Origin of the sequence: Paenibacillus sp. 37, assembly GCF_008386395.1 — a bacterium.
In the GTDB taxonomy this organism is placed as follows: domain Bacteria; phylum Bacillota; class Bacilli; order Paenibacillales; family Paenibacillaceae; genus Paenibacillus; species Paenibacillus amylolyticus_B.
In genome coordinates, this window is the sequence record NZ_CP043761.1 from 6340223 (window position 1) to 6455565 (window position 115343).

The window sequence follows — 115343 nt, forward strand, 5'->3', positions numbered from 1 at the left end:
CCGTTTTCGATTGGCATGTTGATATCCATCAATACGATATCAGGTTTATCCTGATTGCAGAATTCGAGCACTTGAATACCATCGCCGCATTCGCCGATGACCTCAATGTCGTCCTCCATATTTAAAATGCGTTTCAGTCCCTCACGGAACAGCTGATGATCATCAGCCAATAGAACTTTAATCGATGCTTTACCAGTATCACGGTTTTCCATCATCCTGCTACTCCTTTCCCTTATCCACGTTTGTCGGGATATGAATCACTATTTTGGTTCCTTGATTTTCTCCGGATTCAATCTCTATTCTTCCTTCTAACAGTTCAACCCGTTCTCTCATCCCAATCAGACCGAAGTGGGTATGATCCTTGCTTTTCTTCGCAAGAAGCTCCGGTTTGAACCCAAGCCCATTGTCCTGAACGACAATTTTGACGAGCTGAGCCTGGTATGTAATTTCCACTACAACATATGTGGGATAAGCATGCTTTGCAGCATTCGACAGACCTTCCTGCACGAGGCGGTAGATTGCAGCCTCCATGGCTGAAGATAAACGATGTTCTTTACCTCTTGTTTCAAAAAGCGACCGGATTTTCGTTTTTACCTCAAAATCCTGCACATACTTCCGAAGCGTTGGAATCAGTCCCAGATCATCCAGTGCCATAGGACGCAGATTGAAAATAACTTTTCTCATTTCTTCAAGACTGGAACGAACCTGGCCTTTCAAATCTACTATTTCGGCCTGGACCATCTTAAAATCCTGCTTAATGAGCATTCTTTCTACAATTTCCGTCCTAAGCACTAGATTGGCGAGCATCTGCGCAGGCCCGTCATGAATCTCACGAGCAATACGTTTCCGCTCTTCTTCCTGGGCCAAAATTATTTTCAAACCAATCATTTGTCGATTTTTGGCAGATTCGATGATCCGGGTCACTTGACCCAGTTCACCTGACAGGTACTCGAGTACAACACCCATCTGCGAACCGATGGTCTCGGCACGCTCCACAGAAGCTTCCACATTTTTGGCACGCTTCTGCAGATCATCCCGACGGGCCTTCAGATACATTTCCTTCTCACGATAAATCATCAGATCCAGCTGCAGCTGTGTTGCTTTCTCATACGCCTGCTTGATATCATGCTCGGAATAACGGACAAAGTCGCGGCTAACCTCAGTCAGCCGGATCCGGGAACGGCGGTAGTTCAGCTCCAATTGATCTACTTTCTCGATCGTTTCCGCCGTTTCCTTCAGCACCGACTTTAACTCCTCGTTGAGTGTTTTCAGCTCATCGCGAGTTGCGTCCATAATTTCGAACATTTGATATTTGCTGTTTTCCATGACTTGTATGGCGTTTTTAATGACGCGGTCTATGGCATCGGCTTGTAAATCCACGTTTGTTCGACTCCATTTCTATCGTTTCCGGTATATATCATACCATATCACGATGAGATGGTAACGGTCTTCGTTTTCTGTTCCCATTTTACAGTCAGACCAAGTTGCTCGGAAACGAGTCTGAGCGGGACTAAAGTCCTACCACCCGTTACGTATGGTGCAACAGTTGCGCTCTGTCTTTTACCATTCAGAATGAATTCTTTCTGCCCTACAACCAGATCAATCAGCTTGCCACCACGTAATACCGTGATCCGCTGATTTTTGCTATCCCAGCTTGCCTGACCACCAAAAGCGTCCAAAACATGTTTGATTGGCACATACGTGGTACCATTTTTCAGTACCGGTGCTGCATCAATGGCTTTTTTCGTTCCATTCATCGTCATCGATTTCTGTCCAAGCACCAGCGAGGCTGTTCCCGTAGGCAATCCAACTTCACTGGATTTGGAAGGCATCGTGAATGCGATGTTGTCAAAAGCAACCGTACCTGATTTCGCACGCTCATCCTGACCTTCTTCCACGTTTACTACATAGACCCGCTTCAGCTTCGCCGGATAGGCGATGTTCAGTCCATTCAGGTCCACGCTCAGCTTCTTCCATCCGTTCCAGTCAATTGCCTTGGCGAGATCGGCATATACCGTTTTGCCATTGGCATCCGTGAATTCGGCACGCAGCCAATTCAGGCTCTTATCTCCCATAACATCCATCGACATCGATGTAGCTGCAGCAGATACTTCTCTGCCGGTAGAACCATTCAGTTGTGCATAAGCATACATTTTGCCTGTTCCAGCAGTCATATCATAATCGAGTTGCAGCACATTCGAGCCGGCTTTTTCACCAGTTCCTGCTGTAACGGTTGCCGTACCTGTTACACCCGCTGCGTTTGTCGTGAAGTTGATCGGATAATTCACATTATCGAAGTTCTCCCAGATTGTTTCGCTTGCAGAAGCCGAGAGTACTACGACTGTACTGTAACCATCATAACGACCAATCGCATATCCCACTTGTGCACCTGAATTAACGGAAGATACGGTTAATTGGTCAGCAGTCACTTTACCTTTGAATCCGATAAATTCCCATGTCAGCGAGTCCGCCGGAACCGTGACACTTTGTCCGCTCTTCGTTGTTGCTGTCACCGGGATGGACATCGTTGTGCCTGCTTTGAGCGAACCAAGACCTGATCCTGCTGTCAGGGAAGCCAACTCACTTCCACCCAGTACCGATACTTTAATGGAGGATGAAGCTCCATTGCTCGTTGCTGTCAGCGTTGCTGTACCTGGCTTCACGCCTTTGATCGTTCCGTTGCTAACACTCACGATACTGTTGTTGCTGGACTTCCATGACATGCTGATATCGCCTGTTGCAATCGGGTTGTAGTAGGTGTCATATCCTTTGGCCGTGTACTTGCCCTCTTGCCCCACCAGCAACGTTTGGCTGCCACTCACGGCAAAGCCCTTCAGTTTACCTGCAGGAGCCGTAGAGAACACACCTAGCGTGTTTACAACCTGACGTTGCTCGGTGCCATACTCTGTGTTAAACGTCAGATCAGCGGTCTGCTCACCCAACGGACGGGTTACCATGGTTGTAGAGCCGCCTCCGTCCAGGTTCATGCCTTTCCAGACACCCACACTGGTCATAAAGGATTGCAGTTCAGTCAGCGACATCCCGCTGCTGTTACTGTTTTTCTCCGCTGCAATGATGTAGACATACCGACCATCCTTGGAGTATCCTACTGCCGTTCTTGCACGAATGCCACCAATGCCGGAAGATGCGATATCACGGGAAAAGGAAGCTGCCTTGCCACCGTTCACAAGAATCGTATGACCGCCAATCATCATCTCCAGGTTACTTGGATCGACCGATTGCCCAGTTGTTTTAGCTTTCAGCTTGTAATCCGCATCCAAGGTTTGCCCAACAGATAGATGGCTCATGATCCATGTCGCTGCTGTTCCATGCGCACGCAAAATGTACCCATCCTTCGGCACCGTCATGTTTAACGCTTTTTTATCCGAGATTTGGGTAATTACTCCGTTCTGCACGAGAACCTCTGTCGGCGTTGTGGAAGGATCATTTGGACGTTTGGAGGAGGTCCATGCCGGTGTATAAATATACATCGAGTTGGCATGACTATATTTCACCGCGCCCGACTCTACCGTATAATCCTCTTTATTTATCCCACGCAAAGCAAAAGTTGAACCATCCTGCGCCTTCACTGTTCCGTCAAAGGAATACTCGTCGATCATCGGTTTGCCATCCTTGGTCACCGTGAGGGCATACATGCCCGACAGTTCGGATGGTGTGGAGACCAGCACGCCATCGGAGACCTGTCCACCAATCGGCGCGAGCTCCCCGGATACATTGAAGTAATCGCCATTCACAGCAGCTACTGCACCATTTTCTTTAGCCATGGCCCCTGTGCTCTGTTTACTGTTCAGATTACCGCCCTTGCCTGTCATTACATCCAGCTTCACATACGGGTTCTGCAGATCCACCTGGATTACATCCGCCAGTACGTTGACCTTGGAACCGGAACGTGTTGTTGTATATCTGTATTTCATGAGCTTCGCACCCGAAGTCAGAATTTCTTCACTCAACTTGCTTGTATTTGTAGATGCTGCAGCGGCCACCGATTGCCACGAAGTGCCTGACCACATCTGCCCACCTGCACTCATCACCGGTGCAATCCAGATCACACCCGCCAGCGTCACAATTGCCCATTTCTTCGCCTTACTGCCCTTAACGTCTTCTAGCTGTTTCCCATGTTTCCCCAGCATGTCTGAAACGTCTCTCCCATCTTGTATATCAATCTTAGACATCACGAACACTGCCAAGTAGGCAGCTGATAGCGAGATCTCTAGTATACTCTTCTATTAATAGACTGCTTTTTGTGGAAAAAGTTACGCCCCTAGCCAAGATTGAGGTATATATTGGATAATGAGTTTTTCACAAATAGCGTTCTGAAGCTTACAAAATTTCAAGTATTGAATGTAAATCTTGATAAATGAATGATAACTCTCGAAATCTTTCATAATAAATATCTTGGTAATGTTTATAAAAGTTACCCTTTCTACTTTAACGACACTTTTATTTCCCCTTATCTAATTGTAAGAAAATCACAAAGAGTTCAGTAGATATGTATATTTCAAAAAAATACCCCCATAGATGAGCTTTTTAAGTAAGTTCATCTATGGGGGTATAATTATTACATTAATTCATATTATTTACATTTTAAATCAATTTTCTACTTATACAACTCATAACATATTCAATGATTCAATAATTTTTCTCTCCACCAAACATAAAGATCACTTAACATGTTTATATTTCCAACATCATTTAAAGCCCTTGCCGTACAAACATCCACGACTCGAATTGGATTTAGTCGTATCTTCCCTGTCCCAGCCAGTAAGGGTTGATTAACATCAACATGATTTCGTGGTTTATTAATTACCACCCATTTCAGTTTATTGGATGAATGTATCAATACACTGCTAAAATAAATTCCAATATCTATTATTTGAGTTTCTGTATCTCTACTAAACTTTAATACATTTTGTTCTACTTCAGGTCTCATCCAATCCGGTACTAGATCCAATTCTTCTTTTATTTCTTCTATCGTCTTTTTTTTCTGTTCAATCCGAGGAATAAACCATTCCCACAGAGAAATCAAAGAATCTTGACTGAAATCCAGCTGTACATGAGAACCAGATAATTCAACATATTCCTGTAATAATTCAATTCTTTGCGGGATGATCGAAAGGAACCATTCATAATATTCCTTCGCTTCAGTTTTGGACATCACCGAAAAAGGAGTGAATTCAAATGGAATCTGTATAGTTGGATACAATATCTCCACCTCATTTATCATAAATAATATATTGTAAATTATTATTTGTTAATAAATCTAAAAACGCTGATATACTCCTTTAAATGATCCGCCTTGAATAACATCTTCGAGAATCTGCAATATAGCTTTAATATCACCTGAGTTGTCTAAGCTGTATTTGATGCTGTTCTGAGATTGAGAATTTTAATTCTTTTCTGTTCTTCACGAACGTAAATACATCCTTATAGTCCTCAAATAAATAAGAACACCTCAAGAAATGCGCTTCCTTGAAGTGTCCCTATTAATTACACACCTTCATCCTATAGCCCTGGATGTATGACATTACTAATGTAGTTATGGTGTGCCTTTTATAGATATCCTAATTTATCCAAAACCCGTTTCAACATGACTGCTGCCTGTGCGCGAGTCGCGTTCCCTTGGGGTTCAAATGTTCTGGCTGTCATACCTTGAATGATTCCCTCCTGCACCGCTTTGGCAACAGAATCCTTGGACTGGATTTTGTTGCTGTCCTTGAACTTGGATAGAGTGGTAGCAGCTGAAGATTGAAGAGAGACTGTTTTCCCACCGTAGTTCATCGCACGTACCATCATAAGTGCCATCTGCTCACGCGTAATGGGGCGATCCGGTTTAAAGGTACCATCGGTATTTCCCGTAATGATCCCCGCTTCAGCTGCAGCACCGATATAGGCACTTGTCACACTACCGCTGCGAACGTCATGGAAACGACTTGCTGCAGTAGGTTCTCCATTCAGTCCAAGACCTCTAGCGACCAATTCAGCAAATTCCGCACGTGAAATGTTTTCATTCGGTCTATAGAAAGATCCATTGGGTGCACTAATAATCCATTTCGCAGAGAGCTCTTTAATGACTGCACTAGCCCAATGTGATGCCGTATCCTGATAGTTTACGGTATGGGTGACCGGAGCTACCGTCTGATTGCCATTTATCTGGCCTTTTATAACCATACCCCCAACCGTACTTTTAAACGAACTAGGTACGTTGGATAACATAAGCGTAACCGGATCGATATAAGTATATACGGATGTGGCGGTAGGCGTATTTGCAGGTAATTTCATAGACAACTGGCTTTTGAGATCAAGTTCCATACGCTGATTATTGTTTCCATTAAAAGCAAACAGATATACATCCGTGTTATTACCGAGCTTCTGTGCGCCTGAGTTAATAAGCATTCCATCCAACGTACCTGACGCAAGCACGGGTACCGTTTCAAGTTGCACGTAGAAGGATGGCTCACGTACACCTGTTGATGCTCCAGTGGTTCCTACACTTCGACTCATAGCGGTTAAATCCAGATTGGAAAGAGGAACAGTCCAAAGACGATCTCCATATTTCACACCAATGCTACCTGTGCGATAGCTTGCCGCAATCTGTGTCAGTGCATTCAACGGGAATCCAACATACGCAGAAGATTCACTATCGGGAACCTCAAACACAATAGGCTCCATGGTCTTACCGACCGCCGATGCGTATTCAAAGGTCTGGATCAGCTTGGTCGCATCCACATTGAATTGACGAGTAGAGCGATTATTACGTGACATCGCAGACTCGGCAGAAGCCGTATTATTGTTCATCACAAGTAAAGACTGACTATAGCTCGATGCATCTAGTTCTGTTAACCAGGCTGGCAGGGTTTTCGTCTGGCTACTGGTAGAACTATTGTTTGTCTGTTGCAACGTAAGTGGTCCAAATGCCTCTACAGTGACATTCGACGCATCTCGTAACGGTACTGCCCCAGGTACATAACTCACCGTTCCAGTCTGAATTGCTGTCGATGTTACTGCTGAAGTATCCACTTTCAACGTCACCACAGAGCCAGAAGCTGAAGCAGACAATACAGTTGTGGTTGAATTACCAATCACTACACTGAACTGAGATGCTGTTAGTGCCGACTGGGACTGGATTGAATCACGGAAATTAATCTGAACCGTGTCTCCTTGAAGCGTAGCCGACAGGATTTTTCCATTTCCATATGTGTACGTTACAGGAGTCAGATTGAGATATCCTGCCGGGTTATTGTTCAGATCCGTTAATCGCAATGCTCCAGGTACATATGATAACGATATATTTTGTGTATCCTTCACCGCTGAAGCCAGCGTTAACGTGACCAGATCATTTTCGATCTCGGAATCATTAACGAAGACTGGCTTGCCATCGACCAGAACAGAATATTGGCTATTGAGCGGTTTATTCGTCGTGATCAGTGGTTCATTGTAACGCATCCATAACTTGTTACCACTCACCTCAGCACTCTTGAACTCAGGTGGTTTGGTATCAATGGAATTGCGGACATAGAAGCCGCTAAATCCAGCAAGAGCCTGTCCTCGTGTATCTTTTACAGGCCAAGAACCTGGCGTGTATGCAACTCGAACGACTTCACCATCCGTAATGGACCGACTGAGGTTCAATGTCACGACAGAGCTGCCATTGATCGATATGCTATTGATGCCTACAGCCGACTGATCCGCAGTTACGCTGAACTGTCTCGCTGCATCACTTGAAGTGATATATACCGTCTCAGGATAGTACAACGTAATTGTACTGTAATACACGTTACCTTCTCGCGGCTTGGACATGACAGAGTCTAAACCGTTCTCCACATCTCGTGCGCCAAAAGCAGCCGCAGCATTGGAAGACTGATCTGTAAGACGATTACCCGTAGTACCCGGAGTATATGCGATCCGCACAACTTGCCCTACCGCTACACCCGTATCCATGACAACATATACACTGTCGCCTGAGATATAAGTGGAACTGACATTCCTCTTTTCACCATTTACAGTTACAGCATACGTACTACTCAGCGAATTAGTGCTGTACAGCCACTCATCATACGTCAGGCGAATGGTGTTATTGCTATGCATCTTAGCATTTTTCAACACAGGTGCAGTTGTATCTGCACTTAATGTTTTAAAGGCCCATGATGTAGACCCATTAAGACCTGTAAATGTATTTCCTGCTTTATCACGAAACGTATTGGCTGGAATGTCTACCACGTAATTTGTGTTGCTATCCAATGCGTTTGTAGGTGTAATAAGCAATTGTCTATTGTTTGCACTATTAATGGCTGTCTTGGATGCAACGGTTGCTCCATTTGATTTTTTGAGCGTTACATTCTGAATGTAATTCGGATCAAGTTCCTTGTTGAACGTAACTGTTAAATTTCCCGTTAAAGGTGCATTGGTAGTACCGTTTGCGGGAGATACAGTAGATACCATAAGGGACGTCGGATCGGATATGATATTGAATCCCCAAACATTCCCACTAATTGCACTGATATCATTCTCATTACTATCCCGCAAATAACCTTCTGGCATTACGATGTAATATGTAGTGTTGTTGTTCCAGTTATTCGTTGGAACGATCGTAATCGTATTGGTTCCAAAACCTGTAATTCGAGGTGCTCCTGCGTTTACTGGAATCTGCTCAAATACTGTACCACCAACTCTTCCCTGATAAATAATGAGATTCCCTCTACCTGCGGTTACCGGCTTATCGAACGTCATTACTACCTTAGTTGAGAGGGATACCATTGCTGCGTTATCAGGAACTCTACTCACAAGGGAAGTTGAGCCTAGCCCCAGAGTACTGAAGGTCCACTCTTTGTTAGTCAGTCCCGGAAATGCAGTATTGTCAGCGTAAACAAATGATTTATTATCTATCTCTACGTAGTATGTTGCTCCCGGTAGAGTCTTACCCAGTGTAATCGTCACTCGTAGGCCAGTAGCTGGTACAGGTGTGTTGTCCCCAGCATCGGGTGTCGTAGGGTCTGTAATCGGTGGTGTGGGATCAATCACAACTTGGTCACTGGATACCAGCACCGAACCCATCGCTGTATTGTCATCCAAACGTTTAATCACGATTGAACTTTGTGTACCAGTTGCCTTCTGAACAGGTTTATCAAAATCAATAACGAATGGTACTGAACTATCCACATTCGTTCCTTTCACCGCAGGAACAGTATTCGTTATTCCATTTGCACTTAATGCGTGTGCCGCATATGCTTCCCGCTCAACTCCACTCCAACCCGTAAGCCAGCCTTGAGCCGTTAGCATGACGATCAAGAGTCCAAGTATGCCTTTTCTGGCGATTCTCTTCAATTTCACTGATCTTCCCCCTTATCTGAATTTCTTCTCTTGTCTGATGTACAGACCTCATTATGTATTTCGGTTAGAGAAGGGATTTCATTTAGTTATTTGGGGATTTATTCCATAATTTTTCCTTAGTCCATGACAAGCAGTAAAATCGATGGAAGCACAAAAAAGCCCTTAATTCCTTATTGGAATCAAGGGCTTTATTACTATTGCACCTAAATTACAGACCTGCTTGAGTTTTCAAAAGGTCTACTTTGTCCACTTGCTCCCAAGGAACATCCAGGTCTGTACGGCCGAAGTGACCGTAAGCTGCTGTTTGTTTGTAGATGGGGCGACGCAGATCCAGCATACGAATGATGCCAGCCGGACGAAGATCAAAGTTGTTGCGAACAAGCTCAACCAATTTTTCTTCGCTGACTTTGCCAGTTCCGTATGTATCCACGTTGATCGATACCGGGTTGGCTACACCAATCGCGTAAGCGAGCTGGATTTCCACTTTGTCTGCAAGTCCTGCAGCTACGAGGTTTTTCGCTACATAACGAGCCGCATAAGCAGCGGAGCGGTCTACTTTTGTCGGATCTTTACCAGAGAACGCACCACCGCCGTGACGTGCATAACCGCCGTAGGTATCTACGATGATTTTACGTCCAGTGAGGCCTGCATCTCCCTGAGGTCCGCCAATAACGAAACGTCCTGTTGGGTTGATGAAATATTTAGTCTGCTCATCCAGCAATTCAGCTGGAACGACAGGCAAGATTACATGTTCTTTGATGTCTTTTTGGATCTGTTCCAGTGTAGTCTCTTCAGCGTGCTGAGTAGACACAACGATTGTATCTACACGTACCGGCTTGTCACCGTCGTATTCAATCGTTACTTGCGTTTTACCATCCGGACGAAGATATTCCAATGTACCGTTCTTGCGCACTTCCGCCAGACGGCGTGCGATACGGTGGGACAGAGCGATTGGCAAAGGCATGAGTTCAGGTGTTTCGTTCGTTGCAAAACCGAACATTAGACCTTGGTCACCTGCACCAATGTTTTCTGTTTCACGAGCGACTTGTTCCGGGTCACGGTTCTCAAGCGCTGCGTTCACGCCTTGGGCAATATCAGCGGACTGCTCATTCAGAGAAGTCAGAACTGCACAAGTGTTATAATCAAAACCGAACTTGGCACGTGTGTAGCCAATATCCTTAATTGTATTACGAACGATGGACGGAATGTCCACGTATTCAGAAGCTGAACTGATTTCACCGATGACAAGCACTAAGCCTGTGGCTACGGAAACTTCGCAAGCTACGCGAGCATTGGGGTCGTTTGCAAGAAACGCGTCCAATACGGCGTCTGAGATCTGATCGCAGATTTTATCCGGATGTCCTTCAGTTACAGACTCCGATGTAAATAGATGCCGGCCTTTAACAGACATGAAGTTTCAACCTCCCATAACTAGTAGTATGGCGATTGCCCGAACAAAACATGACAGCGATTCGTTCACTGTACCCTCGAAGCTTTCCGAAATGGAATAAGGACGCGGAGTCCGCAGTACCGAAGATAAGGATTTTTCAGGTAATTGCCTCAAACGAAAATCAACCTTTCCCTAGTGGAAAAGGTTGTATACCTCAAGTGCCATCTTAACGTATTTGTCAAGACGTGTCAAACGAATTGGGGTAAGGAAAAAGCTCTATAAGTGCTGTTCTGCCTGGCGAATTAGCCTTTTGGTGATCTCTCCACCAACCGATCCATTCTCGCGGGAAGTCAGATGTCCCCACCCTTTGTATTGCCCATAAGAGTGATCACTTACTGCACCCAGTTCAGATCCAAATTCTGTATCCGCACCAGCCAAACCTCTGCCACCATAACCCACATTGAGACCAAACTCTGCAGCAATCTCATACTTCATCTGATCCAGCATTTGACGACTTTCGGGTACCACTTTGCGATTGCTTCTAGCCATAGTTCCTGCACCTCCATTAATTGATTGTCAACAGTTATAGAGTGAGCAGGAACAAGACTGACTAGCCGTATTAATGTTTGTTAGAACTGGGTAATCTGAGCAAATGAAATGTATGACGAATGAATAATTCCTTTAACAGCTACAAAACCTATTTCAGAGTATATCCACCACGAACCATTACGGTTAAGCTGTATTTGTTCCCTTCCAATACCGTGATTCCCCGTCCATCCCTTGGAAAAGAGAGCAGGTGATTGGTCGGCGCTGCCTGTCCATTCGTCAGGTCAATCCCGTCCGTCAGATCAGCTACTCCGTTCGTACCTTCACTGACGATCACAGCTTTACCGCTACGTACAATGAACTCCGCGCCAGACTTGCCGATCAGCTGTTGACCCGGCTTCACGGTTACGATCTCAACGGCATCAGAAGCGCCCGAGACCAGTGGAGGAAGGGATGTGTCTCCACCTGTGCTACCTGAGTTCCCGGTTCCTGCAGAGCCGGTGTTGTTACCATTTCCTGCATTGCTGTCTGTTCCCGTATTGGTACTACCTCCTCCAGTCGGGATCTTACCGCCCAAAGCTTGTTGGATCTGCTGATCTACATAACTCTTCGTTACGACTGGATCATCCGCTGTTCCTGGTTGGCTGGTACCTGCTCCAATGGCTGTATTGCTGTATACCGACCCAACCCACACGCCAACACCAATGGCGAGCGCAGCGAGGGATACTTTCATATAAGGTTTCATGTGAATCATTTTCCTCCTCTGGTAATCTATTAACTTTAACTATAGAGAAAAAGTAGGGATGCGACAAGCAAAACCTCGTCTCCATATTGTCGAAGACGAGGTTTTGCTTTCATAAATAGCAAGAAATAATAGCAAGTATATACAGTACGTATTCTTGAATTGTTGTTATCTGGCTATTCAGCCCCACCCTCAGGAATCACAGGAATTTCAGGTTCTTCTTTTGGCAACTTAGATACATCATATCCATAAGCTTGCTCTGCAAGAAGCAAACGTTGTCCTTGGAACTGATCATATATCGCTAAGCGGTAAGACCCACCTCTCAATTTTTCAAAGAAGCTGTCCTCTAAGCTCCAACTTAAAGTCTGATTACTTCCTACTTTCAAATCCGTACCTGGAGTCAGTTCTTTCTCGAATACTTTTCCATTCTGAGCTGTAAATGCAAGAATCCATTTGTGTTCATACTCAGCCATTTCGATCTCTTCACTACGATTAAGCGTGTAATTCATGTCAACTTGTACAGAATTGCTGCCCACAAGATACGCTCGAACACTGTTAGCAGTTAATGAATACGGATAAAGATCAATGTTGTTGAAGTTCCCTTGAACACTTATTGAGGTTGGTGGTACCTCGAATGCCATTGCATTCACATAAGCGGTAGCTTCACCTTCACCAGTAACAAACTTGCTATCTGCAACGCCCTCACCCACAAGCAGACGCAAATCTGAGAATGTAACTGACTTCGGAAGTTTCGCCGAGAACGTCACAATTGACTTCTGACCTGGGCCAGGTGAGCGTTCAGATTGTTTAGCAGTTGCTTTGTAATATTGACCGTCCGATGTCTTAAAATATCCTACCAATTTGCCAAGTCCGTTCTGACGTAGTGATTTATTGGTCATCTCAAATTCGGTATATACTATATCTGAGGATGTTCCAGGATAACGTATCGTTCTACGAACACTCATTTCAGTCTCTTTATCCAGAGCACCAGATGTATAAGTCTTACCTGAGCCAACATAAGATACAGGTTGAATCAATCCTGATGTGTTCAAGGTAATCCACTCATTCGTTTCTTCTTCACTAACTTTCTCGATCAAACTCACTTCAAGACGCCCCATGAGGAGTTCAGAAGGGATTTTGGTCAGAAGATACGCTTCAGTGGTCATGCCTGCCCCAAGAAGCTTCCCACTTTGGGTGTAGATCAGTTTCTTGTCACCATCGATCTGAGCTGAATCAATCGTGAACATTGCTTCGAGCTCTGGAAGCTGCACTGTTTTGGTTCCCGCATTACGAATCGTGACTTTAGCTGCCACAATATCACTGTCTAACCACGGCAAGCGTTGTAATGAACCCAAAGATACGCCAAATGTACCTTTATTGTTCTTGATTACAGTCTCTGTAGTTAGACCATCACCGCTTGATACAGATTCTGGTATAGCATAGATTCCTACAGGATAGGAAAAAACTAAGGTACTGGAGGAACTCGTGGATTCTGTAGTTTCGCTCTTATCCAAAGGACTCATCGCATATAACTTGATCTGACTTGCGTCACCATTACCTTGAATTGCGGTATTAAGTTTAATAGTTTTGATATCTCCAGGATTTAACTTCAACGTATCTAATGCCTTTGTTTCAACAGGATAAATGGTACCATCTGCAGTACGAACTTCAAAAGTATAAGTAGGAACCTTAATCACCTTTTTGCCCTCATTCTTCAATACAAACTGCATATTCAAATCATATTCATTCTCATTTACACGTATTTTTGCAGACTCAAGTAAAGTGGACAGTCGTTGTCCGTCTATAGAAATTATATTAGGTTCATTTGCTGTCGTTTCTACGTTTGATGTGCTTGCCTGCGGTAATTGTAAAGCCGCAACAGGTAGTGCTGTCTTCTCTTCACCCTGTTCCTCTACCAGTAACAATTCTGATTTTAATAGCTTTACCGATGTTGGTAAGGACACCATTAAGCTAAGTGTCTTGTTTGCCTGCGCCTGAATACTGATGCTTGCACTATCCTTATCTGGAGTTAAGGGATAATTGGTACCGCTTGGAGTGCGCAAGATCCATTTGATATTCGGATTCTCAAGCAATTTGTAGCTGATATTATTCAGGTTCACGCCGACTTTGACATATTGATTCTTATTTTCCCCAGGAAATACCTTAATACCTGACACCTTAACCTTCACAGACGAGTCACTGAGACGAACTGTTTTTGTCTTCCCTACAGGTGTTGTAATACTATACGATGCAGGAACATTAAATTTCCCTAAGGTACTTTCATAATTAGGCTTACTGAAATCCCACTTCACAATCAGGAAGTTCAAATCACTCAGCTTTACTTCACGTCCAACCTTCATCGTGTAAGTTAGATCTACGCTTGATCCAGCAGCTACGGTTTTCTTTTCTTGATCCTTGGCAATCAGTTTCGGTGAGAACAGCGTACCACCTTTTGTTTTCACCTTACTCCAGTAATCGAGCATCATTAATGGTTTGCTATCATTGTTCTTATAGGTCAATGTGTATGTAACAATATTACCGTCATCTTGAGATAAAATATTCACATCTGTTAACCTAACTGAGCTACGTGCGGTTACCTTAACAGGAGACAAGTTCCCTAAAGTATGTACTACCTTGTTCTCTGATGTTGCTTTACTAGATGTGGTATTTGAACTATTGGTAGTAGTTTTATTCATAATATTATCATTGTTCGCCGCAGCTGTAATTCCAGTAGTTGAACTTAATACTAATACACTCGCCAAAAAACTCACTATAACCATCTTTTGCTCCACTTCCAAACCTCCCATAAGTTGCTTAATGCTTTATAGTATAAACGTTTGAGAGAGGGAGAAAGTTACGATGTTGTTGGTTTTGGGCGAAAAAAGATGGTTAGAGACGGTATTCTTTTCGTGACGATAGTCATATAGCAAAAACCTCGGAAGCGTACGTTAAGAACAATATGATGAGTCTCCTATTGAATAGGTTACAAAAAAAGGATTGAATCAAAAGTGTATTATACCACTAGAGGAATATTATGTATGTCTACATATATGAATGGATTTCAAAACATTTCTCTTTGCATAATAACTACTTCATTTCCTCTTTAAGAGCTTCAATACATTCTCAAATGCATCAGTAACAGATAGAACCTTATCCTTCAAATACTTGAATTTTACTTTCAAATATCATTACCGCTACAATACTCTTACTCAAACTGAACAGTCACTTACAATTGGATGAAGCGATAGATCTTATCATAATCAATAAAAAATGGTCAACCACAAGTGGTTGACCATTTCGAAACAGATGATGCGATTAGTTAAGGCGCTACTGTTCCTTCAAAAGCTGTTGTAGCAGCTCCCAAAGTTGAAACAGCAGTAGTTAAGTTAGCTGTTGTAGAATTTGCATTGTCTACTACAGCTTGAGCTGCAGTGATAGCAGTTTTGTAGTCAGTGATGGCACTTGCAGGATATTGACCTGTAGCATTACCAGCCACTGCTGCATTAGCTTTAACTGTAGCTGCATCGATTGCAGATTGAGCTGCAGCTTTTGCAGTAATGTAATCTGAAACTGCAGTCAAACGAGTTTGAAGATCAGTTTTAGCTGCGCCAGCTGGCAATGTTGTAACTAGTGGTTGTGCTGCTGTTACATCAGCTTGCAATTTGCTACCTTCAGCTTTTACTACTGCTGCAGTTGCATCAGCTACTGCTTTATCAGCAGCTGTTGCTGCGTCAATTGCATTTTGAACTGTAGTCAAACGAGCTTGAAGATCAGTTTTTGCAGTGCCAGTTGGCAGTGCAGTAACCAATGTTTGAGCTGCTGTTACATCAGCCTGTACTCGAGTAGTTTCAGCTTTTACTACTGCTGTTGTTGCTGTTGTTACTGCTGTACCTGTAGCACCCTCTAACACATTACGATCAGTTTGAATGTTAGAGAAAGATGCAACTTCGTTTTTCACAACAGTGTCGTCTGTAAGATACTTAGATCCTGTGAAGTTGACAGTATACTTAGTATCAGCAGTTCTGCTTGCTCCATCTTTAAGGTTAATAGTAACGAATTCATTACCTGCAACAAAACTTACTGTAAAGTCATTACCTGCAACCAGCTTTTTATTGTCGAAATAACGTACAACTTCAAAGTCTTTAGCAAGCAGCGTTTCGTTTGCAGCAGTGTCTAATTTAAGCGTCTCAGAGAATTCTACTTTGATAGTTTCACCAGTTACTTGCAGATTTTGATATCCACCAGAAACATTAGGTTTAACAACTGGAGCTACTTTATCAAGTACAGTAGTAGTTTGGTCTGCAACTGTAGCAGAAGAACCAGCCAATGTTACCAGTCTGTTAACGTTAACCTTAACGTTCAACCCACTTGTAGCAGTACCAATGTCATTCTCAAGAACCAATTTAACAACAGAAGTTCCATCAAGTACTACTTCTTTGATAGCAACTTGATTACCCGCAGCATTAGTTACAGTAAATGCATCTTTAGGAGCAGATGATACGCTTGAAGACAATTTAACTTGAATTGTGTTTTTCGCTGTCAGAGCTGCGCTATGTCCAGTATAGTCTGTATCATAAGTAGCCAATCCAACAGTAATATCAGCAGTTGTAGGAATTACATTCAATCCGCTGTTATCAACAAATTGTTTCAGCAAGTTACCAGCTGTATCTTTCACACCAAGAACATACAAGTTTTGTACATTTCTTTGTGTAGTAGAGTTCCCAGCTGCAAATACAACAGGTTGATTTTTGTAAGTTTCAACAAATTTAATGGAAACCGCTTTGCTGTCGTTCAATACAGTGATATCAGCCAATTCAGGAGTCAATGTAACTCTGTCTCCGTTAATTTGGACATGATAGTTAGAGTAGTCAGCAAGTGTTGCTGGATCCATTTTCTTGTCAAATCCAACAATTACAGTACGGTTACTAACGCTAACCAATTTGGAATCCAATTTAGGAGTCGTTACATCAGCCAAATTCACTTTACCGCTGTAGTCAAGCATTGTGTTACCAAGTCTTGTGTTGTCTTTGATGTTTTTGATTGTCACTGTGTTATCGCCTGTGGACAATGCAGTGTACAATTCAATTGTAATAACATTATTGTCATTACCACTTCTTACTGCATCTTTCACAGCAACAACTTTTCCGTCTTTATCAGTTACACTATAGTTCTTAATTTCTTTTACAGAATCATTAAGAAGTGCTTTAGAGAAAGTAACTTGAATGTGTTTGGAATCGATTGCTTCTGCTTTTCTTACTTCAGGACGAGTTTGGTCAATTTCAGCATTAACTGTAACTGAAGTGTCCTTAGCAATTTGGTTTCCAGAGTAGTCTTTCACTCCTTCAACATAGATCAATACAGCACCTGTTGGCAGAGCGTTTGCTTTGTCAAAAGTGAATTTGTATTTGTTGTCAGCCAATGCTTTTGGTGTTCCAGTAGCTTTGATTTTGTCAGTACCGGATTTCCAGTATACGTTGTCTGAATCAAGAGTTTCTGGATCAACTTCTTCAGAGAATGTAAGAGTTACACTTTCCAAAGTTGCAGTTGCTGCAGTAATTGTTGGAGCATCTTTGTCTTCAACAACTGTGATGTCATGTGTAGAAGTCAGGGATACAAAACCAGCATAGTCTTTAGCGCCAACTACAGTCAGTTTGTGATCTCCAACAGTAAGAGCTGAAGTGCTGTAAGGTGTCAACACAACTGTTCTCAATGTAGGTTGAGTGATTTTACCGAAGTATGCTTTGCCATCAAGTTCGAAGTTACCTTGTGCTGGCAATTGTACCGGCTCACTGAATACTACTTTAACGGATTTAGTACCCAAAGATTTAACTGATTCAACTTTAGGAAGCTCATTGTCCGCGATTGAGAATTCAACGTCTTTTGCACTTACTACAACATTACCAGCTTTAACGTTGGAAACATTTAAGAAGTCAACTTTATTGTTGTTCAAAGTACCTTGCAATTCAACTGTAACTGTTTTCTTATCATCAGACAGTGTAGCAGTTTTGATTGCTTTGCCTGATTTCAAAGAGTAGTTAGAGATGTCAGTAGCAGTATCTTCATCAACAGTACCATCAAATGCAACAGTTACTTCTTTCAGGTTAGCTGCAGTTACTTTTTCTACTTTAGTAGCTGTAGTTACTACATAAGTAACTTTCTCAGTGAATTCTTTATCTTTGTAAGTGAATTTCACTTCAGTTTCTTTGTTAGCTTCAAGAGCTTTATCCAAAGTAACTTTTACAGTTTCGCCATCGCTGATTTTGAACTCAACTACTTTACCAGCCTCAGATACTGTGTAAGAAGTTACTTTCAAACTTTGTGCTTCGTCAATTGCGTAAGCAGCGCCTACAAGCAATTCACGGGAAGCGTTAGCACCGAAGTTAGCTTTAGCATCGATCAGACCAGCGTTGATTGCTGCTTGAGCGTAACCTTTAGCCCATGCTGCTGCAGTGTTGTCAGTTTCAGCTGGGATTTCAAGGTCAAGTGCACGAGTCAAGATTGTAGCCATTTCAGCTACCGTCACTTTACCGTTGAAGTCAAAGATTTTTTTCTCTACGTTTTTACCTTCCATGATACCCGCAGCAGTTACTGCTTCGATGTAAGGTACAGCCCAGTTCTTAGCTGTGTAGTTTTTGTCAGTGTAAGAAAGAGTTCCAGTGATCTCTTTCAGACCCAGCAATTTAGTGATAACTTTTGCAAACTCAGCGCGAGTCATGTCTTTGTCAAGACCTGCTGTACCATCCGGATAACCGTTGAAGATACCTTTTGCTTTCAATGCATCAAACTGTTGTTGCGGGGAAACTGCTGTGTCACCGAATGCTACAGATGCAAACATTGAGAATGCCATTGCTGTAGACAATGCTACGGATAAAATTTTCTTCATAACCTTTTTTTCTCCTCCTTGGGCGTTCATAACATTTGAATTTTCTTTAATAGGGTCGCTCGTATTTCTCATATATTGTTGCACCCCCTTTCCAGAGTTTGTGAGCAAGTTAATATAAATGATGTCTGTGAGCATATCACAGAAACTTGTAAACTAGGTTGTAACGCAGATTTACACGAAAATAGAGTAGTTTCCTAATCCTACCTTACGTATTATACAATGGGTCTCTCGTGCCGTAAAGCAATTTTTTCTAAAAAATAGACAAGATTCTTCACGAGGTCATTCTTGGTAACAGGCCCAATGTTTTCGACTCTACACTTTAAACGCAGTAGATTTCAAAAAGTTGCGGATTGCACAAAAAAAGTTTTGATTTTTTTTATGTATAGGTACAGTGCGGGTATTGAAGCCATTCAAAACCTTTTCAAACCGTTGATACAGTAGTAACTTTGAATTATGATCTCTGGTTTGTCTGTGCTACCAACGTTTATTTATACCCGCAACTTCAACCTATGAAGCGACAAAATTCACAAAAAATAAAATAAAAAAGCACCCCTATTGGGATGCTTCTGGTGCAGTTCTGGAAATATAAGTTATTTAATCTTCATCGCGAGTTCAATAATTTGAGCACGCATATTTGGATCACTGTTCAATCTCAGATACATATCGTCAATTGGTTGTCTGTTCTCACGGTACGTTTTCTCATGCTTCATCGTTGTGTGAGACCATTCAATCAACTCATTCTCAGCCAGAACCAGATTGTTATAAGCATCATGGAAGCCAGTGGACTGTACAAGCCCTTCCATAACTTCCTGAGAGATCTCCTGAGTCTTGCGTGTATCTTCCAACTTTTTCTCCAGAATGACTGCCTGCTTCTCAAACTGTGTCTTTGCCTTCATGTAGCCCAGCTGGGCTTTCGAATAAATCGGTTTCATTAGCTAACTTCACCCTCTAGATCATTGTGTATTTACCGTTATTGTATCTTAAACTCTAGCAAATTACAAAAATAGTTATTGGTAAAAAACAGTTTCCTTCTATTATAAATGTGTTGTTTGTCAATTTGTTGACCGTCATTAAAAAGAACCTACCCCTTTAATGAAAGGGGCAGGTCATAGAACAAATTTCATCTCATAACTAGAATTAACTCAAGTTTTTAGGGAATAGCTTCGTACTCTTTTTGAGTAGTTCCACTGCGATCTTAGCAGCCTCTGCACGAGTCAGGTTTCCCTTCGGATTGAATTGGAATTGCTGCTTGGTAGAACCTGTTACTGTTACAGGACTACCTTCCATGATTTTCGCTTTGGTGACGGCTTGAACAGCCGGTCGTGCATAATGCTCAATGGAGCCGGAATCTTGGAATGATTTAGCAAGAGCAGCTGAAAGTTTACTGTCATTTATCGCGAGCTTACTACTCATCGCTCTAGCAATCATGACCGCAGCCTGCTCACGCGTTATCCGATCCTCCACCCCAAAGTATCCATCACTTAACCCTTGTACAATTCCCGCACGAGCTGCTGTCTCAATGGCAGCAAAGCTCCAAGAGTTCTTCTCTGCTCTTTTCGACACATCAATAAATGTCTGCTTATTAGCATCGTAATTAAGGGGGATATTCAGACCTTTAACTAGCAATGTTGCAAATTCCCCACGTGTGGTTTGATCATCTGCACCGAACTCGCCTGTACGAAGTGCTTTCATTATGCCTTTTGAGTACAAAGCGTTCAACATATTACGAGCCCAAGGGTGATTCGTTATATCCTGGAAGCTTTTGCTCTGCTTCATAACTTTATAATAACCGAACTCGTCGAAAGGCACAGTAATGGTGTGTGCTTTGGTATCAACAACCCCACCAATCGGAATCCACTGTTTCTGATCACTTACATCAGTATAGCGGAATACGGTAATGGTTGAGCCAACTTCATCAACAATACTTGGATCATATTGAAGCGTCAGACTTCCTCGCTGTGAAGGAGTGAGAATTCTTGAAGTTGGATACTCAGGATAATAACCATAGATCGAATATGGTGGTATACCATCCGTATAAGGTAAATTGTTCAACTCACCCAGTCCACCGTTAATCCAATATACATCTGAGATTAAGGTAAAGTTCCCAGTGTTGTTTGTTGAGCTGAATGCACTAATTAAATCCTCTCGAAGTGCGATAGCACTTTCCCCACGAACAGTTCTCATGTCTCGATCAATATTTATTACATTGCCGTAATCATTCTTACGTTCCAGTACACCGTTCAGAGGATCAGCGATACCGAATAGAATTTTATTGTCAGGATAGAACTTCGTGCCTCCATCAACTTTAGCCTGAAGAATTGTCCCCTTAGGGAAAGATAATGTCAGTCCTTTGTTGAACACCGTATACTTGTTAGCCACTTTAGGAGCCATAAACTGACTGTCTACGGTTACTGCCGCTGTATAGAATACGTTGATCGTTTCATTAATTGTACTACCATCTCGTTCAATGGAAATTTTGATCTTATTATCCTTGTCCGGTTTCAAACCAACGTAATCATAGATATACCGATTATTCATGTCTGTACGTTTTGTTGCCACATTCTTATCAATTACTACTCGAGAAGCACCCTCCGCTTCAATATCGAACCGAATATAGTTTTTGTTAACAACAATTTTATCTCCAACTGTCGGTTGTGGTGCCACAATACGGAAAGAAGATGGTTCACGGACGATCTCCAGCCTTTGTGTTGTTCTGGCACCTGTGCTGTTAATTAACTCAAGTGTATATACCTGTGTACCTGGCGAATCAAATTTCAAGTTCTTGATCCGAGCTATAAACTGTTTCTCATTACCAGCAAAGTCATACTTTTTGAGCTGAGGCGATGGACCATCCTTATCCAAATCAAGTGTCAATGTACCTGTCTGTTCATGACGGAAAATCAATTCAGAACCAAAGTAGACATTAGCAATCTGGGCGCCGCCACCTCTAAACACAAGATCATAGGTATCTTCACTTGTTACGTATTTATTCTCTTTATACGCAAAATCAGGAGTTACAGCGAAGATGTTACTCATCTCTTCTGATGTATAACTTGTTATCTCCTTTTCATAAAACGGTGCTCTCGCGTTAGAAGACTTAGGTACAGCTGTAGGCATAAATGAATCAATAGTAGATACATTTTCATCAATAATATACACCGTAAGTGTTCTCGTAATTATTACTGGTGCACCTTTTTCATCCGCATCTGTAGCCGTAATACGAATTATATTTTGCCCATAACCAAGAGGGCCATCTTTGGTTATACCCAAATCAAACTTGAAGTTATTTCCGGATAACGTTGGAAATCCTGTATCTGGTTTCTCCACTTTACCATTTACTTGCAACTCAGCTTTAAAGCCAGTTTTGGGTCCAGTTGAATTATCCACATTGCGGAAATCAAGATACTTACCGATGACCTCTAATTTCGCAGATTTATTGCCTGAATTAAACTTAAATGTCTGACCATCTTGAAGGTTTTCGATATATATCGAACTGCTTGATGCGTAACTTATCCAAGCTACAAAAGGTAACTCAGGCGCTTTAGTTGAATCTCCATAATAAAAACTGATCTTCTGTTGTCCACCCGAAATTTTGTTGATTTTATATATTTGCTGAGTATCTTTAAGCCCTGCAGTATTATCATTAACGGGCGTAATACTTAATGGTACTGTTAGTGAAGGAAGATATTTACCATTGATGTCTGCACCCTTGATTGTTTGAGTTGACTCAACCAGGATGTAAAATGAATCTTCCGCCACTTTAGTATAGTCAGTTTTGTTCAACTGAACTTTCGAATCAACTGGACCACTAGTGTAACCAGGCAGATAATAAACATTCGTTATATCTTTGCTGTCTGGTGAGTAAGTAAACTCACCCGTATATCCAGTATTAAATGATCCATATTGTGCAACCACTTTAATCGGCTGGTTTTTAATCGGCACGCCACCAGTAGCGGCCAAAGTATATTCTCCAACACCTTCAAATGTAATCATTCTGTACTGATAGTCAACTCCATTAGCACCAGTAATAAGGATATCTTTACTAGAATCAACTGTTACAGGATAGGTAATGTTATTTACTTCAATACCTGTAGTACCGTCAAATGGAGTCGTAGAGTAAGGCAATATAAGTTGACCCGACAGTTTAGCTGTTGTTGCCGGGGTTGAGAAGTTTGCTTTGTTATTAAGAACCGACTTCTCCTCTCCAGCAATGTTAATCTGCAAGTCTGCAAATGCCTGATTCTTGTCAAAGTAATACAACGTTCTTTCAACTGTCATCGAACTGGATGGGCCAACAATGTCAAACACAACTTTGTTTTTACCACTTGCAAGCTCTAATGGTGGAGTAAAGAACTTCTGACTAATCTCATTATTCTGGGTAGGAAAAGCATCTACCTTAGTCCCACCATTGATGGAAAGGGATACTTTAGTTGCATTCTGAAGCGTTAAACCGAAAGTAACATCTTTCGTATCTACAATTGTTTCTGACACACCATTCAGATTGAATTCTTGTCCATTGCCTGTGGTGAAATCAGTCGTTACGGTTAATTTCTCAATTAATGGAGTTTCTTCGTATAAAATATAAAATGTATTAGAGCGTTCAACATTATTTAATCCACTTCCAGTTAGGGTAACCTGGTTAAATCCCGGAAACAAGTCTAATGTAGCTGTGAACTTAGGGGCAGCTTGAGAACCAGCATCAGCTATGATACTGCCTGTTCTCGTACGTCCTGCCTCAACCGTCCATTTCGTGTTATTGCTAGATAGAGTTAATTGTTCCACCGATGCTTTCAGGTTATCAGTGCTAACCCCCGAGAATGTTCCTGTAACTGTGACCTTTGAGTCTTTGGTAACGTAGGCTTTATCTCTTGTAAGAAATACCTTGTTTGCATTAGCAGCATCAATCGAAAGATCAGATGTCTCTCGCAAGGTTTTCAAATCTGGGATGAAGTAGGAAGCTGTACTAGGATTAGGCTCATCTGCAGCCGAAGCAACGGACCCACCGAATAGACCTTGTGGGAACAATGAGAACACCATGGTGACCAACATGATCCAGACCAACGGCCGTTTCTTTTGTTGCATTAAATATCATCTCTCCTCTTTTAAGTCAGTTACCTTTATATATCGGCAAAAGGTTCCAATTATTTAGTAAAAACCTCAAAATAAACAAAAAACCTTATCCACATGGGATAAGGCTGGGTCTGGAATAATATTCAAGAATAGCTGTAACCATTACATTTATCTATTTATGATTTCGAACGGGTCTCCGGATTCAGCTTGACGCGCATACGCATCAGGAAGTTAATAACCGGTCTTCTCGTTTTGCTAACAAGCCCGATGACTTCCGCTCCCACCTGGAGGAAGAACATCATGATACAGATGACCACAAACGTTACCCAGTTCGCTTCAAACATGGCAGCAGACGATTGGATAATCGCCAGAACTCCGAAGAATGCGGCAATTCCGTATATGATCAGTACCGTCTGACGGTGACTGAATCCAAGTTCACGCAAGCAGTGATGCAGGTGACCTTTGTCCGGTGCAAATATCGGTTTCCGTTGTACCGCACGACGGATAATCGCGAAGAAGGTATCCGAGAGCGGCACACCGATAATGATCAGCGGGGTAATAAAGGACACGATAGCAATTTGTTTGAATCCGAGCATAGATAGCATTGCCAGAGAGAAACCAAGGAATAGTGACCCGGTATCCCCCATGAAGATCTTGGCCGGGTGGAAGTTGAAGAACAGGAATCCGATGATACTACCCAGCAACACAAGGCACATCAAGGCGATCATCATGTTCCCCATCAAGAAGGACATCACGGCGATGGTACCAATTGCAATACCAGATACACCGGCAGCAAGACCATCCAGACCATCTATCAGGTTAATCGCATTGGTTACACCAACGATCCATAAGATCGTCAGCGGAATGGATACCCAAGCTTCAAGTGAAGAATAGGAATCCTGAAACGGGATGTTAACGAAATCTACCCGGATATTAAATCCAAATACAACGACAGAAGCAGCAACGATCTGACCGAGCAACTTCACTTTGGCTGACAGTTCAAACCGATCATCGAGTGCTCCGATCAGCACGATAATTGTTCCACCAATCAGAAACGCGCTGACAAAACTCATATCCCGAGTTGTGAACCATGCCGATACAAACGGAAGCAATGCAGCAACTGTAATAATAAAGGCCAGGAATATCCCCAGACCACCAAGACGCGGCATGATCCGTGTGTGTACTTTACGTGCATTCGGCGTATCCATTGCGCCAATGCGGACTGCGAACTTTTTGACAAGTGGTGTCAGGGCAAGAGCCAGTCCCATTGACACGATAAATCCAATGATAAAGATCGCTACCATTTGAACATTCGACCCCCAATTATAATACCTGTACGAAATTATAAATCCCCTGATCTCTTTTTATATATATAAAAAATTATTTGTTAGTCACTTTTGATGAAAAATGCCATTTGCACCAGAACGGAGAGGGCAGAAATAACCTGTAGAAGCGAAGCGTTCGCCTTTATCACGGGATTTCAACCTTGAAAAGGTTAGAAAAAGAAATCCAGGGATAACAGCGATCAAAAGGTTATTCTGACATCGAAGTGGCAACGTGCAACTTAAAGTTTCATTTGAGTGGCACACATGTAATCCGGAATGAATTATACGCTCATCACACCCGAAAAGCTATCCTCAATTTCTAGCATAAACAAGCAATTATCTCTTAATTACCTGTTTTTAACGGACTTTTGTCACGTTTTCTTTGTCACGCATCACCTTAACAGCGAATTTCGGAAGCGCAAGCATCCGACCAGCCCGGCTTGGTTCACGTAATAAGCGATAAAACCATTCCAGTCTTAACTTTTGGAACAGCACAGGCGCACGTTTCGTTTTGCCCGAAATCACATCAAAGCTGCCGCCTACGCCCATGGTTACGGGAACTTGTAGTGCATCTTTGTGCTTGTGAATCCACGGTTCTTGTGTGTCGGCCCCACGTGCTACAAACAACAGATCAGGTGCCGCTTCCCGAATGGAAGCGATGACCTGTTCATCCTCAGCCGGACCAAAATAACCGTCGCGATAACCCACAATTCGAATCGCCGGATATTGCTGTTGTAACCGAACTGCCGTTTCTTGAATCACCTCAGGGGTGGAACCAAGCAGATATACGCCCCATCGATAGTTTTCTCCAACACGCAGCAATTCATGTAAAAGCTCAAATCCCGGCACTCGCTCAGCTACTGGATCTCCACAATAGTTTGCCGCCCATACAACTCCTGTTCCATCAGGAACAATTAATTCCGCAGATTGCATGACTTCCATGATTGCGGGATTTTCCAGTGCAGCCATAACCATGATCGGGTTGGCTGTAATGACTTGATGTGGTTGCTTGGACAGCACAGCTTCCTGGAGAACCTTTACCGTTTCTTTCATCGTCAGTTTGGAAAAAGGAATGCCGTAGATCGAAACGGTAGGTATGGATCCGGTCTGACTCATCTTTATCTCATCCTTTGCGGCCTAAATAGTTAATAATCTGCTGTGCAGGCACTCTGGCTTCCTGCTTCAATTCGGTGATGCCATCTTCATGTTCCTTCAGCCACTGTGATCGTTGATCCAGCAATCCAACGACAGTCTTGGCGAGTTTGTCGCCATCGAGTGAGCTTGTATCCCCTGCTGGTTCACTATCTAGCCGAAGCAAGAATTGATCGATTTTCGGGTCATACGAGATACCCACCGGTGGCACATACTGCGAAGCTGCATAGATCAGACTGTGCAGACGCATACCGATAACAAGATCACACTCGCTGACTTCCTCCAGCATAAGCTGAGGGTCGGTCAGGTCCTGTGTGATGCTAATCTCGCTGCCTTTGCTGGTCACATCACCGAGCATTTCCATAAGGAATCGTGATGCCTGTTCATCAACCGGCAAATGAAATGGCAGAAAACGCAAGTGCACCGCTCTTTTGGAGCACAGCTTTTTCAATCCTGCTGCAATAGCCGTAAGTTCCTTCCGGTCTGATTCCCAAAAACGTACCGATACGCCGATCACAGGAAGCTTGGTATGTCCTCCAGTTGAAGGTTCCACTCGATTAGCTTGAGTAGCAGCATTTGCTGAGACAGCACCTGCGCCCCTCTCAACTTTTGTTTCAGGTAATGGCAAACCCATTACGGGGTCGGGTACAACATGGATCTGATTCCACTGTAACCCGAGCCCACGCAGGTAGTCTGCAGATTGTTCATCCCGAACGGATACATAGGTGCAGGCCTTAAAGACCGATTTAATCATCGGATTAAAAATTTTACGATTCACAGGGCCAATCCCCTGTGCATAGATAAACGTTGGTTTTTTCAGCCACTGGGCCAGCTTGATTACACCCAGATAATAAGGAATGGATTTCAGGCCAGTTGCATCCTGCAATAGACTTCCTCCACCACTGATTAACCCGTCGCTCTCCTTGAGTGCTTCACGGACTTCCTTCAATTTCATACGATGCACGGAGCGCACACCATACATGGCGGTTGTCGACTCGGGATCACCCGAGAGAACAATAGGTTCAATCGTTATGTTCGACCTTTGGCTTTCCTCTTCCAGCGCTGTCAAAATCGACTTTAGCACCGCTTCGTCTCCGCTATTGCGGAATCCGTAATACCCCGAGATGACTAACTTTTGAGAAGTGGTGACCATTTTTTCCAACATCCTTCCGCTACTTGCCACACACCCACAGCAATGATACCGAAGATTAAGCCAAGTCCCAATCCCATCACTCCACGAATGAGTGACAATACAGCCGGCGTATGGATATGCGCAAACGTATCCACCATGGACAACTGTCCAATCGCTGCAATAATGAGCACAAAGATGACTTTACGATATTTTAAAGCGGCGAACACGCCAACGATAAATAGCGGGTGTCCCAGCATAAATTCTTTGAATCTCGGCCGCACACCGAACGTATCTTCCAACGTGGTACGAAGGAACATCTCGAATGGTGTTACTGAACCCGAGTTGCCTGTACGGCTCAAGTAATAGTACCCAACAACGGCAGCAACCAATGCCAAAACAACCATTAAAACATTAATTGGCATACGAAGCATTTCTTTAATTTTCTTAATAGAGAACGAACCTGAACCACGATAAAACACAATATATATCGCTACCAGTGCCATCGGTGCAAAGTGCAACAGACTCACGCCGCGGAACTGGTTGATCACCAGACTGTACGTAATGCTGTTAAGCAACGCGATAACAAAAGGTACGGCCAGGAACGACAGAATCGAAGTTCTTACATATAAAACTATAGTCTGTTTCAAACGACGACCCGCAGATGCGTCGGGTTGACGCTGTTGCTGATAGTTCACTGTACGAACGGCCAGCACCATCGCTATGGTCGGCGCGGCTATGGCCACAAGCAAGGCAATTCCTTGCTCCAGCAGCGTTGGTTTCAAGAGGAACAATCCTGCACTGCCCACCAAAGTAACCACAAATGCGATCAAGGTCAGTAGTGGGATAAAATAAGAAACCATAAGTGCAATCATGGCAATTGCACCAACAAGAGCAACCAGCTTGGCATAACGCTGAATCGAGGAATCCTTAACTGTAAATGCCTCAGCTTGTCCTAGCTCGAATCCATGCTTTGCCATGCGTTCTACGGCATGACCCGGCTCACCCAGGCTGTTGATCAGATTCTCAATTGGATCTGTAATCATGGCCTTTGCTGTATTCCGGCTTGGTGATGCATTCATATAGAGCATACGAATGTTGCGATCCTTAGTTGCGAGAACAAAACGGTCAGCGATCGTGTCTACGTCCAGATTGGCATCTCCATCACTAAGCGAGTACAGACGCGTAACGTTGTAATCCGTTTTATAAGCAAGGGTCTGGAACCCAGACTGCGGTTTCTTCAAGTTTTCAATGGCTGCAAGACCAATATTGTGCTTATTTAGCAACTGTGCGAATTGGTCGAGACTTTTCATCTCTGCATTATCATTGTACCCTTTCACAGCATCACCATCAAACAAGATGCGCTTTACGCCATTCTCTTCGAAGAAGGTAAGCAAGCGCTCCATTGATTCCTGGCTGTATGGCACACTGTCCGAGATCCGCGGCAAAATGTAGAAACCTTTATCACGCAGCATCTTCACAGCAACCGGATCGGGCTGCAAAGGCTGCATGTTGGCATTCTCCGGAGGAGTCTGCAATATTAAGCCGCTACGACCTTCATATTCCCATGGTTGCACCGGAATCTGCCGATCAGCGAACGTTTGTTCAATAATAGGGGTATACGTCTGTGCGTTTTCCTCCGATGTAAATAACACATACGTGTAATTTGCATTAGAAGGGATCACATCTTTAGTCAGGTTCGCGAGATCCTGGCCGTTATATACCATTAGTCGGCGTGTCTTTCTAAGCTCGTCCAATGTACTTTCGAACACAGCCATCGTTGTTACGCCTGCGTCTTTTAGACGAGTCAATTGTTCATTCATGAAATCTTGCGGATGTGCCTGATACGCGGAGATATCTAGCAGACCTCGATAGTTGAAGACAAGCTCCACCTTTTTGGCAGAAGATTCTGTCTGCACCCGATCACTGATTACAGGGATGGACGCAACCAGACCGATAATAACGACGAGCCACAACCACTTCCGAGAAGCGTTATTCCAATAAAGCCATTTTTGACGCACTACATGTACCTCCTCAAGTGTTGGAACCAAATGCACGTTCAGCTCAAGTAATTCGTTCATTTAACATTCATACAATAGGTTACAAACAGCTTGTGTCAACAAGCCCTGATATATGCCATATAGATTGAACTAAAGCATTATTTACACTTGCCACTTCGATGACAGAACAACCTTCCGATCGCTGTTATCCCCCGATCTTTTGATTAATTTTATGAAGGTGAAAATCTGGCGATAAAGGCGAACGTTCCACTTCTTCAGGTTATTTCTGTCCTCTACGTTCTCGTGTAAACGTTTAGTTCAATTTATATAGAGCCATCTATAATATTATTTCAAAGAAAAACCCCTCCGCCAACCAACCTTACGGTGCGGAGAGGCCTTCTCATGTTCTTGCTCATTGTTGCATTCGTATTATTGTGCGTCTACACGCGACATCACTGTAGTCACCAGACGCTCGATCCGGCTTTCCGCATCTTCCAAATTCTCTCCACGAACAGCGAAGTATACTTTGATCTTCGGTTCAGTTCCTGAAGGGCGCAAGCAGAACCATGAACCGTCTGCCAAAATGAACTTCAGTACGTTCTCCTTCGGAAGACCGTCCAGACCAAGGGAGTAGTCCAGTACATCTTGTACAGCAATTCCCGCTACTTCTTGTGGCGGATTGGAACGCCAGTCCGTCATTTTGGCCTGAATCTGAGCTACACCGTCTTTGCCTTTCAGCGTACGGGACTCCAGCTTCTCCAGGAAGTATCCGAATTGGTTGTACAGCTCTTGCAAGACATCATACAACGTCTTGCCTTGGCTCTTATAATACGCAGCTGCTTCAGCAATCAGCATCGAGGCAAGGACAGCATCCTTGTCGCGGGCATAGTTGCCGGAAAGGTAGCCATAACTCTCTTCATATCCGAACAAGAAGGTATGACTGCCTGTTGCTTCGAACTGGTTCATTTTTTCACCAATATATTTGAAGCCTGTCAGTGTGTTCATCACTTCTGCACCGTAATGTTCAGCAATGACAGCACCCATCTCACTTGTTACGATCGTTTTGACAACTGCGCCATTGCTTGGCAGTGTTCCTGTCTCTTGCAGGCGACTGAGCAGGTAATGTACCATAATGGCACCAGACTGGTTACCAGACAAGACGAAATATTTGCCATCATTGTCTTTCACGACAGCACCCATACGGTCTGCATCTGGATCTGTTCCGATCAGAATATCGGCGCCCACAGATTCCCCCAGCTTCATTGCAAGCGTAAACGCTTCGCGTTCTTCCGGGTTAGGGGATTTCACGGTAGAGAACTCAGCATCCGGCTGTTCCTGTTCCGCTACAATGTGTACCTGCTCAAAACCGATCTGCTCCAACACGCGACGTACAGGGATGTTCCCTGTTCCGTGCAGCGGTGTGTATACGATTTTGAAATCACGACCTACGCCGGATTGGATCAGTTCGCGGCTCAGACTGCGGCTTGCTACGGTATCCACAAACGCTTGGTCTTGGTCTTCACCCAACCAGATCAGGAGCCCTTGCGCTTCTGCTTCTTCTTGCGTCAGCTTCTTCACGTCAGCAAGGGAAGGAACTTCCTGGATGTACTGAATGACTTTTTCCGCTTCAGCTGGTACCAATTGACCGCCCTCATGATTGTAGACTTTGTATCCGTTGTATTCCGGTGGGTTATGACTCGCTGTTACAACGATTCCGCCAGTAGCCTTCTGATTACGCACTGCAAATGACAACTCTGGAGTTGAACGCAGGGATGGGAACAGCTTGGCTACAATGCCGTTTCCAGCCAGTACAAGCGCAGCATCCAGTGTGAATTCAGGTGAGAAATGACGGGAATCATGAGCAATGACAACGGAAGGTTTACCTTCTTGGTCACCATGCTGCTCAAGCAAATAACGCGCAAATCCTTGGGTTGCCCGACCTACGGTGTAACGGTTCATCCGGTTGCTTCCGGCACCAATGACTCCGCGCAATCCACCTGTACCAAACTCCAGGTTTCTGTAAAAACGTTCCTCCAGCTCTTTCGGCTGATCCTGCAAGTCACGAAGCTCCTGTTTCGTTGCTTCATCAATCGAAGCATCCTCCAACCATTGCTGCAACGTCTCTGCTGCTGCTGTGCTTAACTGTTCCATTCTGATAAACCCCTTCCGTCTATATAAATTCAGGTGTGCTGAGTTACTTCAGCATCTCGCATCGTTCGGTCCGTCTACGTTCCTGCATGATGTCAATGCTCACGTATGTAATCAGCTTGGGTCAGACAGTGCAAACATGATCTCGCCTTCAGCGACCACTTTGTCGTTCACTCGGGCAGTTGCTTTACCTTTACCAATCGAACCCTTGAGACGTGTAATCTCCACTTCCAGAATCAACGTATCTCCGGGCACAACTTGTCCACGGAATCGGAAGTTGTCCAGTCCCGCCAAAAATCCGATTTTTCCTTTGTTGCCTTCCAAATTCAGAATGGCTACCGCACCAACTTGAGCTAGTGCTTCTGTAATCAGTACACCCGGCATTACTGGATACTCTGGGAAATGACCAATGAAGAATGGTTCGTTAATGGTTACGTTTTTCAAACCAACGGCACGTTTGCCATCCTCAATCTCTAGAATCTTGTCCACCAGCAGAAACGGGGGGCGGTGCGGGATGATTTCTTGAATCTGTTTGATATCGAGCACAGTGTAATCTCCTCTCAGGATGTTTATATGAGCGTTCTTCATCATGGATTTTTCATTTGCGCATAGGTGACCGTTACGGTTACGGATCGTTCTTTCGATCGCTGTTGTTTCCTAATGTTTCTGAATTATTTTCAGATGGATAACATTAGGAAACAAAGGCGAGCGCTTCGCTTCTTTCGAACGATTCCGTTCCCTCCACTGACTTTAGTGCGAACATGGAAAACCTGATTATGATCAAGTCGAAGCTCATATAAATGGGTTTTTAATTTTAAATTTTTGTATGGAAAGCATATTTTCGGTTAACACTAGTTATATCCTTCATGACTGCAGTAGTGAAGGTTAAGATAAGGGGTCTCTCTTCGCGATGACGAATGTCTTTCGCAGGGGAGGCCTCTTTTGTGACGTCAAACGTCATCCATCATTATACTGTTTTCAACGTCAAAAAGAAAACTCCTGCCTGCGCAGGAGTTTTCGCTTAACTCGTTACATTATGGAGCGAACACCAGATTATATACATGTTCCCATGTACTCCATTGCCATACGGAACCGATATCCTGTTTGCCCAGTACCACATATCCAGCTACCATTCCGCCAGCAAGGGCAAGAACAAGCAGGACCGGAACCAGGAACCATCTTGCGATGCGCCATCCACTCTTCTTCTTCTTGACTTCCTTTTTCTCCGGCTTACTGTTCTGCTGCTGTGTTTCTGTCATCACATTCACCTTTTACGCTCTCATATTGTTGGCAAGACCCAACATGGAATCACTTGAAGTTAGCGCCTTTGCCGCCAGTTGATATGTCCGCTGTCCTTGCATAAGCAAAGACATCTCCTGTGTCATATCCACATTGGATTGCTCCAGATATCCTGGACGAATCATGGCAACCGCTTGACGTGTAGCTGCATTAGCGCCAAATACATCATCCTCGGTTAATCCCGCATCCAAGCCAAAGAGGTTATCCGCATATTGTACCAGACCTTCAGGGCGTTCAATGTCTACCACTTGCAGTTGTGCCCCAATGGTTGCGTTCGCCCCATTACCACGTCGGATTAACAGGTTGCCATTTTCATCAAAAGCAACTTTGCTATTATTCGGTGCCGTAATACGATTACCTTGACGATCCAGGGCAAAGTGGCCTTCACCATTGACCATCACCATCATATCAGGTGAATTCGGAGTAGGCTTAGGTCTTGTATCAGGCACAAAATGAAATGCACCCTGACGTGTCCACATTTTCTCCCCGTTCGCTTCAACTGCAAACATGGCATTTCCTTCAATGGCCAGATCGGTCGGAAGGCCGGTCTCGTTCAAGGGGCCTTGAGACATATCCTTCGTCACATCCGCCAAACGAGCGCCAAAACCGAGGTTATATCCCATCGGTGTGGAGCGTCCATCCAATTTGTACTTGTCCGGTTGTTGTTGCACCCGGGTCAGCACATCCTCGAAGGCCGCTTGCTTGCTCTTATAGCCTGCCGTATTCACGTTGGCAATATTATCGGCAATGACATCCAGTCGTTGCTGTATGGCGGTCATGGAAACCTTGGCACTAATCATGGAATTATTCATCGGTGGTTACCCTCCCGCTACGCGGTTATATTTAAACGTCGGCGTTATACACGCCCGACTTCATTGACGGCTTTATCCAGACTGCGGTCGTAGAATTGTACGATCTTCTGGTTTGCTTCATACGCACGGAATGCGGCGTTCATATCAACCGTTGCCTGTGAGGCATCAACATTGGAACCTTCCAGGTATCCCTGACGGATCTGCACATTATCACCGGCAGCCATCATCCGGGACGTTGCCCCGTTTGCATCACTAAGACTGAAATTGCCATTACCTTGACGAACCAGTTGATTCGGTTGGTCAATGACACTAATGCCGAGAGTAACCCCTGTCGGTGCACCCGTTGCTGCATCCACCAAACGGCCTTGCTCATCCACTTTAAATTGCTCTACGGAACCTGTCAACACTGCAGGTTGTCCATTATTATCCAACACTTGTGAACCTGTTGAACTCAGCAATTGTCCCGTTCCAGTAATCTCGAAGTGACCATCGCGTGTATATCCGGTGTTACCTTCTGCATCCTGAACTGTAAAATACGCCTGAGGCTGGTAAGTCACCGTGCCGTCGGCCCGTACAAATTTGCCTGATGCGTCAAACGGGACAGGTTGTCCAGTCTGCGGATCATTGACAGTCATATTGGATGAAATGGAAAAATCATTTTTCTGCCCAGTCTCCATAATGGTCCCCTGCAAATTCATGGACAAACTCTCTTCCGCGAACACCCCCGTGTTCAGCTTGCCCAGCCGCTTTGTCGGGAGATTTGCATCTCCGCCTACCAAAGTAATGAGCATTTCCGGGAAGGAACGGCTTACGCTGTTCACCTGTTTGTATCCCGTGGTGTTCATATTTACGATATTCTGTGTTGCTGTGTCATGGCGGCGTTGTTGCGTAATCATTCCCGCAGTAGCGGTGTACAGACCTCTTAACATGAATTAACCCCTCTCCTCAAGCGCTTGACCTGCATCACAGGTTGGCTGCTTGTCCGTTCTGCTTTCCGAGCATGGCGAACCTTTGCTATTTATATCGGCAGATTAGAACTTTTTCTTAACCACCTGATCCAAATTATTAAGCATTATGCCTGTCCCCTTCACGACACAGTGCATTGGATCTTCCGCAACCCATACCGGTACATGCAATTCATTGGACAAAAGCTCGTCCAGTCCGTTCAGCAATGCACCTCCACCAGTCAATACAACACCACGGTCGATAATGTCCGCTGACAATTCAGGCGGTGTACGTTCCAATACCGACTTCGCTGCGACGATGATAGATTGCACGGAATCCCACAGCGCTTCCTGTACTTCTTTTCCCGATACCGTTACGGTAACTGGCAGACCGGATACCATATCGCGTCCGCGAATATCCATCTCCGTTTGGCCTCCATCCGGATGCACGGAACCAATCGCAATTTTGAGATCTTCAGCGGTCCGTTCACCGATCATGAGCTTGTACTTGGCTTTGATAAACTTGATAATGGCTTCGTCGAACTTGTCCCCTGCGACTTTAATAGAAGAGGCGGTGACCACGTCGCCCATAGACAGGACTGCAACGTCAGTCGTACCGCCGCCGATATCCACGACCATATTGCCGCTCGGCTGAAAAATATCCATTCCCGCACCGATCGCTGCCGCTTTCGGCTCTTCTTCCAGAAACACTTCTTTGGCACCGCTGCGTTCTGCCGCCTCACGGATGGCCTTCTGCTCCACGGAAGTAATGTTCGTTGGTGCACAGATCAAAATTCGAGGGTGGCTGTACCAGCTTCTTGCACCCACACGATTAATGAAATGTCTGAGCATCGCTTCTGTAATCTCGAAGTCCGCAATAACGCCGTCACGCAGCGGTCTAATGGCAACAATGTTACCTGGAGTACGCCCCACCATACGACGCGCTTCTTCCCCAACAGCAAGGACACGCTTCGTATCTCTTTCAATGGTCACGACGGAAGGTTCATCGAGGACAACCCCACTTCCTTTCACGTGAATAAGCACGTTGGCCGTGCCAAGATCAATACCGATATCCTTGCTAAACATAAAAGAGCCCCCAAAGTGATATTATTTGGTCAGCGTATCCTGTGAAAAAGAGTCCCTTATCACGTCACCGCTCGTTCGACAAAGTGCAACATATATATGTAAAAATCGGGCTGATAAGATGTCATAATTCGATCCTGTACCAGCATTTAACATATCATACTTCAGGGGAGGGATTCAATGCATGTGTGAGCTTTTTGGCCTACGTCTTTGTGAAGATGCTTACGATTTGGCGGAAGCCAACACCTCACGTTTCTTGCCACTCGTTTTTTTGTATTTAATTTTGGTCGCTTCACCGCCCCGCAAATGGCGGATGGACTTGTGATACTCCAAAATGTGTTTCACCTGGTCAGCAAGATCAGGGTTGATTTCCGGCAGACGCTCCGTCAGATCCTTATGCACAGTACTCTTTGACACGCCGAATTCTTTGGCTATGGTACGGACCGTATTCCTCGTCTCAACAATGCAGCGACCAATTTTGATGGTCCGTTCCTTGATGTAATCGTGCACGCTCCCGCCTCCCTACTGTGTGGATAGTTTGGTACATTATATGAGGAGCATGCCTATATATTCGCGGTTTAGAGGTGTGACAAGCTTCGAAGGTCCCATTATTTTCTGAAAAGCACAAAAAGAGCAGAGGTTCAACCCCTCTGCCCATCATGTTGCTGCGGTAAAATTCATTTATTTTTCCGGAAGATATCCTTGCGGGTTAACTGGCTGTCCGTCTTCGTACACTTCAAAGTGAAGGTGATTGCCAAGCGTTTTACCCAATTCATTGACGCCAGCGGATGCAATCGCATCTCCCTGTTTCACTTCGTCGTCCTGTTTCACTTTGACGTCTGCCAAGCTTTGGTATACCGTCTTCAGGTTATCGCTGTGTGTGATTTCCACAACTTGACCTGTGAGCGGATTTTGCTCAACCCGGGTAACTTTACCGGCGAGTGCTGCTTTGACTTCAAACGTTTTGTTATCCCCACGTGCCAGATCCACACCCGTGTTCGGGATGAATGTATCATTGTACTGCACCATTGCCGCTTCATGTTCCTCGGTTGAAGCTTCGCTATCATAGAAAGGTTTTACTACCGAAATTTCGGACGGTACCGCTACCGGCCACACAAAATTCTCCGACTTTGCAACAACTTCCACACTTTCTTCTCCACCTACTGCTGTTCCTTCTGTACCCGCCGATGCACCTGTTTCTACTACCCCGCTAGCAGGGTCCGAGTTCAGCGTTTTGTCGCCTGTGCCCTGATAGACCCACACTAAGGTTAGTATAATGCCTGCTGCTGCGATGTAGGCTGCCGGGAAGACCCAGCGTTTGGACATTGCTCTTTTCCATGAAGAGGGCTGACTAGCCGGTACTCCTTGAGTTGTTTTAGGAGTTTCTTCTTGGATTGATTTTTTGTTTTGTTCATTCATCTTAATCACCTCAGTAACAAGTGTTACCGGGTGCAACTCTTTTATACACGCGCGACTCTAATTATTTTCACGGAGGTTTCAGAGAGTGCTATATATATTGGAGATGAGTGTTAGTTCGTGCACCGCTTCGGGGCCAGAAACCCTTTCGACCGCTGGTTATTACTACCAGATTTCTTCTATCACCTTCTTCAAAGGTGAAATCCGGTAGTAAAGGCGGACGCTTTGCTTCTACAGGTCTTTTCTGCCCCCTGCGCTCTGCATACGCTAGCACTCTCCGCATATATAGCCAAGTCTTAAAAACTCCAGAAAGGGCGGTTGGTAAAAAGTGCGAATTGGCTTAATGACCAATCCTTCTCAGAAGTGAGTTTACTAGCAGAAAGCGAAATGATATAGGATGTGACTGGATACCGGCCGACTAAGGCTTTCCTGACGTCCTCATGCGTCAAAGCATTTATCTATCCATCGGTGTTCATCTCTCCTACTTCGATGCCAGCATCTTGGATGCCTGTCCGAATGAGATGCCTGTATAGTAGTGTTTGAGAATCTGGGTGGCCGTGTGTCCCTCCTGCGCCATGCCGTTTGCTCCCCATTGGCTCATGCCAACCCCATGCCCGTATCCATACGTTGTAATCTGGATTTCGTCACCTGTGGTCTTCCAACTGAACTGGCTGGATCTTAATCCGAGCAGTTTGCGAACTTCGGGTCCGCTGAATGTTTCACCTGCAATCTGCATTTCCTTAATCCGATGTCCTTTGGTTGTAGACAATACTTCCATCCACGATCCACCCTTCTGGGCGGTAACCGGAATGGCATCCAGATTCAACTTCTGTAGAATTTCGTTACGCTTCATAGTGACAGTCTGCTTGAATCCTGGTGCCAGGTTTTTGTCCCACGGACTGTCTACACTTTGCAGATACGGCACAGCGTTCCCCCATACATCCTCGGCATTCTCGGTATACCCATTACTTGTGGAAAAAAAGGATGCGGTGATCGCCTTACCCTGATATGTCATCACCGTATCTCGACTTTCGCGGACAGCCTGTTGCAGCTTCTCCCATTCCTTCGCCTTCCCTAGACGCGTCCAATCCGCTTTCACCTGATCTGGCGGAATAAACACCTGATGGCTGACCGTATCCGTCACATCCGCCGCACCCGATGGAACACCGCTTGTATCCCTCGCTGCTAACCTACGCACGATAAATGTACGAGCAGCGATTGCCTGCGCCTTTAACGCCTCCAGTCTGAATTCCGCCGGCATCTCAGCTGCCACAACCCCCGTAACATAGTCTTCCAATGGCAGATTCATCGTTGTGCCCGTTGCAGACAGGTATACGCGCACTTTAGGTTCAGGGTAGGTAACAGGAACTGCTGGCGCAGGAGCCGGGGTTCTTGTACTGCTTGAATCTGTTGGAGCAGGGATCGGTTTTGGTGATTCACTTGTCCGCGGCCATACCAGCATTACCGGAATCAGCAACGCCATTGCCAATAAGGCAGATACAGCGGCAGCGGGTTGCCATCGCTTCGTATTGCGTCCCCATCGGGGTTTTCGTCCAAATGTCCGCATTCGGCGACGCTTCACACGTCGGAACTGGTCCAGCTCAATAACGGGTATATGAATATGCTCGGTTGTCTTTCGGTTCAGTTCATCTGCCGACACCCGTCCTGGGTTTGATGATTTTGCAGACTGTGATGGAACAGTCCTCTGGTTCGATGGGGCAGGCTTGTCTTTTTCCACTCCAGAAACGGTATTCCCCTCCGGCTCTTGCATACCTGGACGAGGGACAAGGGGTACCTTTACCTGTACACGAGCTTCTTTCATTCGAATATAACCCTCCATTATCTATGGCCGGTCATGTGCCGGTCGTGTTGTTCAAATCCATAGTTTAGGTTATGAGCTGACTTGATCTGATAGAACCTGATTTGAGAGAAACGAGGCCCTTTTCGTTCTGTTCAATTTCCTGTTTTCTTTTGCTATGTACATCTTAGAAACGTTGATCTGTGGCTGAATACCGGTGTTTAATTGGAACCGACACCCTATATAAATTACACTCTTTCATTTGGTTCGGAATCGATACAGAATACGATGTTATGCTATACAAGGTTAGGACCAGCTATTAATAGAATCAGGTATCAAATATCTCGTTGTCTTCTTAAAAGTAAACACAAAAAAAGCCAAGCCAGATGGCTTAGCTTTATCATTTTTTACAATATACGTCCCTTCACATTCATAATCCACACAACTGTGTGACTCATCATAGGGGGATCATATTTTTTCTAATCAATCCAGTGTTAAGCCAAAGTTGGTTGCACCTTAAACATTGGTACTTCTTTCTCCACTTTTTCACTAGGTGCTTTGGTTGCTTCCAGCTTAGGCTCATCAACCGAGATCCGATAGATGTCAGCGCCAAGTCCATTAAGCTTCTCAGCGAGATGTACATAACCACGGTCTATGTGATGAGTACCGCCCACTTCCGTTGTACCTTCAGCAACAAGACCTGCAATAATGAGTGCGGCACCCGCACGCAAATCGGTAGCCGTTACTTTGGCACCCTTCAGTTTGGCATTACCTGTGATGATGGACGAACGTCCTTCAACTTTGATCTCCGCATTCATCAATTGGAATTCATCCACATGCATGAATCGGTTTTCAAAAACAGTCTCTGTCACCACACTTGTTCCTTCAGATGCAAGCAAGAGTGCCATCATCTGGGATTGCATATCTGTCGGGAATCCTGGGTAAGGTAGTGTTTTCACATCCACAGCCTTAAGAGGACGGTCTGCGATTACACGCACGCCATTCTCATCCGGTTGGATTGTTACACCCATCTCTTCAAGCTTCGCAATAACGGAGCCTAAATGATCAGAGATTGCACCTTCGATATACACGTCACCACCAGAAATTGCAGCAGCAGCCATATACGTACCAGCTTCCACGCGATCCGGAATAACGGTGTGTGTAACACCTGTCAGTTTCTCCACACCTTCAATGCGGATCACCCCAGTACCAGCACCACGTACGATGGCACCCATTCCATTCAGGAAGTTGGCAAGATCCACAATCTCAGGTTCTTTTGCCGCGTTCTCCAGAACAGTTACACCTTCAGCCAATGTTGCAGCCATCATAATATTTTGAGTGGCACCTACGGAAGCCACATCCAGATAAATTTTCGCGCCACGCAACCGTCCTTGGCTACGAGCTTCGATATAACCTTGGCCCAAGCTGATCTCTGCGCCCATGGCTTCAAAACCTTTCAAATGCTGATCAATAGGCCGTGTACCGATGGCACATCCACCAGGAAGTGAGATTCTTGTATGACCCATTCGAGTCAACAAAGGTCCCATGACCAAGAAAGACGCCCGCATTTTACTCACCCATTCATACGGGGCTTCACAGGAAGTAAGTTTCTCCGCATTTACGGTAATCACTTCGTCCCGGTATGTAACTCCCGCTCCCAGCGATTCCAACACCTTGTTAATCGTCATCACATCGTCTAGAGGAGGCGCGTCAATAATAACGCTTTGTCCTTCTTCCCCTAAGAGAGAGGCAGCGATGATCGGAAGAACAGAATTTTTAGCGCCGCTAACTTTGACACTTCCGGTCAACCTTTTGCCACCGCGGACGATAAATTTGCTCATCATGGTTCCCTCCGCGCTTTTATTCCCTTTTCTTCATTCCGGAATACGTAAGCCCCACTGTGTGTAGAAAGGACTGTTGCTGTGTGTGGAATTTCGACATATTCTGGCATATTGCCACAGATGTCTGTTCAGAAAAGAATTGGTTTTTATAATCAATATCAATGATACCATGTGCCGTGCATCTTGCTATTCAGCATGTAAAATTAGTGTCTTACAAGCCAGCAGAGCATCAGAACAGACAGAGTGGGATGGTTATTAGCCGGCATGAACCGGATATCCCGTTTATAACTACAAAATAAGTGAACAATTGTGAATTCCCTAACTTCCATCATAACATTGTTGAATTGTACGATACAAGCATTTTTACATAAAACATCTCAAATTCATCCAATTTTACGTCACATTTTTTTCTTAATTTCTTTACCGACAACTCATACTCTAATTGTTAACACAATTAATCGATGTTATTCGACAATGAACAGCTTGAAGAACCTAACAGATGATTAACCAACCATCTCAACATTAAAACAAATTACGCAACATTTGAGTCCAGGACAAGTAGTCAATGACAAAGCCAGCAACGGCATGCCCCAAAATGATGGCGAGCAACAAATGCAACAATCTTCCCTGAGCACCCCGTGGTTGCCTGATGATTAAATCCAGTTTGAGATTTGTCAAAGCCCACCAAGACAACGCAATACATAACAGGGAGACGATAATTGAGACCAAGCCATTGGTGCTTAGCGCCTGGTTCACCTGATTCGTCAGATCAGTATCCATATATTCATTACCTCCACATTTGTTGCAGCGATCAGCATATCATATGCCCAACACCCATAACTTGTTAGCATAGAATGTATTGAGGATAACATGCTGAGCGTACTGTCAGATTTACTCCTGCCAGGCAGGAATCTCCTGATGCCCAATCACCGAGCAGCAACAATGCGGCTGTGCATGACTATGGAATCTACTACGCAGCTTCCTGCTTCTGCTGACTCTATGGAATATAGGCTCTTTCATCATACATTGTCAATTACATTGATTTCCACTTCTAAAATATTTTAATTTTAAAATGCCGGGATTTTGTGACTAAAACGACATAAAAGAGCGCTATTTCGATATCGATTCTGTCATTTCCTCGGAAATAATTTAAATTTACTCATGAAAAAAATGGTTCTCTTAGTGGTAAATGCGCCCACTACTTTAGTCCTACATTCTATTCAAATCCTCATAATCGGTGAATATTTTGCTTAAAATACTTCTTATTACTGGAGGGATAAGATGGATTTGTGGTCAGCCATTTTGATATATTCGATAAAACAATTCTATCAAACAAACTCAAAAAAGCCCGGCAGACTAAGCCGCCAGGCTTCAAAGAATCGTTTATTTGCCGAACACATTAATCCGGTTAACCGCTTTTTGCAGCGCAATCTCTGCACGACGGTGATCAAAGTGGTCCTGATTGCTTTGGCTTGCAAGCCGACGTTCTGCCCGCTCTTTCGCCGCACGCGCACGATCCACATCAATGCTTTCCGGGAATTCAGCACTCTCTGCGAGTACAACAACCTTATCTTTACGTACTTCGATAAACCCGCCACCGATAGCAACTCGTTTATTTTCTTTTCCGTTATGGATATAGATCGGTGCAATCTGCAAAGGTGTAACCATAGGAATATGACCTGGCAGAATGCCCAGTTCCCCTTCAATACCACGAGCCGTAATGCTATTCACCTGTTCTGAATAGACCAAACGCTCAGGTGTTACGATTTCCAACAAAAAGGTGCTCAATTCCATCCCTCCTGAAATATCCGAAGGATAGCCCGCTTCATAAGGACAATCCTGGATTCAGACTAAACCAGTGTTTTGGCTTTCTCCACTGCCTCTTCAATTGTACCAACAAAGAGGAAAGCTGCTTCCGGAAGATCATCATACTTACCTTCGAGAATCTCTTTAAAGCTGCGCACCGTTTCTTTAACTGGAACGTATTTACCCGGAATACCGTTAAATGCTTCAGCAACGTGGAAAGGCTGGGACAAGAAACGTTGGATTTTACGAGCACGGTATACAAGCGCTCTGTCTTCTTCACTCAACTCGTCCATACCCAGGATTGCAATGATATCTTGCAATTCATTGTAACGTGCCAAGATACGTTTAACGCCTTGAGCTACGCTGTAGTGTTCTTCACCTACAACTTCAGGGGACAAGATCCGGGAGCTGGAAGCCAGTGGATCTACCGCAGGGTAGATACCCATCTCGGAAATTTTACGCTCCAGGTTCGTCGTTGCATCCAAGTGGGCAAACGTCGTTGCAGGAGCCGGGTCAGTGTAGTCATCCGCAGGCACGTAGATAGCCTGGATGGATGTTACAGAACCTTTTTTCGTTGATGTGATACGTTCTTGCAGTTGACCCATTTCTGTTGCCAGTGTAGGTTGGTAACCTACCGCGGAAGGCATACGTCCAAGCAAGGCAGATACTTCTGAACCCGCTTGGGTGAAACGGAAGATATTATCGATAAAGAGCAACACGTCACGGCCTTCTTCATCACGGAAGTATTCCGCCATCGTCAGACCTGTGAGGGCTACACGAAGACGTGCGCCTGGAGGCTCGTTCATTTGTCCGAAGACCATTGCTGTTTTGTTGATAACGCCAGAATCACTCATCTCGTGATACAAGTCATTACCTTCACGTGTACGCTCACCAACACCCGCGAATACGGAGATACCCCCGTGCTCTTGTGCGATGTTGTTGATCAATTCCTGAATGGTTACCGTCTTACCTACACCGGCACCACCGAAGAGACCGATTTTACCACCTTTAGCGTAAGGAGCAAGCAAGTCGATAACTTTGATTCCTGTCTCCAGCATCTCTGCTTGGGTAGTCAGTTCATCAAATGCAGGTGCTGAACGGTGAATCGGGTTCTTGTGCTCAGCAGCTACGGCACCGCCAGTATCAATTGCTTCGCCGAGTACGTTAAATACACGACCCAGTGTTGCTTCTCCAACGGGTACAGAGATTGGTGCTCCTGTATCTAAAGCTTCCATACCACGAACAAGTCCATCCGTGGAGGACATCGCAATACAACGTACTCGGTTGTCACCCAGATGTTTCGAAGCTTCGAGTGTAAGGTTTACACTAACGCCGCTCTCACTTACTGTAGTGATCGTAATGGCATTGAGGATTTCCGGCAGACCGCCGCGATCAAACTCGACGTCAACAACCGGACCCATGATGCTCACAACGCGTCCTTTGTTCATCTTAACGTTCCCCTCCTACAAGCCTGCTACTTTTGCAAAAATAATGTACCGTTCGTTTATCTTTGCTCTGCAAGCCTTCATTAATAAAAAAACGGTTAGCCTTGTGCTGCGTTGGCACCTGCCACAATTTCCGTAATCTCCTGCGTAATCGCCGCTTGACGGGCACGGTTGTATGTCAATGACAAGTCGTTAATGAGTTTGGATGCATTTTTGGTTGCATTACCCATTGCCGTCATTTTCGCGCCGAGCTCACTTGCCTTACCGTTCAGAAGTGCACCATAGATCAGCGTTTCCGCGTAACGCGGAAGCAGAACCTCCAGTACAGCCTCAGCAGACGGCTCGTATTCGTAGCTTGCCGTTGGTCCTTCCGCAGCAGTTACCTCAGGTGTTTCCATCGGAAGAAGTTTCTCTACCGTAGGAATCTGGGTCAACGCATTCACAAAGCGGTTATAACAAATGTACAATTCATCAAATTCAGCCAGTTCAAACCCATGAACAGCTTCGTGTGCGATGGATTTGATGTCTGCAAATGAAGGCGAATCCGACAGATCCGTTGTTGTGGATGCCATCGCAATTTCACGACGTCTGAAGTAATCGCGTCCTTTACGTCCAATGACGAACAATTCGTAATCATCCTGAGAGTTGTGGCGTTCTTTGAGCGTCTGATTAACTTGACGCAAAACGTTCGCATTGTATCCACCTGCAAGACCACGGTCCGATGTAATGATCAGGTAAGCTGTCTTTTTGACCGGACGGCTCTCCAGCATCGGATGCTGTATACCTTGCGTGCTTGATGCAATACTAGCTACAACTTCTTTCAGTTTCTCCGAATAAGGACGGGCTGCTTCCGCTTTTTCCTGCGCTTTACGCAGTTTTGCAGCAGCTACCATCTCCATTGCTTTGGTGATCTGCTTGGTGCTTTGTACGCTTTTAATTTGCCGCTTAATTTCGCGCATGCCTTTTGCCATGATTTCACCACCTTAAAGTTTTGACAAAGTCAAAACTACATCGTAAGCATCATCTTTTTTGACAGAGTCAAAGTATTACATGCAGACATGCGGAATCAGTTAGACAACTCCGCACCTGCAATCATTTATTTAGACAGAGACAGCAAAGCTCTTTCTGAACTTCTCAATTGCACCTTTCAGTGCATTTTCGTTGTCTGCAGTCAATTCTTTAGTATCACGGATGGATGCAAGAATCTCCGGATGGCTGCTCTCCATGAACGCGAGGAACTCACGCTCGAAACGAGTAACATCACCTGTTGGAATCTCATCCAGGAATCCTTTAACCGCAGTGTACAAGCTGACAACCTGTTGTTCAACAGGCAGAGGCTGGTTAACACCTTGCTTCAGGATTTCCATCATACGCGCACCACGATTCAGGCGGGCCTGAGTCGCTTTATCCAGATCGGAACCGAACTGGGAGAACGCTTGAAGCTCACGATATTGAGCGAGGTCGAGACGCAGTGAACCTGCAACCTTTTTCATCGCTTTGATCTGAGCAGAACCACCGACACGGGATACGGAAATACCTACGTTGATCGCCGGGCGTTGTCCAGCATTGAACAAGTCAGCTTCCAGGAAGATTTGTCCGTCCGTGATGGAGATTACGTTCGTTGGGATGTATGCAGATACGTCGGAAGCTTGTGTTTCAATAAACGGCAGTGCGGTTAAAGAACCACCACCAAGTTCATCATTCAGCTTCGCAGCACGCTCCAGCAAACGGGAGTGCAGGTAGAAGACGTCACCCGGATAAGCCTCACGGCCCGGTGGACGACGAAGCAACAAGGAAAGCTCACGATATGCAGAGGCTTGTTTGGTCAAGTCATCATAGATAACCAGAACGTGCTCGCCTTTGTACATGAAGTACTCACCCATCGAACAACCGGAATACGGTGCGATGTACAAGAGTGGTGATGGATCGGAAGCTGCTGCAGTTACAACGATTGTGTACTCCATTGCGCCTTTACGACGAAGAGTTTCCACAACTTGAGCAACCGTAGACTGCTTCTGACCAATAGCCACATAGATACACTTCATGCCGCTACCTTTTTGGTTCAGGATCGCATCAATCGCGATGGATGTTTTACCTGTTTGACGGTCACCGATGATCAACTCACGTTGTCCACGACCGATTGGAACCATTGCATCAATGGCTTTGATCCCTGTTTGCATCGGCTCATGAACCGATTTACGATCCATTACGCCTGGTGCTTTACCTTCAACCGGACGGAATTCCGTTGTAGCGATTGGCCCTTTGCCATCTACAGGAATACCGAGCGGGTTCACAACGCGTCCAATCAATGCTTCGCCTACAGGCACTTGCATGATTTGACCCGTACGTTTCACTTGGTCACCTTCACGAATATCGTAGTAAGGTCCCAGGATAACGACACCGACATTGCTTTCTTCGACGTTCATGGCGAGTCCCATAACACCGCTTGGGAATTCAACCAACTCGTTGGACATGACGTTCTCAAGTCCGTAAACACGAGCGATACCATCACCAACCTCGATTACCGTTCCGACTTCGACTACATCGATATCGGTCTTGTATTGTTCGATTTGGCTCTTAATTAATGTACTGATTTCTTCTGGTTTGATACTCAAGTGTCCTCACCCCAATCTACTGTACTCGTCTGTTAAAAGACTGCTCAAGACGTTCGAGCTTGCCAGCCAAGCTGCCGTCATAGATCGTATCGCCAATGGCGACTTTCAATCCGCCCAGCAGAGTCGGATCAACAATGTTCTCGATACGAATCTTTTTATTCACACGGCCACCGAATTCACGGGCTACCGCTTCTTTTTCTTCATCATTCAATGCATAAGTCGAGTAGACACGTGCATCAGCGATGCCCAGCGACTCACCTTGGATCTTCCGATAATCATTCAGCAAGTCTCCCAGCAATTCAACGCGTCCGCGCTCAATCAACAACAAGACTGTACGAAGGACTGAATCGGATACCTTGCCATCAAGACTTGAGTGAATTACGTTCTGCTTGGCTTCATCAGAAATATTAGGGGATACGATAAATTTCTCGATATCTGCATCTCCGGTCAATGCACTGACTACTGCAACCAGTTCCTGTTCAACCTCAAGCACCTGCTGTTGCTGAAGTGCAACTTCGAACAATGCTTTCGCATAACGTTTGGCAACAATCGTATCGCGGCTCATTGTCGGCCTCCTACCTCATTGAGGTATTGGTTCACAAGCTCTTCTTGTGCAGGACCGTTCTCAACTTCTTTTTTGATCAACTTGGATGCAATCTGAACGGAAGCTGTACCCAGTTCGCTGCGAAGTGCTGCGACTGCTTTGTTCTTCTCGCTCTCGATTTCGCGTACTGCGTCGTCTTTCAGACGATTAGCTTCAGCTTTTGCATCAGCCAAAATCGATTCAGCTTGTTTGCCACCTGTTTGTTTGGACTGTTCAATGATGTCGTAAGCATCTTGACGTGCTTGCTCAAGAGCTTGTTTTTGTTCCTCCACATAGGCAATGGCCTGTTCCCGAGTCTGTGCAGCCTCATTCATCTGCGTCATCACGAGTTCACGACGTTTTTCCATAATGGAGAACAAAGGCCCGAAGGCATAACGGCTAAGCAGCCAATATAAAATTGCAAATGCTACAATCGCAAGAAGCGTATTTTCCCATATGAAACTCAATCTGTTCACTCCTTCCTGGAGGTATCCTTGAAACGTCATCCGTTAGAACGGACATCACCTAAAAAGAAGGCGCGGATGGCTATGGCCTTCCCCGCCAAACCTTTAAAATTTAATTAAGCCATACCGTAGAACATGAACGCGAGTACCACACCGATGATCGGCAATACCTCGATCAAACCTACACCGATAAACATTGTTGTTTGAAGAGTGGATTTTGCTTCCGGTTGACGGGCAATACCTTCCACCGTTTTGCTGATTACCATACCGTTACCAATACCTGCGCCAAACGCGCCCAGTCCTGCAACAATTGCTGCTGCGATTAATGCCATTGCTCCCATTTGTATATCCTCCTTAAAATGATAAATCGAATTTTTTATTGTTCAGCCTGTGAAGTAACCTTCGTAGGGCTTGAAACTTAATGCTCATCGTGCGTCTCGATGCTCTGTGAAATGTACACCATCATCAAGATAACAAATACAAATGCCTGGATCGCACCGATAAAGATACTAAAACCTTGCCACACCATGAGCAGCGGAATCGCTGCAATAGCACCAAACACTTTGAATGTGGTCAGTTTCAGGATCGTTGCGATCAGTACCTCACCTGCGAAGATATTCGCGAATAGACGCATACCATGTGTCAATAGCTTGGATGCCGTCTCAATCAAGTTGATTGGCAAGAACAAGGCGAATGGCTTAAGGTAATGCTGGAGATATCCTTTAGTATTACGGAACAATCCGAGTCCATGAGATACAAGGAACGCTACGAGAGCGAGTCCCATTGTTACAGACAGATCGGCTGTCGGTGATTTCCACCAAGCCAGTTCAACGTGAGGGTGAGCTTCCGGGTCCTTGGCATGCGCTTTATCAAATGCCTCCACCGCTGTAACTATCGGCTGACCGAATACCTGAGCCTGATTAACATCAGTTACTTCAGATACAGCCACGAGCGGAAGACCTAGCATATTCCCTACAAAAATGAACATAATCATGGAAAGAGCGAGAGAGATAAAATGTTTACCTTTCTTCATATCCATTGTACTGGAAATCAGATTGCGGACGAATTCTACTGCCCACTCCATAAAATTTTGCAGCTTGCCGGGGTTCTCAACGGATAATCTTCTTGTCGCTACTACAGCAAAAATAAAAACAATTGCACCTGTAACTACCAGCATCAACAGAACCGATAGATCGAGTCGAAATCCGCCAAGCATAATAATTGGAGCTTCATGCATATTTTTCTCACCCCTTTCTCGACTTGAAAGCTGCAGCACCTAACATCATTCTGCTCTGCGGGAATGGACAATCCCTATAATCAGTAAGGAATATTGTGCAATGACGAGACCGCCTGCAACCGCATATGTATTGAAGTACTGCGGAAAGCGCATCGATATGAATATACCGAGCACAGCGAGTGCCGCCCTTGTCAAAAATCCCAGGTTGACACGCTTCAAGTTACCTTCTGCCGCATCATCAGACATTTTCCTTACTTTGTAGCCCAAGTAAAATGCATTGATCCAGCTAATTCCTGTACCCAGGGCCAGTCCCAAAGCAATTGTCTCCACACGTGGCATAAAGGCCGCTGCGAGAAAACAAATCATAAGAAAGTACATGATGAAAACAGTCAACGATCTGCGGTATCTGGTTAGTTCACTCATCACTTTCCCCCATGAATTTTTTCGCGATAAAGTAGATGCTTACACCGCCTGCCGCAAGAAAAAAGAGAACGCTTACGGCGATCCATATTCCGTTACCTCCAATGGTCTTGTCCAACCAGGAGCCAGCGTAATATCCGGCAACAGCGAGAATGGCAATCTCGATCCCAAAAGCTGTCACGAGCCCCATCGCTTTCCATACATTATCGTCATGGTTACGGGATGAATTTGGTTTGTTCGAATCGGCCATTTTCCACGCCACCCTTGCAATCCCAGTTAATTTTACTGAATGATGAGAGCCTTTGTCAATTGAATGATTTTAGCGTTTTAAAGGGGGAAACGACGGGAATACAGACCCTCAAAGCCCATAAACCCGCGTAAACCGTACAGTTTAACTGTATGCTTGCCCTTTATAAATCCGTCAGAAAAAATGTATTATTTTTTGAATTTTCTGTGAAATGATTCCGGACGCTCACTATTTACACCAAAATGGTGCAAAATCGCATTGACAATTCTTTCCGAAGCATGTCCATCACCGTATGGATTGGCAGCCTGGCTCATGCTTGCATACAGGGTTTTGTCTGTAAGCAGAGCTTTGGTCCGTTCATACACACGTTCCTCTTCGGTACCTACCAATTCCAGCGTTCCGGCTTCAATACCTTCCGGGCGTTCTGTTGTATCGCGCAATACGAGCACAGGCACACCAAACGAAGGAGCTTCTTCCTGCAAACCGCCTGAATCGGTCAAAATCAAGTGAGTGTGCGGGTAAAAGTTATGCAAATCCACCACGTCTAGCGGATCAATTAATTGAATACGGGGATGATTCCCCAAAATCGCGTGAGCCGGCTCCTTCACAGCAGGACTTGGATGCACCGGGTACACGATGGCAATATCTTCGAATTCGTCGGCAATCCGTTTGACGGCCTGGAAAATGTTGCGGTGAGGCTCGCCCTGAGATTCACGGCGATGAGCTGTCATCAGCACAAGGCGTTTGCCTTGGGCCCAATCAAGTACCGGGTGTGTGTAGTCCTCCCGTACAGTATATTGAAACACATCTGTTACCGTGTTGCCTGTGACGTACGTACTAGACTTCGATTTATTTTCTTTGGCAAGATTGGAAGAAGACCAATCCGTAGGCGCAAAGTGTAGATCAGCCAGTACTCCCGTCAGCTGACGGTTCATCTCTTCCGGATATGGAGACAGCTTGTTCCACGTCCGCAGCCCCGCTTCCACATGTCCTACCTGAATCTGTTGCAAGAATGCTGCGTAGCTCGCTACAAAGGTAGTTAATGTATCCCCGTGAACGAGTACAATATCCGGCTTAGCTTCGGCTAACACCGGCTCCAGACCGCCAAGCACACGAATTGTGATTTCATTCAATGTCTGACGGTCCTTCATTACATCCAGATCATAATCGGGATGAATGTCGAAAACTTCAAGTACCTGATCCAACATCTGGCGATGCTGCGCAGTTACGCAAACAATAGATTCAATAGACTCAGGGTGTTTCTGCAATTCCAAAATAAGCGGAGCCATCTTGATGGCTTCCGGACGCACCCCGAAGATCGTCATGACTTTAATTTTGTTGGACATTCGAGCAAAGCCCCTTTTCTATAAGTTCCGATTACAAGCATGAGATATGCTTATTTAGTGCCGTATAGACGGTCTCCTGCATCTCCAAGCCCTGGAACGATATAACCATGATCATCCAGACGGTCGTCCAATGCTGCTACATAGATGTCCACATCGGGATGTGCATCTTGCACAGCTTTTACGCCTTCCGGTGCTGCAACCAGGTTCATCATTTTGATTTGGGTACAGCCACGTTTTTTGAGCACATCAATAGCTGCAATCGCCGAACCGCCCGTTGCCAGCATCGGATCAATTACGATCAATTGACGCTCTGTCACGTCTGTAGGCAGTTTGGTGTAGTATTCTACCGGTTGCAGTGTTTCCGGATCACGGAACAGACCAACATGTCCAACTTTTGCCGCTGGCAACAATTTCACAACGCCATCCAGCATTCCGAGTCCTGCGCGCAGAATTGGCACGAGTCCGAGCATACGTCCAGAGATGACTTTACCTTGTGTTGCAGCTACAGGTGTCTGTACATCAATCGTCTCCAGTTCAACATCTCTTGTAATCTCATAAGCCATCAACGTTGCTACTTCATCCACCAATTCACGAAAATCTTTCGTATTCGTACGCATGTCGCGTATAAACGTCAGTTTGTGTTGAATCAAAGGGTGATCACATATTACTAATTTTCCCATCTAATTTGTCCCTCCGGTAAGTTCTTCATGTTCAGCATTTCCAAATATACCTAGCCACCATTCATGGGCTCGATAAATCCTGTATATTATATCATCACCAACAACGAATTACACCATCAAAGGGCACCCAATCATTACAGATTACCGAATCCTATAAAAAACAGGACCGGAAAATGATCCATCCGGTCCTGTTTTGCTCTTGCTGTTATGTCGTTGAGAAAATGAAAATGATGAATACAATGGCACTCCGCCTACAGAATGATCCTTCGATCGCTGTTATCCCCAGATTTTTTTTATTCCCCTTTTAACAAGGGAAAAATCCGGGGATAAAGGCGAACGCTTCGCTTCTGCGTTCTCATTCTGTCTGCTTCGTTTTTTTGTATCCCATTTTAAGAACATCTCAAATAAAAACAACACGAGCAAAGTTTTTTAGTATTTAAGGTCGGTATAGAGTGGGAATTGGTCTGTCAGTGCAGTCACTTCTGCACGAGCTTCATCCAGCTTCGCCGTATCTTTTGGATTTTTCAACGTTTTGGCAATGATCTTACCAATAGCAACCATCGCTTCTTCGTTCATGCCACGGGAAGTTGCAGCAGGTGTTCCAATTCGAATACCACTCGTTACAAACGGGCTTGTAGGGTCGAATGGAATGGCATTTTTGTTCACGGTAATACCGATGGAATCAAGCACATGCTCAGCTTCCTTACCTGTGATGTTCACACTGCGTGTGTCGATCAGCATCAAGTGGTTATCTGTACCACCGGATACGATGTTCAATCCTTCAGCGATCAGTGTTTCAGCCAGAACCTGTGCGTTTTTCACGACGTTCTGTGCATATGTTTTGAACTCTGGTTGCAATGCTTCTCCGAATGCTACCGCTTTGGAAGCGATCACGTGCATCAGAGGTCCACCTTGGGAACCTGGGAATACCGCTTTATCAATCGCTGCTGCCCACGCTTTGCGGCACAGAATCATACCACCGCGAGGTCCACGCAGCGTTTTGTGTGTAGTTGTTGTTACGAAATGCGCATGTGGAACCGGGTTTGGATGCAAACCAGCAGCTACCAGTCCTGCGATATGAGCCATATCCACCATGAACAAAGCACCTACATCATTGGCGATGGAAGCCAGCTTTTCAAAATCAATGGTACGCGGATATGCACTTGCACCTGCAACGATCAGACGAGGGCGGTGTTTGAAAGCCGCTTTGCGTACTTCATCATAATCAATCAGGAATGTATCTTCCTGTACACCGTATGCTACAAAGTTGTACAGCAAACCGGAGGCGTTAACCGGGCTACCGTGTGTGAGGTGTCCACCATGGGCAAGGTTCATACCAAGTACAGTATCACCAGGTTTCAACGCTGCAAGATATACTGCCATGTTCGCTTGTGCACCGGAGTGAGGTTGAACATTCACGTGTTCTGCTCCGAACAATTCTTTTGCACGATCACGCGCGATGTCTTCAACGATGTCCACATGCTCACAACCGCCATAGTAACGTTTACCTGGATATCCTTCAGCGTACTTGTTGGTCAGAACAGATCCCATTGCTTCAATTACTGCTTCACTTACGATGTTCTCGGATGCAATCAGTTCGATGTTGTTCTGTTGACGTTTCAGTTCAAGATTCATCGCTTCCAGTACTGCCGGGTCATTCTTGCGCAATTGTTCCATGATTAAATTCCTCCCAAGTATAGTGAAGTAGGTTGAATATGTTAGTCACAAAATGTTGAATCTGGTTGTTCTTCCATACGATACACCGCGCGTTCGCCGCCAATCAACTTCGGACGGGTCAACGCTGTGGTCACACGTGCATCTCCAACGTAACGGAGCGCTGTACGATAGGGTACGGCTACATGCCGGAGATGCATCCCAATCATCGTCTCCCCAATGTCCAGACCCGCATGGGCCTGCACATGTTCAGCCAGGCATGGATCGGTCAGCGAACGATATGCTGCGGATGCCATTGAACCTCCGGCCTTGGGCACGGGTATAGCACCAACCTCGGTCAATCCAAGACGAGTAAGCACAGAACGTTCCATGACCAGCGCACGGTTCAGATGCTCACAACATTGGAATACCGTGTCAAAACCGAATTCCTCCTGCACCTCGCGTATACCCGCAAGAAGCTGCTGCGCCACTTCAATGGCACCACTCGTACCAATCCGAGCGCCTGCGACTTCACTTGTGCTTGTACCGATCACAACGATCTGTCCAGGCCCAAGCTGTCCGGCAAGCGCCAGTTCATGCAGAATAGACGCGGTCTGTTCCTGCAATCCGGGTTGTTCCGAATCTAACTCTATAGTCATCCTATCATCGCCTCCCGATAAAATCATGCCCGCTGTCTCTTGGCTGTCCTTCGTATTCTTGAACGGCATCTCAGGCACTATTATAGCGAATAATCAGATGAAAGACGAAAAAAAGAGCAGTCTGCGGGTAACGCAGAATTGCTCTTTTGCCCAGGCGACCGGCCGTTTGTTCCGGTGCTCCATCGTGGTTATGCCCACTTCGTCGCCAGTTACACCGGATCCCTGTTTTCCCCTTCATCATAAAACATCACGCGTTTAAAATCAACGGTTAATTTACATCATGTGTCCTATTTCTATAACCTGCCCCGCAGGATCAGATTTAACCCAGCTTATCCAAAAGCCGGTCCAATGCCGTCCGAATCTCAGCTGCAGCTATATTGTAATCATCACGACTTCCCCCAAACGGATCGGAGATGTCGAAACTTGGAATTCGTTGTCTAATCTCAATGGCTCGCTCCCGCTCCGATGCCAGGATCTCTTGCCCAAGGGCACGTTTCATCTCAAGTGTTGCAAACAGGCTGTCCAACTCCTGAACATCACTTAATACCTGTTCATCATCCTCCACATATTCTTTCAATGTATAGGTTTTGTGGACTGCGTCGGGAAAAACCTGCATGACATGCTGCTTATGACTCCGTGTTAATGTAAGAACCAGATCGGCCCAACCTACCAGGTTAGAGCTAAGCTGTGTGGAATGAGGTGGACCTTCAACGTTATGATCTCTCAAAACCGCTTCAGCATGTCGGGAGATCGGCATCCCCGACGTTGCTGCCACACCTGCAGAGCGAACCTCTAACTGAATGCCGCGCTCCGATGCCAGTTTTCGCAAAAGCCCCTCTGCCATGGGGCTGCGGCACGTATTTCCAGTACATACGAATAAAATATGTTTCATTGTGTTAGCCTCCCCATTTTACATATGATGCGAATGATATGATATCTCAAGTTTTATTCTAAAATATAAACAAAAGTCCAAACGCAAGCAAGATTGCGCCACCAATGGCCTCACCGTAATCCCCAAGATTCTGGCTCACCCGACGGCCTAATAGCAGACCCATAACCGACATCACCCCGCCACAAACACCAAAGGCAAGTACCGTCAAGATCAGATCACCGCTAAACATCCCTAAGGAAACGCCAACGGAGAACGAATCCACACTTACGCTGAGGGAGAACAAAATAACGCCGAGCAGGGAACGGTGGTCCACCAGCTTGGTATCACCTTCACGGAATGCATTCAGAATCATATGAGCACCTAACAGAACAAGCAATCCACCTGCCGCATACGTCGTAATGTCACCGAGCAGGGAGCTGACGTATTTGCCCATATACATGCCGATGAGCGGCATGATGATATGAAATAGCGCCGTTACAATACTGATTCGCAATACATCCCGCAGCCGAATGCCCTTCATGCCAATTCCGATCCCGAGTGAGAACGCATCGAGGCCAAGCGCAACAGCCATGATCAAAATGGTTACCAACTGCCCTACATGGGCAGACACATCCCACATCCCCATACCCCCAAGTCACGTAAAGGTTCTTGTACACGATATGCGGACAAGGACCCGAACATGACCGATGCAAGGTAAACGGTGCGTATCTACTCCATATCCATGATGCATAAGGGCAGGTGGATACGATGTTTTAATTGATTTGTTTTGGAAAAAAGTTACGTAGCTCTCCTGACTGTGTGATCAGGAGAGGTTAAGAGGGTTGCTGGTTGCCAACTTGGATGAGTTGGTTACCCGCGGCCTTGAGCAGCCGATTCATGACGGCTGCTCCCAGCCCTTCGCGTGAGCAGGCTTCAGCCACAATATATGTGGCGCCTTGCTCATCGCAGCTGCGCAGCGCGGCGTATAGCCGGCGCGCTGCTTCCTCCAGCTCGCTGGCGTCACCCAGCGAGAACACGGCATCGGCGCGGTACTGCTCCGCGTGCTCGGCGAACGCCAGTACGGCGGTGCGCTCTCCGCGCCGCGCCGCCTCTGCGAGGGCGGCGCTGATCCAGGCTGCCACCGCTGCGGGCGGCCCCTCTACCACGCACAGCGCCCCTGCGGGTGCGTAGTGCGTGTACTTCATGCCCGGCGAGCGCGGCGCCGGGCTGCCCACGCCATCGGCCCCCTCCGCGAGTAGCGCGGGGTCCGTGGCGACACGGGCGGCAACGGCGGACAGTTGTTCCGCCGTTATGCCGCCAGGGCGCAGGATGGTGACGGTACCGTCGTCACCGACCTGCACAACCGTGGACTCGACGCCCACCCCGGTGGGGCCGCCGTCCACAATGCCGCCGATGCGGCCATCCAGATCCTCGCGCACATGGGCTGCGAGTGTCGGGCTTGGCCTCCCGGAGCGGTTGGCGCTTGGCGCAGCCACAGGGCACGCCGCAGCCGCGATCAACTGCAAGGCCACCGGATGGTCCGGCATGCGCACGGCCACCGTGTCCAGACCGGCCGTGACACGCGGGGACACCGCCCCCGCCCTAACCGGCAGCACCAGTGTCAGCGGTCCCGGCCAGAAGGCCGCCATCAGAGCTTCGGCTGTCTCGTTCACTTCCGTGACCAGAGCATCCAACTGGTCACGGTGCGCAATATGCACAATCAGTGGATTGTCGGAAGGTCGGCCTTTGGCGACAAATACAGCCTCCACGGCTGCCGTGCTACTCGCATCGGCACCCAAGCCATAGACCGTCTCGGTCGGAAAAGCCACCGTCTGACCTTGACGAATGCAGGCTGCGGCAGCCTGCAAGTCGGCGAGCGCCTGTTGATCGGCGCTCCCCTTTTTCACATCCAACAATTCAATATTACCCAATCCGTGATCGTTCTCAGCGCTCACCAAGACGCGTACATCCCACATCTCAGTGACCAGTTCTACCGGAGCTTTCGTATCACGGTCTTCTCTACCATCCCTCATCTCAGAGGTGTGTTGCAATTTTTCGTTTTCTCTGCTCATATATCATCATTCCTAAACTTCAAATAGGTTAGTTCATATCCATATTCAATATAAGTAATTATAACATACCTGACCCAACTCGGATGCCCTTCAAACTTCGCCCAGAAATTCACCACCAATTCATATCAAAAGGGCATCTCCCATAATCGAAGTCGCCCTTTACCATAGTATAAATTCGTTGTTATGTGAACAATCCAGTTACCCAACTCCACAGTTTCACGGCCATATCCCACAGAAAGAATCTCGCTTCCGGTGTGTCTCCCTGCACAGATGCCTCGGCATCTCCTGGTTCAGCCGCTGCGGCTGATACCGTTGAAGGTTTCGCCAGTGCATCCCCAGTCCCTGCGTCAATGAAGCACAGCGGCGGGAACAACACACACCACCAGTTCTGACCTTTGCCTTCGCCAAGCGTAATCCGAACAGCTTCATAATCCCCGGCAGGATACACAGTGCCCCCATACAGCTTGGTCGGGAACGGAACAGAACCCAACTCCACCTGATACTCATAATTTAAACCGCGACTGAGCAACTCTTCTCCTACTCTATTCTCAATCTCGGACAAATGCTCACGAATAACCTTGCGCGCTTCATCCAGACTTTGCGGATTCTCCAGTTCGGCTACCCACTCGCCCATCTGAGCAACGACAGCATCCCGAATCTCGCGTTTCACCAATTGATCTCCCGGTGCATCCGAGTTTGCTAGAATACGCAAGCGAATCGATTGTTCCGGAATTGCTGTGGCCGCCACAGCTGCATCCGTTTTCTGACCTTCCCACATCATGATAATCATCATAAGACATACAATAATAAGTCCAACTTGCTTAACAATTCGTCTGTTCATTCCGTTTTCCCCCTCGACTCTCTGATCACGTTGCCTGCAACTCTCTCATGTCTATCAGTATGCCCGGGAGAATCGGAAGTAAACCTAGCATTTGTAATAAATCTACTAAATCGATTCTATGATATACATTCGCTCACCAGTCATGTTAAAAAGGCTGATCCGCACCTGGTTACAGGGCAAATCAACCTCTTCATTTCCACCAACGATCAATTTTATACGCTCCACCGTTTTACTTCTCACCCAGACCGACTCAACAGTTACACAACACTTTTCTCTTTCTTGAGCATATTCCATAAACGTTCCGACAACCGAGGTTGCTGCTCCCCCATCAGAAGTTCATCCTCCTCTTCCTGTCCATACAACTTAATGCTCATGACCACCCCAATACAAGCCATATTAATGAGCAAAGAGGTGCCGCCGTAACTGATGAACGGTAACGTAATACCTGTGAGTGGCATCAGTCCGAGGAACGCTCCCACGTTCTCAAATACCTGATACAATAACATTCCGATAATACCAACAATGATGACGGGTCCTGCGCGTTCTCTGCAAGTCAGAGCAATCAGCACCATACGTTGAATCAGAATAAAGTACAACAGAATCAGTACGGATGCACCAACAAAGCCAAACTCCTCTGCGATCACAACAAAAATGGAATCAGAATACGTATAGGGGACTCGTCCGCTCTGAACAGATGTTCCTTGCAAGTAACCTTTACCGATGATGCCCCCAGAACCGATGGCTAAACCTGCATTTTTCGTATGCCAGGAAGCTTTGGAGGTAGCCTTTTCCGGTACCAACCAAGGATCAATCCGTTCTGCCCAATGTTCCCTTTTTATCTTTTCAAGAAAGGTGAACACTTCATCATGGTAGAAAGTATAGGCTTTAACAAAACCAAAGAACGCTACCCCCACGATCGCCAGTGCAATCAATGCGTGCTTCAGCCTCATATTTCCGATCCAGAATACCGCAGCCAAAATTACTACATACCCCAGCGCATTCCCCAAATCATTCTGAGCCATAACAAGGGCAAACGGAATAAACGCCCAACAGCCAATCGGCACAATATCTCTCCAAAATTTCAGCGTGCCTCGTTGTCTCTTCACGATCAAATGGGCGAGAAACAGAATCAGAATCATCTTGAACAGCTCTGCCGGTTGAAAAGAAAAATTCTCGCCCAGCTTCAGCCAGCCGTTAGCATTATTGATCGAACTGCCCAGGACATTAGCCAGGATCAGCAATATAATTCCCAAGCCATACAAATAAAACGCATATTTCACGTATAACTTGTAATTCACAAGCCCGATCACAAGCACCGCAATGAACCCGGCCACATAGAAATAAATTGTTTTGACATGGTGATTCGCCAAGTTGGCATCTGTCTGCGTTCCGCTATAAATCGCAAATACACTAATAATCATGAGCAACAGCATTACAAAGAGAATCACACCATCCATCTTTTTCAACATTCTCAACATGACTCCGTCCATCCCCCTGAAATCTAACAATCTATCATTTCCAATTGAACTCAATATTACCATTGTATATAATTGGATAATAAAATGGAAATCTGGATCTTTTCAGGATGACTATTCAACCATTCAACGGCCTGTCTCCCACACTTAAAACAATAAAAACCCCAAAACATTCACCCCTAAGTGAATAGGGCTGATCTGTTTAAGGGTTCTATTGTTAAGCGGCTTAAATACGAATATCTGACGTTGCTATTTCAAGGTTTGATTCGAGAACGTTATTGCTCCTGCTGGGATGGCTTGCGTCTCAGCACTTTCATCACCAGATCGGTAATACTCGGTTGTTCCGAAGAGCCGAGAATATCTTCGTTCTCTTCCGTGTGAACCTTGATACTCATCACAATCCCCATACTAATCATGTTGAGCATAATGGAGGTACCGCCCGAACTGATAAATGGCAGTGTGATCCCTGTCAGTGGCATCAGACCAATAAATGGGCCAATATTAACAAAGATCTGGTAGAGCAGCATCGCTATAATCCCAACAATGAGATAAGGCCCCGCTCGATCCTTACACTCCAGTGCAATCAGCACCAGCCTGTGAATCAGGATAAAGTACAGGAGAAGCAGTACCGAAGCACCGATGAAACCAAATTCTTCCCCAATCTGCACAAAGATGGAGTCAGCATAGGCCAGCGGCACCCGATTCGACTGAATCGTTGTGCCTTCCATATAACCTTTGCCCGTAATCCCGCCAGAACCAATCGCAAGCTTTGCATTATACGTCTGCCAGAGTACATCTCTTGAGGTCAACTCTGGTACAAGCCAGGGGTCAAAACGATCTGCCCAGTGCGAACGTCCAATGTCATTCAGGAATTTAACAATCTCATCATGATAATGAATATATGCCTGTGTACCACCGATAAAGGTAGCCACAGCAATAATAAAACCAATGAGGGCATGCGTAAATTTAATGTTGCCGATCCATAATAGGCCCACAAGAATGACAACATAACTTAACGCATTTCCCAAGTCATTTTGAAGCAATACGAGTAGTAATGGCGGCAGAACGCAGAGTGAGATCGGAATAACATCACGTCCGAAATAGAGCGGACGATTCTTCTTTCGGGCCAAAAAGGCCGATAAAAACACAATCAGACATAGCTTGAACAACTCAGCTGGTTGCAAACTGACCCCGAAGATGGACAGCCAACCTTTTGCACCGTAATACTCTTTACCAAAAAACATTACGAAAATGAGCAGTAACATACCCACGCCATAGATATATAAATAATTTTTGATTATGAATTTATAGTTTATCATCGACATTCCAAAAAAGACGATGAATCCCAAAATATAAAAGATCACTGCACTTTTCGGGAGTCCCTCCAGCTTCGGACGACCAAACGTTGTACTGTAAATTGACAAAATACTGATAACCATCAGAATAACAAGTATAAACACGATAGAATAGTCTATCTTTTTAAATTTGTGCAGCATGTAATTATGTTCCCCCAAGCATTCAGAAATCTTCGGTATATCTCATTGTAGAGGATTTCACGGTAAAAAGAAAACCCGCGGAACCTTACATTTTCGTCACCTGTTCCGAAGTACGAACACCCAGGACATGCCGCTCGATTCCGGCAAGGTCCGGTACAATGATAATTTCCCGCCAATGTCCCGCCGATTCAAGCAGAGCCGCGATGTCGCGAGCCTGCCCCTGACCCAGCTCAAAACCAATAATCTGCGGCGGCGCAGGCAGCAGCGACAGTTGCTCCAGCATGATACGGTACGGTGCAAGCCCGTCCGGACCGCCGTCCAATGCCATGCGCGGCTCATGATCGCGCACCTCTTGCTGTAACCCGGCGATATCCGCCGCCGGGATGTATGGCGGGTTGGACACCAAGATGTCCACCCGTGCCCCGGCGAACGGGGCCAGCAGATCGCCTTCACGGAAGCCGATCTGTACCCCGTTCGCGGCCGCGTTCCGCGCGGCCACTTGCAGGGCAGCCGCCGAGAGATCCCCGGCGCCGACCTGCCAGCGCGGGCGTAGTGAAGCCATCGTCACCGCGATGGCACCACTGCCCGTGCCAATATCGACGGCGAGCGGAGCGCCGTCAGGAAACACGCGGTCGGCTTCGCGCAGCACAGCCTCGACCAACAGCTCGGTCTCCGGCCGCGGAATCAGCACGGCCGGCGTGACCTCGAACGGCAGCCCATAGAATTCCTGGCTGCCGATAATATATTGCGCCGGCTCACCCGCAGCCTTGCGCGTGACGGCGTCCTCCCAGCGGCTGCGATGCTCGCTGGGAAAAGGCTCCGGCTGCATCATGTAGTACGCGGCGCCATAGACGCCGAGTACATGTTCCAGCAGCAGCCGAGCATTGTTTTGCGGCTCGTACACGCCGCACTTTTCCAAAAAAGAGGAAGCCTCCACGAAGGCTTCCCGACAGCTCTGTTCCGGCGTCATGACAAACTGCGCGCGGGTCACAGATTATTCTCCTCTATCCATCATCTCAGTCTGCTGAGCAATGGTCAGTGCAGACAAAATATCTTCAATCTCTCCGTTCATCACCTGATCCAGCTTGTGCATTGTCAGGCCGATCCGGTGATCAGTCACACGGCTTTGTGGGAAGTTGTACGTACGAATCCGCTCACTGCGGTCACCCGTTCCCACTTTGCTCTTCCGCTCAACAGAGATCTTCGCTTCCTCTTCCATCCGTTTCATATCGAAGATACGCGTACGCAGAACCTGCAACGCTTTTTCCTTGTTGGAGTTCTGTGATTTTCCATCCTGACATGTCGCAACAATTCCCGTTGGAACGTGCGTTACCCGTACTGCGGATTTCGTGGTATTAACCGATTGTCCACCGGCACCACTGGAACAGAACGTATCCACACGGATGTCTTTATCATGAATTTCGATATCAAAATCTTCGGCTTCAGGCATAACCGCAACCGTTGAAGTTGATGTATGAATACGTCCGCCAGACTCAGTTGTTGGAATACGCTGCACACGGTGTGCGCCGCTTTCGTATTTCATTTTGCTGTATGCGCCGCGTCCGTTGATCAGGAAAACAACCTCTTTGAATCCACCGAGATCATTCGTGTTAACGTCCATCAGTTCTACACGCCAGCCTTGTGCATCTGCATAACGCGTGTACATCCGATAAAGATCTGCTGCAAACAATGCTGCTTCATCTCCACCAGCTGCTCCACGAATCTCAACAATAACGTTCTTGTCGTCATTCGGATCTTTTGGTAGCATAAGCACACGAATCAATTCGTCTAGCTCTTTCTGACGAGTGCTCAGTTCGTCTATTTCCATTTTGACCATTTCGCGCATCTCATCATCCAGTTTCTCACCCTGCATTTCCTTTGCAGCTTCGAGATCCTGACTTACCTGTTTGTATTCATTGTACGCTTCATAAGTCGGTTGCAGATCGGATTGTTCTTTGGAGTATTCCCGCAACTTTTTGTTGTCACTTGCCACATCCGGGTCACACAAAAGCTCGCTCAACTTGTCATAACGGTCGGCTAACGCCTGTAATTTATCCAACATGTATAGTCACCTCACGCATTATTTTGTCCAAGCACATCACATTTTCAATAATTATTTCAATTCAATCTTAATTACATCTATAATCTATATTCCACAACGCACAGGATTCTCACGAATCCCCTGACCGCAGCATGTATTCACATTCATGTATGATCGACGTATAACATCGCTACAACGTCATCAAATCCTTTACTTTTAAAGTTGATATCAAGAAATCGTGTACCCTGTATGAAACTCGCTTCAACTCATCTGTTACAGCGCGAATTTAACGTGGTATACGACTCTTAATTATAGCATATTCTTATGGTTCTGAATAGTAACTGTTCGGCGCGCAATACAAAAATAATTCTATTTACATATTTCGGATTGTGTCTTTTCCTTTTATTATATCCACTACGCGCGATCAATCCAGTGCTTGTACACAATATATAGCGATCAAAAACATAAAAAGCCCTGTTATCTTCCAAAGAAGATAACAGGGCTGCTATAACCATTTTTTAAACCATAGTGAACGGTTTAGGAATTATACGTTGAAACGGAAGTGCATAACGTCGCCGTCATTTACAACGTACTCTTTACCTTCAAGACGAAGTTGACCGCGCTCTTTGGCACCGTTCATGGAACCCGCTGCAACCAGATCGTCGTAGGAAACCACCTCTGCACGGATGAATCCACGCTCGAAGTCGGTGTGAATGACACCTGCTGCGCCAGGTGCTTTGGTACCTTTGCGGATTGTCCAAGCACGAACTTCCTGTACACCTGCTGTAAAGTATGTGTACAGACCGAGCAATTTGTAAGCTGCTTTGATCAACAGGTTGAGACCGGAATCCTCGATACCGAGTTCTTCCAGGAACATTTGTTTATCTTCGCCTTCCAGCTCAGAGATCTCTTCTTCAACCTTCGCACTGATTGGCACCACTTCTGCGTTCTCAGCAGCTGCGAATTCTCTTACTTTTTGCACGTAAGCATTGTTCGCCACGTCGCCGATTTCATCCTCAGCTACATTGGCTGCGTACAGAACAGGCTTCAGGGTAAGCAAGTGCAGATCGCGCACGATCAGAAGCTCATCATCCGTAAGTTCCATGCTGCGTGCCGGCTTGTCATCGTACAGAACAGCCTTCACTCTCTCCAATACTTCTACTTCTTGAGAGGCAGTCTTGTTGCCGCCCTTCATGTTTTTCTTGGAGCGATCGATTTTCTTCTCAACACTCTCGATATCGGCCAGGATCAGCTCCAGATTGATCGTCTGGATGTCGCTCACCGGGTCAATTTTGCCATCGACGTGTGTGATGTTCTCATCAACAAAGCAACGTACCACGTGTACAATTGCATCTACTTCACGAATGTGGGCAAGGAACTTGTTACCCAGACCTTCACCTTTGCTCGCACCACGAACAAGACCCGCGATATCTACAAACTCAAACGCCGTTGGTACTGTTTTCTTAGGTACAACGAGTTCTGTCAGTTTGTCCAAACGCTCATCGGGTACTTCAACGATCCCCACGTTAGGGTCAATTGTACAGAACGGATAGTTTGCCGATTCGGCACCTGCTTGTGTAATTGCGTTAAACAATGTAGATTTACCAACGTTAGGCAGACCTACGATTCCAGCTTTCAAAGCCATGTATATGACAACTCCTCATTGATTACTTGTTCGGTATGGATAATCCTATACATTATATATGACAAACCTCAAGGCATCAAGGAACTTCGCCAATTCGACCAGAGTCCCATCCACTATTGGTTTACCCTTTGATTTCCTTATACATCGTCAGATCCGTTACCTCATATCCCATCTTGCGATACAGGCTGCTCGCCCGCACATTATGTCCAAACACATGCAGGCCAATGCGATCCACGCCAAGACTCAAGGCCGTCTGTTCAAGCGCCTCCATCGTCTCTGTTCCATACCCTTTACCGCGGTGTGCTTCTTCAACCACAATGTCTAGCAAAAATGCATCTTTGCCACGACGATTATCCGTGATGTTAAACCAGATATACCCCACATTTCCGTCTACAGGATGCATCAGATTGTAGAGATACGCTCCGGGTGTGTTCAAGCCTTCTGGCAGATAACGTTCATAAGATTCCTCGGCCAGTTGCTGCGCCTCTTCCTCAGCCCAGGTGCCCGCTTCTACTTTTTCCTGTGCAAAGTCTTTAATCGATCGAATGCGAAAACTCGCATAATCTTCCTGATTCATTGGAGAAAGTTTCAACTTTTTCCCCTCCTTATTTCAAGTGATCTTAATTATGTATGATCTCTGTGCAGTCCTTTTTGCACTACTAGTATCTTATTGTATCCTTTTCTCCCATTAAGCGCATGAAGTTATTCTGAGGATTCGAACTTCAGTTTTCATATTTATCCATTTAATTTATAACTTTTGATCTCTACCCATTGTTTATACCTCATGAAGGAAAGGAGTGGATCATACTGAACACACGTCGCCGATTCTCCAAAAAGAAAATTATTATCTTGTCTGTTATCATACTCGGAATCGCCATCGTCGCTTTTATGAGCTTTCTGAATGCAATCGATCCCTTTCGTCACTTAAGGATCACAATCCATAATCAGTCCGACTATGACCTCACCAATATTCAAGCTAGCCTGGTCCAAGGCGACAACTCGTTAAACAACAATGAGAATGGCTCCACCTACGTAGTCGATAAGGATATTTCCAGCGGAGCAAAGATGAAATTCGCCCCACAGCTGAAACTCTCTGGGGAGGGGGCCGTATCCTTGGCGTTTACGGACAGCCGCGGAAAAACCTATAATAAAACGGTCTGCGGTTATACGGAATACTTGTCCGGCAATTCCTACGTTACTGTAACCAATGAGAATGTCACCGTGAAAGATGAATGTATGTAATAATTCGACAAAACGATTATGTAAGTAATTGAAACATTATTACATAACAATGAATAAGGAGGAAATCACATTGTTATTCAACATAATTTTAGGTGCAAGCGTAGCTTTGTCCATATTACTTTCTGCACATCCAGCTAGTGCTGTTGATGTAGAGGATAGAGTGCAAGATGCCCTTACTACTTCTCCAATCACTATGGAGAACACTGAGGATTCGATTATCAATCCAATGGATGTACAGCTTATCAGACCATTCAATTACAGCAGTTACAATGCGTACGAAAAATCATTCACATTGGTTCCTGACAATGGAGAAGATGCAGATGTTTGGATTCAAAACAATAGTACGGATACTATTTATGCCAAAATTACCGTGGGCAATCTTTCCCCCATTGACATCCCAATCAAGAAAGGGACTCAAAAAACAACAAGAATAGGTGTTATAGGCACAACAAACGTCAAAGTTTATATCTATAGTTCAACAGATCATAAAATGGATATGATTATAAGGGCCCAACAATTTTAATATTATAAATAGTGTAGAGGATACTTCTTAAGAAGTATCCTCTACACTATTTATGTTCCAGATTATCTAGCAAGCAATATGAGTAGACTCAAAATATATAATTAAATAACTCCTAATGAAGCTTATATCACCATCATTTCAACCCCGGCCTACCGCCGTTCCACCAGACGTGACGTCTGCTTCAAATCCTCAATCCGCCCTGAGCCAATGCCGAACATGACGGTACGCAACTCGAACTCCACCTGTTCCAACCGCTCATTTAGCGCATCATCCGAAGCGACCGCAGATTCAAGCAGAGATCGGCCAAAACCAGCCAGATCCGCACCGAGAGCGAGGGCTTTGGCTGCATCCACGCCAGTGTACAGTCCACCGCTGCCAATCAGGGCCCCCGCTGGATTCAGCCCTCGTACTTCCTGAATACACTCCGCTGTCGGAATGCCCCAGTCGGCAAAAGCTTCAGCTGCTGCCCGGCGTACCGGGTTATTGTTGCGGTACTTCTCTACCTGTACCCAGCTTGTACCACCTGCACCGGCCACATCAATGAATGCAACACCAGCTTCATATAAGCGTTGGGCCGTCACACCATCGATGCCAAATCCTACTTCTTTTACGCCAACAGGCACGTCTAACTCACGACACAAGTTCTCAATCCGCTGAAATAATCCGCTGAAGTTAGTATTACCTTCCGGCTGGAAAACTTCCTGCAACGTGTTCAGATGAAGCACGAGCATGTCCGCACCCGCAATATCTACGGCACGCTGGAAATCAGCCGTGGTGAAACCATAGTTCAGCTGCACCGCGCCCAGGTTGGCAATGACCGGGATGTCCGGTGCCCAGCGCCGCACATCGAAGGTACTCGCCAGTTCCGGCTGTTCCACGGCAGCCCGGATCGATCCTACGCCGAGCGCCCAGCCTCTGGCGTTCGCTACTCGGGCGAGGCGCTCATTGATAGCGCCCGTTGTTTTGCTTCCACCCGTCATCGAACTGATGAGCAAGGGTGTGCGTACTTTTTGGCCAATAAACGAAGTCTCCAGATGCACCTCTTCAAAATCCAGCTCCGGCAGTGGGTGATGACGAAAAGCATACCGCTCCATACCGCTGGTTACCCCTTCTCCTGCCACATTCTCCTCAAGACAGAGGCGCACGTGCTCTAGCTTCCGTTCTCCCGTAGCCACTTCGGGAAGCAGCCGTTCGCCGGCTCGCTCTTGTTCATTCATGATGAGACCTCCTATGTGAGAATCGTGCGGATCGACAGGATAACCTGCCTGTTCCTAGCTTCTATGTATATACAGCTCAACTCTATCCAGTATAACGTTCCAAACCGCCTATTGAAAGGATGCCCCGACACCAATGTCTCAGTTAAATCTCGGAGCACCACTATCTTATGCCTACTCAAAAGCACGGATCATCTGTCGCACCTTCAAAGCTGTTGGTTAGCACGAACGACGTACATGCACTTGGTTCATCAGAACACAGCTCACTCCATCATCCTGCATATCGAACCTATCTCAAGATTTCCGATGCCAGTCGTTCACCGACAAGCTGCCCGGACAATGTCACAATCGGGGTTCCGCCGCCTGGATGTGTTGTACCGCCGACGTACCAGAGTCCTTGTACATCTTTGCTTCGGTTGCCCGGCCGCATGAAAGTCTGCTTCACGGAGTTGGAGGAGATGCCGTAGATCGACCCTTGATGCGCCAAAGTATCCCGTTCGATATCTCGCGGTGTGTACCGGATCAACACATCGGATTCATTTAACCCGGTAATTCCCCTCGCCGCCAACTGTTCCAGCACAAACGCTCCATAACGTTCCGTTTGTTCCTCCCAATTCCACGAATCAGACAAGTAGGGGGCATTGACGAGAATGAACAGATTGCTGGCTCCCGCCGGGGCCATGCCTGCTTCGGAATAACCGGAATAACAGATATAGATCGTAGGATCTTCTGGCATTTTACGGTCACGGAAAATATGGTCGAACTCCGGTTCATACCTCTCCGGGAAAAAGACGGTATGGTGCAGCAGTGCATCGTATTGCTTTCGCACACCTGCTAACGTCACAAATCCCGAAATGGATGGTTCATACTTCCGTATGCGGGCATCACTCATCTCTTTCCGATGTTCCGGTGCGAGCAGTAGTCGATTCACGCTAAGCACATCTCCATTGGCAACCACCTGATCGGCTTCCCGGAAGCCTTGATCCGTATCCACGCCTGCCACTTTGCCATTCCGAACAACAATCTGCCGGACCTCAATGCCCGTAATGATCTGTACGCCTTTTTCCAGTGCCAGTCGAGTCATGCCTTCAATCAGTTGATAGGTTCCGCCTTTGACCCCGTAGATGCCCACCTCTGCTTCCACATGACCCATCATGGCAAAGATCGAAGGAGACTGATACGGCGATGATCCCACATAGGTCGCGTACCGCCCGAACATAGCGAGTGTATGCGGATGCTGGAAATACGAACGCAGCAACTTATCCAGCTTCACCGTTGGCCGCACACGAAGCAGGCTGCGCAGCATCTGAAGATTGTATTTGTCAGAAGGAGACAGCAACAACTTACCGAGAAAATGACGATTGGCTTCCGCATACAGTGCGGCAGACTCATCCATAAATGCATCATAGCGACCCGCATCTTCCGGACTGTACGCCGCGATCTGCTCCTTCATCCACCCACGATTGCCTGACAAATCGACCACTGTGCCATCTGCAAATATATTACGCGTGCGCGGCTCTAACTCATATAGCTGTACGTATTCTTCCATCGCTACACCCGCATGGTCAAAGACGGAACGAAAAGTGGATGGCATCGTGATTGTGCTCGGTCCCCGGTCAAAATGATACCCGTCCCGCTCAATCTGTTGCAGTTTGCCACCTACATGATCCTGTCGTTCCAGAATGGTCACCTGCACACCTTTTGAAGCCAATCGGATCGCACATGACAGACCTCCGAATCCTGCACCGATAATCGTGACGTTACCTCTCATGTGACCCTTCAATTATACCGCCTACCTTTCCATACATACCCCTTACCGGACCGACCTGCCTGCCAGGAAGCAAGTCCGATGGCAATGACACAGGCCATGCTGACCGGTTGCAGAAGGGCAAGCCACCAGGGCTGTCCGCCAGCATGATCCGCTACTCTTTTCACAGCCATACCTAGTAATGTTCCTAACACTCCATACAGAATGGGCGTCGAACTACCTGAGATTAATCCTATAATCAAGCCCATGGGAGGCACAATATACATCAGCGTATACATTAACATCGTGCCAAGCAGCAGTACGTCTTTGCGCCCCATACCTTCGTACATGTTTTTCTTGTATCCGTTCCATACTTCAACACCGTTCTGATACATGCGGGTATTCGTTACATCATGCACATCGGTCAGCATCACCGGATGACCTGCACGCTTGACTGCTTTGGCGAGACTCATATCATCCACCAGATGTGCCTGAATGGCAGCATGACCGCCGGATGCTTCGTAACTGGAGCGATGAATCAGCAAAAAAGCCCCCGTAGCGGCCACAAACATCGGACTGGATGATCTGCGTATCATGAAAATGGGCAGATGACTGATGATGGTGAAGACCATCATCGGTACGACAAGCTTTTCCATCCACGTCTTTGTTACCTGATAAGGAAAACCAGTTACCAGACCACCGCTCTGCTCACACCCTGCCGCAAGTGTCTGCCGAATGGCACCTGGCTCTAGACGCACATCTGCATCCACAAACATATACCATTCTCCCTTGGCCTCCTGAACCAGCCTGTGACACGCATGGGATTTCCCCATCCAGCCCTCGGGAAGATCGACACCATGCAGTAGACGCACACGTGCATCGTGATCCGCAATCGCTTGTACCATGGCCGCTGTCTCATCTTCGGAGCGATCATCCAGCACCAGTACTTCCATCCGGAATCCCGATGTATCGCTCGCGAGCACACTTTCCAGACATCCTTCGATATGTAGTCTTTCATTTCTGGCCGGAATCAGCACCGAGACCATCAGGTCTGGGGGTTGTATCTTGTCTGACCGGAATGAACGTACTTTGGGCAGACAGGAGACGTTCCATAGAGCGAACAGCAACTGTATTCCCAATATGCTTGTAAGCACAATCCAGAAGATTTCAGATGCATTCATCCTAACGGTTCACCCGCTTTCGCGTGGCATCGTATTTTTCACTTGTCGAACGTACATGACGAATCAGTGGCAGCGCATCTGGCAAGCTCCCCTGTCCCATCCGTATAAGTTCTGATCTGTGATCGTCTAACTGCTGTTCCAGCACAAGACCGAGTCTGGAGGCAATCTCTTCACTCTTGAGCGTCTTCCAGTCTTCCATCACCGGAGGGCCTGCCTGCATCGATATTTCCGGTAGATCATGCTGAACCATTCCATGGCACAAGGTTACCGGTACGGCAATGGCATTCGGAGAGCGACGAAGCAACAATCCGATGCCTGGACGGAACCGAATCGGTCTGGCCTCCTGATGGAGAATTTCTCCTTGTGGAAAAATCCAGACCCTTTTCCCCGAATCCAATAATTCACTGGTGTACTGTAGAGAGGCCCGAATACCGGACGCACTCTCCTTATTGATCGAATACGCACCCAATTTACGAAAAAAAGCATATTGCTGGAGCTGTTGCTCCTCCATCATCACATAATGATCACCCCGCGATGTCTGCCTGGCCGCATGATAGAGCAGCAGACCATCCCACCAGGAGCTGTGGTTCATGAAATAGATCACCGGACGAGTCGGATCAATCGGGGAGTTGTCCCTGATGTCCACCTGCGGGTCCAGTGACCCCGTGAGCGTGAAGGAGCGGAAGCGCCGACGCAGCAGATAATAATGATTATATAAGGCAAAAATCCGATTAAACGGTTTTGATTTTACGGCGCGAATCATACAGCCAGCTCCCTTCGGCAAGAAGCACTCCTGCAATGGCGATGATAAAGCTGCCTGTAATTCCTTCCTTCAGGGCGAGTAGGCCGAATAGAAGAATAAAGAGCTGATACAACCATTTTGCACGCAGCAATGAGCTACGGTCACCAGGCATGGCCGGAAGGAACAGGGACAGGAATGCGCCCATGATAAACCAGCTTATGTAATTGGTCCACGGGACCCCGTAGAATCCACCTGGAGCCTGCCACTCCCAGAATCCTCTTGCATGCGCGACAGGATCGAGTACCAGATCAAGAACCACCGCCCAGAACCCGGTCTTCACGGCTCGAAGCAGTTTTCCAGTCCAGGTTGAACCCCCGCCACTTAACAGCGCCGAGTTACCCACCACTGCGATCCAGGCGAAACCCAGCGTAACAGGCACACTGAACAGATGAATCCCGAAAAAGTCAGAGTAAGCATACTCACCAAAGGGCCAATGCGTATGCACCCCTACCCACTCCACGCCCATACCACCCAACCAGATGATCACGGAAGCGATCCACAGCCCGGGTTTCAACCAGATGACTGACTGGTCGGACAGACCTGTCCGATTGCGCCCCTGGTAGATCAGATCCAGCACATACAATGCGTAGAAGATTAGAAATAATCCATTTGAAAAGGACAACACATCCGGCACGCCGATCGTCAGCATCAAGGTTGCTCCAATGACATACCAAGCCCAGTAAAGCCACTGGATCATTAGGATACCGCCGTTCGGGAGGCTTGATAGGCCAGCATCGGGTAACGTTTCACAATCGCACCCAGCATCTCCAGTTTCAATTCATCGCTAACATATGCCCGTTTGGTATATACGTCATAGTCGTTGCGTTCAACCGCGTGTAGAATGGTGGAGTAAAAGGCTGCTGCCAGCTCGATGGAAAACGCACTTTCCGTTGGGTACGTATCCAGACGATCCATGCCAATACGGAACCAGTTCAATGCTGCCGCTTTTAATTCATGAACAATGGCAATAAAGCGTTCGTCCACGATTCCGTCTTCAAAGTCCTGTTCGGTGTAACCATGCTTCTCCATGATCTCCAGCGGAACATACCGGCGCACTCTGGCCCGATCTTCACCAACATCCCGAATAATATTAACGATCTGCATCCCTTTACCCAAAGCAATCCCGTTCACGGCTACTTCTGCGCCGTTATCATCCCGCAATACAGGCAACAACATCTCGCCTACGGTTCCGGCCACCAGATAACAATAATGCTCCAGTTCCTTCATCGTTGTATAATGCGTTACTTTAAGATCCGTGAGCTGCCCTTCCATCTGGCGGAAGAATGGCCCCTTATCCAGATGAGGAAAACTGCTGAACAACCATCTCAGTGCTGGCCAGATAAAATGTCCTTCCGCGTCGTCCAACTGACCAAATAAATCATGGATTTCGTGAATTGTATAGGGCGAATGCTCCGGCTCGTCTACACTGTCATCAATCATGCGGCAGAAGGCATAAATGACATATACCGCTTCCCGTCGTGGACTTGGCAGCCCTCTAAAGGCCTGATAAAAAGAGGAAGAACCCTTTTGCATCAACTCTTCACACCTGCTCAAAATCGCTTCATTCATGTTCCCATCTCCTTCGTGAGTTGATTGACGGCCATACGTGCACTCTGCATCACAATCGGCACTCCCCCTCCAGGATGTACAGATGCTCCTGCGGCATATAACCCCTTGATATTAGGGAATGGTTTGGGTTGTGGTCGGTATACACCGGACTGGAACAACACTGGCGCAATACCGAAGCTTCCGCCCCCATAGAGCCCGTCTCGCTCTGCGTCAGCGGGTGTACGCACCTTTTTCCACCTGATCGCTGCACGAAGTCCCGGGAATCCACGTTGCTCCGCTTCTTCCAATACACGTTCTGCCAATGCTTCGCTCTCCTGATCCCAGTCGACACCTTCGGCATCGGGCACGGGAATGAGGAAATACAATACACTCTGTCCTGAAGGCGCTGCTGTCTCATCCAATGCGACCGGATTAAATACGTAAAATGAGGACTTTGCCGGAATGCGTCGCTGATTGAAGACTTCCTGTAAACTACCTTCCAGACTCGGTGGCAGGAAGAACTGGTGCGTCGTTGCATCTTCCCAAGTTTTATCCACGCCCACATAGAGCAATACACATCCGGAAGAGGGGCGATATGGCTTTCTTTTACGCGCTACCTCTGGTGCTTGACCAAGCAAACCCGAAAGATGGGGGAAATCGCCATTGTAGATAACTGCATCCACATTTTCTGCGCCTGCTACCGTTTCTATACCTTCACATACACCGTTTTTAATCGTGAGCCCGGTAACTTCCGCATTCAGCACAACACGTCCACCACGTGAGATCAGTTCCTGTTCCAGAATGGCCGGTAATGCTGCATACCCGCCCTTCACCATCCAGATACCATATTCATGCTCTGCGTAAGGCAAAAGGGAATAGATACCTGGCGTTCCAAACGGTGATCCACCGATGTATAGACTTTGCAGAGAGTATGCATCAAGCAATTCCTCATGCTCAAAATAATCGCCTACCGCTTTCCGAACACTTTTGTGTGCACGCAATCTGCCCATGAGGGACATGAGCGAAGGGGTGAAGAAATCCCTTTTACGCGGAAAAGCCCTTTCCAGAAACGCTGCCCGGCCTGCCGGAAACAACGTGTCCATATCTTTCATGAATCGTGTGAATCCCCGGCTCTCTCCCGGGAATAAACGTTCAATCTCCGCCGTCTGCTCTTCACGTGACGTCATCTTGGTCATGACACGACCACTATGGTAATGCACTCTGTATAACGGATCACAGCGAAGCAGTTCAATCTTCGAACGATCTACGCCTGCCTCCTCCATGATGCCAAGCAACATCTCAGGCAATAGCACAATCGTCGGCCCTTGATCGATCCGGTATTCCCCTTCCTGCTCATATCCAATGCGTCCGCCAACGCGAGAACCCCGTTCATAGACAGTGACATCCCAGCCCTGACGGTTCAATAACAGTGCAGAAGTAAGTCCACCAATCCCTGCCCCTACAATAGCGGCCCGCTTCATGAATGCCCTCCGGCTTCTGCCGTCTTCACATACGAGGATGGTTTGGAGCTTGTACGCGCGTCCTCTTCCTGAATCAGTCTGACACTGATCCGTGCCGATTCGAAGATCGTGGGCAATCCGCTGCCCGGATGTGTTCCGCCGCCTACCAGCCATACACTTTTCAACTCTTCAAACTGGTTATGGGGACGCAGGTACATCATCTGACCCAGATTATGCGCCATGTTAAACGTTGCTCCGCGGTACACATCCAGTTCAGTCTCCCAGTCGAGTGGAGTGAACAGCATACATTCTTCGATCCGGCTGCGAATATCTGCCAGCTCAGGAATACCTTCCATGCGCTTCATCATGGCCTCTTGCACATTCTCCCGTTCTGCTTCCCAATCGATGTCTGCGGTAAGATTAGGCGTAGGCATGAGAACATATAAAGCGGATTTCCCTTCCGGTGCCAGCGTCGAATCGAGTCTGGAAGGGTTATGAATATATAGAGATGGATCGGCTGACAACATTTTGTGCTTTGTGATCTCATCAACGTTCAACCGGTAGTCCTCGGGAAAATAGATCGAGTGATGCGGCAGATCCACTCCACCATCCACACCCAGATACAGCATCGCTGTCGAGCAGGAGTACTTTTTGCGTTTCATTTTCTCCGGGGTATATTTCTTAAGTACGCCCGGTTCGAACAGATGGTTCACCGCATGTGCAAAGTCAGCGTTCACCACCACATGGTCCGCGTCGATGCGTTCACCGTTCTCAAGCAACACACCTTCTGCACGACCATTGCGAACGATGACCTGTTTCACCGGGGTGGAAGTATGTATGCGTCCTCCGTATTCTTCCACGACATCAGCCATGGCTTGGAAGATCCGATTCACGCCGCCAATGGGGTGGAACAATCCGTAGTGATGCTCAATGAAAGATAGTATGGTAAAGGTGCCCGGACAATCCCAGGCAGACATACCAAGATATTTGGATTGGAATGTAAATGCCCAGCGTAGACGCTCATCTGTAAAATAGCGGGACAAGATCCCATAGACGGTGTTGTGGACATCAAGCTTAGGTAGAGCTGTTACCGCGTCTTTGCGTAGATAGTCAGTCAGCTTGCCAAACGGACGGCGCAGCAAAGGCATGACTTTGCCAAACTTCACTTCCTCTTCTTGCATGAACCGAAGGTAATTGTCTTCATTGCCCGGAAACAATTCCTTAATCTGTGCAGCTGTATCTTCCCGATTACGAGAAGGCGTGAACACCGTATCACCAAAGTTCAGTGCGTACAGCGGGGTTAGTTCTTTCATATGCACATAATCGGATAACTTGCGTCCCACGACGTCGAACATCTCTTCAATCAGCTGAGGCATCATCAAAAATGTTGCCCCCCGGTCGAATCGATACTCGCCCAGTTCCAATCTGGCAGAACGCCCCCCGATGACCGGCTGTTTCTCATACACATCTACTTCGTACCCCTGACCGGACAATAACATCGCTGCTGCAAGTCCACCCGGACCCGCGCCAATCACAGCTGCACGTTTGCGTTGTTGATTCGGTATCATGCCACTCACCTCTCTATGTAGGGAATTCCTATAGTTCTCTAGCCCCTAGCCTATTATTAAACCGCCCAAGAACACTTTAAGCGGTAACCAGCAAAAACATTATACAAATATAATACAAATATTATACGACCTTGTAAACCAAAAAATGACCCGTCGGTCAAAATACGTGGATACTCCATTTATAAACACAAAAAAACACCCCTTGATCACTTTCGTCAAAGGATGTCCTGTATACACTAACCTATTCATATCATTTGAGATTATGTTTAGTTATTTACCTGTCCAAACCTCGCACCAGGTGGTCGATTTGCGAGATACTCACGTTCTATCCATGACTGCCAATCCGATGAATCCTCTGGCATAATCCATTCCGGGTAACGAGCATGTTCTGCACGCTCATAGCCCTTTCCACCAAGTACAAAGCGAATATGTGGAAACTCGTTTTTAATTCGCTCTATAAGCTGATCACACCGTTCAAGAAGCCCTGGACTTGTGATCGAAAGGCAGACCAACTTGATCTTTTGCTCCCGAATAATCGGGAAGATGCCTTCTTCTGGCGTGTTCGCACCGAGATACAGTACTTCCGCTCCATTTTTACGCATAAAAAGAGAGAACAGCAGCAATCCAACCTGATGGTGCTCCCCTTCCGGACACAACGCCAGAACTTTGGGCAGATGCGGATAGATCGGGAACAGATGGAAAAACTGATAAAACCGCTGTGATATCAGCTGTGTCATGAAGTGTTCCTGAGCCACCGAAGCCCTGCCTTGCTCCCATGCATCTCCAACCCGAACCAGTATGGGCACCAGCACATGATAGAACATCGAGTCGTACCCGTACATGGTGAAACCAAAATCAATCAAACCATTGGCACGTTCACCCTGAAAGTTGTAGAGCGAGTCATAGATCTGATCTGCCATGCGTGCGTAGGCTTCTTCCATCGTAGGCACCGGAGCCATGATCGGCGTGGGCACAGCCTCGGGCGGATTTAATTTGTTTACTTTCAACATCCGTACCGCTTCCGAAATATTGGTCTGATGTAGCTCAACCTGTTCTTTCAGCCAGCGCAGATCCGAAACATTCTCTTCGGTATACATTCGATAACCCGATTCCGTCCGCTCAGGGGTGACCGCACTATACCGATTCTCCCAAGCCCGGAGCGTCACCGTCGGGATACCGAGCATGGCAGCGACTTGTTTGATGGAATACACCTTATTACCCACTTTCTTTCCTAAATGTCCAGATTTCACAGGTTATATCATTGGTTCCCCGTCCTTGTCAGGCATATGAAAACCCTAACATTCTACAAAAATAATACACTCATTATACACAACGCTCAGACACCTGTCGATTGCATAATGCCAATTTTGCCATATGCATTTTACCGCTGCATTCGTTATGCTGGCGGGTTCTCCTGCGTCAACGTTATCATCCGTGTGGTAATAGAAGTCAGCAAGTACAGAAGGGGGAGTCCACCGTGGTCTCATTACGCCGCCATACATCAGACCGCAAGTCTTCACGCGGCAAATTTCCATACATACGAACAGGACTCGTCCTATTGGTCCTATGGCTCATCGCCGTCATGCTCTATCAGACCTACAAACCATTACCAACGGGCATTTCCTACGAAAGTCCGGAGTATCGGGTGGATCAAGTCGAGTTCCTGCATGACCTCACTTATCCTTCCTCCGACGGACAGATGCAGCACGAACAGCAGATTTTCCAGCGCATGATGCAAATTGTGGAGGAAGCAGAGCAATTTGTCCTGGTGGATATGTTCCTGTTCAATAATTATCAGCATAAGGGACAGAACTTTCCTCCCGTGAGTACTGAATTCACCGAAGCGCTGGTCGCCAAAAAAAATCAGCATCCTGATATGGACATCTGGTTTATTACTGATGAAGTAAATACCAACTATAACTCAGCACCTAATCCGTTGCTGGAACAAATGAAACAAGCAGGCATTCATGTGGTCATCACGGATGTGGACCCTTTGCGTGATTCAACTCCAGTATACTCTGCGGTCTGGCGGACCTTCTTCCAATGGTTTGGGCAATCTGGAGATGGCTGGATCAAAAACCTGATGGCCACGGATGGTCCGGATGTCACTGTGCGTTCCTATCTCAAGCTGCTCAATGTGAAGGCCAATCATCGCAAAGTTGTGGTTAGTGAGAAGACGGCGATTGTCTCTTCTGGCAATATCCATGATGCGAGTGCCTACCACTCGAATATTGCATTTGAAGTAACAGGTCCAATCATTGGCGATATTCTTCAGTCAGAGCAAGCTGTACTGGATATCTCAGGCGGAGGCCAGGTTCCAACCTACACGGACCCTTCCACGGATTCAAACACGGGAGACCTACGAATTCGCTATTTAACTGAAGGCAAGGTTAATGACGCCGTACTCCATGAGATCAATCAAGCTGGCAAAGGTGACACCTTATGGATGGGCATGTTCTATGTGGCCTCTCCGAAAGTGTTGGAAGCCCTGCTGGAAGCGGCAAAACGAGGAACCGAGATCCGGCTTGTACTGGATCCAAATGAAAATGCCTTTGGTCAGGAAAAGATCGGTATTCCGAACCGCCCTGTCGCTGCTGAATTGCATGATAAATCCGACGGTAAAATTCAGATCCGCTGGTATAACACCACCAAGGAGCAATACCACACCAAGATGATCTATCTTGCCAAAGCAACTGGTGATCATATTGTCCTCGGGGGTTCAACCAACTTCACACCTCGAAACCTGAATGACTACAATCTGGAAAATGATTTATGGATTGCTGCTCCTCCAGACAATAAGTTCACGCTTGATATCGCGAATTATTTCGAGCGTATTTGGAATAATAATGATGCCGAATTCACGTTAGACCTGGATGAGTTCCAGGAGAAGACTACGTTTTTGAAAGGTATCCTATATAAGCTGCAACTGATTCTGGGTTTTACAACCTTTTGATCAAAAACCACATTCATACCTGTTATATCCGCCTGTACTCTACTGTGCAGGCGGATATTTTCATCTTGACAGGGGATGTGAAGTGTGAAAATATAATTACCTAACGACCGTTAGGAAGGTGATCTGATGACTGCACAATCCATTCGGGATGCAGCCCTGTTCCATTTTGCCAGAGATGGCTATGAGGGGGCTTCTCTGAGAGCTATTGCTGATGAAGTCGGGATTAAAAAACCGTCCATATATGCACATTTCAGCTGCAAGGATGACTTGTTTTTACACACGCTATCGTTTGCATTTCACGAAGTAACACGGCACACACTCGAATATTTCCGTGATCATGAGGATCTGCCATTGGAGCAGAGGCTGAAGGGTTTACTGATCTGGTTCGAACAAGAATACAATGCCCATGCGTCAGCCCGCTTGATGCTGCGCAATTGTTTCTACCCACCCCTTTCTCTGTATGGCGAAGTGATGGATCAAGTGTATCCGTTTATCGATGGTATGGAACGTGCGCTGACTCGTTTGCTGCAACGGGCAATGCGTCATGGAGATATTCCGCCCATTCCTGCGGAACAGGCAGCCATTGCATTTATGACGTTCCTCGACGGGATTACCGTGGAGATTATCTATGGAAGTTCCCGCCGGTACAAGAGACGGTTGGAAGCATCCTGGCCTGTCTTTTGGCATGGCATTCATCATTTGAACGAAGAGGCACAAAGCGTTGTGCCGGAAGGAGATTTAACAACATGAACCGCAACTGGTTATATGTATTTATTGGTGGAATTATTGAGATTGTCTGGGTAAGCGGGCTGAAACATGCCTCGAATGCCTGGGAGTGGACTTTGACGGGGATTGCCATCGTGATCAGCTTTGGACTGATCATTGCCGCTTCCAAAAGGCTGCCTGTGGGTACGGTGTATGCCGTCTTTACGGGAATTGGTACGGCGGGCACCGTCCTTACGGAGATGGTACTGTTCGGTGAGCCGTTCCGGTTGGCCAAAGTATTGCTCATCGGGCTGCTGCTCTGCGGCGTAATCGGACTGAAGCTGGTTACGGATCAGCAAGAAGCCAAAGGAGGTGCAGTATAATGGCTTGGATGGCAATTGTAGGTGCAGGGATATGTGAAATTTTCGGCGTAATCGGTATTAATGGTGCTTCCACCAAGAAAGGATGGCCATATATCGTACTGATGCTGGTATCATTTGTGTTCAGCTTCTCGCTGCTGTCCTACGCCATGACGTCCATCCCGATGGGCACAGCGTATGCCGTGTGGACGGGGATCGGGACGGTCGGCAGTACGCTTACAGGCATGTTCCTGTTCGGTGAACGGAAAGAAGCGAAGCGTCTCCTGTTTATCGCGATGATTTTGGTGGCAGCCGTTGGTCTTAAACTGATCACATAATGGAACAACTGAATTACACTTTATAACTCCGATTCCAGTACCACTTTCTGATCGCTGTTATCCCCAGATTTCTTTGATTCCCTTTGAAGAGGGATAAATCCGGTGATAGCATATGCTTCCGAAGAAGCTTTCTTACAGAAAGCTTTAAGGCGACCACTTCGTTTCTTCAAGTCGGTTCTGCAATCTCCGGTATCGTGTACTTCTTAGCTTCCATTAGGATATCTATTAAATTTAGTAAAATAAAAAAGACGACTTCGATCAGGAAGTCGTCTTTTTTGGGATATGATATAAATAGGGAACCTCTTTATACTCTGCCACGTAAGAAAGGATGTTGTAATCATGAGAAAATTATTGGCACGCATGGGCTCTTATACAGGGTATGCCCTGCTGATCGGCATGGCCATCTTCTATCTCCTCGCGCTAGTCGCCATTATCATACTCGCCTTGTACGCCTTCACTGGAGGAGCCTAACTTAAACGTTCTTGATAGCAACACCCTATCGTACATACAGGCTACACTTTGTTACATGTTGTTGTTTTTCCCTTTGATCGTCCTCTTTCCTCCATATTAGTTTTCCAATTTACTCCCATTTGAATTCCTTCAACCAGATCGTTTATACTTGGTTTGACCTTAAAGTCAATTCAAGAACTCACAAGTTCCCTGATGAGGTGAATGCATCGTTAATGAACCCTATACATGAGATGAATGAGAAGAAAAAGCTCATCATTACTACAGCACTCAAGTTATTCTCATCCAAAGGCAGTGCTGCAACATCCATGCAAGAGATTGCCGAACTATGCGGGATGTCCAAAGGCAGCCTTTATATCATGTTCAAATCCAAAGAGGAATTAGAAGCCAGTACCCTGGAGTACTGCATGTACACACTAATGGACGAGATGACGCAGATTGAGCATGAAACCAGCCTCTCCTCGCGAGAACGCCTGCACAAGCAGATCGAAACACTGCTCATTCATGTAGCCGAATTCAAGGAATTTTTGCGGGTACAATTGCGAAGCATGATGATGGATGATGAACAGCAACGCAAGGAACAGTGCCATCCACAGCAAAGAGATCTGGAGATCCGTACCTTACATTGGTTTAAGGATAAGCTGGAAGAGCAGTATGGACGGGAGATTGAACCATATACGATTGATCTTATTTTGTTGACACACGGACTGTTCCTCTCCTATGTAAAAATCTGGTTTACAGAGATGCCATCTCTCACCGTTACCAAAATGGCAACAAACTTGCTGCAAATGATGGACTATGCCGCACATGGATTTCTTAACCAGCGACCTGAGCCTTTGATTCCTCTGGAGGAATGGCCTGCCTGGATTACCGAGGCCCAACCCGATTCCACGGTGATGCGACATCCAATCCATATCATCAAACAAATGCAGGATATCGCCGTCTCCGATTTGCCCGCAGGGCAACCGAAGAATGATGCACTTGAAACCATTGCCATTCTCAGACAGGAGATGATGGAATTCACGCCGCGGCGTGCCATTATTCTAGGCATGATGCACAATCTGGAGAACGTAACTGCCATTCAACCCTTGCATTCCGAGCTTCAGCATATTCTGGATGCCATGTATAGCCGGTTCATCCCTGCTGACTCGTCACACACATAAACAGGAGAAACAGAGAGGAGAAGAAACCATCGTATGAAAGGTATTATTAATTTTTCCCTGAACAACAAGTTTGCGATCTGGATTCTGACGATTATCATCTCTTTCGCAGGTTTGTACAGCGGATTGACGATGAAGCAAGAGACCATTCCGAACATCAACGTACCGTTTCTGAATGTCACTGCCATTGATCCGGGGGCTGCACCGGAGGGAATTGTTGAGGATGTCACGAAGCCGCTGGAAGTAAAACTACGTAATGTAGATGGCGTGAAGACGGTGACCTCCACTTCCATGGAGAATGCAGCATCGATCACACTCGAATTTGATTATGGAACAGATCTAACCAACGCAACGGCAACCGTTCGTGAGGCACTGAATGAAGTTCAATTGCCTGACAGCGTGCAGAAGCCGACCATTTCCAAGTTCAGCATTAACTCTTTCCCGGTTGTATCGCTGAGCCTGTCTGACAAGGACGGCGGTGACCTGGAACAATTGACACGACTGGTTGAATCGGATATTCAGCCTGCACTCGAAGATATTGACGGTGTAGCTCAGGTTCAGGTTTCCGGTCAATATGTAAAAGAAGTTCAATTGAAGTTTGATCAAGCCAAAATGGCCGAGCTGGGCCTAACGGAAGACACGGTAAACGGCATCGTTCAAGGTTCATCCATTCGTGTGCCCCTGGGACTGTTCGAACTGGATAAATCCCAGAAAGCCGTTGTCGTAGATGGCAACATCGTCGACATCGATGATCTGAAAAACCTTGCCATTCCAGTCGTACCCGGCGGTGCCGGCGCTTCTGCAGGCAATGGTTCAAACGCAGCCCCACAAGGCTCTGGAGCACCAACAGGTGAAGGCTCGGCTTCTGGTGAAGCAGCTCAAGGTACCGCTCCTGGATCTGCACAGGGAACAGACCCGGCCGCAGGCCAAGCAGCTGGCGGTAATGCCAGTGCAGGTAGCCCTACAGGTGCTGCCAACATGCCTGGTATTCCAACTGTAACACTAAGTGAAATTGCCAAGATCGAAGTCATCGGTCAAGCGGAATCCATTTCCCGGACAGACGGCAAGGAATCCATCGGTATTTCCGTTGTAAAATCCAATGACGCCAACACGGTTGATGTCGTGAATGCAGTCAAAGACAAAGCGGAAGAATTGCAGAAGCAGTTCAAAAATGCAGATCTGACTGTACTGCTTGACCAAGGTAAACCGATCCAGGACTCGGTGAACACGATGCTGGGCAAAGCTGTTTTTGGTGCTTTGTTTGCTATCCTGATCATCTTGCTGTTCCTGCGTAATATTCGTTCAACCATTATTTCCATAATCTCGATCCCGCTCTCCTTGCTCATGGCATTGACTGCGCTCAATATAATGGATATTACCTTGAACATGATGACACTGGGTGCCATGACGGTTGCCATCGGACGGGTTGTCGATGACTCCATCGTGGTTATCGAGAACATCTACCGCAGATTAACACTCAAAGGTGAGAAACTGAAAGGTCGTGAACTGGTTCGCGAAGCAACGCGCGAGATGTTTGTGCCAATCCTTTCTTCCACAATCGTAACGATTGCGGTATTCCTGCCACTGGCATTGGTAAGCGGTATGGTGGGCGAGCTGTTCCTGCCATTTGCATTGACCATGGTATTTGCCTTGCTGGCATCCCTGATCGTTGCCATTACCATCGTGCCGATGCTTGCGCATTCCCTGTTCCGTAAAGGACTCAAGAACAAGCAGAATCACGAAGAAAAACCAGGCAAGATGGCGGAAGGTTACAAACGCCTGCTGAACTGGACACTATCACACAAACTCATCACAGTCAGTATTGCAGTGATCCTGCTGGTCGGCAGTTTGTTCCTGTACCCATTCATCGGTGCAAGCTTCTTGCCGGAACAACAGGATAAATATGTGACCATTACGTACAGTCCACAAACAGGAGCTTTGCGTGAAGATGTAGAAAAAGAAGCACTCGTTGCAGAGAAGTGGTTGCTGAAACAACCGGGTCTGGAGAAAATGCAATATTCCATCGGCGGAAGTAACCCACTGAGCAGCATGGGTGGCGGTGGTTCCAACTCGGCCCTCTTCTATATTGAATATAACGAAGATACAAAAGACTTTACAAAAGTGAAGGAACAACTAGTAGAAGGTCTGAAAAAAGAAGTTACCGTAGGAACCTGGAACGAGCTCGACATGTCCGGCGGTCTGGGTGGCAGTGGCCTGAGCCTATCCATCTATGGCGATAATGTAGAGCAACTCAAACCTGTATCGGACGAAATTCTGAAACTGGTTGAAGCGGATACGGATAATTTTGAAAAAGCAGATACGACTCTCGCTGACACCTACGGGCAGTATACGCTCGTGGCAGATCAGGAGAAATTAAGTTCCCTGGGCTTGACTGCAGGCCAACTGGCTATGGCATTGAGCCCGGCACGCGAACGTCCTGTGCTCACGGAAGTCGATATTGATAACAAAACGTATAAAGTATATGTAGAGACCGACGATAAAACATTCAGCAGCATTAATGAGATTGAGGATGAAACCGTCACTTCTCCGCTTGGCATCGAAGTACCGATTAAAGATGTTGCCAAAGTGGAAGAAGGCACATCCCCGAACTCCATCATGCAAATTGATGGTAAAGTGGTTGTACAAGTGACAGCCAACATCCTGGCTTCGGATGTAACGAAAGCTTCAAGTAGCTTACAGGCTGAGATCGACAAGTTGGATCTGCCTGACGGCGTTGAAGTGAAGTTCGGCGGTACAACCGAACAGATTAATGATACCTTTACTCAGCTTGGTCTAGCCATGCTGGCGGCCATCGCCATTGTATACTTCGTGCTTGTTGTAACGTTCGGCGGCGGTTTGGCACCATTCGCCATCCTGTTCTCCCTGCCATTTACGGTGATTGGTATTATGGTAGGTCTGTTCATCGCTGGGGGTACACTTGACGTCTCCGCCATGATGGGTGGACTGATGCTTATCGGGATCGTGGTCACCAACGCCATCGTGTTGATCGACCGTGTTATTCACAAGGAAAAAGAGGGTATGCCTACCCGTGAAGCCTTGCTGGAAGCCGGTGCAACACGTCTGCGTCCAATTCTGATGACCGCTCTCGCAACCATCGGTGCCCTGTTGCCACTGGTTACGGGTCTCGAAGAGAGTGCGGGTATCATCTCCAAAGGATTGGGAATTACCGTAATCGGCGGTCTGATCAGTTCCACGCTGCTCACGCTGGTTATCGTACCGATTGTGTATGAGTTCCTGATGAAATTTAAAAAGAAAAGAATCGAAGATTAAGAAGTAGTTGATCGTGCTCATGTAACGGTTCGATTACATCTTAAATACAGACTATACGCTCTAACCTCTCGCCCCTTAGCACATATTGGAATGATTGAATTCCGATGTAATGCTAAGGGGCTTTTTTATGTAAATTCAAACGAGATATCGACGACAGAAATATTCTAAGAAGCGGAGCTAATAGCTTTATATAAGAGAAAACTAATTCAGGAGCATATGCCTCGCTCTCATTGGAGTAGAGAATCCATCACATAGACTGACATAGAAACACATCTTTTTAATCAAAATCACAAAAAGAAGAGACCTATTTGTCATTTAAAACAAATGAACGTGAGATTTTAGCCCACCGGCTGTAAATGGAATTATAATATGGATTAATTATGCAAGTTGACGGATTCCAGACTCCAGATAGATCACATGTTATTGGGGAAGGACGGTGGTTGTGTGGGGGAGACAACGCTTCATATTCAAGTCAGAGACATGTTAAAACGACCCGTGTTTCGTAAGGCAGAAATCTTGGCCAGTGATCGTGCGCTGGAGCGGTATGTTCGCTGGGTTCATATCATGGAGGTTCCTGAGGTAGGGGACTTGCTCAATGGCGGGGAATTGGTGCTGACGACAGGCATTGGCTGGCAGGAAGGTGAGCAGCATGGCCTGTCCTTTTTGCGTCAGTTAATTGCACGTGGGGCTGCCGGACTCTGCATGGAGCTGGGGGATCACACCAAATCGCAACTCGGTGCGATGAAAGAAATTGCAGTCGCAGCGGATTTCCCGCTGATCTGGTTCCACGAACAGGTCCGTTATATTGATATTACGCAAGACCTGCATTTCACTCTGATTCGTAGTCATCAGCGGATGATTGCGGAACTCGATAGTCTCACCACCTCCTTTAACCAACTTCTTCTGAATGGAGATGGCGTACAACCTCTTCTTCGATTATTGTCACGAACAACCGGATGTGCCGTGGCATTATATCCACTTGAAGGGGAAGCAAGTGCCGTTCCCTATTGCTCTCCAGAGCAGCTGGAGACTCGTCGGCAGGATTGGTTTTTGCAGCGTGAACATTTGGCGGGAGAAGTTATTCCGAATATAATGCGGCTGTCAGATAACACATTGCATGCACTCAGCATGCCTGTTCAGGCGTTAGACTACACCTTTGCCGATCTTGTGCTGAAGTATCAAAAGCCGACGGATCAAGATTCAAGCATACCGATCAAACCATCGGATGAATTCGTCATTCAGGCACTGGAACGGTGCGCGGCCGCGATTGCCCAGGACTGGATGCGAACCAAATACATGGAAGAGAAACGCCGCTACAAAGAAGATATGTGGGTCATTGACTGGCTTAACGGACATCACTCCACGAAGGAAATCCATGAATATGTATCCACCGTTAATTCCCTTCTCGCAACGAGCAAAGCCACGATTATCTTATTTGACAGCAACCCCTCATACACAGACAGCCTCAAACTTCAGAAATTATTGATCCAACGCAACATCGTTGCCCGTTCCGTGTTCGCTCGGGAGAATTTCACACTCTACAGCACCGTTCTGAATCACCAGATCATTCTTATCATTCTCGACCCACTACCTGGATCTCAGCGCAAAAGCAGTCTCTGGCGCTGCATCGAACAGCTGCAGCAGCACGAGCAGGAACAGACCCACTATCTCTTCTCAGGCTTGATCGGTATCGGTCATAACTGCACAGACCTCTCCCGTCTCAAAGATAGTCTGGAATCCGCAAAGGAGACACTGCGAATTCAAAAGGACATCGGTGTGATGCAACAGCCCTTTTACAGTAATCTTCATTGTTACCGCATCATCGCCAGTATGAAGCAAAGCGGCAGTCTGGATGATTTCATTGAAGAATATCTGGGGCCGCTCATCCGTTACGATGTAGAGAAAGGAGGTCAGTTGCTGCGCACACTCAAACAATATTTGGTCCTGTGCTGCTCCAAGCAAGAGACGGCCACCGCTCTATATATCGTCAGACAGACGCTGTATCACCGTTTGGACAAAATCGAAGCACTTTTGGGAGAAGACTACATCCTCCCCGAGAAAAGGGTCGCGATCGAACTTGCCATCTACGCCTATGAGTACGTTCATGGGCCAATCGCATGAAGAACTCCAGCATCGTCTAAGCTCCCCGCTACTCCTGAAGCTGGCGAATCAGGATGTGACTGAACCACTTCCGTCCAGACGCCGTGCCCACGTATTGCTCTTGTTTCTCTTCGGGAAGATCCGGGTGCTCCCATATGACGTGAGCACCCTCCAGATGTTCCCGTACCGCATAGATCCGATAACCCTGTGCAACCATTCGCTCTATGGCGACCCTCTCGGCCTCAAACACATCATGATCCGACATCAGCTTCTCCCTCCATTCACTGCCGTCACAGGCTGTTTCATCGGTATGGGTGCACCTGCATCATACTTGTTGCGCTTCACATATTGTCCTGCCCCTGCTGTTCCGGCATACTGCCGATCTCGAATGACATACTCCCCGCGGCACAACACTGTCACCGGACAACCCTGTACCTGCATGCCTTCAAATGCACTGTAATCCACATTCATATGATGCGTATCTGCCGAGATCACCCTGTTTACAGAGGGGTCAAAAATAACGATATCCGCATCTGTCCCTATAGCCAGAGTCCCTTTCTGCGGAAATAATCCAAACAACTTGCTTGCTCTTGTTGAACATAGATCGACCCATTGATTGAGCGTAATCCGCCCCTTGACTACACCTTCCGAATACAGAATACTGAGGCGATCTTCGATGACAGGCCCCCCGTTCGGAATTTTGCTGAAATCATCCTTGCCCAGATCCTTCTGTCCTTTGAAATTAAACGAGCAATGATCAGAGCCAATCGTCTGCAACTGACCGCTTTTCAATGCATTCCACAACACGTCCTGATGAGCTGCTTCCCGCAGCGGGGGTGACCAGACATACTTCGCACCCTCGAAGTCCGGCTGATCCATGATCGACTGATCCAACGTCAAATACTGAGGACAGGTCTCCCCCCAGATTCGGTAACCCATTTCACGCATGCGCGCAATCTGCTCCACCGCTTCTGCACAGGTCACATGCACCACATACAACTGTGAATCCGCAAGTGCAGCCAACCGGGCCGCCCGGCCTGTCGCTTCTCCCTCCAGCATGGATGGACGAGTTAGCGCATGATGAATCGGCTCCGTGCGCCCTTCGGCAAGTGCTTGTCGAACCAGCAGGTCAATAACATCCCCGTTCTCGGCATGCACCATGACGAGTGCGCCATACTCTTTTGCCTTTTGCAACGTCTGGAAGAGAATCCCGTCATCGGCTTGAAACTGGTTTTTATACGCCATGAACACCTTGAAGGATGACACACCCTCTTCTTCAATGATCTGCGGTAACTCCTCCAGCACCTGATCATTCATCTCACCAATCATCAGATGGAACCCATAATCGATGGCAGCTTTACCCTCGGCTTTGGCATGCCACTCCTGGAGGGATTCGATTAATGGACGGCCTTTTTGTGTCAGGCAGAAATCAATAATCGTTGTTGTACCACCAAAGGCTGCCGCTGTTGTTCCCGTCGCAAAATCATCCGCCGTTACCGTCCCACCGAATGGCATATCCAGATGTGTATGCGGGTCGATACCGCCCGGAATAACGTAACAGCCGGCTGCATCCACCATTTCCGTTCGTTCGTCAGGCACCAGTCCGATGCCAATCTGTGTGATTTTACCCTTTTCGATCAAAATATCTGCTTCAAAGGTATCTGACGCTGTCACCAACACACCATTACGAATCAATTTGCGGGTACTCATGATATCGCCTCCTTGGTTGATTGATCTCTAACGGATTGCAGCATCGCAATCGCAGACTGACGTTCATTCCAGGTTACAGGTTCCTGCTCTGGCACAAGTTCCACCATCTCAATCGCCCCATCCACCGGGCAAACGATCGAACACAGATTACAGCCAACACAGTCCTCTTCCACCACTTCCAGATAGGAGCCAGACGGGTCGGTCAACATATCAATACACTGATGCGAGGTGTCCTCACAAGCAATATGGCATTTGTTGCAATTGATGCAGACATCGCGATTGATGCGGGCGACCACTTTGTAGTTCAGATCGAGATTGCCCCAATCCGAGTAACGCGGAACCGTCTGACCTACCAGTTCTGCTACGCTGCTCAGACCCTTTTCGTCCAAATAATCGTTCAAACCATCAATCATGTCCTCCACAATGCGGAATCCATGATGCATCGCTGCGGTACATACCTGGACCCCTGTAGCACCCATGAGCAAAAACTCTGCCGTATCCCGCCAGTCGGATATGCCACCAATCCCCGAGATCGGCACACCCACCTCCGGATTACGTGCGCACTCGGCAACCATGTTCAGTGCAATGGGCTTCACCGCTGGGCCGCAGTATCCGCCATGTGCTCCTTTGCCCCCTACATGCGGCACGGTATTCCACGAATCCAGATCCACACCTGCCAGGGAGTTAATGGTATTGATCAGAGAGATCGCATCCGCGCCTCCTCGTACAGCTGCCCGGGCGGTCGCCGTAATATCCGTGATATTCGGCGTGAGCTTCACAATCACCGGTGTGGTTGCCACTTCCTTCACCCACATCGTCTGTAGTTCGACCAAGTCAGGTTGCTGACCAGAGGCGGCTCCCATACCACGTTCAGCCATGCCATGCGGGCAGCCAAAATTCAGTTCCAGACCGTCGACGCCGACGGCTTCCACCTTTTTCACAATCTCATGCCACTTCTCCCGCGTAGGTTCCACCATCAGTGAAGCGACAACCGCGCGATCCGGGAAGCGCTTCTTGGTCTCGGCAATCTCCCTCAGATTCACTTCCAGCGGACGATCGGATATCAATTCAATATTGTTAAACCCCGCCACCCGCTGTCCACCGAAATGAACTGCCGCAAAACGCGAGGATGTATTGATAATCGGCTCACCCAGTGTCTTCCACACCGCGCCGCCCCAGCCCGCTTCGAACGCACGCTGGACCTGATACCCCGTATTGGTCGGTGGTGCAGAAGCCAACCAGAATGGATTGGGTGATCGAATACCTGCCAGATTAATGGATAAGTCAGCCATAACGATCCCTCCTTGGTGTTTGACCTTATTAGTTACACTGGACACTCCGCTTCTTCAGATTGCTGCTGTCCTCTCCGTTTCGTGTAAAAATTTAGTTCAATTCATATCGTTAGCACTGGATATTTAGTCGTACTCATGATTTCTGCGTAGTAACGGTGTGTCTGGATAGCACCTCAATTCTAACGAACCTTACAGCTCTTATTTGACTCATTTGCGGCAATTACAAAATCTAACGAATTGTAGAAAGTTTATATTGCTGTAACAGCTCATTTCGGCTTCATTTCAACGATTTTTTGTCAACATAAGACGTGTGAGATTCGTTAGATTTTTCAATCCTCCATAATTGCCACTATAAGGTGTGTAGGGTTGGTTAGCGCATCAGGGACACAGGGTTTCGATGCACACCAGACCTCTTGCTCAGATCTACACCTTCAACACTCTAGCCGTCCCTAGCGTCCTCCCACCCGTACTCTTTCCTCGCACCCTTTCATTGCACACTTTCCGTGCTCTTTACTTCCCTTTCCTTCCTCACCACTCACGCCGTCTCTTCCACCTGCCCGGGCAATGCCTTCATGACTGCGGCGGCGGCCAACTTACCCTGCTGTGCAGCTGAGACAACCATCGCCTCACCCACACCCTGACCAAAAATGACATCTCCTGCCGCATAAATCTGAGGATGCGAGGTACGGTACGTATGCGGTTCGATCTCAACGACGCCCCAGTGGTGACGCAGTCCAAATGCTTCGATTAATGGTAATAAACGATGCTGCCCAATCGCCCGGATGACCGTATCACATTCGATCATGAACTCCGATCCTTCCACAGGCACAGGCAATACACGCCCACCGCCAGGCGGGGTAATTAGCTCCATTTTCACGCATTCCACAGCCTGAACCCGACCGTTCTCGTCTCCAATAATACGCTGCGGCATCGTAAACCAGCGGAACTCCACCCCCTCCTGCTTGGCAAACGTATATTCAAACGCATACGCCGTCATCTGGCTTTCCCCGCGCCGATATAACATCTGCACCCGCTCGGCACCCAGACGCACCGAACAGGTCGCTGCATCTACCGCCGTATTGCCCGCGCCAATCACGGCGACCTTCAGGCCATTCAGTGCCGGCGGAACACCCTGCTTCGTAGACTCCACCAGTTCAATCGCATCATAGACACCTTCAAGTGTCTCTCCTTCAATGCCCAGCATGGGCACCGATCCCATGCCACAGGCCAAAATGACCGCTTCATGCTGCTCCAGCAACTGCGTAGCAGGAATATCTACACCAATGCGCACCCCGTAACGGATCTGCACACCCAGCGCTTCCACCTGATCCACTTCCCATAACGCAACCGATTCGGGCAGACGGAAGGATACGATGCCGTACGTGTTTAGCCCACCGCCTTTGGGTTTGGCTTCATAGATCGTCACCTCATACCCTGCGCGCCCCAGTTCACGTGCCGCAGATAGTCCCGCTGGCCCCGCTCCCACGACAGCGACGGTTCTCCCATTGGCAGGTGCCGCCTGGAACAACGGCTCATTCTTCTCCCGCGCCCAGTCGGTGGCGTAACGCTGCAAGTCACCAATGCGAATCGGCTTCGACGATTCATTTAGCACACATGCGCCTTCACACAGTTCCTCTGTGGGACAGACACGTGCGCAGCTAGCTCCCACCGGATTCGCATCCATGATGGTGCGGGCCGATCCTTTCAGGTGCCCTGTTGATATTTTGCTAATAAAAGAAGGGATATTAATGTCGGTTGGACAAGCCTTGATACAAGGTGCATCGTAACAGTACAGACAGCGGTTCGATTCCTCCATCGCTTCCTTACCTGTCATGGCGGGTTTCATCTCGGCAAAACGACTCTCCCAACCATAATCGGATAACGTTGTTCCTGAGCTGTTCATCAATGTCATGCACCTCCTGGAGAATGATCTACGCTATCTCAAACTCGAACAAACTTGCGTGCATTATACGTTCCACCCCGCTGACAGAATCACTTACCGATCACGTGTTGCCGCTTCCTACAGACTAACCAGATGTTCGTACGTTTCCGGCCTGCGATCACGGTAGAACTGCCATACATTACGTACCTCACGAATCATCTCCGTATCCATCTCGCCAATGACGACCTCATCCTGATCCCTGCTGCCAATGGCAACCATTCTGCCTCGTGGATCGACCAAGTACGACTGCCCATAAAATTCACCCATATTCCACGGCGCTTCCACGCCGACCCGGTTGATGGCTGCCACATAATAGCCATTAGCTACTGCGTGAGCGGGTTGTTCCAGTTTCCACAGATATTCAGATGTACCCGCAACCGTAGCGGACGGATTGAACACAATCTCTGCCCCTGCCAGCCCAAGCAAACGCGCCCCTTCCGGAAAATGACGGTCATAACAGATGTACACGCCAACTCTGGCGTATGCCGTATCAAAAACCGGAAACCCGAGGTTGCCTGGTTTGAAATAATACTTTTCCCAGAACCCATTTGTACCCTCACCTGCTTCCACATGCGGGATATGATGTTTGCGGTATTTGCCCAGATACGTACCATCTGCATCAATAACGGCTGCCGTATTGTAATACGAAGCAATGCCCTCCACCTCGTACACGGGTAAAATAATCACCACCGCAAGCTCCTTCGCCAGCTCCTGAAAACGTCTGGTCGTTGGCCCTTCCGGTACCGGTTCAGCGGATGCATACCATTTGGGATTCTGCTCTGTACAAAAGTACGGTCCATAGAATACTTCCTGCAACCCGATGATCTTGGCCCCTCTTGCAGCAGCTTCACGGACCAACGTGATGTGCTTCTGAACCGCAGCCTCTTTGTGAACTTCAACGGGAGCCGAACCTTCAATCTCATGTGAAGCCTGGATTAATCCGATGCTGATTTTGCCCATATTGTCACAACGCCTCCTCAGGTAAAATGGTTGGTTGGTTCACTCCACCGCACATCCTTCGAATGGTTCGATACAACACTTCCGTGCCGAGTCCAATATCCTCCGGAGAGGAATACTCGCTGGGATGATGACTGATGCCGTCCTTGCTGCGGACAAAAATCATGCCATAATCACACACACGCGAAAGGGCCAACGCATCATGGAACGGACCACTCATCAGTTCTGGCAAAGTAATCCCGATCTCTTCCGCAGATGAACGAATCACCGATTGGATTGACTCTGCACAATACCTTGGCTCACTGTTCGTATCCTCGGTAAGCGAATACGTTAGACCATATCGGGAACTCACGTCATCCAAAATGTTCATCAAGCGGGCTTCCATCCGGTTCCTGCGTTCCATCTCCATGTCTCGTAGATCAACCGTGAAGCTGACTTCCTCTGGGATGATATTACGCGAATCGGGAAACACCCTCAGACTTCCTACCGTACCTACAGTTGGTGCTTCCGGGTCTTCTCTCACCATATCGTCAAAAGCGGAAATAACTCTGGCGCTGCCTGCCAAAGCATCATGCCGCATGCCCATTGGAACGGAGCCAGCATGACCCGCCATACCTTTCATCGTAACCGTAAGCCACAGCGGGCCCGAGATCCCCGTCACCAGACCTATCGGAGCATTCAGCGATTCCAACACTGGCCCCTGCTCAATGTGCAGCTCCAGATAACTGCAAATGGAACCTGGCGGATAGATCGCTTCTTCAAAATCCGAAGGAGAACAGCCGAAGGCTTCCAGCGCCTCCCGGCGGGTCACTCCGTTTTTATCCTGCCGCTCCAGTTCGCCTTCTTCCAACTGACCAGTTATACCACGTGAGCCGAACAGGCCTTTGTTAAAACGGGAACCCTCTTCATCGCAAAAAGCAATCACCTCAATCGGCATACGGGGCTGAATGCCATTTTCGATCAGGCATTGCACCGCTTCGAGTGCGCCTAGCACACCAATCGCTCCATCATATCGCCCGCCATACGGCTGAGAGTCGATGTGGGAACCAATCATGAGAATCGGCAGTACCTGATCCGCACCTTCCAGACGACCAATCAGATTGCCGAAGGGGTCAAGTCGCGTCGTCAGACCGGACTTTTCCATCCACAGACGAACCTGTATAATGCCGTCCATATCTTCCGGGGTCAGGGCAAGTCGGCAGACACCCGTCTCTGCGATTCGGCCAATCTGTGACAATTGCTCAATTCGCTCATTCAACCGAAGCTGGTTGATGAGTTTGCCTGTCGTGGTCTGCATCTCCCTCACCTCCTTGCGAATAGTTATCACGTCATGTGTTGAAACACTTTATTTTGCTTGCCAACACTTCTGTCGTACTTGTCGTACAGTGCGTTCTCATCCATATCCAGTTACTAACTCGCATCCAGACTTCGCAACGCAGCGAGCAAACTTCCTGCGATCAGGTCCAGTTCTTCCTCGGTGGTGACAAACGGCGGGGAGATCGTCAAAATATTCGCAAACCCTGGCACTGTATCTCCGTTCTTGCCGATCAGAATGCCATCCCGCTTACAACTGGCGAGCACCTTCATCACTTTATCCGCTTCCGCAGGAGAACCATCCGCTTCAATCAACTCCACCCCGCAGGCGAATCCGAATGAACGGATGTCCCCCACCACGGACAACTCCAGCAATGGTTCAAGCTTCTCACGAAGCAGGTATCCCAGTTCCTCCGCACGGCTGACCAGATTCTCTCGTTCCAGGATTTCCAGATTCGCCAGCGCTACCCGACAGGACACCGGATTTCCACCAAATGTATTCACATGACGAAAATGCGCATCCGGTCCGGGTTCCCGGAACGTGTCATACAGATCGGCTCGCACCGCCGTTGCTGATAGCGGTGAATACGCACTGGTCATGCCTTTTGCCATCGTCACCATATCTGGCTGTATACCATAGTTCTGATGACCAAACTTCTGCCCCGAGCGGCCAAAACCACAGATGACCTCATCGACAATGAGCAGCACGCCATAGCGCTGACAGATCTCTTGCACGGTGCGCATATAATCCGGCGGTGGAACAATCATGCCACCCCCAGTGATCACCGGCTCCATAATCACTGCGGCAACCGTCTCAGGACCTTCCCAACGAATCACCTCTTCATAGATGGTTGCACACTCGAGTCCACATCCATCCTTGTTTCGCCCAAACGGGCAGCGGTAACAATACGGTGGTGGAACATGAGAGAAACCTACGCCGAGCGGCTCGTATTTGATCTTGCGGGCGGCTTGCCCGGTCGCGCCCAGTGCCCCCATAGAGTTACCGTGATAGGCACGGTGACGGGAGATGAATTTGTGCCGAGTAGGCTCACCATTCTGATGGTGATACTGACGGGCTATTTTGAAAGCCACCTCATTCGCATCTGAACCCGAGTTGGAGAAGAAAATTCGATACTCCCCCTCCAACCATTCATTTAGCTTCTCCGCCAGCAAAATCGCCGGTTCGTGACTCTGCGTCATCGGTACATAAGCGAGTGCTTTCATCTGTTCGTAGGCACTTCTCGCAATCTCCTCACGGCCATGCCCCACATTCACACACCATAGTCCAGACATCGCATCCAGATAACGTGTACCATCCTGATCGGTGATCCAGCTGCCCTCCCCACTTACCGCAATCATCGGATGATCGTTATGAGGCGAGATGTGATGCCATACATATTTGCGATCCTTCTCCAGCCATTCTTCCTTCGTGCCGCCAAGCGGCTGAGGCTGCTGATCCACAGAACTCATTCGTCATCCTCCTCCACACGCTTATTTCACTGCTTCCTCATAGATGCTTTTCTCCAGTGCTTCATCCAGGTTTGCAGCTTTTTTGATCAAGCCATAATTCAGCGCAATATCCGCAGTTCGGGTAAATGACTCATCCACAAAGCTGCCGACTTGCTGCTCTGTAAATCCTTCCGGCCGAATCAGCTTTGCAATCTCTTCAAGCATCGTGACCTGATGCTCACGGGTGGTACTGCCCTCCGTCACATTACTCATCACGATATCCACCGTCTCATTCTGATTATCGATGGCGTAATTCCAGCCTTTCAGAATGGCACGGGTCACTTTGACCGCAAGCTCACGATTACTGTCTACCCAATCTTTCTTGGCAATCAGCGTATCCTCCAGCATGCCAACACCGGCATCTTCAATGTTGAACACGTCCAGATCCGATTCTTTCGTTCCACTTTCCAGTACAACGTGGTATTCGTTATAGATCGTTGCCGTCGCCACATCTACCTGGTCATTGAAAAATTGATCCATCGTGAAGCCCTGCTTCACCAGTTCAATGTCTTTCTTCGGATCCAGGCCGTTCTTCTCCATGAACGCGAGCACCTGAAACTGCTGACTGCCGAACCAGGTACTGACCTTCTTGCCTTTCATCTGAGCGGGATCGGTAATACCTAGCGACTTCTTGGCGATCAAGCGATAACTGCTCTTCTGTGAGATCTGGGCGAGCGAGACAAGCGGCAGACCGTTATCCCGGCTGACCAGCAAACTGTCTACACCCGTAATGCCCACATCGGCCGCGCCATTGACCACCTGCTGCTCAATCACGATATCCGGGCCACCCGGAATAATCTCGGCATCAATGCCTTCATCTGCAAAAAAACCTTTTTCCTTCGCTGCATAGATCCCGGCAAACTGCGCCTGCGGCACCCATTTCAGTTGAATTTTCACTTTGGTTAAGGGTTGATCTGCTTCACCCGCCCCTCCTGAACTCGCAGCAACAGGCTCAGCCGCCGGCTCGGGCTTCGTAGAACATGCGCTCAGCATCGTAACAACCAACAGGACCAATACCAGCAAACCCGACTTCAACGTTTTGTACATGTACAGAACAACCCCCTGTGTATATACGATTTTTCAATCAGGTAGTGTGAGGCTCTACTTCACCAGCTCTATCAATCTATGGTTGCTATCCTGATGTACGTTAGTGATCTGTGCGTGCACGATTCCAAGGAATGAATCGCTTTTCTGCCAGGACAACCGCTTCATACAACACAATGCCGAGCGCGGCGGCGATGACAATGCAGGACCAGGCCAAGGGCATGTTCGCCAATCGAATCTGATCCGAGAGCAAGTATCCCAGCCCTTGGGAGGCGATGAAAAATTCACCCACAATGGCCCCGATAATACTGGTCGACATGTTGATCTTCAGACCGGCGAAGAGGGAAGGCAGCGCATGAGGCAATCTCAGCTTCCAAAAAAACTGCATCCTGCTCGCGGCAAGGCCACTCAGCAGATCACTGTACTGCGGCTGAATGGAAGTCAGCCCTTTGAACAGGCTGACGGCCATAGCGGCCATTGTAATCACCGTGACAACAGCAATACGGGACCATATCCCGTCACCGAACCAATTATTCATAATCGGGGCAAGAGCCACGATGGGAACTGCATTCAGTGCAGACAAAACCGTAACCGCAGCCCTGCCACTTGTTGGGAAGAATGATGCACCTGCCGCTGCCAGAGCACCCAACAATGAACCGAGTAAAAAGCCTCCCAGCATTTCGGTTCCGCTGTACATCGCATATCGAAAGAGCATATTGGCATTTTCCTGAATGGATGCCGCAATGGCGGAAGGCACGGGCAGTTGGTAGCTTTCCAACGAAAATATCCAATGAAACATCCTGAGCTGCCAGAGGGTGAGAAACAACGCACCCGCACCCCATGGAAGCATACTCAGCGCAACAGATCTTCCGCGAACGCCAGAGCCCAATCTGGCCTTTTCGGCTTGTCCCTGTTGTCCATGAATTTCCGAACCTGGAACAATCGTCATCTGTGAACCAGTGAGGTTCGTAGCCGCGCCAGTTACAGCAGCAATGGCTACACCTTCATCCCTCTTCCGTTGCAAAACTCTACCTTCACTCATATGGCATCCCCTCCTTTGGCCCTGAATTCAGGCTGCCAAGGGGTTAGCCAACGTTCAGCCAGACTGATGGCCAGATACGAGATCAGGCCAATGCCAATGCTAAGCATGATGGTGGCCCAGAACATGCCCACTTGGGCATGGCCGTAATATAACGAACTGACCATCAGGACGCCGAGTCCATCGGGAGCTCCCATCAATTCCACAACGATGGAGGAGGTCACCGCCAGCGGAGCGGCTATTTTCATACCAGAAAATAGTCCCGGCAGTGCTGAGGGCAGCAGGCATTTGATATATCGTGCAGTTAGTGAAGCTCCACAGGAACGCATCAGTTCCAGGTGCTCTGGTGCTGCACTTTTCAATCCTTTTAACGTATGGATGATGATCGGGAAGAAAGTTACGTACGCCGCCATAACAATCCGCGCCCACTCCGCGTTGTGGATGATGCCGTACACAATTGGGGCGAGACCAATAACCGGAACCATCTGTGAGGAGACTACATATGGCGATAACGTGCGCTCCAGCCAGACAGCTGCGCTCATGAGCAGCGCCAGACCCAGGCCAAGCAACGTTCCCCCTGCAAAACCAATGGCTGCATTGCCAAACGTGACAGCCCCCTGCTCTGCGAGCGTACCCGAGTAACGAAACAACGCTGCAAGCACATCGTGCAGATATGGAAGGCGAGAAGCTGCCTGCTGGGGTGACAGGAACAGTTGGAGCATCCAGGCGATTCCTTCCCACAGCACCAATACGGCCATAATCCAGATGACGACCCAGGATCGATATCCCGGTCTAAAGAACTGCAGAGACATGAGATTCATCACGCTCCTCGTAGAAGCAGTTGCGGATGGTCGTAATCATGTGGTAGAAAGCATCCGTTTCTCTCAGTTCACTATGACGTCCAGGAGGCAGATTCACAGAATGAATGGAATGTACTTGCCCCGGATGCGCCGAGAGTACGATGATCCGGTTGGACAGAAATACCGCTTCGGGGATACTGTGTGTGACAAAGAGGAAGGTCTTGCCTGTCGAGCGCTTGATCTCAAGCAGCTCCAATTGAAGTTTCTCTTTGGTGAATTCGTCCAGGGCCGAGAAGGGTTCATCCATGAGTAGCAATGGTGGATCAAGCGCAAGGGCACGCGCAATGGATACTCGTTGCTGCATGCCTCCGCTGAGCTGCCATGGATAATGGTCGGCGAAGCGGGTTAGCCCTACCATTTCAAGCAGCTCACCGCTAATGCGGCGACACTCCTTCCGGCGGGTACCGAGCAGCTCCAGTGGCAATTCCACATTGTGACGAACGGTGCGCCAATCGAACAAGGCAGGTGTCTGGAAGACAATACCGAACTGTCGCTGTAGCCGAGCCCGCTCAGGCTCCTGACCGGCAATGCGAACGGTGCCTGAGGTGGGCTGAAGTAGATCACCCACTAACCGGAGCAAGGTCGACTTGCCACAGCCGGAAGGGCCCAGCAGAGAGACAAACTCATTGGACTGGATCTGGAATGTAACATCCGACAAAGCAGTGACTTGTTGTGTACCTGTGCCAAAGACAACGGACACATGATCTACATCAATATGGCAGGCTTCGGGGACTGTAGCTGAGGGTGCGGAGGACATGGGCATTCTCCTTTGTGGAAGTTATTTTCATTGCACACCAAGGCTGAATGGGAGGTTTATATACACGAACGTAACAGGTTTTGCTTGTTAGATAATACTATATCGCTTTGGGCGGGGATTACATTATACAGTGTGTTTTGAGTATGGGCCTGTTCATGTTACACAATGTAAAATGAGACGGATTCTCAAATACATCCATGTGAGTTTTCCTCGTATTTAGCTAACATACATTTCACTTAACAACAAACGCACGATCATTTGTATTTATTGAATAAATATTCGGAAAATATGACATATGCCCTCGTATTCTTGTCCATTTTCTTGTATAAAGATTGAATAGACGTACAAGGGCTCCCACCTCCACGTGAGTCAAGGCTCCTGAATGATGAAGGCGGTATCACTATTCCGGATCAATCACCACGCAGGCTGGCTTCCTTTGTCATACAAAGACCAGTAGAACGAAGCTTTCAAATCCAGAAATCGGGGTGGTCATGATGTTTGATTGGCTGGGATGGAGAAAAGGATTGCCGCTCTGGCGATCGTATCGGTTGAACGCACATATGAAGGAAGATGTGGAACAGATTTTTGAGGGAATTGCCGAAACGAGACGGCAGCTCATGATGGACTGGGCAGATGAACAATGGAATCACCTGGACCGTTTGCTTCAACAGATACAGTCGGTCCAATTACAGGATGTATTAAAAGATTCACAGCAACGAAGCAAACTAGAAGCATCGTTTCAATCCAGTTATATTCGAGCCGTTGATAGCACGGAGCTATTCATGATGAACGAACAGAATCAGGTGGTATTCTCTACATATAAGAAACATATTGGACAGATCTATGAGGATCACGAAGCTTTGATAGGACCAGGATTGAAGTACTCCAGAGCAGATCGACATGAAAAAAAATGCTTGTATGGTCCTTACTCTGATCCACTGACGCTGGATATTGGTCCACGCTCGTCCGCTTTTCACGATGATGTCACCTTGCTGTTTATCTCACCAATTCTGCAGGAAGGTCGCTATGTCGGTTCATTATGCAGCCGTGTACCCGGGGATGTACTGGGTGACCTGATCCAACGAGAGTCCGGTCATATCTATCCCGATTCCGGTGACAATTACCTCTTTATGGCCGAGTCGATATTACGGCCTCATCTGCAACCCGGCACCGCCTTATCCCGAAGCCGCTTCGAAGACCGTACCTTTACACATGGGGAAAATCTGAAAGATGGTGTCACCACCGATTGGGGAATCGTTTCCGTTAAGGAGCATACCGAGCTGGAACTCATGTTCACCGATCCATCAACCGGAGAACTTCACCCCGGAGTAGCCAACACCATTCAGAATGGTTCCAATCTGTTCGTAGCTTTTCCCGGTTACTCGGATTACCGACATATTTCTGTGATCGGCAAAGGCATCACCTTCCAGCTGCCACACTGTCCTGATCGCTGGGGCATGATGTGTGAAGGGGATCTGGAGGAAGTGTATCGGATACGAAGCATCGGCTGGCGTCAGTTCAAGCAACATAGTCTCTTCACGCTTTTGTCAGGCATTGCAGGAGCAGCTCTTGTCTATGCCTTCACTGGTAGTGGTTGGAGCACGGCAGCAATGGCCGCTTTTAATGTGTTATTTGGATTCTTCACTGCATTACAGCTGCATCGCAGCCAATATGGACGAGTTCATGAAGACTTGCGTCGCATCAGCCGATTTATTCGAATTAACGCCGAAGGCAGAGGTGATCTGACCCAACGCCTGGACACGTCTGCTTTTGCCCAAGATGAATCAGGCGAACTGGCGAAGTGGATCAACAACATGATTGATTCTCTGGAAGGCATTATGCTGAAGGTACAACTTGCCACGGTAGACGTTATGGACAACCAGTATCAGATGCGAACTTCAACAGAGACAACCCAGGGCACGACTGAACGAGTGAACCAAAAGCTTGGTTCAATGATCCAGGCCATCCGCACCCAACTGGAAGATCTCGACCAGGCCAGAATTGCTGCCGATCACATGCGCATAACGCTGCAACAACTGGAGACCTCTGCAACCGAACAGATCGGCGTGGCCCAGCAGGAAGTGGAACGAATCGGCGATAAAATGACCCAAATCTCAGGAGCGGTATCCGATACTAATCGTACCATCCTGTCCTTCATGGATACGATGAAAGAGATTTACCGCGCACTGGCTGTCATTGATGAAATTTCAGCTCAGACCAATCTGCTGGCTCTAAATGCTACCATTGAAGCTGCACGCGTGGGTGAACATGGTCAAGGCTTCTCGGTTGTGGCAGGGGAAATTCGTAAGCTGGCTGATTTATCCCGTTCTTCTACTGAAAATATTCATCAGATTCTGGACCGAATCTCAACTGCAGCAGGAGCTGCATCCCAATTAATCACAGAGGGTGATCAGGTACTTGCTGAAGGAACAACACTGGTTCAGGCCGCTTCGCAACTTCTGCAAAATGCTACCGCTGAAGAACCTGAGCGCACACAAGTCGTGGATCAAGTGGTCATGCTTATGGAGAATATTGCTGCAATCAGCCATCAGAATCGGGCTACTTCCGCTGAAGTGGAGGCCGAGATGATGGAGCTGATCCGTGATATGTTACAGGTTCAGCATTCTTCGCATAACGTGGAAGCCATTACGGTCTTTCTGCAACAACTCGTGGGACAATTCCATCTAAACCACCCCGCCAAAAATGCTGTCATCTGACGTCATCGTTGACGTGGATTGGAGAAATAGCTAAAATTTGATGCAACTGTTCCTTTTGAAATTGTCGTATCATTTATAATAGAAGATTTCCAATCTGAACCGATGAAAGGGTGGTCTCCATGGAACTGCTTCAGGATTCATTTGGCCGGATACATGACTACATCCGTATTTCTGTTACGGACCGCTGTAATTTGCGCTGTGTGTACTGCATGCCCGCAGAGGGTATGGAGTTTGCTCCACATGATGAGATTATGAGCTACGAAGAAATAGCACAGGTGCTGAAGGTACTTGCGCCGATGGGCATGCGCAAAGTCCGACTCACTGGGGGCGAACCGTTGGTACGCAAGGACTTGCACAAGCTCGTCAGCATGATCTCGGCAATTGACGGGATTGACGATATTGCCCTGACGACCAACGCTCTTCTGCTGGACAAACAAGCTCAGACGTTGAAAGATGCTGGATTGAACCGGATTAACATCAGTCTGGATTCCCTGCGCGCTGATCGTTTCTCCATGATTACCCGGGGCGGAGATGTGAACAAGGTGCTGAAAGGCATTGAAGCTGCAACAGCCGCTGGCCTTGCTCCGATCAAGCTGAATGTTGTACTGATGAAGGGTATCAACGATGATGAGATCAAGGATTTTATTGCTATGACGATGGATCAACCTCTTCATGTGCGTTTTATTGAATATATGCCGATTGGACAGGCTTCAGATTCATGGCGCAAATCTTATTTGCCGCTGGAAGCCGTAACAGATGTATGCGCTGAAGCAGGCTGGACGGTAGAAAATACAACAGGCCCTGCGGGCAATGGCCCATCACGCAATATGAAAATTGTGGGCTCCGAAGGCACATTCGGATTGATTCATCCCGTGAGCGATCATTTCTGTGACAATTGCAACCGACTTCGGCTGACCGCTGACGGACATATTAAAGCCTGCCTGTACTGGTCGGATGAGTATAATGTTCGCCGCTTCGTGGATGATCCGGATGCCATGGCGGCACTCTTCCTCAAAGCACTGGGTACGAAACCGAAGAATCATGAGATGGCTCTGGCTTTGGAACAAAAAATGCAATCTCATACACCGACGGTACGCCGCATGTCCCAGATTGGTGGATAACAAAGCAGACGAGAACTTGATTGTTCTCGCCTGCTTTTTTGTCATGTTTTCATAAATTTCTGAAAAAAATCAATCCCCCTGTTTCATTTGTTAAAAATTTAATTAATATATCTTATTGCCCTTATCAGGCCTTCAAGATTAACCTCATTCTGACGATGTATACAATACATCTAGATGATACACATACATTATAGGAGCTGAACCTTATTGAACATCGTTGAAGCACTCGTTGCGGCAAGTCCATATTTTAAAATTATGCTGAAAGAACACGATATCATGATTGCGGTAACCGATACGGAGAAGTTCTGGTATTATGTTCCCAGCAATGAACTCGATCTGGGCATCAAGGCAGGAGACCCCGTTTCCCTCGATGACCCTACACTACGCCGGGCACTTATACATGGGGAAACTTCAGCGAACCGTATTGATGCAAAATTCTATGGTACATCAATCAACTCGGCCGCCACCCCACTTCGGGATGAACAAGGAAATATCGTAGGCACACTTGCCATTGGTTTCTCTCTTCAGAATGAGGAAAAACTGGAGTACTTCACTGAATTGATCGGCGGTATCAGCGGAAAATTAACAGATATGGTGCAGACGGTAGCCGCCCAATCCGAGCAATTGACGGCATCTTCCACGCAGATTTTGGATAATACCCGCATGGCTGTGCAGAACTCAGGCGAAGTCAACAAAGTCGCCGCATTCATCCGTGAAATCTCAGAACAGACCAATCTACTCGGCTTGAACGCGGCTATCGAAGCAGCCCGAGCAGGCGAAGCAGGCGCCGGATTCAGCGTCGTTGCATCTGAAGTGCGCAAACTTTCTACGGGTACCAAAGAAGCAACGGTGAATATCGAACGTTCCTTGAAAGATGTTCAGCATTCCATTCAGCAGATGGAGCAGGAGATTACCTCCATCTCACAGTCTAGCAACCAACAGGCGGTGATGGTAACCGAGTTCAGCGAGGTCATTGATCAGTTGAACAGTGTAAGCCGTGATCTGCAAGTGTTTATTGAATCCATGCTGTTGAAGGCAGAATAAATTCGATTATGATTTCCATAACTCAAATAACCAACCATAGAGACACAACACCAAAGCGTTATCGAGCACCACATGTTCCAACTCAATAACCAGATCACCAGGCTATGCTGATCACCAAATTCAACATCTACATTGAACTCCCCGTGCGACTAACGTCACGGGGAGTTTTTTTTATTTTAACAAGATGGGCCCGCTACATCACGGTCATCTATGAATAGATGAGCTTCCACAGCATCATAACCGCCAGCCCGACCATAACCACAGCGGACAACCGATTAAACATCAGGCTGATGCGTCCAGTTCGATCCGTTCTCCCAATCACCCTGCCCGCGCCTGCAAGTCCCAAGAACCATATCCAAGATACAACCGCGGCTGTCAGGGCAAAATACATGCGCTCCACCCCTTCATACTGAAGTGAACTGGTGCCAATCACGGCAACCGTATCAAGCAGCGCATGCGGATTGAGTAAAGATACCGATGCGGCGAACGCAATCTGTCGCCCTGCTGACATTACCGTTTGCGAACTTTCCACAGATTCGGATGACCTCCAGATACTCCAAGCCATATACAGCAAAAACAAACTTCCTGCGCCATACAACACATTCGCCAGCAATGGCCACTGCAGCAAAATGAGTGATACTCCTCCCACGGCTGCCCCGATCAACAGCGTATCACTGATCCCTGCCGTTATTACAGCAGGCAGTGCATGTGTATAACGCCTCTGGCTCATGCCCTGGTTAAAAATAAATACATTCTGCACACCCAGTGGCAAGATCAGGCCAAACGCCAGAACTACTGCATGAATAGCAACCTCCATCGTTCTTCCCCCTTATCTCTGTCCTCCATAATAGGACAGATGATGGCCGACGTAACCAACCACTTGGATGGCATCAGACCCAACCAAATGATATAGTGTTCGTTACAAAGATAAACAGAGGTGATTCTGCCTGTCATGGAACGTTCTGATTCTCGGCTAAACATGGGGTGGAAGCCGAACCCTTCTCTCGACTTGCCCTTGTATCGCCAAATTGAAGCCTATGTCCGGCAGAAAATCACAACGGGCGAATGGTCAGCAGGATATCGTCTCCCCTCACAGCGAATATGGGCTGAGTCCATGGGGGTGAACCGCAGTACATTGGTCACTGCCCTGGATAACCTGACCGCCGCTGGTCTGATTAAAGGCAGACATGGCGGAGGAACTTTTATTACCGGCTCCGGTTGGCATGGTATGGCTCACGGAGCGATGCCCAACTGGAATGAAGCGATTGAGGAGGGCTGGTATTATCCCAACCTGCCCGAGATCCAGCAGATTAATCAGGCTGAATTCCGGCCTGGCATCATACGTCTTGGTACAGGGGAGCTTGCCCCGGAACTTATGCCTCAGGATGCTTTTAACGACATTCTGTACTCCCTGTCCCAGCGTTCTCGTACCCTCAACTACCTGGAATCTCAAGGAAGCCTGGAGCTTCGTGAGGCTTTATCCGCCCATTTGCAGACGACTGGCATTCAGGCCTCTCCAGATTCCATACTGATTGTTTCCGGCTCTCTTCAGGCACTGCACTTGATATCGGTCGGACTGCTCCCTCGCGGCTCAGCAGTTCTGCTGGAAAAACCATCGTACCTGTATTCCATTCACGCCTTTCAATCGGCAGGGTTGAAAATGAGCGGAATCCCGATGGACGATGAAGGACTGCACATTGCACGCCTGGAGAATGCCTCGCAGCATGTAAAAGATCAAGACCATATCTCGCTTCTCTATACGATACCGAGCTTTCACAATCCCACGGGCTCTGTGATGAGTGATCACCGCCGGGAAGAACTCATGACCACCGCTCGAACATTAGGCATCTCCATACTGGAGGATGCCGCCTATAGTGATCTGTGGCTAGATAAACCTCCTCCGTCATCGCTGAAGGCGCGTGACCAAGAAGGACGGGTGCTGCATATGGGCACTCTGTCAAAGGCAGTCAGTCCCGGCTTACGCCTCGGATGGCTGGTGGGGCCAGAGCCGGTCATACGCCGGCTCGCGGATATCAAGATGCAGACCGACTATGGTACCAGTTCACTCGCGCAGGAAGCCGCTGCCCTGTGGTTCGCCGAAGGGCATCATGCAGAACATATGGAGTGCCTTCGCCCTGAGCTACGCAGACGCAGAGACTTCATGCTGGATCTGTTGCAACGTCACTTTCATGGCATGGCGAAGTGGAAAATACCCGCTGGCGGCTTTTATATCTGGCTGCAATTCACTGTATCCCCTCTCTCTATCCGCCAATTGTTCCATACCTGTCTGGAACAGAATGTACTTATCCACCCGGGCTACCTATATGACCGGCTGGATGCGAGTCATATCAGGCTCTCTTACGCCTATGCTTCTCCTGATGAGATGGAGCGTGGACTACAATTCCTCGTAGAAGCTGTACACAGGCTCATGGATTCTGGCTCATGATTTCAAATGTTGGGTCCTGATTTCACAACCAAAAAAAGCCTTGACCGAAAAGGACAATGTCCTTCAGATCAAGGTTTTTTGCGTTAGTTTTGTAAGTTTGATCGAATACCAAAAGCGGGTCGATACCCAGTAGCACTCCGGGATTCCATCGTATCATTCTGCTATTCGCTTACCCTTTGACCGCACCCTCCGCAATCCCCTCCATGATGAACTTCTGGAAGAAAGCATAGATCAGAATAACCGGAATCGCAGTCAGTACCAGAGAGGACAAAATCAACGGCCATTCCTTGTTATATTCACCAAACAACATGTTTGTGGACAGAATCAGCGTATAACGATTCACATCAGTCAACATGAGCAGTGGCAACAAGAAGTCATTCCAGATCCACAGAAAGTCCAGAATCGCGATGGTGACTGTGATCGGAAGCAAGAGCGGGAAGATAATCTGGAAGAACGTCTGGAACTCGTTACATCCATCAATCTGAGCCGATTCCTCCAATTCCCGCGGGATAGACTTCACAAACCCGTGATAGAGGAAGATGGCCATATTTACACCAAGCCCGATATAGATCAAGGCCAATCCGTAGGTGCTTCCTTGAACGCCCATGCCTTTGGCTACCCGAGTCAACGGAATCATGATGGAGTGGAACGGCACCAGCATGGATGCAACAAACAGGAAGAAGATCAGGTTACTTAAGCGGCCAGAGGTACGTGAGAGTTTGTATCCCGCAAGTGAGGCACAGAAGACGATTCCACCAATCCCCAGAAAGGATACAATCGCCGAGTTCATCGAACTGCCCAACAGATTGATTTTGTTAAATGCGTCCGAATAGTTCTCCCAGTGCAGCGTCGTCGGCAGTGCGATAAAGGACTGGAACATCTCTCCTTGTGTTTTGAAAGAGTTCACCACTGCCATGTAGATCGGCAGCATGGCCACGAGAGATCCCAAGATCAGCAGCAGGCGAATCAGATAACTGTTCAGTCGTTGCATCCTCATGCTTCCACCTCTTTCTTCTTCATGACGGTGATCTGGATGAGTGTAAAGATGAGTACGATGATGAACAGCACAACCGATTTGGCACTCGCATAGCCGTACCTGAAGTTGTTGGAGAACGCTTCTTCATAAATGTTCATTGTGATAACCTGTGTGGCCCGGCCCGGTCCACCACCCGTCAGTCCATAGACCACTTCGAACACCTTGAAGGCTCCGTTCAGCGTCAGGAAGAAACAGATGGTCACGGCATGAGTAATCATCGGTAACACCACATTGCGAAGTACCTGGAATGCATTGGCCCCATCAATAACAGCCGCTTCCTTGAGGCTTTTCGGCACACCCTGGAGAGCAGCCAGATAGATGATCATCATATACCCTACACCATTCCAGAGCGATACCATCAGAATGGAGTAAAATGAAAACTTCGGATCACCCAACCATTGCTGGTCGAGGAACGAAAAAGCCAGTTTCTCTGCGAGCTGTGGCAGCACCTGAGAGAAGATGAAGGTCCACATGAAAGCACTGATGATTGTACTGATCATGTTAGGCATGAAGAACAGCGTCCGGAAAAGCCCTTTGCTGCGCGTCCGTGACTCAATGAACACGGCGAGCAGCAAGGCAATTCCATTTTGCAGAATCAACATAAATATCACATATTTCATCGTGAACCACAGGGAGTTCAGAAAGTCGGGATCTTCTTTGAACAATTCCACAAAGTTGCCCAGACCGATAAAGCTGTAATCCCGATTGAGTCCGTTCCAATCCGTCAGACTATAGAACAGGCCACTAAACGTGGGATACAGCAGGAAAATCGCATAGATGACAAAGGCAGGCGCAGTGAACGCGAGCAGTGACAGATACTTCTTGAACACATTCGTAGCCATAGGCTCTCCCCCTTTTCACTCGAAGCGGATGATTGTAAACGAGGGAACGAAGAACGTTCTGCCTGCCGTATCATCTGCTTGGAGACTGCGACGAAACAAAGTACCGCTAATTTGTTGACAAGCTCTCAAACCGTAGAGATTTGCCAACAAAAGTAAGCGGATACTCCATTCCTCGCAACTCCTTACTTGTTGACTTTGTTGTAGGATTTCCACGCCTTGTCGAGCGCATCGATAACCTGCTGTTGATTTAATTGCCCAGAGTAGTAGCCTTGTAACGCTTTGCCTGACTCGTCTTTCACCGCTTGAGGGAGGGATGGGTCCTCATAAGCTTTACCTTCACTCACATATTTCTGGGCATCGTCTACCCACGGGAAGCTCTTGAAGTCATGGATCTTGGCAATCGGATTAAATTTGAGCGCTTCGAAGAATGCACTTGAATCCTTGTCATCGAGAATGTAGTTCACGAAATCGAGTGCCACTTCTTTGTTTTTGCTAGATGACGATACTGCCAGCGAAGTGGAGGTGCTCAGATTGATTTTGGTATCATCCGGATTGTCATTGATCGGCATTGGTGCTACACCAAAGTTCAAGTCCGGGTTGGACTTCAGAATGGTTTCGGCAAACCATGGTCCCTGAATCCACATCGCGGCGCTTCCTGAAGCGAAGGCTGCTGAACCATCATCTCCGCCCACTTCCAGCGCTTTATCCGTTCCATTGGCATTGACCAGATCGAAGATATCAAACAATGCTTTCATATCGGAGAAGGAACCCTGATCCTGATTCATCTTCTCCACGAAGTCTTTGTGCTCAGACTGAGTTAATGCACCCACGGTAAGTGGCAGGAATAATTGCGGAATCCAAGCTTCTTTGTAGGACAGTTCAAACGGTGTAATGTTGGCTGCTTTGAGTTTCTCCACGACCGCTTTCATTTCCGTTAACGTCGTTGGCACTTCCAGCCCTTGCTCTTTGAAAATATCTTTATTGTACAAATAGCCCCATGATACTGTTTCCAGTGGAACAGCTACGATTTTGCCCTCCGCATCCGTTATGGAAGGTTTAACCGAATCCAGCAGCTTATCGACAAAAGGTTGGCCCGACAGGTCTTCCAGATAACCAGCTTTGCTAAATGGTGGAATCTCATTGACTGCATGCAGGGCGAACACATCCGGTGCATCATTGGAGGCGAGACGTGTCTTCAGAATCTGAGGTGCATTGTCTGCTGGCGGCATCTCCAGTTGCACGTTCACCTCAATGTTTTTCTCTGCTTTTTCCTTGGCTTTGAACTGTTCTATATATTTATCGTAGTGTTCTTTCAGCCGAGGTTGTGCAACGAATACTTTGAGGGACACCGTGCTGCCTGATGCCGATTCTTCCTGCCCATTGTCCGTTCCTGCATTGGAACCGCAACCTGCGAGCAGAACACTGACCAGTACCGCACTTGCTACGCTTTTCCATACTTTCATCTCTTATGACCTCCCGGTGTGTGACTGGTTTGTCTTTCATAGGCTCATTATATATCAGAAAATGAAAGCGCTTCATTGGACAAAATTAGACTTGTGTATTGGATTATTTTAAACCTTAATCCTGCCACAAATACTCTCTCGAACAGCTCATTCCGTGCTACTGCCTGAATTGCCTGATATACGAGCCTGTCCCTTCCGCATCTCCCCAGGTGAAACTCCGAAATGTTTCTTGAATACACGATAGAAGTAGGACACATCCTCATAACCTGCCATCTCGGCAATATGTTTGAACGGGATCTGATCATCCATCACCCATTCCTTCGCTCGTGTCATGCGTAACTGGACGACATAATCGGTCACATTCACCTCATACTCTTTCTTGAATACCTTGCTGAGATATTCCTTGCTGACAAAAAAGATCTGGGCGAGCTGCTCCAGGGTAATCATCTCCATACAGTGCTGCTCCATGTATTGCTTCACCTCATTCAGGTTCAGCTTATTCTTGAATTTACGCTGCGCAATGAGTTGCTCCAAAGCCTGGTAGTATGGAGTCGAAATCCATGCGATCGTGGATTCAATGGAAGCCAGCGCTGTTGAAGGAGGTAAAGCCGTTGCTTCGCGCCCCTCGTACAATCCATTGGAGACACACAGTTCATCCAGCAAAGCCTGTAGTTCATAGGCCACTCGTCCAAGCTGCCGGGGTCTGTTAATCTCGCTATGCTCCAGCTTCTGCTGCAGTTGCTGGAACCATTCTCGCAGACTTTGAATGTTCAGGTCGTTAAACCGCAAGCGAGCCTGCTGTTGAAACAAAGAGAAATCACCAGCAAAGGAAGGCGGATATGCTTCCCATGATTCCGGCGCAGATTCAACCTTTTCCAATTCTTTGGCACATTTGGCCAGTACACCATTCAGTTCATCCGGATTCACCGGTTTGAGCAGATAGTCAGCAGCCCGATGACGGATCGCGTGTTTGGCATAATTGAAATCATCATACCCGCTCACCACGATTACCTTGATCTGTGGGTATTGCCCGCTTAGCGTCTGTAGCAGTTCCACACCGTCTGTACCGGGCATACGCATGTCCGTAATGATAATGTGAGGCTGATGCTGCTTGACCAGTTGTATGGCCTGCTCACCATCCTCTGCCTCACCAGCAACGGTCATCCCTAGTTCCTTCCAATCCCCCAGGTTGCGCAAAATATCCCGATTCCACGGTTCATCATCCACCAACAATACTCTGTACAGTTCCTTGTTCACAAGGCTTCGCCTCCCGTATTGCAGGGGATTCGTACCGTAACACTCGTCCCCTGTCCGTATTCACTTTCCACACTCATCCCGTATTCAGGTCCAAAATGCATTACGATTCTTGAGGCGGCATTGACCAGTCCAATACTTGTACCAGAACTCCACACCCGATCGGACTGCCAGGTCAGACGCTCCAGTCTGGACTGCATCTCCGTTAGTTTCTCAGCATCCATACCCACACCGTTATCACGAATTCGAATCGTTACCTCTTTAGGTTCACAGACGACTTCAATGCCCAGCTTCCACTCACCCGGTTTCTTCTCCAGACCATGCAAAAATGCATTCTCCACAATGGGTTGCAAAGACAACTTGGGAATATAACATTCCCGAAGTTCTCCGGTAATCTCCAGTGTATATTCAAGTTTGCCTCCAAAACGCTGCTTCTGAATGAGCATATAATGTTCCAACTGATCGAGTTCAGACTGTAAAGGGACAAGTCCATCCGGCGCTCGCACAATATAACGAAACATCTCGCTCAAGGCTCGAATGACCTTATAACTGTCAGCAGGTTTTTGCGAATAGACCATACCGCCTATCATCTGCAACGTATTTTGCAGGAAATGCGGATGGATCTGGGATTGCAGTGCTTTGAGCTCCGCCGTCTGTTTCTCCAGATTCATCAGGTAGTTGTCGCGAATGTGTTCCCGGATACGGCTTGACATGCCATGCAGATTTTTCTCCAACAGACCAATCTCATCAACCCGGCCGCTTCGTACCACTTCTCTGTCCTTAATCAATTGAATACCCTTCATGGAATTGGCCAGTCGGACGATGGGCTTTGATGTGCGCCAGGCCACGAGCGCAGCTATTCCCACAGAAATGACGGTTGCTAGGCCACCTACAACCAGTCCGTATTTCATCGTTTCCAAGGCACTCTCGTTAATCACATGGGCAGGTACAATCTTGATCACACGCAGTCCTGACGGTTCGATGGAATGATAGAATACGTATTCCTTGGCTGTACGAATGAAACCGGAACTTTCTTTGGTACCTGCCAATCTCTCCAATGCTTCAGCGGACGGCTGGATGTCTTGATTCGGCTGATAGACCGGGCTGCCCGCACTGTCGGCGATGTATACTGCATAATCCCCCCTGCTATCCAGCAGCTCCAAGGTCTGATTGAACTCAGCCCACTTGACCTCCAGACTGATGGCGCCGATCTGTGCCTGATCCTCGAAGCGGTTCATGCTGCGGGTCATGTGAAACTTTTGCGGATCGTCCGGATCATTGATAATCGTAAAATCTTTATGTTGTGCAAAAAGCTCATGATATCCTTCCGGTATTTCCGATATCGCTTTGATGCGAGAATCCATGGAATTGAAGGTGAACAGGGTGTCCAGTTCCTTCAGATACAGTTCAACGCCAAATACATAATTGCCAGCGGAATAGTATACACTGTTCAGCATATTGAACATGGCCTTCTGTTCATCGAATCGGCTGGCTGCCGGCGCTTCCTCGTTCAACGCCAGATATTGATGCAATTCGTCACTGATCTGAATGGAATAGATAATATTGTTCATACGGGCGAACTGTTCACCCAGATAAATAGAGGCCCAGTTCATGTTCGCCCGGTTGGTCTCCATAATCTCCTCTTCCATGGAAGAGCGGGTATTTTCGGCTGCCATTGCGGTCATGACAATGACGGGCAGAACAGCCAGCAGCGTCATGGTAAGGATCAATTTATTGCGAATGCTGCGTTTGAAAGGATCTGTCAGCTTCCGATAACATTCGGTAAACACAGCGCATCCACTCCTGAGCTAAAATAGACAAACGCCCCAGCATGGAAGCCGAGGGCGCTTTGGTCTTGATATTCGTTTGGAAATGTTAAATATCCACGTTATACAATAAAATGAATGGTTACACGAGATCACTACGTGTTCAGAACAACCTTCTGATCGCTGTTATCACCAGATTTTTTGATTCCCTTATCTAAGGGGAAAATCCGGGGATAAAGGCGAACGCTCCGCTTCCTCAGGTTATTTCTGTCCTCTCCGTTAACGTGTACTTGTTAATTTCAAATTATATACCTATATCTATTATTTCCTATTATTGTTCGATAATCCGTACTCCCCATGGTTCTAGTTCGATCTTCTCTCCCGCAGCAATCAGGGTTCCGGCCAGAAGTTCAGTCCCTTCTCCATAAGCATTCACGAAGGATGTTGCCTCATCTGCATAATTGAAATAGTAGCGAATCATGTTCCCCTGATCGTTCACACCGGTCTTCACTATGATCGGAAAAGCCAGCTCTTGATCAGTACCCCATACGCCCGCTTCCTTCATCACACGTTCCAACACCTTACGGATCACCGCAGAACTGGTATAACAGCCGACATAGGTTGCTTTGCCTTTTCCATAGGTGTTCTGGGTAATTGCCGCATATTCACCCCAGTGTGGATGATCATACCAAGCGAGTACTTCAGCCGTTGTTGGTGTAATCAGCTCCATCCAGGTATGAATCTGGTTCTGTTCTTCACCAACTCCAAATGGATCATCGCGCAGCGAAACATGTTTTGGCTCTACAAAAAGGTTATAGCTGATCCCGCATGCCTCACTGATCAGGCCGGGCTGGCGGGTAGAGCGTACCTTGATATGCTCATTTGCAAATCCACTTTTGAACGAGTAGACGATATGTCCGCCATCCTGTACGAATTGATTTAATTTTTCCAGCAATGCATCCGAAGCAGCATACAGAGCAGGTACAACGAGCACGTCATATTCCGCATAACTCTCAACCGATGGGTCGATGAGGTCACAGCCAATGTTCATTTTATATAATTCATCGTACATCCAGCGCACCACATCATTATAATTCTTGTCACTGGTGAAGTTAAAACCAAACCACTTGATTGATGTCAGGGCCTCATTGCTGAACAGCACAGCCACCCGATTTTTTTTCTTCAGATTAACGAGCTTTGGACTGAGACGGGCAAAATCCCTGCCAATGGTCTTGGCTTCGTTGTATACCGGATTCGGTTCAAAGTCATGACTGAGCAAACCTTTCCAGTACGTCTCAAACGAATTGTGTAACGAATGCCAGTGCCAGTAAGCGACCATGTTTGCTCCTGATGCCAGATGACTGAATGCCTGCAAACGCAGCTGTCCCGGATAGGGAACCCAATGCCAGAACGCCTGTGCTTCGGTCTCGAGTACCAGATAGTTCGATTGTTTGGTGGAACGCGCCACATCCCCGCCGAATGAAATCTCAATGCCGGTCAGATCATCCTGGGAAGGATGGTAGATGTCCACACTGGTGATGTCAAAAGGTTTCGATGCGGCAAAATGGTCCACATCCCCTTGAATGCCGTAGGAATATCCACGCCAATCAAAGTCAAAGTTCTGGGTAACAAACTGTCCTTCCTGTTTGTATTCATTCACAATCCCCACTTGCCAAGCCAAAAAGTTGGTTACCAGCTGCCGCTGGAACTTGGCAAATTCAGCTCCCAGACTACCGTTGATCGTTCCTACCACAGACGGGAAGTCTTCCCAGCTATTGATCCGATTACTCCAGTAGTCGAGGCCAAATTCCTTGTTAAGCTCATCCAGGGAGCTGAACTTGTTACGCATATATTTGACGAATTGCAGTTGTACATTATCTCCTGCCGTATTGTAATGCTTCGTCTCGTTATCTGTCTGATAACCGATGACCGCCGGATGTGTGCTTACCCGAGAGATCAGCTTGCGGATGATCCGCTCGGCATAGAATAGATAGGTTGGATGGGTAATGTCCATGATCTGTCTTGCGCCATATTTGCCAGGTCCCTGTG

General features: G+C 47.3%; 91 protein-coding genes and 1 riboswitch (2 of these 92 running past the window's edge). Of the genes, 13 read left to right on the forward strand and 78 right to left on the reverse strand.

The annotated features are described in order from the left end of the window. The 51 genes from F0220_RS27250 to F0220_RS27500 form a co-directional block, all read right to left on the reverse strand. Nucleotides 1–212: the 5' portion of a response regulator transcription factor gene (locus F0220_RS27250; RefSeq protein ID WP_026081439.1), read on the reverse strand. It extends 511 nt beyond the left edge of the window; the window shows 212 of its 723 coding nt (coding positions 1–212); its start codon is at nucleotides 210–212; the stop codon falls past the left edge of the window. A 7-nt stretch (nucleotides 213–219) separates the two neighbouring features. Then, the gene (locus F0220_RS27255; RefSeq protein WP_074092506.1) at nucleotides 220–1380 is read right to left on the reverse strand and encodes a sensor histidine kinase; all 1161 of its coding nucleotides are present in this window, start codon (nucleotides 1378–1380) and stop codon (nucleotides 220–222) included. 47 nt (nucleotides 1381–1427) lie between these two features. Continuing rightward, nucleotides 1428–4151, reverse strand: coding sequence for a stalk domain-containing protein (locus F0220_RS27260; RefSeq protein WP_105600108.1), 2724 nt, complete (start codon nucleotides 4149–4151; stop codon nucleotides 1428–1430). Nucleotides 4152–4642: 491 nt separating this feature from the next. After that, nucleotides 4643–5224, reverse strand: coding sequence for a hypothetical protein (locus F0220_RS27265; RefSeq protein ID WP_105600109.1), 582 nt, complete (start codon nucleotides 5222–5224; stop codon nucleotides 4643–4645). Nucleotides 5225–5571: 347 nt separating this feature from the next. Then, nucleotides 5572–9348, reverse strand: a complete 3777-nt coding sequence (locus F0220_RS27270; RefSeq protein WP_105600111.1) for an S-layer homology domain-containing protein — start codon at nucleotides 9346–9348, stop codon at nucleotides 5572–5574. Between the two features lie 208 nt (nucleotides 9349–9556). Beyond that, complete coding sequence (gene metK, locus F0220_RS27275) at nucleotides 9557–10759, reverse strand: methionine adenosyltransferase (protein WP_105600112.1); 1203 nt, start codon at nucleotides 10757–10759, stop codon at nucleotides 9557–9559. A gap of 255 nt (nucleotides 10760–11014) precedes the next feature. Then, nucleotides 11015–11287 (reverse strand): alpha/beta-type small acid-soluble spore protein, encoded by a 273-nt coding sequence (locus tag F0220_RS27280; protein WP_105600114.1) that lies wholly within the window; start codon nucleotides 11285–11287, stop codon nucleotides 11015–11017. Between the two features lie 148 nt (nucleotides 11288–11435). Further along, on the reverse strand, nucleotides 11436–12029 hold the full coding sequence (locus tag F0220_RS27285) for a hypothetical protein (protein ID WP_105600116.1): 594 nt from the start codon (nucleotides 12027–12029) through the stop codon (nucleotides 11436–11438). Nucleotides 12030–12202: 173 nt separating this feature from the next. Further along, the gene (locus F0220_RS27290) at nucleotides 12203–14818 is read right to left on the reverse strand and encodes a hypothetical protein (RefSeq protein WP_149846825.1); all 2616 of its coding nucleotides are present in this window, start codon (nucleotides 14816–14818) and stop codon (nucleotides 12203–12205) included. A gap of 527 nt (nucleotides 14819–15345) precedes the next feature. After that, nucleotides 15346–18981 (reverse strand): S-layer homology domain-containing protein, encoded by a 3636-nt coding sequence (locus F0220_RS27295; RefSeq protein WP_181155500.1) that lies wholly within the window; start codon nucleotides 18979–18981, stop codon nucleotides 15346–15348. A gap of 518 nt (nucleotides 18982–19499) precedes the next feature. Continuing rightward, a complete protein-coding gene (locus F0220_RS27300) occupies nucleotides 19500–19841 on the reverse strand; it encodes a hypothetical protein (RefSeq protein WP_036612519.1) in 342 nt (113 codons plus the stop codon). Nucleotides 19842–20046: 205 nt separating this feature from the next. Next, entirely contained in the window at nucleotides 20047–23991 is a 3945-nt protein-coding gene (locus F0220_RS27305; protein WP_105600121.1) for an S-layer homology domain-containing protein, read from the reverse strand. A 164-nt stretch (nucleotides 23992–24155) separates the two neighbouring features. Further along, entirely contained in the window at nucleotides 24156–25283 is a 1128-nt protein-coding gene (locus tag F0220_RS27310; protein WP_036612523.1) for a glycosyltransferase family 4 protein, read from the reverse strand. Nucleotides 25284–25661: 378 nt separating this feature from the next. After that, a complete protein-coding gene (locus F0220_RS27315; protein ID WP_105600122.1) occupies nucleotides 25662–26420 on the reverse strand; it encodes a WecB/TagA/CpsF family glycosyltransferase in 759 nt (252 codons plus the stop codon). A 7-nt stretch (nucleotides 26421–26427) separates the two neighbouring features. Continuing rightward, on the reverse strand, nucleotides 26428–27609 hold the full coding sequence (csaB, locus tag F0220_RS27320) for a polysaccharide pyruvyl transferase CsaB (protein ID WP_105600124.1): 1182 nt from the start codon (nucleotides 27607–27609) through the stop codon (nucleotides 26428–26430). Then, nucleotides 27585–29606 (reverse strand): DUF5693 family protein, encoded by a 2022-nt coding sequence (locus F0220_RS27325; protein ID WP_105600125.1) that lies wholly within the window; start codon nucleotides 29604–29606, stop codon nucleotides 27585–27587. Before F0220_RS27325 ends, csaB begins: the two co-directional genes overlap by 25 nt. A gap of 408 nt (nucleotides 29607–30014) precedes the next feature. Then, complete coding sequence (locus tag F0220_RS27330; RefSeq protein WP_105600127.1) at nucleotides 30015–31736, reverse strand: phospho-sugar mutase; 1722 nt, start codon at nucleotides 31734–31736, stop codon at nucleotides 30015–30017. Nucleotides 31737–31847: 111 nt separating this feature from the next. Then, on the reverse strand, nucleotides 31848–32279 hold the full coding sequence (gene fabZ, locus F0220_RS27335; RefSeq protein WP_036613058.1) for a 3-hydroxyacyl-ACP dehydratase FabZ: 432 nt from the start codon (nucleotides 32277–32279) through the stop codon (nucleotides 31848–31850). Between the two features lie 488 nt (nucleotides 32280–32767). Next, nucleotides 32768–32992, reverse strand: a complete 225-nt coding sequence (locus F0220_RS27340; RefSeq protein WP_017691949.1) for a DNA-directed RNA polymerase subunit beta — start codon at nucleotides 32990–32992, stop codon at nucleotides 32768–32770. Between the two features lie 12 nt (nucleotides 32993–33004). After that, a complete protein-coding gene (locus F0220_RS27345) occupies nucleotides 33005–33844 on the reverse strand; it encodes a flagellar hook-basal body protein (protein WP_091012963.1) in 840 nt (279 codons plus the stop codon). A 44-nt stretch (nucleotides 33845–33888) separates the two neighbouring features. Further along, complete coding sequence (locus F0220_RS27350; protein WP_149846826.1) at nucleotides 33889–34773, reverse strand: flagellar hook-basal body protein; 885 nt, start codon at nucleotides 34771–34773, stop codon at nucleotides 33889–33891. Between the two features lie 102 nt (nucleotides 34774–34875). Continuing rightward, complete coding sequence (locus F0220_RS27355) at nucleotides 34876–35874, reverse strand: rod shape-determining protein (protein WP_076209800.1); 999 nt, start codon at nucleotides 35872–35874, stop codon at nucleotides 34876–34878. Nucleotides 35875–36093: 219 nt separating this feature from the next. Further along, nucleotides 36094–36381: a sporulation transcriptional regulator SpoIIID gene (gene spoIIID / locus F0220_RS27360; RefSeq protein WP_024632710.1), complete on the reverse strand. Its 288-nt coding sequence runs from the start codon at nucleotides 36379–36381 to the stop codon at nucleotides 36094–36096. Nucleotides 36382–36552: 171 nt separating this feature from the next. Then, nucleotides 36553–37290, reverse strand: a complete 738-nt coding sequence (locus F0220_RS27365; protein WP_105600130.1) for a M23 family metallopeptidase — start codon at nucleotides 37288–37290, stop codon at nucleotides 36553–36555. Nucleotides 37291–37768: 478 nt separating this feature from the next. Further along, nucleotides 37769–39109, reverse strand: coding sequence for a stage II sporulation protein D (gene spoIID / locus F0220_RS27370; RefSeq protein ID WP_105600132.1), 1341 nt, complete (start codon nucleotides 39107–39109; stop codon nucleotides 37769–37771). A gap of 470 nt (nucleotides 39110–39579) precedes the next feature. Further along, nucleotides 39580–40926: a UDP-N-acetylglucosamine 1-carboxyvinyltransferase gene (murA, locus tag F0220_RS27375; protein WP_179198408.1), complete on the reverse strand. Its 1347-nt coding sequence runs from the start codon at nucleotides 40924–40926 to the stop codon at nucleotides 39580–39582. Nucleotides 40927–41448: 522 nt separating this feature from the next. Next, on the reverse strand, nucleotides 41449–41706 hold the full coding sequence (locus F0220_RS27380; RefSeq protein WP_017691941.1) for a DUF1146 family protein: 258 nt from the start codon (nucleotides 41704–41706) through the stop codon (nucleotides 41449–41451). Between the two features lie 603 nt (nucleotides 41707–42309). Beyond that, on the reverse strand, nucleotides 42310–42714 hold the full coding sequence (locus F0220_RS27385) for a F0F1 ATP synthase subunit epsilon (RefSeq protein WP_036612555.1): 405 nt from the start codon (nucleotides 42712–42714) through the stop codon (nucleotides 42310–42312). A gap of 62 nt (nucleotides 42715–42776) precedes the next feature. Then, the gene (atpD, locus tag F0220_RS27390) at nucleotides 42777–44180 is read right to left on the reverse strand and encodes a F0F1 ATP synthase subunit beta (protein WP_047840699.1); all 1404 of its coding nucleotides are present in this window, start codon (nucleotides 44178–44180) and stop codon (nucleotides 42777–42779) included. A gap of 95 nt (nucleotides 44181–44275) precedes the next feature. Then, nucleotides 44276–45148, reverse strand: a complete 873-nt coding sequence (atpG, locus tag F0220_RS27395) for an ATP synthase F1 subunit gamma (protein ID WP_036612560.1) — start codon at nucleotides 45146–45148, stop codon at nucleotides 44276–44278. A gap of 129 nt (nucleotides 45149–45277) precedes the next feature. Then, complete coding sequence (gene atpA, locus F0220_RS27400; protein ID WP_047840700.1) at nucleotides 45278–46792, reverse strand: F0F1 ATP synthase subunit alpha; 1515 nt, start codon at nucleotides 46790–46792, stop codon at nucleotides 45278–45280. Between the two features lie 16 nt (nucleotides 46793–46808). After that, nucleotides 46809–47357, reverse strand: a complete 549-nt coding sequence (locus tag F0220_RS27405) for a F0F1 ATP synthase subunit delta (protein ID WP_036612565.1) — start codon at nucleotides 47355–47357, stop codon at nucleotides 46809–46811. Further along, nucleotides 47354–47842 (reverse strand): F0F1 ATP synthase subunit B, encoded by a 489-nt coding sequence (atpF, locus tag F0220_RS27410; RefSeq protein WP_036612568.1) that lies wholly within the window; start codon nucleotides 47840–47842, stop codon nucleotides 47354–47356. Before atpF ends, F0220_RS27405 begins: the two co-directional genes overlap by 4 nt. A 113-nt stretch (nucleotides 47843–47955) precedes the next feature. Further along, the gene (gene atpE, locus F0220_RS27415) at nucleotides 47956–48180 is read right to left on the reverse strand and encodes a F0F1 ATP synthase subunit C (RefSeq protein WP_017691934.1); all 225 of its coding nucleotides are present in this window, start codon (nucleotides 48178–48180) and stop codon (nucleotides 47956–47958) included. A 77-nt stretch (nucleotides 48181–48257) separates the two neighbouring features. Then, nucleotides 48258–49076 (reverse strand): F0F1 ATP synthase subunit A, encoded by an 819-nt coding sequence (gene atpB, locus F0220_RS27420; RefSeq protein ID WP_091012950.1) that lies wholly within the window; start codon nucleotides 49074–49076, stop codon nucleotides 48258–48260. 45 nt (nucleotides 49077–49121) lie between these two features. After that, nucleotides 49122–49499, reverse strand: coding sequence for an ATP synthase subunit I (locus F0220_RS27425; RefSeq protein WP_105600133.1), 378 nt, complete (start codon nucleotides 49497–49499; stop codon nucleotides 49122–49124). Continuing rightward, a complete protein-coding gene (locus F0220_RS27430) occupies nucleotides 49492–49746 on the reverse strand; it encodes an AtpZ/AtpI family protein (RefSeq protein ID WP_024632723.1) in 255 nt (84 codons plus the stop codon). Before F0220_RS27430 ends, F0220_RS27425 begins: the two co-directional genes overlap by 8 nt. Before the next feature lie 185 nt (nucleotides 49747–49931). Further along, nucleotides 49932–51089, reverse strand: a complete 1158-nt coding sequence (gene wecB, locus F0220_RS27435) for a non-hydrolyzing UDP-N-acetylglucosamine 2-epimerase (protein ID WP_105600135.1) — start codon at nucleotides 51087–51089, stop codon at nucleotides 49932–49934. Nucleotides 51090–51139: 50 nt separating this feature from the next. Beyond that, entirely contained in the window at nucleotides 51140–51769 is a 630-nt protein-coding gene (gene upp / locus F0220_RS27440) for a uracil phosphoribosyltransferase (RefSeq protein WP_017691929.1), read from the reverse strand. Between the two features lie 429 nt (nucleotides 51770–52198). Further along, nucleotides 52199–53446 carry a serine hydroxymethyltransferase gene (gene glyA / locus F0220_RS27445; RefSeq protein ID WP_167483715.1) on the reverse strand — a complete coding sequence of 416 codons (1248 nt, stop codon included), beginning with the start codon at nucleotides 53444–53446 and terminating at the stop codon, nucleotides 52199–52201. Nucleotides 53447–53487: 41 nt separating this feature from the next. After that, complete coding sequence (locus F0220_RS27450) at nucleotides 53488–54081, reverse strand: TIGR01440 family protein (protein ID WP_047840701.1); 594 nt, start codon at nucleotides 54079–54081, stop codon at nucleotides 53488–53490. A gap of 141 nt (nucleotides 54082–54222) precedes the next feature. Continuing rightward, nucleotides 54223–54304, reverse strand: a riboswitch (ZMP/ZTP riboswitch). A gap of 96 nt (nucleotides 54305–54400) precedes the next feature. Then, nucleotides 54401–54973, reverse strand: a complete 573-nt coding sequence (locus F0220_RS27455; RefSeq protein ID WP_091012945.1) for a low molecular weight protein arginine phosphatase — start codon at nucleotides 54971–54973, stop codon at nucleotides 54401–54403. A gap of 58 nt (nucleotides 54974–55031) precedes the next feature. After that, entirely contained in the window at nucleotides 55032–55592 is a 561-nt protein-coding gene (locus F0220_RS27460; protein ID WP_105600136.1) for a manganese efflux pump MntP, read from the reverse strand. Between the two features lie 193 nt (nucleotides 55593–55785). Then, nucleotides 55786–56985, reverse strand: coding sequence for an L-threonylcarbamoyladenylate synthase (locus F0220_RS27465; RefSeq protein ID WP_374954416.1), 1200 nt, complete (start codon nucleotides 56983–56985; stop codon nucleotides 55786–55788). Nucleotides 56986–57205: 220 nt separating this feature from the next. Beyond that, the gene (gene spoIIR / locus F0220_RS27470; RefSeq protein ID WP_105600139.1) at nucleotides 57206–57865 is read right to left on the reverse strand and encodes a stage II sporulation protein R; all 660 of its coding nucleotides are present in this window, start codon (nucleotides 57863–57865) and stop codon (nucleotides 57206–57208) included. 257 nt (nucleotides 57866–58122) lie between these two features. Next, nucleotides 58123–59343 (reverse strand): FtsW/RodA/SpoVE family cell cycle protein, encoded by a 1221-nt coding sequence (locus F0220_RS27475; protein ID WP_105600141.1) that lies wholly within the window; start codon nucleotides 59341–59343, stop codon nucleotides 58123–58125. Between the two features lie 272 nt (nucleotides 59344–59615). Beyond that, nucleotides 59616–60836 carry an FtsW/RodA/SpoVE family cell cycle protein gene (locus F0220_RS27480; protein WP_091012935.1) on the reverse strand — a complete coding sequence of 407 codons (1221 nt, stop codon included), beginning with the start codon at nucleotides 60834–60836 and terminating at the stop codon, nucleotides 59616–59618. Between the two features lie 85 nt (nucleotides 60837–60921). Further along, nucleotides 60922–61806 carry a peptide chain release factor N(5)-glutamine methyltransferase gene (gene prmC, locus F0220_RS27485; RefSeq protein ID WP_105600648.1) on the reverse strand — a complete coding sequence of 295 codons (885 nt, stop codon included), beginning with the start codon at nucleotides 61804–61806 and terminating at the stop codon, nucleotides 60922–60924. Between the two features lie 24 nt (nucleotides 61807–61830). Then, the gene (gene prfA / locus F0220_RS27490; protein ID WP_091036276.1) at nucleotides 61831–62898 is read right to left on the reverse strand and encodes a peptide chain release factor 1; all 1068 of its coding nucleotides are present in this window, start codon (nucleotides 62896–62898) and stop codon (nucleotides 61831–61833) included. Between the two features lie 523 nt (nucleotides 62899–63421). Further along, nucleotides 63422–64522, reverse strand: coding sequence for a redox-regulated ATPase YchF (gene ychF, locus F0220_RS27495; protein ID WP_017691917.1), 1101 nt, complete (start codon nucleotides 64520–64522; stop codon nucleotides 63422–63424). Between the two features lie 121 nt (nucleotides 64523–64643). Then, on the reverse strand, nucleotides 64644–65114 hold the full coding sequence (locus tag F0220_RS27500) for a GNAT family N-acetyltransferase (protein ID WP_256974928.1): 471 nt from the start codon (nucleotides 65112–65114) through the stop codon (nucleotides 64644–64646). A gap of 257 nt (nucleotides 65115–65371) precedes the next feature. Between F0220_RS27500 and F0220_RS27505 the strand changes: the two genes are divergently transcribed. Together F0220_RS27505 and F0220_RS27510 are read left to right on the forward strand one after the other, a co-directional pair. Continuing rightward, nucleotides 65372–65764: a hypothetical protein gene (locus F0220_RS27505; RefSeq protein WP_091012932.1), complete on the forward strand. Its 393-nt coding sequence runs from the start codon at nucleotides 65372–65374 to the stop codon at nucleotides 65762–65764. Between the two features lie 70 nt (nucleotides 65765–65834). Further along, nucleotides 65835–66287, forward strand: a complete 453-nt coding sequence (locus tag F0220_RS27510) for a hypothetical protein (RefSeq protein WP_091012930.1) — start codon at nucleotides 65835–65837, stop codon at nucleotides 66285–66287. A gap of 149 nt (nucleotides 66288–66436) precedes the next feature. On the opposite strand, the gene fni is transcribed toward F0220_RS27510, so the two are convergent. The 9 genes from fni to F0220_RS27555 form a co-directional block, all read right to left on the reverse strand. Then, on the reverse strand, nucleotides 66437–67504 hold the full coding sequence (fni, locus tag F0220_RS27515; RefSeq protein ID WP_105600143.1) for a type 2 isopentenyl-diphosphate Delta-isomerase: 1068 nt from the start codon (nucleotides 67502–67504) through the stop codon (nucleotides 66437–66439). 286 nt (nucleotides 67505–67790) lie between these two features. Further along, complete coding sequence (locus tag F0220_RS27520) at nucleotides 67791–69272, reverse strand: phytoene desaturase family protein (protein WP_105600649.1); 1482 nt, start codon at nucleotides 69270–69272, stop codon at nucleotides 67791–67793. An 8-nt stretch (nucleotides 69273–69280) separates the two neighbouring features. Further along, complete coding sequence (locus F0220_RS27525; RefSeq protein WP_105600144.1) at nucleotides 69281–70429, reverse strand: glycosyltransferase family 2 protein; 1149 nt, start codon at nucleotides 70427–70429, stop codon at nucleotides 69281–69283. 1 nt (nucleotide 70430) lies between these two features. Next, nucleotides 70431–71192, reverse strand: a complete 762-nt coding sequence (locus F0220_RS27530) for a lysophospholipid acyltransferase family protein (RefSeq protein ID WP_105600146.1) — start codon at nucleotides 71190–71192, stop codon at nucleotides 70431–70433. Continuing rightward, entirely contained in the window at nucleotides 71161–71928 is a 768-nt protein-coding gene (locus F0220_RS27535; protein WP_091012919.1) for a carotenoid biosynthesis protein, read from the reverse strand. The genes F0220_RS27530 and F0220_RS27535 overlap by 32 nt, the downstream gene beginning before the upstream one ends. Beyond that, entirely contained in the window at nucleotides 71928–72800 is an 873-nt protein-coding gene (locus tag F0220_RS27540; RefSeq protein ID WP_105600147.1) for a phytoene/squalene synthase family protein, read from the reverse strand. The genes F0220_RS27535 and F0220_RS27540 overlap by 1 nt, the downstream gene beginning before the upstream one ends. Then, nucleotides 72797–74260, reverse strand: a complete 1464-nt coding sequence (locus F0220_RS27545; RefSeq protein WP_105600149.1) for a phytoene desaturase family protein — start codon at nucleotides 74258–74260, stop codon at nucleotides 72797–72799. Before F0220_RS27545 ends, F0220_RS27540 begins: the two co-directional genes overlap by 4 nt. Beyond that, a complete protein-coding gene (locus F0220_RS27550; protein ID WP_091012914.1) occupies nucleotides 74257–75807 on the reverse strand; it encodes a phytoene desaturase family protein in 1551 nt (516 codons plus the stop codon). Before F0220_RS27550 ends, F0220_RS27545 begins: the two co-directional genes overlap by 4 nt. A 266-nt stretch (nucleotides 75808–76073) precedes the next feature. Next, nucleotides 76074–77018 (reverse strand): MerR family transcriptional regulator, encoded by a 945-nt coding sequence (locus tag F0220_RS27555; protein WP_105600151.1) that lies wholly within the window; start codon nucleotides 77016–77018, stop codon nucleotides 76074–76076. Between the two features lie 266 nt (nucleotides 77019–77284). Here F0220_RS27555 and F0220_RS27560 point away from each other — a divergent pair, with 266 nt between their 5' ends. From F0220_RS27560 to F0220_RS27590, 7 genes are all read left to right on the forward strand, one after another. Beyond that, nucleotides 77285–78760, forward strand: coding sequence for a phospholipase D family protein (locus tag F0220_RS27560; protein ID WP_105600152.1), 1476 nt, complete (start codon nucleotides 77285–77287; stop codon nucleotides 78758–78760). 126 nt (nucleotides 78761–78886) lie between these two features. Further along, complete coding sequence (locus F0220_RS27565) at nucleotides 78887–79510, forward strand: TetR/AcrR family transcriptional regulator (RefSeq protein ID WP_091012907.1); 624 nt, start codon at nucleotides 78887–78889, stop codon at nucleotides 79508–79510. Then, a complete protein-coding gene (locus tag F0220_RS27570; RefSeq protein ID WP_017691902.1) occupies nucleotides 79507–79848 on the forward strand; it encodes a DMT family transporter in 342 nt (113 codons plus the stop codon). The genes F0220_RS27565 and F0220_RS27570 overlap by 4 nt, the downstream gene beginning before the upstream one ends. After that, a complete protein-coding gene (locus tag F0220_RS27575) occupies nucleotides 79848–80162 on the forward strand; it encodes a DMT family transporter (RefSeq protein WP_091012904.1) in 315 nt (104 codons plus the stop codon). Before F0220_RS27570 ends, F0220_RS27575 begins: the two co-directional genes overlap by 1 nt. Nucleotides 80163–80845: 683 nt before the next feature. Beyond that, nucleotides 80846–81793: a TetR/AcrR family transcriptional regulator gene (locus tag F0220_RS27580; RefSeq protein WP_091012901.1), complete on the forward strand. Its 948-nt coding sequence runs from the start codon at nucleotides 80846–80848 to the stop codon at nucleotides 81791–81793. 33 nt (nucleotides 81794–81826) lie between these two features. After that, nucleotides 81827–85081 (forward strand): efflux RND transporter permease subunit, encoded by a 3255-nt coding sequence (locus tag F0220_RS27585; RefSeq protein ID WP_105600154.1) that lies wholly within the window; start codon nucleotides 81827–81829, stop codon nucleotides 85079–85081. Between the two features lie 417 nt (nucleotides 85082–85498). Further along, nucleotides 85499–87202 (forward strand): PucR family transcriptional regulator, encoded by a 1704-nt coding sequence (locus F0220_RS27590; protein WP_105600651.1) that lies wholly within the window; start codon nucleotides 85499–85501, stop codon nucleotides 87200–87202. A gap of 28 nt (nucleotides 87203–87230) precedes the next feature. On the opposite strand, the gene F0220_RS27595 is transcribed toward F0220_RS27590, so the two are convergent. From F0220_RS27595 to F0220_RS27645, 11 genes are all read right to left on the reverse strand, one after another. After that, complete coding sequence (locus F0220_RS27595) at nucleotides 87231–87446, reverse strand: hypothetical protein (protein WP_105600156.1); 216 nt, start codon at nucleotides 87444–87446, stop codon at nucleotides 87231–87233. Beyond that, nucleotides 87446–88891 (reverse strand): dihydropyrimidinase, encoded by a 1446-nt coding sequence (gene hydA, locus F0220_RS27600; RefSeq protein ID WP_105600157.1) that lies wholly within the window; start codon nucleotides 88889–88891, stop codon nucleotides 87446–87448. Before hydA ends, F0220_RS27595 begins: the two co-directional genes overlap by 1 nt. Next, complete coding sequence (gene preA, locus F0220_RS27605) at nucleotides 88888–90183, reverse strand: NAD-dependent dihydropyrimidine dehydrogenase subunit PreA (RefSeq protein ID WP_062836927.1); 1296 nt, start codon at nucleotides 90181–90183, stop codon at nucleotides 88888–88890. The genes hydA and preA overlap by 4 nt, the downstream gene beginning before the upstream one ends. Before the next feature lie 535 nt (nucleotides 90184–90718). Continuing rightward, the gene (locus F0220_RS27610; RefSeq protein ID WP_105600159.1) at nucleotides 90719–92086 is read right to left on the reverse strand and encodes an NAD(P)-dependent oxidoreductase; all 1368 of its coding nucleotides are present in this window, start codon (nucleotides 92084–92086) and stop codon (nucleotides 90719–90721) included. A 117-nt stretch (nucleotides 92087–92203) separates the two neighbouring features. After that, nucleotides 92204–93085 carry a nitrilase-related carbon-nitrogen hydrolase gene (locus tag F0220_RS27615; RefSeq protein ID WP_091012887.1) on the reverse strand — a complete coding sequence of 294 codons (882 nt, stop codon included), beginning with the start codon at nucleotides 93083–93085 and terminating at the stop codon, nucleotides 92204–92206. 4 nt (nucleotides 93086–93089) lie between these two features. Further along, entirely contained in the window at nucleotides 93090–94379 is a 1290-nt protein-coding gene (locus F0220_RS27620) for a M20 family metallo-hydrolase (RefSeq protein ID WP_105600160.1), read from the reverse strand. A 113-nt stretch (nucleotides 94380–94492) separates the two neighbouring features. Beyond that, nucleotides 94493–95866 (reverse strand): aspartate aminotransferase family protein, encoded by a 1374-nt coding sequence (locus F0220_RS27625; RefSeq protein ID WP_105600162.1) that lies wholly within the window; start codon nucleotides 95864–95866, stop codon nucleotides 94493–94495. Between the two features lie 21 nt (nucleotides 95867–95887). Continuing rightward, nucleotides 95888–96952, reverse strand: coding sequence for an ABC transporter substrate-binding protein (locus F0220_RS27630; protein ID WP_105600164.1), 1065 nt, complete (start codon nucleotides 96950–96952; stop codon nucleotides 95888–95890). Nucleotides 96953–97052: 100 nt separating this feature from the next. After that, nucleotides 97053–97991: an ABC transporter permease gene (locus F0220_RS27635; protein WP_223199791.1), complete on the reverse strand. Its 939-nt coding sequence runs from the start codon at nucleotides 97989–97991 to the stop codon at nucleotides 97053–97055. Then, entirely contained in the window at nucleotides 97988–98800 is an 813-nt protein-coding gene (locus F0220_RS27640) for an ABC transporter permease (RefSeq protein WP_105600166.1), read from the reverse strand. Before F0220_RS27640 ends, F0220_RS27635 begins: the two co-directional genes overlap by 4 nt. Beyond that, complete coding sequence (locus F0220_RS27645) at nucleotides 98781–99605, reverse strand: ABC transporter ATP-binding protein (protein WP_105600167.1); 825 nt, start codon at nucleotides 99603–99605, stop codon at nucleotides 98781–98783. The genes F0220_RS27640 and F0220_RS27645 overlap by 20 nt, the downstream gene beginning before the upstream one ends. Before the next feature lie 491 nt (nucleotides 99606–100096). Between F0220_RS27645 and F0220_RS27650 the strand changes: the two genes are divergently transcribed. The 3 genes from F0220_RS27650 (at nucleotide 100097) to F0220_RS33335 (ending at nucleotide 104487) form a co-directional block, all read left to right on the forward strand. After that, nucleotides 100097–102322 (forward strand): methyl-accepting chemotaxis protein, encoded by a 2226-nt coding sequence (locus tag F0220_RS27650; RefSeq protein WP_308737346.1) that lies wholly within the window; start codon nucleotides 100097–100099, stop codon nucleotides 102320–102322. A gap of 119 nt (nucleotides 102323–102441) precedes the next feature. Next, complete coding sequence (moaA, locus tag F0220_RS27655) at nucleotides 102442–103443, forward strand: GTP 3',8-cyclase MoaA (protein WP_105600170.1); 1002 nt, start codon at nucleotides 102442–102444, stop codon at nucleotides 103441–103443. Between the two features lie 207 nt (nucleotides 103444–103650). Further along, nucleotides 103651–104487 (forward strand): methyl-accepting chemotaxis protein, encoded by an 837-nt coding sequence (locus F0220_RS33335; protein ID WP_105600172.1) that lies wholly within the window; start codon nucleotides 103651–103653, stop codon nucleotides 104485–104487. Nucleotides 104488–104695: 208 nt separating this feature from the next. Here F0220_RS33335 and F0220_RS27665 read toward each other — a convergent pair whose 3' ends face one another. After that, nucleotides 104696–105304: a LysE/ArgO family amino acid transporter gene (locus tag F0220_RS27665; protein ID WP_105600173.1), complete on the reverse strand. Its 609-nt coding sequence runs from the start codon at nucleotides 105302–105304 to the stop codon at nucleotides 104696–104698. A gap of 135 nt (nucleotides 105305–105439) precedes the next feature. On the opposite strand from F0220_RS27665, the gene F0220_RS27670 reads away from it, so the two are divergent. Next, nucleotides 105440–106933, forward strand: a complete 1494-nt coding sequence (locus tag F0220_RS27670) for an aminotransferase-like domain-containing protein (protein WP_105600175.1) — start codon at nucleotides 105440–105442, stop codon at nucleotides 106931–106933. Between the two features lie 169 nt (nucleotides 106934–107102). On the opposite strand, the gene F0220_RS27675 is transcribed toward F0220_RS27670, so the two are convergent. From F0220_RS27675 to F0220_RS27700, 6 genes are all read right to left on the reverse strand, one after another. After that, nucleotides 107103–107930 carry a carbohydrate ABC transporter permease gene (locus F0220_RS27675; RefSeq protein ID WP_062836914.1) on the reverse strand — a complete coding sequence of 276 codons (828 nt, stop codon included), beginning with the start codon at nucleotides 107928–107930 and terminating at the stop codon, nucleotides 107103–107105. Further along, complete coding sequence (locus F0220_RS27680; RefSeq protein ID WP_091012865.1) at nucleotides 107927–108811, reverse strand: carbohydrate ABC transporter permease; 885 nt, start codon at nucleotides 108809–108811, stop codon at nucleotides 107927–107929. Before F0220_RS27680 ends, F0220_RS27675 begins: the two co-directional genes overlap by 4 nt. 182 nt (nucleotides 108812–108993) lie before the next feature. Further along, nucleotides 108994–110274: an ABC transporter substrate-binding protein gene (locus tag F0220_RS27685; protein WP_105600177.1), complete on the reverse strand. Its 1281-nt coding sequence runs from the start codon at nucleotides 110272–110274 to the stop codon at nucleotides 108994–108996. Nucleotides 110275–110421: 147 nt separating this feature from the next. Continuing rightward, a complete protein-coding gene (locus tag F0220_RS27690) occupies nucleotides 110422–111531 on the reverse strand; it encodes a response regulator (RefSeq protein WP_223199793.1) in 1110 nt (369 codons plus the stop codon). Next, complete coding sequence (locus F0220_RS27695; protein ID WP_149846827.1) at nucleotides 111528–113318, reverse strand: sensor histidine kinase; 1791 nt, start codon at nucleotides 113316–113318, stop codon at nucleotides 111528–111530. The genes F0220_RS27690 and F0220_RS27695 overlap by 4 nt, the downstream gene beginning before the upstream one ends. 307 nt (nucleotides 113319–113625) lie before the next feature. Beyond that, on the reverse strand, nucleotides 113626–115343 hold the 3' portion of the coding sequence (locus tag F0220_RS27700) for a beta-galactosidase (RefSeq protein ID WP_105600180.1). The gene runs 286 nt beyond the window's last position; only the last 1718 of its 2004 coding nucleotides appear in the window; its start codon lies off the right edge, out of view — the gene reads right to left on this strand; the stop codon is at nucleotides 113626–113628.

Bases quoted from the DNA above. Each gene is read 5' to 3' on its own strand.
- F0220_RS27615 (WP_091012887.1), bottom strand. From the start codon at position 93,085: ATGGGCAAAATCAGCATCGGATTAATCCAGGCTTCACATGAGATTGAA.
- F0220_RS27460 (WP_105600136.1), bottom strand. From the start codon at position 55,592: ATGTGGGATGTGTCTGCCCATGTAGGGCAGTTGGTAACCATTTTGATC.
- F0220_RS27580 (WP_091012901.1), top strand. From the start codon at position 80,846: ATGAACCCTATACATGAGATGAATGAGAAGAAAAAGCTCATCATTACT.
- csaB (WP_105600124.1), bottom strand. From the start codon at position 27,609: ATGGTCACCACTTCTCAAAAGTTAGTCATCTCGGGGTATTACGGATTC.
- F0220_RS27585 (WP_105600154.1), top strand. From the start codon at position 81,827: ATGAAAGGTATTATTAATTTTTCCCTGAACAACAAGTTTGCGATCTGG.
- spoIIR (WP_105600139.1), bottom strand. From the start codon at position 57,865: ATGAACAGACGAATTGTTAAGCAAGTTGGACTTATTATTGTATGTCTT.
- F0220_RS27450 (WP_047840701.1), bottom strand. From the start codon at position 54,081: ATGACTATAGAGTTAGATTCGGAACAACCCGGATTGCAGGAACAGACC.
- F0220_RS27340 (WP_017691949.1), bottom strand. From the start codon at position 32,992: ATGACAGAAACACAGCAGCAGAACAGTAAGCCGGAGAAAAAGGAAGTC.
- F0220_RS27610 (WP_105600159.1), bottom strand. From the start codon at position 92,086: ATGAACAGCTCAGGAACAACGTTATCCGATTATGGTTGGGAGAGTCGT.
- hydA (WP_105600157.1), bottom strand. From the start codon at position 88,891: ATGAGTACCCGCAAATTGATTCGTAATGGTGTGTTGGTGACAGCGTCA.
- F0220_RS27665 (WP_105600173.1), bottom strand. From the start codon at position 105,304: ATGGAGGTTGCTATTCATGCAGTAGTTCTGGCGTTTGGCCTGATCTTG.
- F0220_RS27640 (WP_105600166.1), bottom strand. From the start codon at position 98,800: ATGTCTCTGCAGTTCTTTAGACCGGGATATCGATCCTGGGTCGTCATC.
- F0220_RS27670 (WP_105600175.1), top strand. From the start codon at position 105,440: ATGGAACGTTCTGATTCTCGGCTAAACATGGGGTGGAAGCCGAACCCT.
- F0220_RS27545 (WP_105600149.1), bottom strand. From the start codon at position 74,260: ATGAAGCGGGCCGCTATTGTAGGGGCAGGGATTGGTGGACTTACTTCT.
- F0220_RS27650 (WP_308737346.1), top strand. From the start codon at position 100,097: ATGATGTTTGATTGGCTGGGATGGAGAAAAGGATTGCCGCTCTGGCGA.
- F0220_RS27300 (WP_036612519.1), bottom strand. From the start codon at position 19,841: ATGAAACCGATTTATTCGAAAGCCCAGCTGGGCTACATGAAGGCAAAG.
- wecB (WP_105600135.1), bottom strand. From the start codon at position 51,089: ATGTCCAACAAAATTAAAGTCATGACGATCTTCGGGGTGCGTCCGGAA.
- F0220_RS27280 (WP_105600114.1), bottom strand. From the start codon at position 11,287: ATGGCTAGAAGCAATCGCAAAGTGGTACCCGAAAGTCGTCAAATGCTG.
- F0220_RS27530 (WP_105600146.1), bottom strand. From the start codon at position 71,192: ATGATTCGCGCCGTAAAATCAAAACCGTTTAATCGGATTTTTGCCTTA.
- F0220_RS27595 (WP_105600156.1), bottom strand. From the start codon at position 87,446: ATGTCGGATCATGATGTGTTTGAGGCCGAGAGGGTCGCCATAGAGCGA.
- atpE (WP_017691934.1), bottom strand. From the start codon at position 48,180: ATGGGAGCAATGGCATTAATCGCAGCAGCAATTGTTGCAGGACTGGGC.
- atpG (WP_036612560.1), bottom strand. From the start codon at position 45,148: ATGGCAAAAGGCATGCGCGAAATTAAGCGGCAAATTAAAAGCGTACAA.
- F0220_RS27355 (WP_076209800.1), bottom strand. From the start codon at position 35,874: ATGTTTAGCAAGGATATCGGTATTGATCTTGGCACGGCCAACGTGCTT.
- F0220_RS27330 (WP_105600127.1), bottom strand. From the start codon at position 31,736: ATGGAACAGTTAAGCACAGCAGCAGCAGAGACGTTGCAGCAATGGTTG.
- F0220_RS27535 (WP_091012919.1), bottom strand. From the start codon at position 71,928: ATGATCCAGTGGCTTTACTGGGCTTGGTATGTCATTGGAGCAACCTTG.
- F0220_RS27525 (WP_105600144.1), bottom strand. From the start codon at position 70,429: ATGAATGCATCTGAAATCTTCTGGATTGTGCTTACAAGCATATTGGGA.
- F0220_RS27630 (WP_105600164.1), bottom strand. From the start codon at position 96,952: ATGTACAAAACGTTGAAGTCGGGTTTGCTGGTATTGGTCCTGTTGGTT.
- fni (WP_105600143.1), bottom strand. From the start codon at position 67,504: ATGAATGAACAAGAGCGAGCCGGCGAACGGCTGCTTCCCGAAGTGGCT.
- F0220_RS27350 (WP_149846826.1), bottom strand. From the start codon at position 34,773: ATGTTAAGAGGTCTGTACACCGCTACTGCGGGAATGATTACGCAACAA.
- atpD (WP_047840699.1), bottom strand. From the start codon at position 44,180: ATGAACAAAGGACGCGTTGTGAGCATCATGGGTCCGGTTGTTGACGTC.
- ychF (WP_017691917.1), bottom strand. From the start codon at position 64,522: ATGGCTTTGAAAGCTGGAATCGTAGGTCTGCCTAACGTTGGTAAATCT.
- F0220_RS27315 (WP_105600122.1), bottom strand. From the start codon at position 26,420: ATGAGTCAGACCGGATCCATACCTACCGTTTCGATCTACGGCATTCCT.
- F0220_RS27365 (WP_105600130.1), bottom strand. From the start codon at position 37,290: ATGAATGAACAAAACAAAAAATCAATCCAAGAAGAAACTCCTAAAACA.
- F0220_RS27645 (WP_105600167.1), bottom strand. From the start codon at position 99,605: ATGTCCTCCGCACCCTCAGCTACAGTCCCCGAAGCCTGCCATATTGAT.
- F0220_RS27405 (WP_036612565.1), bottom strand. From the start codon at position 47,357: ATGAGCCGCGATACGATTGTTGCCAAACGTTATGCGAAAGCATTGTTC.
- F0220_RS27570 (WP_017691902.1), top strand. From the start codon at position 79,507: ATGAACCGCAACTGGTTATATGTATTTATTGGTGGAATTATTGAGATT.
- spoIID (WP_105600132.1), bottom strand. From the start codon at position 39,109: ATGAAAGAAGCTCGTGTACAGGTAAAGGTACCCCTTGTCCCTCGTCCA.
- F0220_RS27685 (WP_105600177.1), bottom strand. From the start codon at position 110,274: ATGAAAGTATGGAAAAGCGTAGCAAGTGCGGTACTGGTCAGTGTTCTG.
- F0220_RS27465 (WP_374954416.1), bottom strand. From the start codon at position 56,985: ATGAGGGATGGTAGAGAAGACCGTGATACGAAAGCTCCGGTAGAACTG.
- F0220_RS27425 (WP_105600133.1), bottom strand. From the start codon at position 49,499: ATGAGTGAACTAACCAGATACCGCAGATCGTTGACTGTTTTCATCATG.
- metK (WP_105600112.1), bottom strand. From the start codon at position 10,759: ATGTCTGTTAAAGGCCGGCATCTATTTACATCGGAGTCTGTAACTGAA.
- atpB (WP_091012950.1), bottom strand. From the start codon at position 49,076: ATGCATGAAGCTCCAATTATTATGCTTGGCGGATTTCGACTCGATCTA.
- F0220_RS27550 (WP_091012914.1), bottom strand. From the start codon at position 75,807: ATGATACCGAATCAACAACGCAAACGTGCAGCTGTGATTGGCGCGGGT.
- moaA (WP_105600170.1), top strand. From the start codon at position 102,442: ATGGAACTGCTTCAGGATTCATTTGGCCGGATACATGACTACATCCGT.
- F0220_RS27285 (WP_105600116.1), bottom strand. From the start codon at position 12,029: ATGAAACCTTATATGAAAGTATCCCTCGCTGCGCTCGCCATTGGTGTT.
- F0220_RS27680 (WP_091012865.1), bottom strand. From the start codon at position 108,811: ATGGCTACGAATGTGTTCAAGAAGTATCTGTCACTGCTCGCGTTCACT.
- glyA (WP_167483715.1), bottom strand. From the start codon at position 53,446: ATGGAACAATTGCGCAAGAATGACCCGGCAGTACTGGAAGCGATGAAT.
- F0220_RS27675 (WP_062836914.1), bottom strand. From the start codon at position 107,930: ATGAGGATGCAACGACTGAACAGTTATCTGATTCGCCTGCTGCTGATC.
- F0220_RS27540 (WP_105600147.1), bottom strand. From the start codon at position 72,800: ATGAATGAAGCGATTTTGAGCAGGTGTGAAGAGTTGATGCAAAAGGGT.
- F0220_RS27575 (WP_091012904.1), top strand. From the start codon at position 79,848: ATGGCTTGGATGGCAATTGTAGGTGCAGGGATATGTGAAATTTTCGGC.
- F0220_RS27380 (WP_017691941.1), bottom strand. From the start codon at position 41,706: ATGGATACTGATCTGACGAATCAGGTGAACCAGGCGCTAAGCACCAAT.
- F0220_RS27620 (WP_105600160.1), bottom strand. From the start codon at position 94,379: ATGCAGACCACGACAGGCAAACTCATCAACCAGCTTCGGTTGAATGAG.
- F0220_RS27305 (WP_105600121.1), bottom strand. From the start codon at position 23,991: ATGCAACAAAAGAAACGGCCGTTGGTCTGGATCATGTTGGTCACCATG.
- F0220_RS27430 (WP_024632723.1), bottom strand. From the start codon at position 49,746: ATGGCCGATTCGAACAAACCAAATTCATCCCGTAACCATGACGATAAT.
- prmC (WP_105600648.1), bottom strand. From the start codon at position 61,806: ATGACGCCGGAACAGAGCTGTCGGGAAGCCTTCGTGGAGGCTTCCTCT.
- murA (WP_179198408.1), bottom strand. From the start codon at position 40,926: ATGAGCAAATTTATCGTCCGCGGTGGCAAAAGGTTGACCGGAAGTGTC.
- F0220_RS27625 (WP_105600162.1), bottom strand. From the start codon at position 95,866: ATGAGTTCTGTGGATCAGCAGCCTCAGCCGCTTGGCGGCACGAAGGAA.
- F0220_RS27635 (WP_223199791.1), bottom strand. From the start codon at position 97,991: ATGAGTGAAGGTAGAGTTTTGCAACGGAAGAGGGATGAAGGTGTAGCC.
- F0220_RS27345 (WP_091012963.1), bottom strand. From the start codon at position 33,844: ATGAATAATTCCATGATTAGTGCCAAGGTTTCCATGACCGCCATACAG.
- F0220_RS27480 (WP_091012935.1), bottom strand. From the start codon at position 60,836: ATGCTGCACAAATTTAAAAAGATAGACTATTCTATCGTGTTTATACTT.
- preA (WP_062836927.1), bottom strand. From the start codon at position 90,183: ATGGCTGACTTATCCATTAATCTGGCAGGTATTCGATCACCCAATCCA.
- F0220_RS27565 (WP_091012907.1), top strand. From the start codon at position 78,887: ATGACTGCACAATCCATTCGGGATGCAGCCCTGTTCCATTTTGCCAGA.
- F0220_RS27520 (WP_105600649.1), bottom strand. From the start codon at position 69,272: ATGAGAGGTAACGTCACGATTATCGGTGCAGGATTCGGAGGTCTGTCA.
- F0220_RS27455 (WP_091012945.1), bottom strand. From the start codon at position 54,973: ATGAAACATATTTTATTCGTATGTACTGGAAATACGTGCCGCAGCCCC.
- prfA (WP_091036276.1), bottom strand. From the start codon at position 62,898: ATGTTGGATAAATTACAGGCGTTAGCCGACCGTTATGACAAGTTGAGC.
- upp (WP_017691929.1), bottom strand. From the start codon at position 51,769: ATGGGAAAATTAGTAATATGTGATCACCCTTTGATTCAACACAAACTG.
- F0220_RS27310 (WP_036612523.1), bottom strand. From the start codon at position 25,283: ATGGTAGCGATCTTTATCATTGGATTTATCGTGTCAATGGGACTGGCT.
- F0220_RS27295 (WP_181155500.1), bottom strand. From the start codon at position 18,981: ATGAGAAATACGAGCGACCCTATTAAAGAAAATTCAAATGTTATGAAC.
- F0220_RS27475 (WP_105600141.1), bottom strand. From the start codon at position 59,343: ATGTTGAGAATGTTGAAAAAGATGGATGGTGTGATTCTCTTTGTAATG.
- F0220_RS27590 (WP_105600651.1), top strand. From the start codon at position 85,499: ATGTTATTGGGGAAGGACGGTGGTTGTGTGGGGGAGACAACGCTTCAT.
- F0220_RS27260 (WP_105600108.1), bottom strand. From the start codon at position 4,151: ATGCTGGGGAAACATGGGAAACAGCTAGAAGACGTTAAGGGCAGTAAG.